Below are 115343 nucleotides of genomic sequence, written 5' to 3'. Positions count from 1 at the left end.
CGGCTGCCCATAGGCTTCGAGCCCCGCGCGGGCGGCCCCGGCGGCTACGACGACGGCCAGGACGCCTCCCGCGGCACCCAGGGTCCCGTCGACGCCGAGCGCATCGCGGCCCAGGCCCGCCGCGGTCACGAGATGCTCGTCGGCCTCGTCGGCGGCTGGTGCGCCGCCGTCGTCGGTTCGGCCGCCGTGCTGGGTTTCTCCAACAGCGGCTGGGGCCAGCTGCTCGCCCTCGCGACCGGCATCTCGATGCTGCTGCGGGCCCGGCTCTTCCGCTACACCTCGCAGGTCGCCTGCGCGCTCGTCGCGGGCCTCGGCGCCCTCACGCTGCTCGCGCTGGGGCTCTCGCTCAACCCGCCGGCGCAGCTCGTCCGTGAGTTCGTCACCGGCGACAGCGCGGGGCTGGACGTGCGCACGGTCTGGATCGCGGCGTCCATCGCGCTCGCCGCGGCCCTGGTCACCGCGATCGGCCTGATCGTCCCGCGTACGGGACTGACCCCCTTCTGGGGCCGCTTCATGGAGCTGACCGAGACCTTCGTGCTGCTCTCGCTGATCCCGCTCTGCCTCGCGGTCATGGACGTCTACGCCGAGGTCCGCGGATCCATCGGAGGCTGACGGGGCCCGCCGCTGCGCGGCCCCGCTTCCGTGTCCGCCCGTCCCCAACAGCTGCACAGGGGGCGGGCGGAGGCATGTTGCGGCGCTGGTAGGCTGGTGCGGCCCTCCGAGTAATCGAAGCATCCCCTGAGGCGAAGACCAGGGGCGCTCGCGGGCAGAACCCATGAGGAGTGCGCGTGTCGTCTCTCGATGTCGCGACCAAGAAGAAGATCATTTCCGAGTTCGCCACCAAGGAAGGTGACACCGGCTCCCCCGAGGTCCAGGTGGCGCTGCTTTCCCGCCGCATCTCGGACCTGACCGAGCACCTGAAGACCCACAAGCATGACCACCACTCCCGCCGTGGTCTGCTGCTGCTGGTCGGCCAGCGCCGCCGCCTGCTGCAGTACCTGGCGAAGAAGGACATCACGCGCTTCCGCGCGCTCGTCGAACGCCTCGGCATCCGCCGCGGCGCGGCCGGCGCCCGCTGACACGTGACAGAGGGAGCGGTTCCCGTCTCCGGGGGCCGCTCCCTTCGCCATACCTGAAGGGACCGGAAGGTTTGTAGGCTGGTCCCTGCACGACGTACAACGAAGACCGCGCCCCCACAGGACAGCGGTCGTACACACAGACACAGGCAAGACGCGGCAGGCGCGCCCCGCCCGTAGCCGGTCCTCGGTAGTGGCCCCCGGACACAGACGTTCCGGGTGCTTCGATCGAAGACCGGCCCGCACACGGAGCGCTCCTCCGCAGCCGGTCCGCCACCACACGGGTGCCGGACACATACGAGGAGATATCCCTGGTGGAGAACGAGACCCACTACGCCGAAGCCGTCATCGACAACGGCACCTTCGGCACCCGCACCATCCGATTCGAGACGGGCCGGCTGGCCAAGCAGGCAGCCGGCTCCGCCGTGGCGTACCTGGACGACGACACCATGGTGCTGTCGGCCACGACCGCCTCCAAGCAGCCCAAGGACCAGCTCGACTTCTTCCCGCTCACGGTCGACGTCGAGGAGCGGATGTACGCGGCCGGCAAGATCCCCGGCTCCTTCTTCCGCCGTGAGGGCCGTCCGTCCGAGGACGCGATCCTCACCTGCCGGCTGATCGACCGCCCGCTGCGCCCCTCGTTCAAGAAGGGCCTGCGCAACGAGATCCAGATCGTCGAGACGATCATGGCGCTCAACCCCGACCACCTCTACGACGTGGTCGCCATCAACGCCGCCTCCTGTTCCACCCAGCTGTCGGGTCTGCCCTTCTCCGGGCCCATCGGCGCCACCCGCGTCGCGCTCATCCGCGGCCAGTGGGTCGCCTTCCCGACCCACACGGAGCTCGAGGACGCCGTCTTCGACATGGTCGTCGCCGGCCGCACCCTCCCCGACGGTGACGTCGCGGTGATGATGGTCGAGGCCGAGGCCACCGAGAAGACCGTCGAGCTGGTCCGGGGCGGTGCGGAGGCCCCCACCGAGGAGATCGTCGCCGCCGGTCTCGAGGCCGCCAAGCCCTTCATCAAGGTGCTGTGCAAGGCACAGGCCGACCTCGCCGCCAAGGCCGCCAAGCCGGTCGGTGAGTTCCCGATCTACCTGGACCACCAGGACGACGTGCTCGAGGCCCTCACCGCGGCGGTCCGTGACGAGCTCTCCCAGGCCCTCACCATCCCCGCCAAGCAGGAGCGCGAGGCCGAGCTGGACCGTGTGAAGGGTCTCGCCGCCGAAAAGCTCATCCCGCAGTTCGAGGGCCGCGAGAAGGAGATCTCCGCCGCGTACCGGACGCTGACCAAGGAACTGGTCCGCGACCGCGTGATCAAGGAGAAGAAGCGCATCGACGGCCGCGGCGTCACGGACATCCGTACGCTCGCCGCCGAGGTCGAGGCGATCCCGCGGGTCCACGGCTCGGCGCTCTTCGAGCGCGGGGAGACGCAGATCCTCGGTGTCACGACGCTGAACATGCTGCGTATGGAACAGCAGCTGGACACCCTCTCGCCGGTGACCCGCAAGCGGTACATGCACAACTACAACTTCCCGCCCTACTCCACGGGTGAGACGGGCCGCGTCGGCTCTCCGAAGCGCCGCGAGATCGGCCACGGCGCGCTCGCCGAGCGTGCGCTCGTGCCGGTGCTGCCGACCCGCGAGGAGTTCCCCTACGCGATCCGCCAGGTCTCCGAGGCGCTCGGCTCCAACGGCTCGACGTCCATGGGCTCGGTCTGCGCCTCCACCATGTCGCTGCTGAACGCCGGTGTGCCGCTCAAGGCGCCCGTCGCCGGCATCGCCATGGGCCTGATCTCCAAGGAGATCGAGGGCGAGACCCACTACGTCACCCTCACCGACATCCTCGGTGCGGAGGACGCCTTCGGCGACATGGACTTCAAGGTCGCCGGCACACGGCAGTTCGTCACCGCTCTCCAGCTCGACACCAAGCTGGACGGCATCCCGGCCTCCGTCCTCGCCGCGGCGCTCAAGCAGGCCCGCGACGCGCGTCTGCACATCCTGGACGTGATGAACGAGGCCATCGACGTACCGGACGAGATGTCCCCCAACGCCCCGCGGATCATCACCGTGAAGATCCCCGTGGACAAGATCGGTGAGGTCATCGGCCCCAAGGGCAAGATGATCAACCAGATCCAGGAGGACACGGGCGCCGACATCACCATCGAGGACGACGGCACCATCTACATCGGCGCCGCCGACGGTCCGGCCGCCGAGGCCGCCCGCGCCACGATCAACGGCATCGCCAACCCGACGATGCCCGAGGTCGGCGAGCGTTACCTGGGCACCGTGGTCAAGACGACCACGTTCGGCGCCTTCGTCTCGCTGCTTCCCGGCAAGGACGGACTGCTGCACATCTCGCAGATCCGCAAGCTCGCCGGCGGCAAGCGCGTCGAGAACGTCGAGGACGTGCTCGGTGTCGGCCAGAAGGTCCAGGTCGAGATCGCCGAGATCGACCAGCGGGGCAAGCTCTCGCTCATCCCCGTTCTGGAGGACGAGGAGTCCGAGGGCTCCGGGGACTCCGACCAGATGGAATCCGCGTCGGCCGACGCCGCCGCGGGTGACAAGTGACACATGCGCACCGTGCGACGGCCCGCCCCACCTCTGCGGAGGGGCGGGCCGTCGCCCGTACACCATCGGGAGTGAACGCGATGTCAGGCGGCCGCCCGGACACAGGCGGCGAGGTCCGCAAGACGGTCCTGCCGGGCGGCCTGCGCGTCGTCACCGAGACGGTGCCCACCGTCCGCTCGGCGACCCTCGGGATCTGGGCGCACGTCGGTTCCCGCGACGAGACGCCGGCGCTGGGCGGCGCCACCCACTATCTGGAGCATCTGCTCTTCAAGGGCACGAAGCGGCGCAGCGCCCTCGACATCTCGGCCGCGCTGGACGCCGTCGGCGGTGAGATGAACGCCTTCACCGCCAAGGAGTTCACCTGCTACTACGCACGCGTCCTCGACTCCGATCTGCCTCTCGCCATCGACGTCGTCGGTGACATGCTCACCAGCTCGGTCCTCGACGCGGCGGAGGTCGAGGCCGAGAGGGGCGTCATCCTCGAAGAGATCGCGATGACCGAGGACGATCCCGGGGACTGCGTGCACGACCTCTTCGCCCGCGCCCTGCTGGGCGATTCACCGCTGGGCCGCCCGGTGCTGGGCACGGTCGAGACCGTCAACGACTTCACGCGCGACCGCCTGGCGCGCTTCTACCGCAAGCACTACGACCCGCCGCACCTGGTCGTGGCCGCCGCCGGCAACCTCGACCACGACACGGTCGTGAGCCAGGTACGTGCCGCCTTCGACAGGGCGGGCGCCCTGGAGCGTGCCGCGGGCCGGGACCCCGTCGCTCCGCGCACCGGCGTACGGCCCCTGCGTGCCCGCGGCCGCGTGGAGATCGCCGACCGCAGCACGGAACAGGCCCACCTCGTCCTCGGAATGCCTGGCTACTCCCGCAACGACGACCGCCGTTGGGCGCTCGGCGTGCTCAGCGCGGCCCTCGGCGGCGGGATGAGTTCACGGCTCTTCCAGGAGATCCGCGAGAAGCGCGGGCTGGCCTACAGCACGTACGCCTACACCTCCGGTTTCGCCGACTGCGGCCTGTTCGGCGTCTACGCCGGCTGCCGGCCCGGCCAGCTCTCCGACGTTCTCAAGATCTGCCGCGACGAGCTGGACCAGGCAGCCACGCACGGCCTCCCCGACGACGAACTGCGCCGTGCCGTCGGTCAGTTGTCGGGCGCCACCGTGCTCGGGCTGGAGGACACGGGCGCGCTCATGCACCGGCTCGGCAAGAGCGAACTGTGCTGGGGCGAACAGCTGTCGGTCGACGAGATGCTGGCCAGGATCTCCGCCGTCACGCCCGACGACGTACGGGAGGTCGCACGGGACGTTCTCGGCCGGCGTCCCTCGCTCGCCGTCATCGGACCGCTCACCGACCGCCAGACGGCCCAGCTCCACGAGGCCGTCGCCTGACGACCGTCCCGCATCCCAGTCCGACGTCCCCCGCCAGGATCCGGCGGCACCACCGGTCCGGGCAGTCCCGAAGGAACGAACAATGAGCAAGCTGCGCGTCGCCGTCCTCGGCTCCGAAGGGCGGATGGGCTCCGAGGCCGTCAAGGCGGTGGAAGCCGCCGACGACATGGAACTGGCCGTCGCCCTCGACCGCGACGACGACCTCGCCGACCTCACGCGCTCCGGCGCCGAGGTCGCCGTCGACCTGACACATCCCGACGCCGTGATGGGAAACCTCGAACACTGCGTCGCGGCCGGCATCCACGCCGTCGTCGGCACCACCGGCTGGACGGACGAGCGGCTCGACGCCGTACGGGGCTGGCTCGCGGCCTCACCCGGTACGGGCGTGCTCATCGCCCCCAACTTCGGCATCGGCGCGGTCCTGACGATGCAGTTCGCACAGCAGGCGGCCCGATTCTTCGAATCCGTCGAGGTCGTCGAGCTGCACCACCCGAACAAGGCGGACGCACCCAGCGGCACGGCCGTACGCACGGCACAGCTCATCGCATCCGCCCGCGAGGAGGCCGACCTCCCCGGGCAGCCCGACGCAACGTCCACGTCCCTGGACGGTGCGCGCGGCGCGGACGTCGACGGCGTCCCGGTGCACGCCGTACGGCTGCGCGGTCTCGTCGCCCACCAGGAGGTCCTGTTCGGAGGCGAGGGGGAGACCCTCACCATCCGGCACGACTCACTGCACCGCAGCTCGTTCATGCCCGGCGTGCTCCTCGGAGTGCGCCGCGTCGGCTCCACCCCGGGACTCACCTACGGTCTGGAGCACTTCCTCGACCTGGACGGGTGACGGGCGTGCGGGCCAAGATCACGTACTTCACCCTGGCTGCCCTGCTGGTCGCCTACTTCGTGCTGGCAGGCAGCCGCGGAGTGCTGCTGATCGAACAGGGCACGCCGGTCACCGTGGCCCTCGGTCTCGCGGTCCTGGTCCTGCCGCTGATCGGTGTCTGGTTCCTGTGGCAGACGACCCGCTTCGCCCGGAACGCCGAGCGGCTGGCGCGGGAGCTGGAAGCGGAGGGCGGGCTGCCGCCCGACGAGCTGCGGCGTACGCCGTCGGGCCGCATCGACCGGGAGTCGGCCGACGAGGTCTTCGCCCGCAGAAAGGCCGAAACCGAACGGGCCCCCGACGACTGGCGCTGCTGGTTCCGGCTCGCGGTCGCCTACCGCGATGCCCGTGACACCCCTCGCGCGCGCAAGGCCATGCAGCGTGCCATCACGTTGCACGACGACCAGCGGGGGCAGCAGGGCGTCCCCTGAGAAACGCTTCCCGGGCCTGGGCGCGAGCCCTAACGGTGTGCCGTTGAGTGCGCGACAGGCTGCGACTCGGCCGCCCACTCCTCTATGACGTCAGCGGCCCGGTCGAACGCTTCAGGCCGGGAGAGGAAGTCTGCGTTGTGATCGGTGAGCAGCGTGCGCAGCGGCTCCCCGTCACCGGCCCGTACGACGTCCAGCGCCTGCCCCTGCACGGTGCGCGGAAGCCCGAGCCACCGCACGGGCTGCTGAACCGTTCGTACGGCGGCCACCTCGGCCCAGCTCAGCGTCACCGTGTTCAGCAGTCCGACCCGCCGCAGACCGTGCGCCGAGACCCACACACCCACGCGCAGCAGCCGCAGCGCGAGCCCGATCACGGCCAGCGCTGCGCCGAGGCAGACGAGCGCGCCCGGTACGGCCCCGGCGAGGGCGATGATCAGAGTCGAGAAGAGCATGTACGAGGCGAGCAGCAGAATCAGTGCGGCGCCGCCGACCCTCCAGGGTCCGGGACGGTACGGGCGGCGCCAGTGGTCACGGGCGTCGTACGGCAGAGGGCTGGGCTCCGGGTGCTCGGCCGCGCCGGTTTGTCCTGCGGCCGTCATGAAGGGCAGGGGCACTGGTGGTCCTCGCTCGAACGGTCTCGATCGGGTGGATCGGGTGATGCGCGTGGACACTAGCGAGGTGTGCGGGACCCGGCCAGCCCGGCAGGTCGGCGCGCCGCGTCGTCGAACGGAGGCCGGCCGGGGCAGTGCCCGGCCGGAGAAGTGCGAACGCCGGAGACGGTCAGCGGCTCTCGGCGGCGGTCGGCCCGTGATGCTGCGACTGACGCTCGGGATCGAGCGCGGGCACGCCCAGAATCAGCGAGCCGACCAGCCCCGCCACCACGGTCAGGCCGAACAGTGCGCTGCCTGCCTTCTCGGTGACGCTGCGCTGGGCAGGAGGCGGCGGCGTGACATTGCTGCGGAACCGGTCGGCGTCGGCGATGAACGCGAACGGTACAGACTCTCCGCGGCGGAACATGGGCAGGGGACTCCTGTCGAGATCGTTTCTGAAGGGTTTCGTAGGTAGAACGCCCATGACGGCTGAGAAGTGCCGGGTGAAAGTGGACGTGCGTCAAAAAATACCAAGCGCCCGCGTACCTTCATGCACCGACCCCCCTTATCAAGTCAGACAGTCCCTTTTGTCCGGACAGAAGCCGCCTGTCAGGCGCAACGGGCAGGCGTGACGCCAACACGGACGGGGTGGCCTCCGGGACTCACGCGCGGAGCAGGTCAAGGCGCCCTCCGGGCAGGGACAGGAGCTGTCGGTGGTGCGCCGTAGGCTGGGCGCGCCCGGCAGCCGCACGACCCGGAGGAACCACCCGTGACCGACACCTCAGACCAGTCCGCCGCCCCGAGCTTCCGCGGAGACATGACCGTCGAGCTGGTCAAGCACAGCGCTGCCGACACCGATGTGCTGTGGGCCGCCCGGGTCTCCACGGGGGGCGAGAAATCACTGGAGGAGCTGCACAAGGACCCCGCGCGCTCCAAGGGCCTGATCAACTACCTGATGCGCGACCGCCATGGAAGCCCCTTCGAGCACAACTCGATGACCTTCTTCATCAGTGCCCCTCTCTTCGTCTTCCGGGAGTTCCACCGGCACCGCGTCGGCTGGTCCTACAACGAGGAGTCCGGCCGCTACCGCCGCCTGGAGCCCGTCTTCTACACCCCCGAGGCCACCCGCAAGCTCGTCCAGCAGGGCCGGCCGGGGAAGTACGAGTTCGTGGAGGGCACCCCCGAGCAGCACGAGCTGACGGTCTCCGCGATGGAGGATTCCTACCGCCAGGCGTACGAGACCTACCGGCGGATGCTGGACGCCGGCGTCGCCCGCGAGGTGGCCCGCGCCGTTCTCCCGGTCGGGCTGTACTCCTCCATGTACGCGACGTGCAACGCCCGCTCCCTCATGCACTTCCTCGGACTGCGTACTCAGCACGAGGACGCGAAGGTGCCGTCCTTCCCGCAGCGGGAGATCGAAATGGTGGGCGAGCTGATGGAGGAGCAGTGGGCGAAGCTCATGCCGCTGACCTACGAGGCGTTCAACGCGAACGGCAGGGTCGCTCCGTAGATGCCCGGATTGCACGCTTTCGCGTAGTACGTCTACGCTGAAATCACGGCCCGGCACTGCTTGAACCCCCGAGCAGGCAGTGCCGGGTCTCCCTCGTCCAAGCGCCCCCACGGGGCGTGGACACCGTCTTCATCCCCTCCCGGATGACCATGACCATGGCCCCGAGGGGGCACGACAGCCCGGCCTGCGAGTAGCGTGGACCTCATGGCTCCGACCTCCACACCGCACACGCCCTTCGGGCGGGTCCTCACAGCGATGGTCTCGCCGTTCACCGCAGACGGCGCACTCGACCTCGACGGCGCGCAGCAGCTCGCCGTTCACCTCGTGGATTCCGGCAATGACGGCCTGATCGTCAACGGCACCACAGGCGAGTCCCCGACGACCAGCGATGTAGAGAAAGCCCAGCTCGTGCGGGCAGTGGTCGAGGCGGTCGGAGACCGCGCCCACGTCGTCGCCGGAGCCGGCACGAACGACACCGCGCACAGCCTCGAACTCGCCCGTGACGCCGCCAAGGCAGGCGCGCACGGTCTCCTCGCGGTGACGCCGTACTACAGCAAGCCGCCGCAGGAAGGCCTCTTCCGGCACTTCACCGCGATCGCCGACGCCACCGAACTCCCGGTGATGCTCTACGACATCCCCGGCCGCTCCGGCGTCCCGATCAACACCGAGACGATCGTCCGGCTCGCCGAGCACCCGCGCATCGTCGCCAACAAGGACGCCAAGGGCGACCTGGGCCGTGCCAGCTGGGCCATCGCGACCAGCGGACTCGCCTGGTACAGCGGCGACGACATGCTCAACCTGCCGCTGCTCTCCGTCGGCGCGGTCGGCTACGTCTCGGTCGTCGGACACCTGGTCACGCCCGAGCTGCGTTCGATGCTCGAGGCCCACCTCAGCGGTGATGTGACGAAGGCCACCGAGATCCACCAGAAGTTGCTTCCCGTCTTCACGGGCATGTTCCGCACGCAGGGTGTCATCACGACGAAGGCGGCCCTCACCCTTCGCGGACTGCCGGGCGGACCGCTGCGTATGCCGCTCGTGGAGCTCTCCACGGAGGAGACCCAGCAGCTGCGGCACGACCTCGCCCACGGCGGCGTAGAGATTTGAACCGACGTCATAACTCCATAACGGGCAACAACGGAAACACCCAGACATAGTCAGTACGAGCGAAGAGCATTCAAACCATTCACGAATATCGCGCGCGCCACGTGTCCCACGGGGTCCCTCAGCCGGAGGCCAGTGGGTTCCCCATGCCAAGGGCCAGGGGGAGCGTGGCGCGCGTGTGGTGAGGAGAGTCTTTTGAGTCATCCGCATCCCGAACTCGGCTCGCCGCCGAAGCTGGCCGAAGGCGGCCTGCGCATCACGCCCCTCGGCGGCCTCGGCGAGATCGGCCGCAACATGACGGTCGTCGAATACGGCGGCCGGCTGCTGATCATCGACTGCGGCGTCCTCTTCCCGGAGGAGGAACAGCCCGGGGTCGACCTGATCCTTCCCGACTTCACCAGCCTGCGGGACCGCCTCGACGACATCGACGGCATCGTCCTGACGCACGGGCACGAGGACCACATCGGTGGCGTACCGTTCCTGCTGCGTGAGAAGGCCGACATCCCGCTCATCGGGTCAAAGCTGACCCTCGCGCTGATCGAGGCGAAGCTCCAGGAGCACCGCATCCGCCCGTACACGCTGGAGGTCGAGGAAGGCCACCGCGAGCGAATCGGCCCCTTCGACTGCGAGTTCGTCCCGGTCAACCACTCCATCCCGGACGCGCTGGCCGTCGCCATCCGCACCCCTGCCGGAATGCTGGTGCACACGGGCGACTTCAAGATGGACCAGCTTCCGCTGGACGGGCGTCTCACCGACCTGCGGGCCTTCGCGCGCCTCGGTGAGGAGGGAATCGACCTCCTCCTGAGCGACTCGACGAACGCAGAGGTGCCCGGCTTCGTCCCGCCCGAGCGGGAGATCTCCGGTGTGCTGCGTCAGGTCTTCGCGAGCGCGCAGAAACGCATCATCGTGGCGAGCTTCGCCAGCCACGTGCACCGGATCCAGCAAATCCTCGACGCCGCCCACGAGTTCGGACGCCGCGTCGCCTTCGTCGGCCGCTCGATGGTCCGCAACATGGGCATCGCACGCGACCTCGGCTACCTCAATGTCCCGGCCGGTCTCGTCGTCGACGTCAAGACGCTCGACGACCTCCCCGAGGACGAAGTGGTCCTGGTCTGCACGGGATCGCAGGGCGAACCCATGGCGGCGCTGTCCCGGATGGCCAACCGCGACCACCAGATCCGCATCGTCCAGGGCGACACCGTGATCCTGGCCTCGTCCCTGATCCCTGGCAACGAGAACGCCGTGTACCGGGTGATCAACGGTCTCTCCCGCTGGGGCGCCAACGTCGTGCACAAGGGCAACGCCAAGGTCCACGTCTCCGGACATGCGTCCGCGGGCGAGCTGCTGTACTTCTACAACATCTGCCAGCCCAAGAACCTGATGCCGGTGCACGGGGAGTGGCGACACCTGCGCGCCAACGCGGAGTTGGGAGCACAGACCGGCATCCCGCGTGACCGTGTCGTCATCGCCGAGGACGGAGTGGTCGTCGACCTGATCGACGGCAAGGCCAAGATCGCCGGCAAGGTGGTCGCCGGCTACGTGTACGTGGACGGGCTCTCCGTCGGCGACGTCACCGAGTCGTCTCTCAAGGACCGCCGCATCCTCGGCGACGAGGGAATCATCTCGGTCTTCGTGGTCGTCGACAGCAGCACGGGCAAGATCGTCGGCGGACCGCACGTCCAGTCGCGGGGTTCGGGCATCGACGAGGCCGACTTCGAACAAGTCTTGCCGAAGATCGACGAGGCACTGGGCAAGGCGGCCCAGGACGGCGTAGCCGAGACGCACCAACTGCAGCAGCTGGTGCGGCGGACCGTGGGCAAGTGGGTGTCCGACACCTACCGCCGCCGCCCGATGATCCTTCCTGTGGTCGTCGAGGTCTGAGGCCCAACACCGAGCGGAGCGCCTCGATTTGCATCCAGGCGCTCCGCTCCAGTAGGTTTACAGCTCCAACTCACCGGGTACCGGGCAGTCTTCGCCCAGGGGCACCCGTGACCAGGCTCAACTCGACGGTTCGGTAAACGGATTCGGAAAGTCCCCTGGTAGGGTTGGAAACACCGAGAGGGAAGCGCCCGGAGTGGCCTGTGACAGGGTTGTGATGGAAGCGTCCGTTCTTTGAGAACTCAACAGCGTGCCAAAAGTCAACGCCAGATATGTTGATACCCCGCATCCCTGGGTTTTTGGGGGTGTGGATTTCTTTGATGACAGCGAGGACGCTGTGCACGACTGGGATTATTCCTTCTGGTTGTGCCGCTCTTTGTGGTCTGTCTTTTGAGGCATTCACGGAGAGTTTGATCCTGGCTCAGGACGAACGCTGGCGGCGTGCTTAACACATGCAAGTCGAACGATGAAGCCTCTTCGGGGGTGGATTAGTGGCGAACGGGTGAGTAACACGTGGGCAATCTGCCCTGCACTTCGGGACAAGCCCTGGAAACGGGGTCTAATACCGGATACTACTTCCTTGGGCATCCTTGGGGGTGGAAAGCTTCGGCGGTGCAGGATGAGCCCGCGGCCTATCAGCTTGTTGGTGGGGTGATGGCCTACCAAGGCGACGACGGGTAGCCGGCCTGAGAGGGCGACCGGCCACACTGGGACTGAGACACGGCCCAGACTCCTACGGGAGGCAGCAGTGGGGAATATTGCACAATGGGCGGAAGCCTGATGCAGCGACGCCGCGTGAGGGATGACGGCCTTCGGGTTGTAAACCTCTTTCAGCAGGGAAGAAGCGAAAGTGACGGTACCTGCAGAAGAAGCACCGGCTAACTACGTGCCAGCAGCCGCGGTAATACGTAGGGTGCGAGCGTTGTCCGGAATTATTGGGCGTAAAGAGCTCGTAGGCGGCCTGTCACGTCGGATGTGAAAGCCCGGGGCTTAACCCTGGGTCTGCATTCGATACGGGCAGGCTGGAGTTCGGTAGGGGAGATCGGAATTCCTGGTGTAGCGGTGAAATGCGCAGATATCAGGAGGAACACCGGTGGCGAAGGCGGATCTCTGGGCCGATACTGACGCTGAGGAGCGAAAGCATGGGGAGCGAACAGGATTAGATACCCTGGTAGTCCATGCCGTAAACGTTGGGCACTAGGTGTGGGCGACATTCCACGTTGTCCGTGCCGCAGCTAACGCATTAAGTGCCCCGCCTGGGGAGTACGGCCGCAAGGCTAAAACTCAAAGGAATTGACGGGGGCCCGCACAAGCGGCGGAGCATGTGGCTTAATTCGACGCAACGCGAAGAACCTTACCAAGGCTTGACATACACCAGAAAGCTGTGGAGACACAGCCCCCCTTGTGGTTGGTGTACAGGTGGTGCATGGCTGTCGTCAGCTCGTGTCGTGAGATGTTGGGTTAAGTCCCGCAACGAGCGCAACCCTTGTCTCGTGTTGCCAGCAGGCCCTTGTGGTGCTGGGGACTCACGGGAGACTGCCGGGGTCAACTCGGAGGAAGGTGGGGACGACGTCAAGTCATCATGCCCCTTATGTCTTGGGCTGCACACGTGCTACAATGGCCGGTACAATGAGTTGCGATGCCGTGAGGTGGAGCGAATCTCAAAAAGCCGGTCTCAGTTCGGATTGGGGTCTGCAACTCGACCCCATGAAGTCGGAGTCGCTAGTAATCGCAGATCAGCATTGCTGCGGTGAATACGTTCCCGGGCCTTGTACACACCGCCCGTCACGTCACGAAAGTCGGTAACACCCGAAGCCGGTGGCCCAACCCCTCGTGGGAGGGAGCCGTCGAAGGTGGGACTGGCGATTGGGACGAAGTCGTAACAAGGTAGCCGTACCGGAAGGTGCGGCTGGATCACCTCCTTTCTAAGGAGCATGTGGCGTCAGGTTCACCTCCCAACCGGAGGGTCCTGCCGTCCAGAGCCAGTACACCGGCGCACGTCCGGTGCTGGTAGCTCATGGGTGGAACGTTGACTATTCGGCACCGTCCTGTGGGGCGGTTGTGAGTAACTGCTTCGGCGTGGAAAGCAATCGGTCTGTGCGGGGTGGTGTTGGGCGCGCTGTTGGGTGTCTGAGAGTGCGGGCGCCGCCGCTGAGGTGGTGGTGTGTGTCTCTTGGTTGCCGGCCCTGGTGTACTTCGCCCTGTTTGGGGTGGGGGTGGTGGGTGGCTGGTTGTTGTTTGAGAACTGCACAGTGGACGCGAGCATCTGTGGCCAAGTTTTTAAGGGCGCACGGTGGATGCCTTGGCACCAGGAACCGATGAAGGACGTGGGAGGCCGCGATAGGCCCCGGGGAGTTGTCAACCGAGCTGTGATCCGGGGGTGTCCGAATGGGGAAACCCGGCAGTCGTCATGGGCTGTCACCCGCATCTGAATGTATAGGGTGTGTGGAGGGAACGCGGGGAAGTGAAACATCTCAGTACCCGCAGGAAGAGAAAACAACGGTGATTCCGGGAGTAGTGGCGAGCGAAACTGGATGAGGCTAAACCGTATGTGTGTGAGACCCGGCAGGGGTTGCATGTACGGGGTTGTGGGAGTTCTCTTGATCGGTCTGCCGGCCGGTCGGCGAGTCAGAAATTGTTGATGTAGGCGAAGGGTATGCGAAAGGCCCGGCGTAGAGGGTAAGACCCCCGTAGCTGAAATGTCGGCAACTTGTTTGAGGACCACCCGAGTAGCATGGGGCCCGAGAAATCCTGTGTGAATCTGGCGGGACCACCCGTCAAGCCTAAATATTCCCTGGTGACCGATAGCGGATAGTACCGTGAGGGAATGGTGAAAAGTACCGCGGGAGCGGAGTGAAAGAGTACCTGAAACCGTGTGCCTACAAGCCGTGGGAGCGTCGCGTGCCAAGCTTGCTTGGTGCGTCGTGACTGCGTGCCTTTTGAAGAATGAGCCTGCGAGTTTGCGGCATGTTGCGAGGTTAACCCGTGTGGGGGAGCCGTAGCGAAAGCGAGTCCGAAGAGGGCGTTTGAGTAGCGTGTTCAAGACCCGAAGCGGAGTGATCTAGCCATGGGCAGGGTGAAGCGGAGGTAAGACTTCGTGGAGGCCCGAACCCACCAGGGTTGAAAACCTGGGGGATGACCTGTGGTTAGGGGTGAAAGGCCAATCAAACTCCGTGATAGCTGGTTCTCCCCGAAATGCATTTAGGTGCAGCGTCGTGTGTTTCTTGCCGGAGGTAGAGCACTGGATAGGCGATGGGCCCTACCGGGTTACTGACCTTAGCCAAACTCCGAATGCCGGTAAGTGAGAGCGCGGCAGTGAGACTGTGGGGGATAAGCTCCATGGTCGAGAGGGAAACAGCCCAGAGCATCGACTAAGGCCCCTAAGCGTGTGCTAAGTGGGAAAGGATGTGGAGTCGCAGAGACAACCAGGAGGTTGGCTTAGAAGCAGCCATCCTTGAAAGAGTGCGTAATAGCTCACTGGTCAAGTGATTCCGCGCCGACAATGTAGCGGGGCTCAAGCACACCGCCGACGTCGTGTCACTCACATAGGTAGCCCTAACGGGTGTGTGGGTGGGTAGGGGAGCGTCGTGTGCCGGGTGAAGCAGCCGTGTAAGCGAGTTGTGGACGGTATGCGAGTGAGAATGCAGGCATGAGTAGCGATACATACGTGAGAAACGTGTGCGCCGATTGACTAAGGGTTCCTGGGTCAAGCTGATCTGCCCAGGGTAAGTCGGGTCCTAAGGCGAGGCCGACAGGCGTAGTCGATGGATAACCGGTTGATATTCCGGTACCCGTGGCAGTGCGCCAACGCTGAATCAGGTGATGCTAAGCCCGTGAAGCCCCCAGTGGTGTCCTTCGGGATGCTGCTGGTGTGGTGGAGCCGGCGGACCGAGCTTGTAGTAGGTGAGTGATGGGGTGACGCAGGAAGGTAGTCCAGCCCGGGCGGTGGTTGTCCCGGGGTAAGGGTGTAGCTCGGGGAGTAGGCAAATCCGCTCCCTGTTGAGGGTGAGACCTGATGCCGAGCCGATTGTGGTGAAGTGGATGATCCTATGCTGTCGAGAAAAGCCTCTAGCGAGTGCTGTTGCGGCCCGTACCCTAAACCGACTCAGGTGGTCTGGTAGAGAATACCGAGGCGTTCGGGTGAACTATGGTTAAGGAACTCGGCAAAATGCCCCCGTAACTTCGGGAGAAGGGGGGCCACGGCTGGTGATCCCACGTGCTGGGGGAGCTGGTGGTGGCCGCAGAGACCAGCGAGAAGCGACTGTTTACTAAAAACACAGGTCCGTGCGAAGCCGTAAGGCGATGTATACGGACTGACGCCTGCCCGGTGCTGGAACGTTAAGGGGACCGGTTAGTCACATTTCGGTGTGGCGAAGCTGAGAACTTAAGCGCCAGTAAACGGCGGTGGTAACTATAACCATCCTAAGGTAGCGAAATTCCTTGTCGGGTAAGTTCCGACCTGCACGAATGGCGTAACGACTTCTTGACTGTCTCAACCATAGGCCCGGTGAAATTGCACTACGAGTAAAGATGCTCGTTTCGCGCAGCAGGACGGAAAGACCCCGGGACCTTTACTACAGCTTGATATTGGTGTTCGGTTCGGTTTGTGTAGGATAGGTGGGAGACTGTGAAGCATTCGCGCCAGCGGGTGTGGAGTCGTTGTTGAAATACCACTCTGATCGTGCTGGATGTCTAACCTGGGTCCGTGATCCGGATCAGGGACAGTGTCTGGTGGGTAGTTTAACTGGGGCGGTTGCCTCCTAAAATGTAACGGAGGCGCCCAAAGGTTCCCTCAGCCTGGTTGGTCATCAGGTGGTGAGTGTAAGTGCACAAGGGAGCTTGACTGTGAGACTGACGGGTCGAGCAGGGACGAAAGTCGGGACTAGTGATCCGGCGGTGGCTTGTGGAAGCGCCGTCGCTCAACGGATAAAAGGTACCCCGGGGATAACAGGCTGATCTTCCCCAAGAGTCCATATCGACGGGATGGTTTGGCACCTCGATGTCGGCTCGTCGCATCCTGGGGCTGGAGTCGGTCCCAAGGGTTGGGCTGTTCGCCCATTAAAGCGGTACGCGAGCTGGGTTTAGAACGTCGTGAGACAGTTCGGTCCCTATCCGCTGCGCGCGTAGGAGTCTTGAGAAGGGCTGTCCCTAGTACGAGAGGACCGGGACGGACGAACCTCTGGTGTGCCAGTTGTTCCGCCAGGAGCATGGCTGGTTGGCTACGTTCGGGAGGGATAACCGCTGAAAGCATCTAAGCGGGAAGCCTGCTTCGAGATGAGGACTCCCACCCCCGTGTGGGGTTAAGGCTCCCGGGAGATGACCGGGTTGATAGGCCGGATATGGAAGACCCGTGAGGGTTGGAGTTGACCGGTACTAATAAGCCGAGGGCTTGACCACAAGCTTGCTCGCGTCCACTGTGCGGTATCTGAAACAACAACCCCATGTTGTTCAGCTGGTTTTAATTGAAGAGTGCGCTGACACACATGAGTTTTCCCCGGCCGTTGTGCCGGGGGGTGTGTTTCGGTGGTCATAGCGTGAGGGAAACGCCCGGTTACTTTCCGAACCCGGAAGCTAAGCCTTACAGCGCCGATGGTACTGCATGCGGGAGCGTGTGGGAGAGTAGGTCACCGCCGAACTCCTTTTGAAAAGGGGCTGTGGTTTCCGAACTGTTGGGTTCGGAAACCACAGCCCTTATTCGTGCTGTCACCAGGAGTTCATTTTCCGCCCGCACCATCGGCGTCATGAGCGCGACAGAGATGACGGCCGCCGGCATACGTACCGGCGACGACGTTGTGGTGCCGGCCTTCGGCGGCGCCGAAGTGGCGGGCGCCGTACGTGCCGTAGGAGCCAGGCCCGTGTTCGCGGACATTGATCCGCTCAGCTTCTGTCTGTCCCCGTCGTCCGTCGAGGCGGCTCTCACCGACCGCACGGTCGCCATAGCGCCCGTGCATCTCTTCGGCCACCCCGCTGACATGGTGTGCTTGCACGAGGTGGCGCAGCGGCGCGGTCTCCGGGTCGTGGAACCTGACAACGGCCCTTCCGTGATCTCGGTCGACGGTGCACGCCGCCGGCAGTTCGCCGACTATCTGGAGCGTCGACTGCGCGGCGTGGTGATACCGACCGTCGCTCTCGGGGTGCAGCACGAGTTCACGGAGTACGTGGTGCGCGTGCCCGGCAACGGGCGGCCCGACCGGGACGCCTTCAAGCGCGCGCTCCGGGCGCGCGGGGTGGCCTGCTACGTACCGGTGAAGAATCCGGCGCACCGTACGGCGGAGTTCCGTACCGACGTGTGGCTGCCCGAATCGGAGCGCGCTGCGGACGAGACGCTCGCGCTTCCCATGGAGACGTCGATGACCAAGCGCGAACTCCACCGGCTGGTCTCCGCGTGCAACGGCCTCGGCGGGCTGCTGATGGATGCGGCCTGCTGAAGACCGCAGGTCCGCGAACCAGGAGACGGCGCACGGCAGTTGCCGCTGTGGGCGCAGGTGTTCGGAGCTGCGTTCCGCATCGGGTAAGATCGGCGCCGCTGCCGCGCGCCCCAATAGCTCAGTCGGCAGAGCGTCTCCATGGTAAGGAGAAGGTCAACGGTTCGATTCCGTTTTGGGGCTCTGAGCGAGTAATTCGAAGAGGCTCCCGTCATTGGACGGGAGCCTCTTTCTTTTTGCCGTGTGGGGTGCCTGTGCGGCGGCTGTGGCTACTCGGGCACGCGCATGGCGAGGATGGCCATGTCGTCCGAGGGAGCAGCGCTGGCGAAGCGTTCGACGGCGCGCATGATGCGCGCGGCCACGGCGCCCGCCGTCAGCCCTGTGCAGCTGGTCAGTACGTCGGCGAGGCCGTCGTCCCCGAGCATGCGGGTGCCCTCGCGGCGTTCGGTCACGCCGTCCGTGACGCAGAGCAGCACGTCGCCCGGGTCGAGGAAGACGGTCTGCTCGTACAGTTCGAGGTCGTCCATGACGCCGAGGAGCGGCTGCGGGTCCGCGGCCGGTTCCACACTGCCGTCCTGGCGCAGCCGCAGCGGGAGCGGATGCCCGGCGCAGACGACCTTGAGTTCGGCGCTTCCGTCGCGCTGCGGCCGCAACTCGCCATAGAGCAGAGTCAGGAAGCGGCTGCGTGCGCCCTCGTCGAGGATTGCAGTGTTGAGCCTGTCCAGCACCGCCGGGCCGCCGAGGCCTTCGCGTGCGAGGAGGCGGAGGGCATGTCTGGCGAGGCCCGTGACCGCTGCCGCCTCCGGGCCGGTGCCGCACACGTCGCCGATCGCGAAGCCGTAGGTGTCCTCGGAGATGTCGAACAGGTCGTAGAAGTCGCCGCCGACCTCGTTGCCCTCGCCCGCCGCGCGGTAGATGACCTCGACCTCGACTCCGCCGCTGACTTCCGGGAGTTCGGGCGGAAGGAGGCTGCGCTGCAGCGACTGGCTGATGGCCGTGCGCTCCGAGTAGAGCCTCGCGTTGTCGAGGGCCAGTGCTGCACGGCGGGAGAGGTCCTCGGCGAGTTCGAGGATCTCCTGCCGGAAGCGTTCGTCGGCCGGCTTGCCGAGAGTGAGCATGCCGATGACGCGGTTGCGTGCGACGAGGGGCAGAACGACCGTTTCGCCACCGACTGCCGACGCCGTGGCCCGTGTCGAGCCGGGAGACAGATGGTGTTCCTCCTCGCCCAGCACCACCGTGCGCAGCGAACTGCGCAGCGCCGCCGAGTGCGCCTCGTCGGACGGTGCGCTCCACACGCGGGCTCCGGGGGCGGGCACGGGATCCGGCGGATCGACCTTGCTGAGCAGCGACTTGAGGTGGTCGATGCGGTCCTCGTCCTCATGCAGGACGTACGACAGCTGCGGGTCCGAGCCGGGCTCGGCCACCGTGTAGACGGCGCACCATGCCGCCAGAGTGGGCACCGTCATCTGCGCCATGAGCGCCAGCGTCTGGTCCCGGTCGAGCGTGCCCGCCAGGAGGTCGGACGCCTCGACGAGGAAGGAGAGCGAGCCGCGGCGCAGGCGCTCCAGTTCGGTGAGGCGGGCGCGTTCGACGGCGAGCGCGATGCGATCGGCGGCGAACTGGAGCCGGAGCGCCTCCTCGTTGGTGTACCGGCCCGGCGATTCCGTGGCGACGCCCAGCGAACCGGTCAGCCGGCCCTCGACCTTGAGCGGGACTGTGACGACGGAACGCATGCCCGTGCCGGCCAGCAGCGGGACCGCCCCCGGTACGACGGTGAGGTCCTCGTGCACGGAAGGCATGCGGGCCGACCCGTACCGACCTGTGCCCGCCTCCACGGGTACGCGGGCGAAGCGCTGGCGCGCGGAGGGCAGGCCGGTGGAGGCCCGAACCTCGAGTTCGGTCTCGTCGTCCGTGGCGAGGAGGAGATAGGCGGAGTCGCCGTCGAGCATGTCGCGTGCGCGTTCCACAGTCCGCTGAAGCAGCCCGTCGAGATCGTCGGGAGCGGGAGAACCGATGAAGATTTCGAAGGGGTCAGCCGGGCCGTCCCCGGTTTCCTGGCGGCCGGTGGAGTCCGTCACGGGGGAGCGCAACGGGGACTGAAGAATGGCACGTTCGTGGTCCCGTACGAGCAGGCACACGGTGGACGGATCTCCGTCGCTGTCGCGCACGCGCAGGTGGGAGGCGTAGACGGGGATCGTACGGCCGTCGGCGTCCCGGAGCCCGTACGAGCCCTCCCAGCGGGAGAGGTGCAGCGCCTCGGCGATGCCCGTGCTGGTGCCGGGGGTGTGCGGCCATGCGGCGAAGTCGGTGAGCGGCTTGCCGATGACCTGCTCGGCGGGGTACCCGAAGAGCTGCTGCGCGTCCTCGTTCCAGGCGGCGATGGCTCCGCCGCGGTCGACCTGCACGACAGCGACCCGTACGCGGGTATCGGCGACGGGAAGCGCGTCGTCGGGCAGTGCCGGGCCGGCGGCACGGGTGCCGACGGGGCGTTCCGGCAGGTCGAGGCTGAACCAGACGCGCTTGTCGGCGGCCGTGTAGTCGACGCCCCAGTGGGAGGCCAGAGCCGCGCACAGCAGCAGCCCCCGGCCGCCCTCCCGGTCCGGGCTGCCCAGGACGTGGGCCGGGTCCTGGAGCGGCAGCTCCCGCTCCGGGTAGCGGTCGACGACCTCGATGCGTACGCCGTCCCCGTCGCGCAGGCACACCACTTCGGCGGCCGTGCCCGCGTGCACCACGGCATTGGTGACGAGTTCGCTGGTCAGGACGACGGCGTCGTCGACGATGTCGCCGAGCCCCCAGCCCTGGAGGGTGTCCCGCACGAAGGCGCGAGCGGTCGCGACGGAACGTCCGACAGGCTCGAACGTGGCCGCTGCCCTCGCGGTGATCACTCGTCTCCCCTTGTATCGCTGATCGCTTCCCGCGGGTGCGCCGTCCGCGCCCCGCGGGGTGTGCTGCGCCGCGATGGCGGGTGCACTCACGCTGCCGTCTGCCGGGCTGTTCCCATTACCGCCGGCCGGGAGACCCACGTCGCCGTCCGCGGGCATGCCCCCGCGCTCGGCGCTCTGTTCTTGCGTCACCCGCAGCGCCCCTCCGTTGCCTTTCATGTTCTCGCAGCCGTCCCGCATTCTTCGTGTTCTTCCACACGATCCGCACTTTTCGCGCTCTGTCCGCAACACGGGACGGATGGACAGCCGGAAGCCAGGTTACTTACGTTCGCAGTGTGCGCGGGTGCCGGATCCAGTGTGTTTTCCGTCCGGGGTCTGTGGAGAGCCGTGTGCCATGCTGCCGAACTGTTATCGCCTGGTTCGGGCAGGGTGAAACACTGGGAAGGCTCGAAGCAGAAGCCCGGGTATGACGGCAGGACGGTCGACCCTTCGGGAGGGACACGGTGGAGTCTGGCGCAGCGGTGCGTGGCAAGAGTGCGCGCGCGAAGAGCAGCCGCTCCCGGAAGAGCGGGACGATCGAGGTCGACGCGGCAGCCGTGAACCGGCTGTTGCAGGCGCTGACGGCCATGCGGGACGGCAACTTCCGCAAGCGCCTCACCGTCACCGGCGACGGGCCGATGGCAGAGATCGCGGCGGTCTTCAACGAGGTCGCCGACCAGAACCTCCATCTGACCGGTGAGCTGGCCCGCGTACGGCGGGTCGTGGGCCGCGAGGGCAAGCTGACGGAACGGCTCGAGACGGGCACCTGCGAGGGCTCGTGGGCCGCGGCGATCGACGCGTCAAACGCCCTGGTGGAGGACCTGGTCAGGCCCGTATCCGAGGTCGGCAGGGTGCTGACAGCGGTGGCCGAGGGTGACCTGGAGCAGCGGATGGATCTGCGCTCCCGCGGCGCCGACGGCAGCGGGCGGCCGCTGCGCGGGGAGTTCCTCAAGGTCGGGCGTACCGTCAACGGGCTCGTCGACCAATTGTCGGCATTCACGGACGAAGTGACGCGCGTCGCAAGCGAGGTCGGCACCGAGGGCAAGCTGGGCGGCCAGGCGCGTGTGCGCGGTATGTCCGGTTCCTGGAAGGATCTGACGGATTCCGTCAACACGATGGCGTCCCGGCTGACCGCTCAAGTGCGTGACATTGCTCTCGTCACGACCGCTGTCGCGAAGGGTGATCTGTCACGCAAGGTCACCGTCCATGTGGCCGGTGAGATGCTGGAGTTGAAGAACACCGTCAACACGATGGTGGACCAGCTCTCCTCCTTCCAGTCCGAGGTGACGAGAGTCGCCCGCGAGGTGGGCACGGAGGGTGAGCTCGGAGGCCAGGCCCGTGTGCAGGGAGTGGCGGGCGTATGGAAGGACCTCACCGACTCCGTCAACCTCATGGCGGGCAATCTCACCTCCCAGGTGCGCGAGATCGCGCAGGTGACGACGGCCGTCGCGAACGGCGACCTTTCGCAGAAGATCACGGTGAACGCGCGGGGCGAGGTCGCCCAGCTCGCCGAGACCATCAACACGATGACGGAGACGCTCCGTACCTTCGCGGACGAGGTGACCCGTGCGGCGAACGAAGTCGGCACCGAGGGCGTCCTCGGCGGTCAGGCGCAGGTGCCCGGTGCCGCCGGGATCTGGAAGGACCTCACCGACTCGGTGAACACGGCTTTCCGCAACCTCACCGCGCAGGTCAGGGACATCGCTCAGGTGACGACGGCGGTGGCGAACGGTGACCTGTCGCAGAAGGTGACCGTGGACGTCTCCGGCGAGATGCTGGAGCTGAAGACCACGGTGAACACGATGGTCGACCAGCTCTCCTCGTTCGGTGCCGAAGTGACCCGCGTCGCACGGGAGATCGGCGTCGAGGGCGAACTGGGCGGTCAGGCGCAGGTGCCCGGCGCCGGCGGCACCTGGAAGGACCTCACCGACTCGGTGAACACGGCCTTCCGCAACCTCACCGGGCAGGTCCGCAACATCGCTCAGGTGACGACGGCGGTGGCGAACGGCGACCTGTCACAGAAGGTCGCGGTGGACGTGTCCGGCGAGATGCTGGAGCTGAAGAACACCGTCAACACGATGGTGGACCAGCTGTCTTCCTTCGCCGAGCAGGTCACGAGGATGGCCAGGGACGTGGGTACGGAGGGCCGCCTCGGTGGCCAGGCCCGCGTCGACGGTGTCTCCGGGACGTGGAAGGACCTCACGGACTCCGTCAACTTCATGGCGGGCAACCTGACTTCGCAGGTGCGGAACATCGCCCAGGTGACCACGGCCGTCGCCCGCGGTGATCTGTCGCAGAAGATCGAGGTCGACGCCCGCGGGGAGATCCTTGAGCTGAAGAACACCATCAACACGATGGTCGACCAGCTCTCTTCGTTCGCGGAGCAGGTCACGCGGGTGGCCCGCGAGGTCGGTACCGAAGGACGGCTCGGCGGTCAGGCGCAGGTGCCCGGCGTCGCGGGCGTCTGGCGCGATCTCACCGACTCGGTGAACGGCATGGCCGGAAACCTCACGGACCAGGTGCGCAACATCGCGCAGGTGGCGACCGCGGTCGCCCGTGGTGACCTCTCGCAGAAGATCACCGTGGACGCGCGCGGGGAGATCCTTGAGCTGAAGAACACCCTCAACACCATGGTGGATCAGCTCTCTTCGTTCGCCGAGCAGGTCACGCGGGTGGCCCGCGAGGTGGGCACCGAGGGCATCCTGGGCGGTCAGGCGGAGGTCAAGGGCGTCTCCGGGACGTGGAAGGACCTCACCCAGTCCGTCAACTTCATGGCGAACAACCTGACTTCCCAGGTGCGGAACATCGCAGAGGTGACCACTGCCGTCGCGCAGGGCGACCTGTCCAAGAAGATCACCGTCGACGCCAAGGGCGAGATCCTCGCGCTGGTGACGACCGTGAACACGATGGTCGACCAGCTGTCCTCGTTCGCGGAGCAGGTCACGCGCGTGGCCCGTGAGGTGGGCACCGAGGGCATGCTGGGCGGTCAGGCGCGGGTGCCGGGCGTCACGGGCATCTGGAAGGACCTGAGCGAGAACGTCAACCTGATGGCGAACAACTTGACGAGTCAGGTCCGCAACATCTCGCAGGTCGCCACCGCGGTCGCCAACGGTGACCTGACGAAGAAGGTCACCGTCGAGGCCAGTGGTGAGGTCGAGCAGCTCGCGGACACCCTCAACACGATGGTGACGGCGCTCTCCACGTTCGCCGAAGAGGTCACCAGGGTGGCCCGCGAGGTCGGTACGGACGGTGTTCTGGGCGGCCAGGCGCGGGTGGCCGGTGTCGCCGGCACGTGGAAGGACCTCACCGAGTCGGTGAACTCGATGGCCTCCAACCTCACCGGCCAGGTCCGCAACATCGCGATGGTCACCACCGCCATCGCGCGCGGTGACCTGACGAAGAAGATCGACATCGAGGCCAACGGCGAGATCCTGGAGCTGAAGACGACCATCAACACGATGGTCGACCAGCTGTCCTCCTTCGCGGAGCAGGTGACCCGGGTGGCCCGCGAGGTGGGCACAGAGGGGCAGTTGGGCGGTCAGGCACGCGTGCGCGGCGTCGCGGGCACGTGGAAGGACCTGACCGACTCGGTGAACGAGATGGCCTCCAACCTGACCCGCCAGATGCGTGCGATCGCCGACGTCGCCACCGCGGTGACGCGCGGCGACCACAACGTGCGCATCGACGTGGAGGCGGCGGGCGAGATCCTGCAGCTGCAGGGCTACATCAACACCATGATCGCCAACCTCCGCGAGACCACGCTCGCCAACCAGGAGCAGGACTGGCTGAAGGGAAACCTCGCCCGCATCTCCGGCCTCATGCAGGGCCGCCGCGACCTCAAGGACGTCGCCGGTCTGATCATGAGCGAGCTCACGCCGGTCGTCTCCGCGCAGCACGGCGCCTTCTACCTCGCCTTCTCCACCGGCGAGGACCGGGAGGACGTCGGCATCGGAGCGGACCACAGTGCGGACGGCAACTACGAGCTCCGGCTGGTCGGCAGCTACGGCTACTCGACGGAGACCATGCCGACGACCTTCACGCCCGGCGAATCCCTGGTCGGGACGGCCGCGCAGGAGGCACGCACGATCCTCGTCGAGAACGCGCCGCCCGGCTATCTGAAGATCTCCTCCGGACTCGGAGAGGCACCGCCGGCGCACGTCATCGTGCTGCCCGTCGTCTTCGAGGGAACGATCCTCGGCGTGATCGAGCTGGCGACGTTCCAGCCCTTCGCGCAGATCCAGAAGGACTTCCTCAACCAGATCGCTGAAATGATCGCCACGAGCGTCAACACCATCAGCGTCAACACGAAGACCGAGGTCCTGCTCCAGCAGTCGCAGGAGCTGACCGAACAGCTGCGGGACCGCTCCGAGGAGCTGGAGAACCGGCAGCGTGCGCTGCAGGAGTCGAACGCGCAGCTCGAGGAGAAGGCGGAGCAGCTCGCCCAGACCAACAGCGACATCGAGATCAAGAACAGGGAGATCGAGGAAGCGCGGCAGGTCCTGGAGGAGCGTGCCGAGCAGCTGTCCGTATCGATGCGCTACAAGTCGGAGTTCCTGGCGAACATGAGCCACGAGCTGCGCACTCCGCTCAACTCGCTGCTCATCCTCGCGAAACTGCTCGCCGACAACGCGGAGAGCAATCTCTCCCCGAAGCAGGTCGAGTTCGCGGAGACGATCCACGGAGCGGGATCCGACCTGCTGCAGCTGATCAACGACATCCTCGACCTGTCCAAGGTCGAGGCGGGCAAGATGGACGTCAGCCCCACGCGCATCGCGCTCGTCCAGCTCGTCGACTACGTGGAGGCCACGTTCCGGCCGCTCACGGCCGAGAAGGGGCTGGACTTCTCCGTACGCGTCTCGCCGGAGCTGCCCGCCACGCTGCACACCGACGAGCAGCGATTGCTTCAGGTGCTGCGCAACCTGCTGTCCAACGCGGTGAAGTTCACGGACACCGGCGCCGTCGAGCTGGTGATCCGCTCGGCGCAGGCGGACGTTCCCGACGTGATCCGGGAGCAGATGCTGGAGCACGGGTCGCTGCTGGACGCCGAGGCGGAGATGATCGCGTTCTCGGTGACGGACACCGGCATCGGGATCGCCGCCAGCAAGATGCGCGTGATCTTCGAGGCGTTCAAACAGGCGGACGGCACGACGAGCCGCAAGTACGGCGGTACGGGCCTGGGCCTGTCCATCAGCCGTGAGATCGCCCGGCTGCTCGGCGGTGAGATCTACGCCGCCAGTGAGCCCGGGCGGGGCTCCACCTTCACGCTGTACCTACCGCTGCATCCGACGGAGCTGCCGCCGCAGGGGTACGCCCAGCTCGGCTCGGGCACTCTCGCCGTCACCGCCGCCGCGGAGACCGGGGCCGCCGCCGCCGAACGCATCGCTCCGCGGGAGCGGGTCGAGGAGGACGCGGAGGAGTCGGCTGCCGAGGGACGGGACGCCGAAGCTGGGTCCGCCGAGGGTCAGGAGCTGTCCGCGAGCGACCTCGCCGCCTCGGAAGCGGAACGGGCCGCCGCCTCTCTCGTACGGCGCCGCAGGCAGCGCAACGCCGCTGAGCCCGAGCAGCAGCCGGAACTGCCCCCGGAGGCGCAGCCGGAGCCCCGCGCGCTCCAGAACGGCCGCGGCGGCCGGAGGGCTCAGCTCGGCGGCAACGGCTCGGGCGCCCCAGCCGGCGGGGGGAACGGGACGGAAGCCGCCTCCGCGGGGTCACAGGGCGCGAAGGACGATGCCTGGCTGCACAGCGGGCAGGACCTCGTCGAGCCGGGCCCCGGCGGCGACTTCGGCGGCGAGAAGGTGCTCATCGTCGACGACGACATCCGGAATGTCTTCGCGCTCACGAGCGTCCTCGAGCAGCACGGACTCCAGGTGCTCTACGCGGAGAACGGCCGCGAGGGGATCGAGGTCCTGGAGCAGCACGACGACGTGACCGTCGTGCTGATGGACATCATGATGCCCGAGATGGACGGCTACGCGACGACTGCCGCGATCCGCAAGATGCCGCAGTTCGCCGGGCTGCCGATCATCGCGCTGACGGCCAAGGCGATGAAGGGCGACCGGGAGAAGAGCATCGAGGCCGGAGCGTCCGACTACGTCACCAAACCAGTGGATACGGATCATCTGCTGTCTGTCATGCAGGAGTGGATGAGCGGGCGCTGATGTGGCACGGTGCTCGTAGCAGTCGACCGCTGACAGAGTGTGTCGAAGACGTGTGGAAGTGCGGTCAACCGGGAACCTTTTGGTCCCCTGAGGCGTTTTTGTTGTGTGCACAGTGACATCACGGTGACAGGGTGTGGCGAACACCGGCGTGCGGCTACGATGACCCGCACAAGGACGGGCGGCGCTGTCGATGAGCGGCCCCCAGGGGCGGCGTCCGACGGACTGCCGGGGCGAGGAGGACGGGCCATGGTGCAGAAGGCCAAGATCCTCTTGGTCGATGACCGGCCGGAGAATCTGCTGGCGCTGGAGGCCATTCTCTCCGCGCTCGATCAGACGCTGGTGCGGGCATCGTCAGGGGAGGAAGCGCTCAAGGCGCTGCTGACGGACGACTTCGCGGTCATCCTGCTCGATGTGCAGATGCCCGGCATGGACGGCTTCGAGACGGCTGCCCACATCAAGCGCCGGGAGCGCACGCGGGACATCCCGATCATCTTCCTGACGGCCATCAACCACGGCCCGCACCACACCTTCCGGGGATACGCGGCGGGCGCGGTCGACTACATCTCCAAGCCGTTCGACCCGTGGGTGCTGCGCGCCAAGGTCTCCGTGTTCGTCGAGCTCTACATGAAGAACGTCCAGCTGCGTGAGCAGGCGTCACTGCTGCGGCGTCAGTTGGAGAACGGCAGCGGCTCCTCCGGCCAGGCGGCGCCGGAGAGCGCCGAGACCGAGGAGGGCGCCGAGCCCCATGGACTGCTGACCGAGCTGTCCACGCGCCTCGCCGCCGTGGAGGAACAGGCCGAAGCTCTGTCAAAGCAGCTGGGCGACAGCGCGGAGTCGGCCACCGTCGCAACGGCCGCGCACCTCGAACGCAAAATCACCGGGCTGCGCCGGGCACTTGACGCCCTGGAACCCGGCGCGGGCGGCAGCGCCACGGCCCAGGTGCCCTCGCAGAACTGACCGGCCGGACCGAGGGCCCCGGCCAGGGCCGCCGCTCGGTAGCCCCATCCGCCGCACGATCTCCTGACGCACCGTCATGAGTCCGCCCTGGGACAGGGGTGGCGAGCCCGCCCCTGTCAGCACGCAGGCACTGCACAGCCGTTCGTGCCCCGGAGGCCCGACGACGGTAACCTCACCACCATGGCCTCTCGTACGTCAGGCTCCGGAAAGGCAGCCAAGAAAGCACCCGCGAAGAAGGCTGCCGCAAAGAAGGCGCCGGCGAAGAAGGCCACCGCCAAGAAGGCAGCTGCCCGTAAGCCTCCCGCCAAGGCGAAAGCCAAAGCGGCACCCAAGCCGGCTCCGTCGCCCACCGGCGGTATCTACCGGCTGGTGCGGGCCTGCTGGCTCGGTGTCGCGCACACCCTCGGTGCGCTCCTGCGCGGCATAGGGCGCAGCACCAAGGGGCTCGACCCGGCCCACCGCAAGGACGGGCTGGCCCTGCTGCTCGTCGGCATCGCTCTGGTCATCGCCGCGGGCACCTGGTCCAACCTCAAGGGCAGCGTCGGCGAGCTCGTCAAGATGCTCATCACGGGGGCGTTCGGCCGGCTCGATCTGCTCGTGCCGGTGCTCCTCGGTGTCATCGCCGTACGCCTCATCCGGCACCCGGAGAAGCCGGAGGCCAACGGCCGTATCGTCGTGGGACTTTCGGCGCTCGTGGTGGGCGGGCTCGGGCTCGTGCACATCGCCTGCGGCGCGCCCGGGCGTGGCGCGGGCGAGAGCGCCATCCAGGACTCGGGGGGCCTCATCGGCTGGGCCTCGTCGCGGCCCCTGATCGAGACGGTCGGCGGATCGCTTGCCGTGCCGCTGCTCGTCCTGGTCGCCGTGTTCGGTCTGCTGGTCGTCACCGCCACGCCCGTCAACGCGATCCCGCGGAGGATGCGTGCGCTGGCCGTGCGGCTGGGCCTCGCGGACCCGCCTGCCGGGCCAAGGGAGTTCGAGGACGACGAGGCCGACGTGGAGCGCCGCCCGGCGCGGGGACGTGCGCACAGCATGCGCAAGGAGTACCTCGATCCGGCGCAGGCGGAGAAGGAAGCCCTCGATGAGCGCCGCTCCTCGCGCAAGGGCCGTGCCCGCCGCAGCGGCGCGGCCGCGGGCGCCGGCCAGTCGGACGAGTCGTTCGACGTCGCCGCGGGCGCGGCGGCCTCGCTCGACGGGGCGCTGCTGCACGGCGTGCAGCCCTCGCAGCTCGTCGCCGACCTGAGCAACGGTGTCTCCTCCGGCGAGCGGAACAAGACTTTCGGCACTGAGAACGAGTCCGAGAGTGGCGCGCGTCGCGAGCGCGACGAGACCGGCGCGGGCCGGCGTGAGGACACACCGGTACCCGATCTGACGAAGTCCTCCGCCCGCAAGGACCCGGAGGGGCTGCCGCCGCGCGCCGAACAGCTCCAGCTCTCCGGCGACATCACGTACTCGCTGCCCTCCCTCGACCTCCTGGAGCGGGGCGGGCCGGGCCGCACGCGCAGTGCCGCCAACGACCGCGTGGTGGAGTCCCTGACGAACGTCTTCAGCGAGTTCAAGGTGGATGCCGCGGTCACCGGCTTCACCCGCGGCCCGACCGTCACCCGGTACGTGATCGAACTCGGTCCGGCCGTGAAGGTCGAGAAGATCACGGCACTGACGAAGAACATCGCCTACGCCGTGGCAAGCCCGGATGTGCGCATCATCAGCCCCATCCCGGGCAAGTCCGCGGTCGGCATCGAGATCCCCAACAGCGACCGGGAGATGGTGAATCTCGGTGACGTGCTGCGCTCCGCCGAGGCGGCGGGCGAGGAGCACCCGATGCTCGTGGGCCTCGGCAAGGACGTCGAAGGGGGCTACGTCTCGGCCAATCTCGCCCGCATGCCGCACATACTGATCGCGGGAGCGACCGGTTCCGGCAAGTCCTCGTGCATCAACTGTCTGATCACCTCCGTGCTGGCCCGTGCCACCCCGGAGGACGTGCGGATGGTCCTCGTCGACCCCAAGCGGGTCGAACTGACCGCCTACGAAGGCATTCCGCACCTCATCACGCCCATCATCACCAACCCCAAGAAGGCCGCGGAGGCCCTGCAGTGGGTCGTGCGCGAGATGGATCTGCGCTACGACGACCTGGCGGCTTACGGGTACCGGCACATCGACGACTTCAACGCGGCCGTGCGCAGCGGCAAGGCGACGGCGCCGGAGGGCAGCGAGCGGGAGCTGGCGCCGTACCCGTACCTCCTGGTCATCGTCGACGAGCTGGCCGACCTGATGATGGTGGCCCCGCGCGACGTCGAGGACGCGATCGTTCGGATCACGCAGCTCGCGCGTGCGGCGGGCATCCACCTGGTGCTGGCGACGCAACGTCCGTCCGTCGACGTCGTCACCGGCCTGATCAAGGCCAACGTGCCCTCCCGGCTGGGCTTTTCCACTTCGTCCCTCGCCGACAGCCGTGTGATCCTCGACCAGGCCGGTGCGGAGAAGCTGATCGGCAAGGGCGACGGGTTGTTCCTGCCCATGGGCGCGAACAAGCCGGTGCGCATGCAGGGGGCCTGGGTCGGCGAGGACGAGATCCACGGGATCGTCGAGCACTGCAAGGCTCAGATGTCCCCCGTCTTCCGGGACGACGTCGTCGTCGGGCAGAGCAAGAAGAAGGAGATCGACGAGGAGATCGGCGACGATCTGGACCTCCTCTGCCAGGCGGCCGAACTTGTCGTCTCGACCCAGTTCGGTTCGACGTCGATGCTGCAGAGGAAGCTGCGTGTGGGCTTCGCCAAGGCCGGGCGGCTGATGGATCTGATGGAGTCGCGTGGCGTGGTCGGGCCCAGCGAGGGATCCAAGGCGCGGGATGTTTTGATCAAGCCTGATGAACTTGATGGTGTGCTGGCCGTGATCCGCGGGGAGTCTCACCCGTAAGGACGAGTGAGGCAACCGTTTCCCCGGCGTATACGTCAAGTTGGGAGACGGGAGTGTGCGGAAGTGTCCGAAGTCAGGCGGTACGACAATCCTGATGGCGTACAAAGTTCGTCCGCCCGCTTGCCCCGCTCTTTTGCCCCGCCCCTAGACTGAACGTCCAGCAGGTGGCTACACGCTCGAAAGGCGCCCCCGTGTCCATCGGCAACGCAGCGGAAGAGGACCGTCCATCGGTCGGTCAAGCCCTCCAGCAAGCACGCAACGAAGCACGGCTGACTGTGGACGAAGTCAGTACGTCTACGAGAGTGCGCGTCCCCATCGTGCAGGCCATCGAGGCGGATGACTTCTCCCGCTGCGGTGGTGACGTCTACGCCCGCGGGCATGTCCGGACCCTGGCGCGCGCAGTCGGACTGGATCCCGAAGAGCTCGTCGCGCAGTACGACGGGGATCACGGTGGACGTCCCCAGCCGACCCCGCCCGCCGCGCTCTTCGAGGCCGAACGCATCAGGCCGGAGCGGCGCAGGCCCAACTGGACTGCCGCCATGGTCGCCGCGATCGTCGCGGTCGTCGGTTTCGTCGGCTTCACCCTCGTCGGAGGCGGCGGTGAGCAGCAGCCCTCCAAGGCGAAGGAGACGCCCTCGTCGGAGCCCACGGACACCGCCACTCCCTCCAGGCCTCCGGAGACCTCCGTTCCCGAGGACCAGAAGCCGTCCGACAGCCCCGAGGCATCCGACAGCGCCATCGCCGCGGCCCCCGCGGACAAGGTCACGGTGCAGATGACCGCGGAGCAGGACGTGTGGATCTCCGCGCGGGACCACAACGGCCGGCTGATGCACGAGGGTGTGCTGAAGAAGAGCAAGAGCAAGGTCTTCACCGACGACAAGCGCCTCAGCCTCGTCCTCGGCAATGCCGGCGGCGTGAAGCTGTACGTCAACGGCAAGGAAGTCAAGGACGTCGGCGAGGACGGCCAGGTCCAGCGCGTCAGCTACACGCGGGGTGACCCCGAGGCAGGCTGACTTGGGCAGCGCCCTGACCTGGGCACCGCGTCGCGACGGCACGAGGACCCGGCCCGAGCGCGTTCCGCCCATCAGTCGCAGCATCACCTGCGGCCGGTGGGCGGAACGCGACGAAGTACGCTGAGTCCATGCCCGAACGCCGCACCGTCGCCCTTGTCACGCTTGGATGCGCACGCAACGAAGTCGACTCCGAAGAGCTCGCAGGCCGCTTGGCGGCGGACGGCTGGGACCTCGTCGAAGAGGCCGCGCAGGCCGACGTCGCAGTGGTCAACACCTGTGGCTTCGTCGAGGCCGCCAAGAAGGACTCCGTCGACGCACTCCTCGAGGCCAACGACCTGAAGTCCGGCGCGGGTTCGGACGGCGGCAGCCGCACCAAGGCCGTGGTGGCCGTGGGCTGCATGGCCGAGCGGTACGGCAAGGAGCTCGCGGAGGCACTGCCCGAGGCCGACGGCGTGCTCGGCTTCGACGACTACGCCGACATCTCCGACCGGCTGCAGACCATCCTCGGCGGAGGCGTGCACGCCCCGCACACCCCCCGCGATCGCCGCAAGCTCCTGCCCATCAGCCCCGCCGAGCGGCAGGACGCCGCCGGGGTCGCGCTGCCCGGCCACGGAGACCAGGTGACGGCAGCGCCCGCCGACCTCCCGGAGGGTGTTGCTCCGGCCTCCGGGCCCCGGGCGCCCCTGCGGCGACGGCTGGACGGCAGCCCCGTCGCGTCCGTGAAGCTGGCTTCCGGCTGCGACCGGCGGTGCTCGTTCTGCGCGATCCCGTCCTTCCGCGGCTCCTTCATCTCCCGGCGGCCCTCGGACGTACTGGGCGAGACGCGCTGGCTGGCCGAGCAGGGCGTGCGCGAGGTCATGCTCGTCTCCGAGAACAACACCTCCTACGGCAAGGACCTGGGCGACATCCGGCTCCTGGAGACGCTGCTGCCCGAACTGGCCGCGGTCGAGGGCATCGAACGCATCCGGGTCAGCTACCTCCAGCCGGCCGAGATGCGCCCCGATCTGATCGACGTACTGACGCAGACGGACAAGGTCGCCCCGTACTTCGACCTGTCCTTCCAGCACTCCGCCCCGGGCGTGCTGCGGGCGATGAGGCGTTTCGGCGACACCGACCGCTTCCTCGGACTGCTGGACACGATCAGATCCAAGTCTCCGGAGGCGGGCGTCCGTTCGAACTTCATCGTGGGATTCCCCGGCGAGAGCGAGGCCGACGTCGCCGAGCTGGAGCGTTTCCTCACCGGGGCCCGCCTGGATGCCATCGGAGTCTTCGGATACTCCGACGAGGACGGGACGGAGGCGGCGGGCTACGAAGACAAGAACGCCCCCGACGTTGTCGCGGAACGCCTCGAGCGTGTCTCCCGGCTCGCGGAGGAGCTGACGGCGCAGCGTGCCGAGGAGCGGCTCGGGGAGACCGTGCGCGTGCTCGTCGAGGCCGTCGAGAGCGATGAGGACGACCAGGACCGAGACGCCCACGACGTCGAAGGGACCGTGCTCGTCGGCCGTGCCGCGCACCAGGCGCCGGAAACGGACGGGCACGTGCTGCTGAGAGGAGGTCCCGCACCGCTACGAGGCTCCGCGATCGGACGTATGGTCGAGGCGAAAGTGGTCGCCACGGAAGGCGTGGACCTGGTTGCGGAGCCTCTGCACAGCGGTGCCGAGGGGGGCGACGAGGGCGGCGGAGGCAGCAAGGAGGCCGGCGGATGACAGGAGTCCCGGCCTCCGCGGCGAGTGGTGGTGCGATGGCCAAACCCCAGCACAAGCCCCAGTACGAGCCCCTGCCCGGTGCTGCCGCGGGCGCGGTGCGCAGGGTGAGCCTGTGGAACATCGCCAACATCCTCACGATGGTGCGGCTGCTGCTCGTCCCCGGATTCGTGACGCTGATGATGTGGCACGGCGGGCACGACCCCGCCTGGCGCTCGTTCGCCTGGGCCGCCTTCACCGTCGCCATGATCACGGACCTCTTCGACGGGGAACTGGCCCGCCGCTACGACCTCGTCACCGACTTCGGCAAGATCGCGGATCCCATTGCCGACAAGGCGATCATGGGCGCCGCTCTGGCCTGCCTCTCCGTGCTGGACGACCTGCCCTGGTGGGTCACCGGCGTGATCCTCTTCCGTGAGCTGGGCATCACGGCGCTGCGCTTCTGGGTCATCCGGCACGGTGTGATCCCCGCCAGCAGGGGCGGCAAGCTCAAGACCCTGGCGCAGGGCGTCGCCGTGGGCATGTACGTGCTGGCGCTGACCGGGCCGCTCGCCACGCTGCGCTGGTGGGTGATGGCGGTCGCCGTCGTGCTGACGGTCGTGACCGGGCTCGACTACGTACGGCAGGCGATCCTGCTGCGCAGGGCAGGGCGTGCCCGGGAGCGGGAAGCGCGAGCCGCGGAGGCGGCCGGACCGGAGGGGTCGTGAGCGACATCCCACCGCCCGAGGACCGCGAAGAGGAATTCTTCGACGTGGCCGCGCATGTGCTGGAGCTGCTGGTGGAACGCGGCGAGACGGTGGCTGTCGCCGAGTCGCTGACGGGAGGGATGGTGGCCGCCGAGATCACTGCGGCACCCGGTTCCTCGCGGGCCTTCCGCGGTTCGGTCACCGCGTACGCGACCGATCTGAAGAGGGATCTGCTGGGCGTCGACGGGGCGCTGCTGGCGGAGCGGGGCGCCGTCGACGAGGACGTGGCCCGCGCCATGGCCGAGGGCGTGAGAGCGGCACTGGGCGCCTCCTGGGGACTGTCCACGACGGGGGTCGCCGGCCCGGATCAGCAGGACGGCAAGCCCGTCGGCACGGTCTTCACCGCCGTGGTGGGCCCGCACGGCGGGACGACCTGCCGGGCGCTCAGCTTCGACGGTGACCGGGCGGAGATCCGCAGGCGGAGCGTGACGGGGGCACTGGGGTTGCTGCGCGACGAACTGGCCGGGAATGCGCGGAGGAAGGATAAGGAACATGACGGGGGGAATGGTTGTTTGCAGCCCTGAGTGAACACGACATCGCTCCCCGCACGGGTGCAGCCCGAGGCGGTACGGTGGAGCCTGAAGGATTCACGCCCGATGGGGTGGTGGGTATCAAGCTGTGGAAGACGCCGCGCGTTGAGAGGGAGGAGCACCGATGATTCTGCTCCGTCGCCTGCTGGGTGACGTGCTGCGTCGGCAGCGCCAGCGCCAGGGCCGTACCCTGCGCGAAGTCTCTTCATCTGCCCGGGTTTCGCTCGGGTATCTCTCCGAGGTAGAGCGCGGTCAGAAGGAAGCTTCCTCCGAACTGCTGTCCTCGATCTGCGACGCGCTGGATGTGCGGATGTCCGAGCTCATGCGGGAAGTCAGCGATGAGCTGGCACTCGCGGAGCTGGCCGAATCCGCTGCGAGCGAGACCGTGCCCGCCCCGATGCGGCGCACTGTCCTCAACCCGGTCTCCGTGACTTCCGTCACAGGAGTTCCGGAGGAGCGCGTCACGATCAAGGCGCCCGCGGAGGCCGTCGACGTCGTCGCGGCCTGACGCGCCCCGCACGGACAGCACGAGAGTTCGCCGAGAGGCCCCGCCGGTTCGTCCGGCGGGGCCTCTCGCTGTGCCGTGACGGGCGCCGGTGTAAGCGCCGCACGGCCGCCGGCGGGCGCTGTTCCGCAGCCGTAGGCACCGATGCCGCTCTGCTGTCGCGCGGTCGCACCGGGTGCGTGACGATGGGCTGAGCGTGACCAGCATCGGACGTGCCCGGGAGGTGCGGAGATGACGGGTTCCATACGGTGGCTGCCCATGCGTCGGGCCCTGACGGCAGGGACCGTGGCGGCCGGCGGGTGGCTGGTGTGGCCGCTCATGGCGCCCGGTGCTCCACCGGCGGCGGCGATGGCGGCGGTGCTCGGCTGGGGGCTGGGCCTGATACCCGTCCATGTGACGCTCGGGACTCCGCGTCAACAGGCCGCAAGCCGGACTGTGCGGCGCCCCGCGCAGACGTACCGTCAGGGGCCCGAGCGGCGAACGGCCGGATGGGGCAGGGAAGTTCAAGGGCGGCCGCACGAGGCGGAGTCTGACTGACTCCGAGCCGTGCGTGAGGTGTGGGCGGTCAGCGAGAGGCTCGGCCGGAAGCCGGCGGTCCCGGCGTCCCAGGGTGAGGACCGGGCTGGCAGCGGGGGCAGTAGAAGGCAGTCCGGGGGCGTTCCGCAGGCCCATGCCGGCCCGTGCGGACGGTGGTGCCGCATCGGTGGCAGGGGCGGTTGGCCCGGCCGTACACCCACAGCGCGCGGTCGCGGTCGGAACCGGCGGGGGTTTGCGTCGTACGGCGGTCGAAGCGCTCCTTGTTGGCGTCGAGAAGATTCCGCGCCGCGGCGAGCAGCTTCTCGAGGCGGGACGGCGGCAGCTCACCAAGAGGAGTCCAGGGCGAACTGCCTGCGAGGAAGCACAGTTCGGCGGCGTAGACGTTGCCGATGCCGGCGAGATTGCGCTGATCGAGAAGCGCTTCGACGAGGGGGCGGCCCGGCTCCGTCAGCAGGCGGCGCAGGGCCTCCTGCGCGTCCCAGTCCGGGCCCAGGAGATCCGGCCCCAGGTGCCCCAGTGCCCCCGACTCCTCGTCGGTGCGCAGCAGTTCGAGAACAGGGAGCCGGTAGCCGGTCGCCGTGGCGGAGGACGTCGCCAGGACCGCACGGATCTGGTGCGCAGGGCCGCTGCCGCCGCGCGTCCGATACTCCGGCGTGCTGACCCGCCAGGCGCCTTCCATGCCGAGATGCGAGTGGATCGTGAAGCCGCCCTCGACGCGGATGAGGATGTGCTTGCCGCGGGGAGCCGCTTCGAGCGTCCGTCGTCCGGTGAGATCCGCCGTCGCGAGCCGGGGGACACGAAAGTCGGTACGCGTCAGGGCCTGCCCGGCCAGCGCCTCGTGCAGCCGGCGGGCCGTGTACCAGACGGTGTCTCCTTCGGGCATGGACTCATCCTTGCAACGGGGCAGCGGCAGCGGGGAGTGCGGTGCGCCGCCGCCGGTCGGCCGACTCTCCGCGCAGCACGGCCGGTTGATTCCGGCCGTTCTCCGTCATCGGGCCCGCAGCCGGAGGCCGCGCGGCGTGGCGTGGAAGCCCGCCGTCTCCAGGAGGCTGCCGAACGGTGACGAGAGCGTGGACGCTCCGTTCACACGCTCCACGGTGACAGTGCCGAGGGCGCCCTCCGTCGCCGCGCGCGCCAGCGCCTCGGCCGCAGTGGCGGGCGCGGGGACCCCGCCCGTGTCCAGGATGTCGGCGCCGGCGACTGCGCCCGGCTCGGATGTGCCCGGCCAGACGAGCAGCGTCTTGCCGCCCCGCTCCATGTAGAGGGTGAGCTCGCCGTCGACCAGCACGACCACGGAGCCCGCCTTGCGGCCGGGCTTGTGCGTCGCACCCTCCGGGGGCTCGGGCCAGGGGAGGGCCGCCCCGTAGGCGTTCGCCGGGTCGGCTGCGGCCAGGACCACGGCGCGGAAGTGCTGTTCACGCTCGCGGGCCGTGTTCACGGCGCGCAGTCTGTCGATGGCGCCGTCCATCGCGAACTGGGCCGCGCCGAGGCCCTCCACGACATAGCCGCGCCGCGCCTGTCCGCTCTCCTCGAACGCGGCCAGCACCCGGTAGGCGGCAGAGAAGCCGCCCTCCACACCCTCCGCCGCCACCGCACCCCGGGTGACGATGCCGTGCCGGTCCAGCAGCGTGCGGGCCAGGGCATGCGCCCGGTGCGTCGCGTCCGTCTCGGCGGGAGGCAGCAGTGACCAGCGCCCGGCGACGGTCGGGGGTCCGTTGCGGGAAGCGGTCGGGCGATTCGTGCCGCTGCGGGTGGCGGCGGCGGTGAGCGAGCCGTAACGCCCGCGCGGGACCGCGCGCTTGGCGCGGTGTGCCGTCGACCCCGCCGTACGGCCCGAGCCGAGCAGCGCCCGCAGCGGAGCCAGCGTGTCGTTGGAGACGCGGCCGGACCAGGCCAGGTCCCAGAGCGCGTCGGCCAGTTGAGGGTCCGTCGCCTCCGGGGCGGACGTGGCACGTACCTGGTCGGCGATCTGACGGAAGAACAGCCCGTACCCGGGTGCGAGGGCGTCCAGCAGGGCCTGGTGGAACGGCGTCAGCTCCAGCGGCAGGGGCGGCGGAAGGAGCAGCCCCGCCGTGTCCGCGGGATACAGCGAGAGCCAGCCGTCCTTGCCCGGCAGCGAACCCGCACCGGCCCAGAGGACCTCGCCGGAGGTGGTGAGCTCGTCGAGCATGCCGGGGCTGTAGTCACGCACACGGCCCGGCAGCACCAGCCTCTCCAGGGCCGAGGCAGGCACCGGCGCGCCCTGCAACTGCTCGACCGTGCGCATCAGTCCGTCGATGCCGCGCACGCTGCCCGCGCCCGGCGCCGAGACGTGCTGCCACTGCGGCAGGAACGCCGCCAGCGCGGAAGCCGGCACCGGCTCCAGCTCCTGGCGCAGCGCCGCGAGCGAGCGGCGGCGCAACCGGCGCAGCACTGCCGCGTCGCACCACTCCTGGCCGACCCCGGCCGGATGGAACTCGCCCTGCACCAGACGCCCGGATGCCGCGAGCCGCTGCAGGGCGCCCTCCGCGACGGCGGTGCCCAGTCCGAAGCGTGCCGCTGCGTCGGCGGAGACGAACGGGCCGTGCGTACGGGCGTACCGGGCGAGCAGGTCACCGAGCGGATCCGGGACCGGCTCGGTGAACGCCTCCGGGACGCCCACCGGGAGGGCCGCTCCCAGGGCGTCGCGCAGCCGGCCCGCGTCCTCCACGGCGGCGAAGTGCTCCTCCCCGGCGATGCGTACGCGGATCGCCCGCCGGGCGGACTCCAGCTCCTCCGCCCACCGCGGGTCCGCTCCGCGCTCCCGCAGCGCCTCCGGCGTCAACGGGCCCAGCAGCCGGAGGAGGTCGGCCACGCCCTCGGAGTCCTTGACGCGGCGGTCCTCGCTGAGCCACTGCAGCTCGCGCTCCAGATCGGCCAGCACCTCCGCGTCGAGCAGTTCGCGCAGCTCCGCCTGGCCCAGCAGCTCCGCGAGCAGCCGGGAGTCCAGCGACAGCGCGGCCGCACGGCGCTCCGCCAGCGGTGAGTCGCCCTCGTAGAGGTACTGCGCGACGTAGCCGAAGAGCAGGGATCGCGCGAAGGGGGACGGGTCGGTGGTGGTCACCTCGACGACGCGGACGCGGCGTGCCTCGATGTCGCCCATCAGCTCCGACAGGCCCGGCACGTCGAAGACGTCCTGGAGGCATTCCCGTACCGCTTCCAGCACGATCGGGAACGAGCCGAACTCCGAGGCGACCTGGAGCAGTTGGGCGGCCCGCTGACGCTGCTGCCACAAGGGTGTGCGCTTGCCCGGGTTGCGGCGCGGCAGCAGGAGCGCACGTGCGGCGCACTCACGGAAGCGGGCCGCGAAGAGCGCGGAGCCGCCGACCTGGTCCGTGACGATCTGCTCGACATCGCCCGCGTCGAAGAGGACGTCGGAGACACCGACCGGCGCCTGCCCGTCGTCGAAGGCCGTGCTGCCCCCGCCCGGCTGCCCCGCAGCGGCCTCCTCCAGCAGATCCAGACCCATCAGATCCGCGTCGGGGAGGCGGAGGACGAGCCCGTCGTCGGCATGCATGACCTGGGCGTCCATGCCGTATCGCTCGGTGAGACGCGCTCCGAGGGCCAGCGCCCACGGTGCGTGCACCTGCGCGCCGAAGGGGGAGTGCACGACGATCCGCCAGTCCCCCAGCTCGTCGCGGAAACGCTCGACCACGATCGTCCGGTCGTCGGGGATGTGACCGCAGGCGCTGCGCTGCTCGTCGAGATAGGTGAGCAGGTTGCTGACCGCCAGGTCGTCGAGCCCCGCCGCTGACAGCCGCTCGCGCGCGGCCTCGGCGCCGAGCGAGCCGACCTCGCGCAGGAAGGCTCCCAGGGCGCGCCCCAACTCCAGCGGGCGGCCCAGCTGATCGCCCTTCCAGAAGGGCAGCCGCCCCGGAACGCCCGGAGCAGGTGTGACGAGCACGCGGTCGCGGGTGATGTCCTCGATCCGCCAGGAGGTGGTGCCCAGCGTGAAGACGTCGCCCACGCGCGACTCGTAGACCATCTCCTCGTCCAGCTCGCCGACCCGGCCGCCGCCCTTCTTCGGGTCGGCACCGGCGAGGAAGACTCCGAACAGGCCCCGGTCAGGGATGGTGCCCCCGGAGGTGACGGCGAGGCGCTGGGCGCCGGGCCTGCCGCTGAGGGTCTGCGCCACCCTGTCCCACACCAGCCGCGGCCGCAGCTCGGCGAAGGCGTCCGACGGATAACGGCCCGCGAGCATGTCCAGCACGGCGTGGTACGCCGACTCGGGAAGGGAGGCGAACGGCGCCGCGCGGCGCACCAGAAGCAGCAGCTCCTCCACGTCCCAGGTGTCGACGGAGACCATCGCGACCAGCTGCTGCGCCAGAACGTCCAGCGGATTGGCCGGGATGCGCAGCGCCTCGATGGCGCCCTCGCGCATCCGCTCCGTGACCACCGCCGACTGCACAAGGTCACCGCGGTACTTGGGGAAGACCACACCGGCCGAGACGGCACCGACCTGATGGCCCGCACGGCCCACACGCTGCAGACCCGACGCGACCGACGGCGGCGACTCGACCTGGACGACGAGGTCGACGGCTCCCATGTCGATGCCCAGCTCCAGGCTGGAGGTGGCGACCACGGCGGGCAGCCGGCCCGACTTCAGCTCCTCCTCCACCTGGGCACGCTGGTCCTTGGAGACCGAGCCGTGGTGCGCGCGGGCCAGCAGGGGAGGGGCGCCCTTCGCCGCCCCGGCCTCGGCCATCACCTCCGCGGGCGAATGGTGCTCGGGCATGGGCTCGCCCGTGGCGCGCTCGTATGCGATCTCGTTGAGCCTGTTGCACAGACGCTCCGCGAGGCGGCGGGAGTTGGCGAAGACGATCGTCGAGCGGTGCGCCTGCACGAGATCGGCGATGCGCTCCTCCACCGAGGGCCAGATGGACGGCTTGCCGCCGCCACCCGGGCCGCTGCCGCCGCCCGCACCGGCGCTGTCCTGCGCGGGTGAGCTGCCCAGCTCGCCCATGTCCTCGACGGGCACCACCACCGACAGGTCGAACTCCTTGCCGGACGGCGGCTGCACGACGGTCGCCTTGCGCTGCGGCGAGAGGAAGCGGGCCACCTCGTCCACGGGACGGACCGTCGCGGACAGCCCGATCCGGCGCGCGGGGCGCTCCAGCAGCTCGTCCAACCGCTCCAGGGACAGGGCGAGATGAGCGCCGCGCTTGGTGCCCGCCACCGCGTGCACCTCGTCCAGGATCACCGTCTCGACACCGGAGAGTGCGTCACGCGCGGCGGAGGTGAGCATCAGGAACAGCGACTCGGGCGTCGTGATCATGATGTCCGGAGGGCGGCGGGCCAGTGAGCGCCGCTCGGCCGCAGGGGTGTCACCGGAGCGGATTCCGACCCTGATGTCCGGCTCGGGCAGCCCGAGGCGCAGCGACTCCTGGCGGATGCCCGTCAGCGGGCTGCGCAGATTGCGCTCCACGTCGACCGCGAGCGCCTTCAGCGGTGAGACATAGAGCACGCGGCAGCGCTTGATGGGATCCGCGGGCGGGGGAGTGGAGGACAGCCTGTCGAGCGAGGCGAGGAAGGCGGCCAGGGTCTTGCCGGAGCCGGTGGGCGCCACGACCAGCGCGTCCGACTCCTCGGTTAGCGCACGCCAGGCCCCGGCCTGGGCGGACGTGGGCGCGCTGAAGGCCCCCGTGAACCAGGCCCGGGTAGCGGGGGAGAACACATCGAGTGCCGAAGCCGGCGAGGGGCCCGGCGAGGTCTGACCCATGGTCTCCATCGTGCACCTCACCACTGACAACGCCGCAGCACGGCGCAGAATGGGCGCATGGGAAGGCGCATGGGAACTGGTGAGAGCGCGCGGCACTGGCAGCATCCGCAGCTGCCGGACGTCGATCTGCTGCGCGCCCGCTATCTGCGCAAGACCTTCCCCCGGCACACGCACGACGCCTATGTGATCGGGGCCATCGCCGAGGGCGTGGAGGCCTTCGAGCACAGCGGTGCCGAGCACCGTGCCGGTCCGGGCGGACTCGCGCTGATCAATCCCGGTGTCCCGCACTCGGCACACGCGGGCAGCCCCGAGGGCTGGCGCTACGACGTGCTCTATCCGGCACCCTCGCTGGTCGCCCGCATCGCCGCCGAGACGACATCGCTCCGCGGCACTCCCGGCTTCGTCACCGCCTCCGTCGACGACCCCGACAGCGCGGCCCTCGTCGCCCGCGTGCACCGCGCCGCCGAGGGCGGGCAGGCACTCACCGCGGACAGCCTGATGCGGATCGCGATAGCCCGGGTGCTGCGGCTGTACGGAGGTCCGATCCCGTCCCGGCCCGTCGCCACGGCGGGAGCTCGCACGGCCGAGCGCGCACGCGCGGTCCTGGAGGAGCGGATGGCGGACCCTCCCACCCTGGAGGCACTCGCGGGCGAGCTGGCCACCGGCACCTTCGCGCTGCTGCGCGCGTACCGCGAGCGGTACGGGATGCCGCCGCACGCCTGGCTGACCGACGCCCGTGTGCACCGGGCACGCAAGCTGCTCGACGCCGGTGTGCCGCTCGCGGAGACCGCGGCCGCGGTGGGGTTCACGGACCAGTCGCATCTCAGCCGGCACTTCGGGCGGATCGTGGGCGTGCCGCCCGGCGCCTACCAGCGTGAGCGTCTGCGGCCCGGCCGGACTGCCTGAGAGGGAGTGCTCGCGTCCGTCCCGGCGGTGCGCTCTCCCTGAGCGCGACGTCCCTGAGCGGGCGGGAGCGCAAGAACGTACAAGACCGCTGTCGGCCCCCGTGGTTAGCGTGAGGCCGTGCTCGAACAGAAGAACGGCTCACAGCTCGGCGCCGGCCCGCCGTCCGGCAACGGACCCGACGACCGGGCCGTCGTACGCGACGCCCTCGGCGTGGGCATCGCCGTCGGGCTTTCCGGATTCGCCTTCGGGGTGACGGCGGCCGGTGCGGGCATCAGTCTGCCCCAGACGTGCGCGCTCAGCCTGTTCGTCTTCACCGGCGCCTCGCAGTTCGCTCTCGTCGGTGCGCTCGCGGCGGGCGCGAGCCCGCTCACCGCCGCAGCGGGAGCCTTCTTCCTGGGCGTGCGGAACGCCTTCTACGGGCTGCGGCTCGCCACCCTGCTGCGGCTGCCGGGCGCGATACGTCCCTTCGCCGCCCACATGGTGATCGACGAGACGGCGGCGGTGACGCTCGCCCAGCGCACCCGGCGGGGAGCGCGGATCGGCTTCACCGTCACGGGCTTGACCCTCTTCGTGCTGTGGAACCTCACGACGCTGCTCGGGGCGCTGGGTGCCGGAGCTCTGGGCGACACGAAGACATGGGGACTGGACGCGGCGGGCCCCGCGGTCTTCCTCGCGCTGCTGGCGCCCATGCTCAGTTCGACGTCCGCGCGCGCGACCGCCGCCCTCGCCGTCGCTCTGGGGCTCGGGCTGCTGCCCGTGCTTCCGGGCGGTGTGCCGGTGCTGCTCGCGGCGCTGGCGGCGCCGGCGGTACTGCTGCTGCGGGGACGCAGGGATCAGAAGCGCGACCGGGCCCGGGAGCCGGAGCCTGACGCGGCCGCAGGTCCGCAGGCGCGGACCGGCACCGAGGCCCCCGGCGAGGACGGCCGGCAGACGGGGGAGGAGCGGCGATGAGCGTGTGGATCGCGATCGGCCTGACGGCTCTGGGCTGCTACGCCGCGAAGCTGCTGGGATTGTCGGTGCCGGAGGGAATGCTGGAACGCCCGCTCGTCAAGCGGCTGGTGACGCTGCTTCCGGTCGCTCTGCTCGCCGCGCTGACGGCGCAGCAGACCTTCAGTGAGGGCGGTGCGCTGCTGCTGGACGCGAAGGCCGCGGGGCTGGCCGCGGCAGCGGTGGTGCTGTTGCTGCGCGCACCCTTTCTCGTCGTGATCGCGGCGGCTGTGCTGGTCACCGCGGCGGTACGGGCCCTGGGCTGGGCTCCGTGAGGGGAGGTCGGACGGCCGGACGGGCGCCGGGCTGGATACTGGTCGTATGCGGTTGACGGACTTCTGGCAGCGGATGGCGGACCACTTCGGCGAGTCCTATGCGGACTCCTTCTCGCGTGACCATGTGATGGCCGGTCTCGGCGGCCGCACGGTGCGCGAGGCCCTGGACGCCGGCTGGGACGCGAAGGACGTCTGGCGGGTCGTGTGCGCCGTGATGGATGTGCCCGCCGACAAGAGGTGACCGGCCGTCGTGCTGTCGCCGGGCCGGCCCAACTCGCCCTTTTGAGCAGGGATTTCGGGAGTTTTCCACAGAATCTCGGAGTACCTTGACGCCAAAATCGAACATCGATTCTCATGGAGGCCCTGGCGGGTACTCCCGCTCCCGCCCACCCGGCCGAGGAGCAGGGGCCGGGCCGATTGTCAGTGGCAGACGCTAGCGTCTTGGACGTGAAGCGATCGACTCAAGCAAACCGGGTGGCACCCATGGCAGAAACCGACCGCGAGAAGGCGCTCGAAACCGCCCTCGCGCAGATTGAACGGCAGTTCGGCAAGGGCGCCGTGATGCGCATGGGGGAGCGGCCGAACGAGCCGGTCGAGGTCATCCCCACAGGGTCCACCGCCCTCGATGTGGCACTCGGCGTCGGAGGTCTCCCGCGCGGCCGAGTGGTGGAGGTGTACGGGCCGGAGTCCTCCGGCAAGACGACCTTGACGTTGCACGCGGTGGCCAATGCCCAGAAGGGCGGCGGCACTGTCGCGTTCGTCGACGCCGAGCACGCACTCGACCCCGAGTACGCGAAGAAGCTCGGTGTGGACACGGACGCGCTGATCCTCTCCCAGCCGGACAACGGCGAACAGGCGCTGGAAATCACGGACATGCTCATCCGCTCCGGCGCGCTCGACCTGATCGTCATCGACTCCGTCGCCGCACTCGTTCCGCGGGCGGAGATCGAGGGCGAGATGGGTGACTCGCACGTGGGTCTCCAGGCGCGGCTGATGAGCCAGGCGCTGCGGAAGATCACAGGTGCGCTCAGCCACTCCAAGACCACGGCGATCTTCATCAACCAGCTGCGCGAGAAGGTCGGCGTGATGTTCGGCTCGCCCGAGACGACGACGGGTGGGCGGGCGCTGAAGTTCTACGCCTCCGTGCGGCTCGACATCCGCCGGATCGAGACGCTCAAGGACGGCACGGACGCGGTGGGCAACCGCACCCGCGTCAAGGTCGTCAAGAACAAGGTCGCCCCGCCCTTCAAGCAGGCCGAGTTCGACATCCTCTACGGGCAGGGCATCAGCCGCGAGGGCGGGCTGATCGACATGGGCGTGGAGAACGGCTTCATCCGCAAGTCCGGCGCCTGGTACACGTACGAGGGCGATCAGCTGGGCCAGGGCAAGGAGAACGCCCGGAACTTCCTTCGGGACAACCCCGACCTGGCCAACGAGATCGAGAAGAAGATCAAGGAGAAGCTGGGCATCGGAGTGGCGCCGGAGGAGCCGGGCGGCGAGCCCGGTGCCGATGCCGCCGGCGCTGCGGCGCCCCCGGTGGACGGTGCCGCCGACGCGGCCAAGACGGTCCCCGCGCCGAAGGCGAAGGCTCCCAAGTCCGCTGCCGCGAAGAGCTGATCCGTGACACGGCGCACCCAATGGCCGGTCCAGGAAGACAGCGGTGGCTCCACTTCGTCGAGGGCCGAGGCGGGGCCACCGCGTACGACACGCAGCTCACGCAGGCGTACGTCCGGCCCGCGCCTCGGCGACGGGGCGCTGCCGGGCGACGCCGAAGAGGAGGGCGAACTCCTCGGCCACGAGGGCGAAGGCCAGCTGGGTGAGGAGGTCGGCGAGCACGCCGAGGGGCACCAGGAAGGCGCCGACGACGGGGCCCCGGAGGAGGACGGGGAGAGCACTCCGTCCCGGCGTGCCCAGGACGCGGGCCCGGAGCAGGATCCGGCGGAGCGCGCACGAGCGATCTGTCTGAGACTGCTCACCGGCACGCCGCGCACGCGTCGGCAGCTCGCCGATGCGCTGCGGAAGCGGGAGATCCCCGACGAGGTCGCCGAGGAGGTGCTCTCCCGCTTCGAGGAGGTCGGGCTGATCGACGACGTCGCCTTCGCCGACGCGTGGGTCGAGTCCCGGCATCACAGCCGCGGGCTGGCCCGCCGGGCCCTTGCCCGGGAGTTGCGTACCAAGGGGGTGGAGCCCCAGGTCGTCGAGAACGCCGTCGGGCAGCTCGACGCAGAGCGCGAGGCGGAGACGGCACGCTCGCTGGTGGAGGGCAAGCTGCGCTCCACCAGGGGGCTCGACCGCGAGAAGCGCATACGGCGGCTCGCCGGGATGCTGGCCCGCAGGGGCTACGGCGAAGGGCTGGCGCTGCGCGTGGTGCGGAAGGCGCTGGAGGAGGAGGGGGAGGACCCGGAGACGCTGGACCGGTTCCTGCCCGACGACTGACCCGGAGCCCGTGCCCTCACGGGGCAGGCGCCGGGTGTGCGTCGCCAAGGCCCTCGGCCGTGCTCCGGCTGGGTACGAGCGCCTTGGCCGCGCACGGGGGCCTGTCTCTGCGCCCACATTCGCGCCTGCGTCCCGGCCGGGTGCCCGCATCCGCACGTCGGCGCAGCGTCGGAGCGTCGGGGGCGGCGCGCAAAGCCCCTTCCCCCCCCCGTGCCCGGGTCTAGCGGCGGGTCCTGCGATACGTGGCCGGCTGCTTCCCCGGGAGCGTGCCGCCCCGCACCGCGTCCGCGCACGCCCGCAGCTCGGCGGTGCGCGGCCCGGGCAGGGCAGCCACCAGATGACCGTCGGGCCGTATGACCAGCACGGTGTGGGCCGCCGCGCCCGGGTACTGCTCCGTCACCAGCAGCTGGGCCTTCAGCGGCAACGCGTCCACGGCCGCGGCCAGTTCGGGCATCATCCCGGCCGACAGCCAGTGGCGGCTGTCCCACACGGCCGTACCGGGCGCGACGAGCAGCACGAGCAACTCACTGCCAGAGCCGCACAGTTGCCCGCGCAGCCTCCCGCGCTCCCCGTCCAGCGCGATCACCGGCACGTCGTCAACGGGGGCCCCGGGCGGTGTGCCCACAGGCACCGTTTCGACCGCGTTCACCGGCGGAGTGAGCGGCGAGCGCCTGTAGGTGGCCGGACCTCCCAGGAGCCCCCGCCCCAGATGCCCGTCGGTGAGCAGTTCCATCGGCGTGCGGGCGCCGCCGCCCGGCAGCATCGACCGCAGCCCTCCGCCCTCCCGGCGCACGAGCGGAAGTGCCTGGTCGACGGCGCGCAGCCGGGCGCCGACGGCTCCGCGCCGCTCCGTCTCGTAGCTGTCCAGGAGCACGTCGATGGCGTCCCGGTCGACGCGCGGCCCCCGCACGCCGTTCGCCTCGTGCCAGGCAAGCGCGAGTTTCCAGGCGAGGTTGGCGGCGTCGCGCAGCCCCTCGTCAACCGACTGGACGCCGAGCGCGCCGACGAGATGGGCCGCGTCGCCCGCGAGGAACGTACGCTCCACACGCCACCGGCGTGCGAGCCGCTGGTGCGAGGTGTGGACCCCGGTGTCGAGGAGTTCGTACCGCACGGCCCCACTCCCGCCGGAGCTTCCGCGCCCCCGGCCGCTGTCTGCGTCTGCGTCTGCGTCTGCGCTCCAGTGTCCGAGGGTGACCTGCACGCGCTCCAACAGGGCCTCGGGTGTGACGAGTTCGCCGCGTGGCGGGAGGAGCCAGTCGAGCCGCCATACGCCGTCGGGCAGCGGACGGGCCGTCACCTCGGCCTGCGGCCTGCCCGCCCGGCCCCGGCTCCCGGCACCCAATTCACGGTGGAGCAGCGCCTGTTGCTCCCACGGCAGCTCCGCGCGCAGCGCGGCCACGGCATGCCGTTCCACGGCGGTGCGCCCCGCGAATCCGACGCCGAGGAGTTTCCGCACGGTCGACCGCGCGCCGTCGCAGCCCACCAGATAGCTGCCGCGCCACCATGTGCCGCCCCGGCCCGCGCCCGCGGCTATGCCGCCCTCCCGTCCGGTGGCGACAGAGTCCCCCGTGCCGTCGCCGTCGTCCTGATCGCCGGCCGGCGCGGCCGAACCGCGCGGGCGTGTGTGCGCGGTGACGCCCGTCGCGTCCTGCTCGATGATGTCGACATGGCTGCGGGTGACGACGTGCGCGAGCTTCTCCCTCGCGAGCGCGGCCCGCAGCCCGCGCTCCAGCGCGTGCTGCTCCAGGTGGACCGGTGAGGTCTCCTCCGTCAACTCGATGTCCTGGACGAGCTGTTGGCGCCGCCGCGTGCTCCAGCGCGTCCAGCGTGCGCCGGGAACGGTGGCGTGCGGCGCCGCCGTCGCCGCCAGCCAGGAGGCGGTGTCGGGGCGCAGCACACAGCTGCGGGCGGCGCGTTGGGTGACCTCGCCGTCGCTGTTGTCCAGCACGAGTGAGGGGACGCCTGACCTTGCGAGCGCCAGCGACAGCGCGAGCCCTGCCGGCCCCGCGCCGACGACGATGACTTCGGACTCGCTCACGCGCCGGTCCCCGTGCGGTGAAGGGCACTGCGAACCGCCCGGCCCGCACACGCGGTTGAGGAGGGAAAAGCCGGAACGGGTGGAGCACAGCGCGCGATCACAAACGTATGCAACCCAGTGCCAGGTCACCCGTCAAGCTGAGCCGGAACGGCGGGAGCGGCGGCCCGGACACATGGTGACAAGTCCGGTCCGCCGCTCCAGCGACTGCGCTGCCGCGAGAACCCCGTCAGGCCACGTTCCCGACGCCCGCGCCCTCGGGGGTCGCGGTCTGCGCGTCGGCCACCTTGATGCCCGTCTTGGCACGCCGGCCGCGCCGCTCGATCCAGTTGGCGAGCGCGGAGAGCGCGAGGCACATGGCGACGTAGATGGCACCGAAGACCAGGACCACCGGCACGTACGGGTTCTCCCCGTCGACCAGGATCGTGCTGGCCATCTGCCGCCCGGCGTAGAGGAGTTCCTCGTAGGTGATGACGAAGCCGAGCGAGGTGTCCTTCAGCGTGACGACGAGCTGGCTGACGATCGTCGGCAGCATGGACCGCACGGCCTGGGGGATGAGGACCGTCGTCATCACCTGGGTCTTGCTCATGCCCAGCGCGTACGCTGCCTCGCTCTGCCCCTTGGGCACGGCGAGGATTCCGGCGCGCAGCACCTCGGCCTGCACGGCGCCGTTGTAGAGCGTGAGGCCGATGACGACGGCCCACAGCGGCTCCTTGGTGAAGAACCCGACCCACAGCACGTAGATGGTGATCAGCAGCGGTACGGCCCGGAAGAGTTCGATGACGCTGGTGGCCACCCAGCTGACCGGCCTGTGGTCGGACAGGCGCCCCACGGCGAGGACCACGGCGAGCAGCAGCGACAGCACGCCCGCCATCGCGAATGCCTCAAGGGTGCTGACGAGGCCGTTGACGATCGAGTTGCGCACTCCCGCGTAGTTGAAGATGTCCCACATCGCCCCGTCCAGCTGGCCCTTGGCAGACAGCCGGTAGACGATGAAGGCGACCAGCGCCGCGAGCGCGGCGGAGCCGACGACGGCGAAAGTGCGGTTGCGCGCGCGGGCCTTGGGCCCCGGCGCGTCGAAGAGTACGGACGAGCTCATCGGGCGACCTCCAGCCTGCGCTCGAGCAGCCGGAAGAAGCCGCTGACGAGGAAGACGAGCACGAGGTATGCGAGGGCCACCCAGACGAAGATGACCATGACGTTGAAGCCCTTGTCGCTCAGCACCTTCTGGACGCTGAAGAGTTCGGGGTTGTTGAAGGCGCCGGCGATGGCGGAGTTCTTCGTGAGCGCGATCATGATGCTGCTCAGCGGGGGGATCACGGTCCGGGTCGCCTGCGGCAGTACGACCATGCGGAGCGTCTGGACGAACGTCATGCCCAGACTCCGCGCGGCCTCGGCCTGGCCCATCGGCACCGTGTTGATGCCGGAGCGCACCGCCTCGCAGACGAACGACGAGGTGTAGAAGCCCAGCGCCAGCACGCCCAGGACGTAGGAACTGATTCCGGGGAAGACGATCTGCGGCAGTACGAAGAAGGCCACGAGGAACAGCAGCGTCAGCGGCGTGTTCCGCAGGAGCGTCACCCACACGGTGCCGAACGCGCGCAGCGGCGGCACCGGCGAGACCCGGAAGCCGGCTATCAGTACGCCGAGTACGAGCGCGAGCACGGCACTCGCCGCGGTCAGTGAGACCGTTCCGATGAATCCGTCACGGAACAGGTCCAAGTGGTCGAGCAGAACATTCATAGGGTCTCCGCAGGGCGGTCAGGGAAAGCCGCGTCCCGTACGCCCGCCCGCGAGGACGGGCGTACGGGACGCGGTGCGGCGCCGGCCTGCCGGTCAGGCGTGACCGCCGCGCGAGGTGGGATGAGCCGTCGGACGCGCCGTCGGCCGAGCCGTCAGTCGCGCTCCAGGGCCGGCGGCTCCTGGTACTTCGAACCGGAGCGGCCCAGCGTCGCGTCGTAGGCCTTCTTGTAGCTGCCGTCCTTCTGGTGCGCCTCGACGGCGTCGAGCACGGCGTTCTGCAGCTCCTTGTCGCCCTTCTTCAGACCGATGCCGTACGGCTCCTCGCTGAAGGTCTCGCCGACGACCTTCAGCTTCTTCGGACGCTCCGCGGCGTAGCCCTTGAGGATGGCGTCATCGGTGGTCATGGCGTCGACCTGGCCGTCGATGAGCTGCTTGACGCAGTCCGTGTACTTGCCGAACTCGACCGGCTCGGCGCCGTACTTGGACTTGTTGTCCTTGAGGTTCTGCAGCGGCGTCGAGCCGGTGATCGAGCAGACCTTCTTGCCCTTGATGCTGTCCGGGCCCTTGATCGACTTCTCGTCCTTGCGGACCAGGAGGTCCTGTCCGGCCATGTAGTACGGGCCGGCGAAGCTGACCTGCTTCTTCCGCTCGTCGTTGATGGTGTAGGTGCCGACCATCAGGTCGACCTGGCCCTTGGAGATCGCGGTCTCGCGGACGGAGGAGTCGATGGTCTTGAACTGGATGTCCTTCTCCGCGAAGCCGAGGTCGGCGGCGACCATCTTCGCGACCTCGATGTCGAAGCCCTCGTACTTCTTGGAGGAGGGGTCCTGGAAGCCGAGGTAGGGCTGGTCGGACTTGGCGCCGATGATCAGCTTGCCCCGCTTCTGCGCCTTCTCGATCACGGGGGAGTCGATCTTGACGTCCTTGGCGACCTCGTACTTCGGAAGCGCCTTGGTGTCCGTGTCGCCGCCTGGCTTGTCGCCGGCGGGGCCTTCCTTGCCTCCGCAGGCTGTGGCGGACAGGGCGAGAGTGAGGACCACGGCCGCCGAGGCGGCGGTCTTACGGAACTTCATGATGGGCATCCCTTGCTCGGTGTTCTGCTGGTCGGCGGTCGTTGCGCCACCGGTCGTGCGGGTGCCGGCCCCTCGGATCCGCTGCCCGGGTCCGGCCTCCCGGCTGCCGGTGGGGTGGCAGCCGGACGGCCGGCGAACCTGGCGGCGGGTGGGCCGGCGGTCGTTGCGGGGGGCGTCTGGGTCTGGATCGGATCTGCTCGGAACTCCGCTCAGCGGCACATCAGTGGTGAAGGATCTTCGCCAGGAAGTCCTTCGCCCTGTCACTGCGGGGGTTGTTGAAGAACTGGTCCGGTGTCGCCTCCTCGACGATCCGGCCGTCCGACATGAAGACGACCCGGTTGGCAGCCGAGCGCGCGAAGCCCATCTCGTGGGTGACGACGACCATCGTCATGCCCTCGTCGGCGAGCTGCTTCATCACCTCGAGGACCTCGTTGATCATCTCGGGGTCGAGCGCGGAGGTGGGCTCGTCGAAGAGCATCACCTTGGGGTCCATGGCGAGCGCGCGGGCGATGGCCACCCGCTGCTGCTGACCGCCGGAGAGCTGTGCGGGGTACTTGTCGGCCTGGTTGCCGACGCCGACGCGGTCCAGGAGGGCCCGCGCCTTCTTCTCGGCAGCCTGCTTGTCGGTGCGGCGGACCTTGGTCTGCCCAAGCATCACGTTCTCGAGCACCGTCTTGTGCGCGAAGAGGTTGAACGCCTGGAAGACCATGCCGACGTCCGCACGCAGCTTGGCCAGCGGCTTTCCCTCCTGGGGCAGCGGCTTGCCGTCGATCGAGATGCTGCCGGAGTCGACCGTCTCGAGACGGTTGATGGTGCGGCACAGCGTGGACTTGCCCGACCCCGAGGGCCCGATGACGACGACGACCTCTCCGCGCGCGATGGTCAGGTCGATGTCCTGGAGTACGTGCAGCGCACCGAAGTGCTTGTTGACGTTGTCCAGTACGACCAGCTTGTCCGCAGCGGGAGCGGCTTCCCTGGGCGCCGGTACTTCGCTCATCGGCGTGTAGCTCCGTCCTCGTCGGTTGCGAGGACACTAATGAGCGACCGTGGCCAGCGTCATTACATCTGAGGGGAAATTGAGCATAACGATCCCGTCGCGGAACGGACCCGGCCGCACCGTGACCTCGGAATCCGTAGTCTGTCGTACCGGCTGCATAACAGAACCCCGCGAGCGACCGGGAGCCCCTTGACTCACCTGCGCCGATGCGGGTTGATGCAGTGCCGCGGTGTGTCCGCCGCGGACCCGGAACGGCATCACGGAGGGAGGCCCGGGTGAGGTTGCTGCTCGTCGAGGACGACAATCACGTCGCCGCGGCGCTCTCGGCCGTGCTCGGGCGCCATGGCTTCGACGTGGTGCACGCCCGCAGCGGCGAGGAGGCCCTGCGTGAGCTGCTGCCCTCGGACGACGTGGCTCCCTTCGGGGTCGTGCTGCTCGACCTGGGCCTGCCCGACCAGGACGGCTTCGAGGTGTGCGGCCGCATAAGGAAGATCAGCTCCACGCCCGTGATCATGGTGACGGCGCGCGGCGGCGTGCGCTCCCGCATCCACGGCCTCAACCTCGGTGCCGACGACTACGTGGTCAAGCCGTACGACACCGGGGAGCTGCTCGCCCGCATCCACGCCGTCAGCCGCCGTGCCGCCTCCGAGGAGAGCGCCGAGACCGCGCGTGACGAGGGCACCCCGGCGGAGAGCACCCTCCGTGTCGGTGCCGTCACCATCGAGCTGCCGACGCGGCAGGTGTGCGTCGACGGCGACTCCGTGGCGCTGACGCGCAAGGAGTTCGACGTGCTGGCCCTGCTCGCCCAGCGCCCCGGCGTCGTCTTCCGGCGTGAGCAGATCATCAGCGAGGTCTGGCGCACCAGCTGGGAGGGCACCGGGCGGACGCTGGAGGTGCACGTGGCGTCGCTGCGCTCCAAGCTGCGCCTGCCCGCACTGATCGAGACCGTACGAGGCGTCGGCTACCGCCTCGTCGAGCCGCAGCAGACGGCTTAGGCCTACGGACCCGGGGGCCACAAGAGACCATGCACGCCCGTCTGCTGCCACTGCTGATCGTTCTGCTCACCGGTGTGCTGCTCGCCCTCGGCTTCCCGCTCGCCATGAGCCAGGCCGCCACGGAGCAGCAGCGCGTCGTCGTCGACCGCATCGACGACACGGCGCGCTTCGCGGCTCTCGCCCAGTTCGTGGCCTCCTCGCCGGACGAGGGTGAGCGCCGCGCCATACTCCAGGACGAGCTGGACCGCTACCACTCGCTCTACGGCATCGAGGTCGGCGTCTTCCTCCGCGACGGTCGTGCCCTGGGCGTCGCGCCCGGCGGCTGGGAGGTGCCCGACTCCGGCCAGGGGGCCGACGCCTTCGCCGAGGCGCTCGCGGGACGCCGCAGCCACGACCCGGAGCAGGTCTGGCCATGGAAGGACAATCACATCGCCGTCGCGTCGCCGGTCATCCGTGACGGCGACGTGGCCGCCGTGGTGCTCACCGAATCGCCGACCGGACACCTGCGCTCGCGCATCCTTCAGGGCTGGCTCCCGATCATCGCGGGCGAGGCGACGGCGATGCTGCTCGCCGTCGGGCTCGCGCTGCGCCTCACGGGCTGGGTGCTGCGTCCCGTACGGACGCTGGACCGTGCCACCCACGAGATCGCCGTCGGCCAGTTCAAGTCCCGCGTCGCCGCGTCGGGCGGGCCGCCGGAGCTGCGGCGCCTGGCGCGCTCGTTCAACGAGATGGCCGACAACGTCGAGGGCGCGCTGGAACAGCAGCGCGCTTTCGTGGCCGACGCCTCGCACCAGCTCCGCAACCCGCTCTCCGCGCTGCTGTTGCGCATCGAGCTGCTCGGTCTCGAAATGCCCGAGGCGGACGAGGAGTTCAAGTCCGTGCAGGCCGAGGGGAACCGTCTGGCGCGGGTGCTGGACGACCTGCTCGACCTGGCTCTGGCCGAGCACGCCTCCGCCGATCTCCGGCTCACGGACGTGGCGGAGGTGGCGGCCGAGCGCGTGGAGGCGTGGCTGCCCGTCGCCGAGATCAAGGGCGTCGTGATGGAATCGGCCGGCCCTCAGGCAGTGACGGGATGGGCCGACCCCGTCGCCCTCTCCAGCGCCCTGGACGCGGTCGTCGACAACGCGATCAAGTTCACGCCGGAGGGGGAGCGGGTCACGGTGAGCGTCTCCCGGGACGGCGAGAGCGTGGTCGTGGAGGTCGCCGACCACGGGCCCGGGCTCAGCGAGGACGAGATGGAACGCATCGGCGACCGCTTCTGGCGCAGCAGCCGGCACCAGAACATCTCCGGTTCCGGGCTCGGGCTGTCCATCACCCGGGCGCTGCTCGCGTCGGGCGGCGCGACACTCACCTACGCGCACAACGAGCCGAAGGGCCTGTGCGTCCTGATCACCGTCCCGCGCAGCAGGCCGACGACGGACGACGCGGGAAGCGACGTCGATGCGGGCAGGGAGGTCGTCTCCCTCACGAAGCGGCCGCAGGAGTCCGCGGGCGCGGACACCTGACGTCCGAAGCGGACCGCCTCACGTACGAAGGCGACACCTGACGCGACGCGGGCGCGCGATGCGAACGGCCCGGCCGCGGAAGGGAGTTCACCGCCGAGGCCGGGCCGTTCGCACATGGCGTGCCTTACTGCCCCTTCGCTCCTACTGCCCCTTCGCCGTCACTGCCCCTTCGCCCTGGCGAAACGCAGCGTGAGGATCTGGAACGGGCGCAGGGTGACCTCCACGGAACCGTCCGCCGACAGCTCGCGCGTGGCGGCATCCGGCAGCGGACGCTCCAGCAGGTCCGTCTCGCTCACCGAGGTGACCGGCGTCCCCGTGGAGAGCACCGCGTGCGCGCGCCCGCCGTGCGACTCGTACAGGCGCACCACCAGATCGCCGCTGCGGTCGTCCGCCAGCTTGAGAGCCTCGACGACCACCTGGTCGTTGTCGACACCGACCAGCGGGGCGACGGTGCCGCCGGCTCCCCGGACCGTGCGCTCCGGCAGATTGATCCAGTGGCCCTCCCGTACCGCATCGCCCACGGTCGCCCCCGGCGCGAGCGCGAACCGCAGCCGGTGCGATCCCTGGTCGGTCTCCGGGTCCGGGTAGCGGGGCGCGCGCAGCAGGGACAGCCGCACGGTGGTGGTCTGGCCGCCGTCCTCGCGGACCGTGCGGGTGACGTCGTGCCCGTACGTCGAGTCGTTGACCAGCGCCGCGCCCCAGCCCGGCTCCTCGACCTGCAGCCAGCGGTGCGCGCAGATCTCGAACTTGGCCGCCTCCCATGAGGTGTTGGTGTGTGTCGGACGGAAGACGTGCCCGAACTGCGTCTCGGCCGCCGAGCGGTCGGCCTTCACATCCAGCGGGAAGGCGGCCTTGAGGAACATCTCGCTCTCGTGCCAGTCCACTTCGGTGTCGATGTCGAGCACCTTCGAACCGGCGCGCAGCGTCAGCCGCTGCACCACGCTCGAAGCGCCGAAGGAACGCACGACGCGGACGGTGGCCCGGCCCTCGCCGGACTCGGACAGCTCCAGCTCGTCCGTGCCGGTCAGGTCCGTGACGTTGTGCCGGTAGAAGGCGTCGACGTCCCAGGCGTCCCAGTGGTTGGGCAGATCCGGGTGCACCTGGAGGAGGTTGGCCGCCTCACCCGGCGCGACGCTCTCGCGGCGGGCGTCCTTGTCGTACGCGGAGACGACCAGGCCCCGCCCGTCGACCTCGATACGCAGCAGCCCGTTGGCCAGCACCCAGCCGCCGCCGGGCCGTTCCTCCGCGGTGACGGGCGTACCGCCGGTGCGCTCGCGGGCGGGAGCCGCCCCGCCGGCGGCCACGCCGTCGCGCGCGTGCGGTGCGGCGTTGAAGGTGACCGGGACGTCGCCCTCGCCCGCCAGGGCGGACTGCGCCGCCGCGATGATCTCCTCCAGCTCCGCACGCACACGCGCGTACGTCTCGCGCGCCTCACGGTGCACCCAGGCGATCGACGAGCCGGGCAGGATGTCGTGGAACTGGTGCAGAAGCACCGTCTTCCACAGCTCGTCCAGCTGCTCGTACGGATAGGTGTGCCCGGTGCGCACGGCCGCGGTCGCGGCCCACAACTCGGCCTCGCGCAACAGGGATTCACTGTGCCGGTTCCCCTGCTTGGTCTTCGCCTGCGAGGTGTAGGTGCCGCGGTGCAGCTCCAGATACAGCTCCCCGGCCCACACGGGCGCCTTCGTGCCGTACTCCTCATGCGCCTTGGAGAAGAAGGCCGAGGGCTTCTCGACCGTCACCCGCGGCGAGCCCTCCAGGTCCTTCAGCCGCTCCGCCCGCGCGAGCATCTCCCGCGTCGATCCACCGCCGCCGTCACCCCAGCCGAAGGGTGCGAGCGAACGCGAACCGCCGCCCTTCTCCTGGTAGTTGCGGGCGGCGTGCGCCATCTCGGCGCCGGCCAGGTCGGAGTTGTAGGTGTCCACCGGCGGGAAGTGCGTGAAGACACGCGTGCCGTCGATTCCCTCCCACCAGAAGGTGTGGTGCGGGAACTTGTTCGTCTCGCTCCAGGAGATCTTCTGCGTCAGGAACCACTTCGCCCCCGCCAGCTTCACGATCTGCGGCATCGCCGCCGTGTAGCCGAAGGAGTCCGGCAGCCACACCTCCCGCGTCTCGACGCCGAACTCCTCCAGGAAGAAGCGCTTCCCGTAGACGAACTGCCGGGCCATGGCCTCGCCGCCGACCATGTTCGTGTCGGACTCGACCCACATGCCGCCCACCGGCACGAACTGGCCGTCCGCCACCTTCTTCTTCACCTTCGCGTAGACCTCGGGCCGGTAGTTCTTGATCCACTCCAGCTGCTGGGCCGAGGACATGGCGAAGACGAAGTCGGGGTGGTCGTCCATGAGGTTGACCATGTTCGACGCCGTACGGGCCACCTTCCGTACGGTCTCGCGCAGCGGCCACAGCCACGCCGAGTCGATGTGCGCGTGCCCGACGGCGCTGATCCGGTGCGCCGACGGACGTGCCGGAGTGGAGAGCACACCGCTCAGCGCGGCGCGTGCCCGGGAGGCGTTGCCAACGATGTCATGAACGCCGAGAGCGTCCAGCGAATCCTCGATCGCACGCAGCAGCTCCCATCGCCGCGCGTCCTCCAGCGGCAGCTCCCGCATCAGCGAACCGGCCACCTCCAGGTCCTGCACGAGCTCCCAGACCTCGGCCTCGAAGACGGCGAGGTCCATCCGCCGCAGCTGGTAGAGCGGGCGGTCGCTGGAGGTGAGCTTGTCGCCCTGGTACGTCGGCGTCTGCGGTGTGTTGACGATGGGGTTCGCCGCCGCCTCGACGAACAGCTCCACGGTTTCGCCGCCGGCGGCCGCATCCGCGATGCGCACCCAGTCGTTGCGGGGGTTGAGCGCTTTGACGGCTTCACCGTCGGCCCGGTAGATCAGGCCCTCGCACTGGAAGCCCGGCATGTTCCGCTGAAAGCCGAGATCCAGCACCGCCTCGACGGTCCGGCCCTTCCACTCCTCCGGCACCCGCCCGGTGACCTTGAACCAGGTCGTACCCCACGCCGGGCCCCACCGCTCACCGGCCTTCGATGGCCCGTACGTGGCGGCGAGCCCTTCCGCCACGGGTACGGGCTCACCCGGGACGTCCCAGCGCTCGACGGTCAGAGGCAGGGGGCTGCTGTATACGGCTGGCTTGATGCGTTCGGCCAGGACACGGCGAAGGCGGTCCTCGACGATGCGGCGGTCGTCGTGCATGGCGGCTGCTCCGATCTGCGGGTCCTCTGGTCCTCGTACGTTCCACCTGGTGAGGAGCCTGCCATCCCGCTGGCCGCGGCGACAGCGTTGTGTTTCAGCCCGCGGTGGCGTATTGGAGGAACTGCGTCCAGCCGCTTCGCGGCACGGTGAGCTGGGGACCCTGCGGGTCCTTGGAGTCCCGGACGTGCACGGAGGAGGTCGCGTCGGCGACTTCGACGCAGTTGGCGCCCTCGCTGTCGCTGTAGCTGCTCTTGCGCCAGGCGACTTCGACGCACTCGCCGCCTTCGTTGTCGCTGTAGCTGCTTCTGACCCAGATCAGCTCGCCCTGGCGGCGAACGGCATCTTCGTCGGTCATCTCTCTCCCAGCAACTGCTCGATGAACTCCAGAGATTCACGAGGCGTAAGAGCCTGCGCTCGGATAATCCCATATCGCGCATCGATGATCCGTACGTCGCAGTGTTCTGTGAACCACGTGCTGCGTCCCTGGCTTTCCGTGTACGCAACCCTTGGCTGATCTGCTGGTTCCAGGAGAGTCATCGCACCGACCAGACCGGCATGCTCCTCGCGGTGGGTCGGCATGACCTGAATTTCGACGTGTCGCAGCTGCCCGACCCTGAGAAGGTGTCTCAGTTGTTCACGAAGCACGGGCATCCCGCCCAGGGGCCGCCGCAGCACCACTTCCTCGATGACGAAGCTGAGAACCGGCGGCGGTTGCCTGTCCAGGGCAGCGTGGCGGGAGAGTCGTGCCTCCACCTGCTGCTCGATCTTCTCTTCGGTGAGTGCGGGCCGACGCATCGTGTAGATCGCTCGCGCGTAGCCGTCGGTCTGCAGCAAGCCAGGGATCACGTGGTTGCTGTACGTGTGGATCTCGACTGCATCGGCTTCCAGCGTGGCGAACTCCCGGAATCTCGCCGGGTATCGAGCTCGGTCAAGGTCGTCCTGAACGGCCCTCAGCAACCCGCCCGCGTCCAGAACCCGTTCCGCCCCGTCGATGAACTGCGGCTTCGGTGCGCGGCGGCCCCGCTCGACCGACGAGACCAAGTCGACGCCGTAGCCGATGCGTTCGCCGAGTTCCGCCTGCGTCAGTCCCGCCCGTTCCCGCAGGAACTTGATCTGCCTGCCGATCGCCCTCAGCAGCGGATCCACCGCGTCCCCGGTCTCCGTCCGCTGCGCTACGTGTTCGCCCTCGCTCATGCAGCGTCACCCCCCTCGTGCCCGTACTCAACGGAGGCGCCGCGGCCCCGTCACTGCTGACGCGGCGTACAGCCGCGCGGACGCATCGGTACGGGGGCACCTCGTACCGGCCGATCCCCTCGACCGATCATGTCCGGACGGCCACTCTCTGTGACGTGAATACCGAGATCGCCCCGACCGAAATCAGTGCGCCCGTCCACCAGTTCGCGCAGCTGTTCAGCTCGACGCCCCGAGGAGCCCGCCTCGCCCGTCTGATGGGAACCGAGCAACTGGCGGCGTGGGGCTGGCCGTACGACGACGAGGTCTCACGGACCGGCACTCTGCTGGTCGCCGAACTGGCCGCGAACGCCGCCACCCACGGGCGCGTGCCCGGGCGCAGCTTCCGTCTGCGTCTGCTGACCGGCCCGGGTCTTCTCCTTCCCGCCACGCTCCGGGTCGAAGTCGCCGACGCCGGGCAGGAGTTCGACCCCGTCCCATCTCGATTGCCGCCCGAGGACTCCGAGGCGGGGCGCGGCCTGCTGCTCGTCGACACGCTCGCCACCCGCTGGGGCGTCGTCCCGAGAGACCCCTCGGGAAAGACCGTGTGGGCCGAATTGGATTTCGGCGCAGCCGGAGGGATCTGAGCGCTGCCGATCCCGTCGTGCGGACAGGGCGGGCGCCCGGTGCAGGGCTGCTGCTCCACGAAGGGGACCTGATCGGTCACACGTGCAGCGGGCGCCGTCGGGGCGACGCGACGGGAATGCTCGACTCCCTCCGCACGTACGGGAGTTGGCTGCCTGCAACTACGATGGCGGCGGTTTCGCTGGCGCACACAACGGGGGCACGCCGTGGCCGGGATCGACCCGCAGCAGTTCTCACTGATCAACGACGAACCCGTCACCGACGGGCAAGCAGATCTGCTGGGTGCCCGCGGCCCCGCCGCACAACTGGCCAGGCTTCTGGTCGACTCCCGCAGCTCCACGCCCCTCACCCTGGCCGTCGACTCGGGCTGGGGCACCGGCAAGAGCAGCCTGATGCGTCTCGTCGACCTGGAGTTGACGCAGACTCACGGGGTGCGAACGGTCTGGTACAACGCCTGGACCTCCACCGGCGCGGACATCCTCGAGGGCCTGATCAAGTCCGTCCTGCTGCGGTTCGACAAGCGCGTCCTGCGCCGTACCGTTCAGAGGGTTTCCGACCACGGAACCGTCCTGAAGCTGATCCGCGCTTCGTTCCTGCTGGTCGCGGGGATGTTCGGCCTGAGCCCTCTGGTGAACGAGCTGTGGAAGGGACTGTCCGTGAGCCCGCAGGCCCGCAACGAGATGCGGGACGCGATCAGGGACGCGGTGAAGGAGCGCGTCGAGGCGGGCGAATTCGCGCCCGAGCAACTGCTGGTCGTTTTCATCGACGACCTGGACCGCTGCTCGGAGGAGACGGTTCTCGCGGTGTGCGAGGCCGTGAAGGTCTATCTGGACGTGCCCGGGCTCGTGTTCGTCATCGGCTGCGACCGCTCGGCACTCGCGTCCAACGGACTGCTGCGTGATCTGTCACCCGCCGGCTCGGCGTTCATGGAGAAGATCTTCCAGACGACCTACCGGATTCCCGTGCCGGACGGCACCGGAATCGAGAAGTTCATCGACCGCTGCGCGAAGCAGTCCGGCATTCAAGTGGTGCTGAACGCCGATCTGATCTCCCTGATCGCCGAGCGCTCCGGGCGCAATCCGCGGCGGATCAAGAAGCTGATCAACGGTTTCGTGCTGGAGGTCGGACTCAACCCGCTGTGGCAGGACTTCGTCCGCGAGGACGCGCGCAGCGTGATCAGCACCCTGGTGCTCCAGCACTTCTACCCCGACTTCTACAGGATGCTGGTCAGCAGCAGCGACGCGGGCGGCGACTACGGTGACGTGCTCACCGAGTTCCAGATGTACCGCAAGGTCCGGTTGCGGCTTCGGCTGCGGCCCCGGCAGGTCGAGGACGGGATGGCAAGCGACGAGGAAGTGGCGGGCTTCTTCGCGCAGCATCTGGTTCGGCAGCCTTCGCTGGCCGACATGGACTCCTGGAAGGAGAACCTGGAGGAACTCGAGCAGGAACTGCCGCGGGAATTCCCGGACTTGGTCACAGACAGCGGATTCACCTCACTCGTCGACGACTTGGAGCGGCAGCCCCGGTACGAGGAGCTGATCCAGCGGATCCGCCAACGCCCCTCGCAGATCGAGGACTTGGAGCAGCCGCAGGCGTATGAGCAAGTGATCCAGCAGCTCCGGCAGCAGCCGTTGCCCTCCACCGCCGAACAGACCGTGGGGGTCCCGTCGCAGCAGTACCAGTACCAGCCTCCGCCGCAGTACCAACTGCCGCAGTACCAGGCGCCCCAGTACGGCGCCCCGCCTCTCGCGGACCTCCCCGGGGCACGTGTCCCGCAACCGCTCGCGGACATGAGCATCCTGTGGATCGACGACAACCCGGCCAGCGTGGAGCTGGACGTCAGCGCGATGCGGCGGGCCGGAGCGTATGTCGAGGTCGTCGAGGACCGGACGGAGGCGGAGCGCCATCTGGCAGCCGGGGACCACGATCTGCTGATCTCCGACATCACTCGCGGCACGGACCGCGAGGCCGGGTTCAAGGATGTCGAAGGTCTTCGGCACGGAGGCTTCTACACGGGGCCGGTGATCTTCTTCACCGGACGCGTCACGCCCGCGCGCGAGGCAAGGGCCCAGCAGTTGGAGGCGGAGATCACGGCGGGTCCGGACAAGTTGCAGCAACTTGTCGCCAGGGCCGCGCAGGAGCGCCGCTCGCGGGGGAGTTCAGCGAGCTCCGCGGTCGCGCCCGGCGACTCGTCCGCATGACCCGTCGGCCCTGGTAGGGGCAGAGTCCCTTCAGAGGGGGCGAACCCCTTCGTCACGACGGTCCGCGTCAACATGCGGTGGTGCGGCAGGTCGAGTTGTCCCCGTCAAAGAAGGGGCGGAGTCAACGGTTCCGCCGTCCTCGGGCCTCCTTGGAGATCTGTTCAGGCGGCGCCGGGTTCGTTTACTGTGTGGCTCGCTCGGAGCCGTTTGCGGGGTCCTGGATCCGGTGGCCGTGGGCGGAGGCCCTGGTGGGCATCGGGTCGGGCGGTGGGCGGTGGGGTGTGGAGCGTGGTTGCGCGGGGGGAGACGTAGGCATGTCTGAGGTGGGCCGTGGTGGTCCGGCACATCCTCCTGCCGGGGGCGGTGTGGGGCCGGGGTGGCCGACGGCTGCGCCTGCTGCGCGGCCGCTGGGGTCGGGTGATCCGGCCGAGGTGGGTCCGTACCGGCTGGAGGCGGTCCTGGGTGCCGGTGGGATGGGCCGGGTGTATCTGGGACGAACCCCGGCGGGCAGCGAGGTGGCGGTGAAGCTGGTGCACCGCGAGTTCGCGGGTGACCGGGCCTTCCGTCGGCGCTTCGAGTTGGAGGTGGCCGCGGCCCGCAGGGTGCAGGGGCTCTACACGGTGCCCGTGGTCGATGCGGACCTGCGGGCGGAGGAGCCGTGGCTGGCCACGGCCTACGTGCCGGGGCCCTCGTTGCAGGACGCGGTGGAGGAGGAGGGGCCGCTGCAGGTGGATGCGGCGCTGGGTCTGATCGCCAGGGTCGCCGAGGCGCTGCAGTCCATCCACGCCGCCGGGGTGATCCACCGGGATCTGAAGCCCTCCAACATCCTGCTGACCGGGGAGGGTCCCAAGGTCATCGACTTCGGTATCGCACGCGCCGCGGACGTCACCTCGGTGACCGGTACGGGGATGCGTGCGGGAACACCGGCCTATATGGCGCCCGAGTACATCAAGGGCCAGGAGCTGACCGGGGCGGTCGACATCTTCGCCCTCGGGCTGATCGCGCACTTCGCCGTCACCGGACGGCTGGCCTTCGGCGGCGGCAGCGCCCACAGCGTCACCTACCGCATCCTCGAACAGGACCCCGACCTGCACGACTGCCCCGAACCCCTCCGCACCATCGCCGCCCGATGCCTGCACAAAGACCCACACCAGCGCCCCACCCCCACCGACGTCATCCACCACTGCCGCACAACACCCACACCGGAACGCACGGTGGTCGACGTCCACTCGGCTCCGACTCAGCCCGCTCACCCGGCGGTCCCCGGCGCGCCTGGCTCACCGGATGTCGTCGGGGCTCCCGCGCCGCCTCCGGCGAGGCAGGACCCGGCCCAGGGGACGCCGCGTCAGCAACCGGGCTCCTCCCAGCCGGCTCCTCATGCACCGGATCAGTTCTCCCCGAACCCCTATGCGCCCGTGCAGGGTTGGGCAGGTGGACGGGTCAGCTGGATCGTGATCGGCAGCGTTCTGCTCGTCACGGCCTTGATCGCATTCTTCGTTCCCAGTCATGGCGGGGGCGAGGGCTCCGCTCCCCGGCTCAAGCCCACGACAACGCTGACCAGTTCCGACGCGGTTGACGAAGTGGCGTTCAGCCCCGACGGCAAGACTCTCGCCGCCGGTGTCCAGGCGGGCAAGGTCCGGCTGTGGGATGTGGCGGGGCGAAAGCAGCGCGCCACCCTCAACCAGCGCAACGAACGCGGCGAGGAGCAAGCGCTGGGGATCTCCTGTCTCGCGTTCAGTCCCGACGGCAAGAGGCTCGCCGCGGTGGCCGCTGACCGCACGATGGGACTGTGGGACCTCGCCGCGCGCCGGCAGATCGCGACCTTCACGGTGAGTACCTCGGATCCGGTCAGGGATGTGGCGTTCAGCCCGAACGGCAAGGTCGTCGCCACCGGCGGCGAGGACGGCAAGGTACGGCTGTGGGACGCCCGCAGCCGCGAGGACCGTGACCTCGCAACCCTCGACCACGGCCAGCCGGTGTGGGACGTCGCCTTCAGCCCGGACGGCCGGAGGGTGGCCTCCGCAGGCTACGAACCCGACGGCCGTACGGTTCGCACGGGGCGACTGTGGAACGTGGCCGACCACAAGGCCGGCGCCTCCTTCCACCACCCCGAGAGCATCACGCGTGTGGCGTTCAGCCAGGACGGCCAGACCCTGTTCACCGTCGGTACCGAGGACAAGGTGAGGCAGTGGGATGCGGGTAGCGGCCGCGAGAAGGACCCTCTCGTCGATGGAGGATTCATCTCTTCCTCCGACGACGTGGAATCCAGCCCTGACGGCAAGACGCTCGCCACCGCTCACTTCAGTGACGTGCGGCTGTGGGATCAGGAGGACGGCACACCGCTCGCCGTTCTGACGGGGTTCGAGGACGGCGACCAGAAGGTGGCCTTCAGCCCAGGAGGCCGGCTCGTCGCCACGGCGGCGGGCGACGGCAAGATCCGAATGTGGAAGGTCCCGAAGGACGGTTGACCCAGGTGGTGAGGCGAGTGCGTCGACAGCGCAAGCGTCACCACGAGAGGGGCGTCTGCGGCGTTGCTTCCGACGCGCATGTCGACCGGGCGGATCGAGTACCACCAACGGTCCAACTCGGTGCGCGCGCCGAGGACATCGAGGACCACCGGTGGAAGTTGGCCCGGGACCCGTCCTCGTTCCCCTCGGAGCTCCATTCGGACTTCCCCTCGGGGAAGGCCCACTGACCGGCGATTCGGCTGAAGTCCCGTTCCCCGATGGGCCGTTCAAGGCCAATATCTTGTCTTCCAAGATATGGTGCTGTCATGGCATCGAGAGGAATGACGCAGACGGCGTTCTTCGTCCTCGTCGCGCTGACCGACGAGCCGCGCCACGGCTACGGCATCGTGCAGGAGGTCGACGCGCTGTCGGACGGCCGCGTGCAGCTCCGGATCGGCACCCTCTACGGAGTGCTGGACCGGCTGGCGGAGGACGAGTTGATCGAGCTGGACCGCGAGGAGGCGCACCAGGGACGCCTGCGGCGCTACTACCGGCTGACCGACGCCGGTGAGGCGGCGCTGTCGGAGGAGGCGGAGCGCATGGCGGAGGGTGCGCGGACCGCGGCCCGGCGGGTGGCGGGCCGGCGCGGATCTCCCGGGAAGCAGTCACCCGTGCACGGGACGGTGCGCCCCGGACTCGCAGGGGGTGGCGCATGACGTCGCTGCTGGAACAGCGCTACCGCAGGGTCCTGCGCATGCTGCCCGCCTCCTACCGCGCCGAGCGCGAGGAGGAGATCGTCGATACCTACCTCGAGGACTTCGACGAGTACGAGCGGGAGGAACTGCGCCCCTCCTGGCGGGAGGTGGCCAGCATCGCCGCGCTCGCGGTGCGGACCCGGATGGGCGGGCCGCGCGCCGAACCCCGGTACGCCGTGGCCGGCGCCACCGTGCGGCTGTTCGCGCTGCTGAGCATCCTGATGCACGGGGCGCGTGAACTCACCGACCGCGCGCTCTCGTTGGCCTGGTACAGCGGGGCGCCCGCGCACGAGAGTGCCCTGTTCATCAGCGCCTTCGAAGCCCACGGCGTGATGGAGGGGGTGCGCGCCACCTGCCTGTGGCTGCTGCCGCTGTGCTGGGTTGCGGCCTACGCGGCGCTGCTGCGCGACCGGCGGAGGACCGCGTTCGTGTTCACCGTCCTTGCCAACCTGCCGGGGCTGACGTTCGTCGTGGACTGGGCGACGGGATGGCCCGTATCCCTCGACGGCTACTCGGTCGCCTTCGCGGCCTCCGGCTGGCTGACGGTCCTCGCGGTCGTGTGCGCCTTCCACAGTTCGGCCCCGCCGGCACGTCTGCCGGTGCCGCCGGGCCTTGCGCTCATGGGCTCGTGCGTCCTCATGGGCGGCTCGATCGTGGTGTGGAGGGACGGCGCCGACTCCGTCTGGTCGAGCGGAACGGCATGCGTCGTGGCGGCCGGCTGCTGGTTCGCCGCCCGCGCGCGTGGCGCCGTGGCCGCCGCCGATCCCGAAGTGCCCCTGGCCTTGGCGCTGCTGAGCTGCGCGGTCCTGGCAGAGCGTGCGGGGATGCTCGTCCTGCTCATGGAGCCCCACATGTCCGACCTGCACGTGTATGCCGCGGGCGCGCAGACCGCCGCGCTCACGGCTCTCGCCGCGGCGCTGGCCGTTGCCGGGTCCCGCATGGCACGCCGGAGCCGGAAACAGCTTCCGGCGCGCGGGGAGAGGGGCTCGCCGGGGTAAGTCCCGTCCCGGAGGCGCGAGTTCGGTTCGCTCAGCCGCCGGTGGGCGGCGACGACCCACCGGCGTCGGTCTCCCGGTCCGCCCGGTCATCGTGTGCCTTGCCGGCCTGCCGTGACTGGTCGACGATCCGCTGGAGGGCGGAGACATGGCCCTCCAGCGCTCCGCGTCCGGACTTGCTCAGGCTCAGCCAGGTACGCGGGCGCTTGCCCACGTACCCCTTCTCGGCCTCGACGTAGCCATGCTTGCTCAACGTCGTGACCTGCTTGGACAGCGCCGAGTCGGACATGCCCACGGAGTCCCGCACCCACCCGAACTCGGCCCACTCGGTGGCCGCGAGCAGCGACACGATGGACAGGCGCGTGGGGTCGAGGAGCACGGGGTCGATCTCGGGGTCCGTCATGGGCGGGCGGCGTCCGTCTTGCCGGGCCCGCGCTTGCCGGCCGACAGCAGGGCCCGCTCCAGCGCGGGGCCGAAGAAGATCAGGATGGCGGCGAGCACGGCGCCGAGGGCGGTGTGCCAGTACGGGAGATCCAAGCGTGCCCCTGTGAGTCCGACGGCGAGTGCGAGCACCACGATCGCGAACGGCACCCATTGCGTGTACCCGGTCGAGTTCCTTGCGGTCGCCGACCTCATGTCGACCCGGGCGGAACGGCCGAGTGCGCTCGACCCGCGCCGGGTCCGCAGCAGTATCGCGTACAGGACGATCAGCAGCGCGAAGCCGATGGAAATCCATGAGTTGGCGTCGCTGCCGAGGAAGTCGCGGGCTGCGAGACTGCCGAAGAGCAGCAGCCCGATGACGAGCCGCACCCACAGAGCGTCGCTCGTGCCGCCGTTGATGGCCTGCTCCTCGCGCTGCCCGACCTGCGTGAGGGCGCGGGCCGCCTCGTCGGGCGTCGGACGCTGTCGGGTCATCGTGATCACTCCCGTGTTTCCTGGCCGGAACCTACTTTCCTGAGAGGAAAATAGCATCGCCTGTCGAGCCCGGCAAGTACTTTCCTGAGTGGAAAGCGACGGCCGGGAAAAGGGAGTCGGCGGCTGAGTGATCACGCATACGGCGAAGGCCCGGCAGCACAGCAGGGTTGCCCCCGCGGAGATCGAGGACGCGTGTTCCGGCGTGACCGCACTCGACCGCGGCAAGGTCGCCGGCCGCGGGAGCTTCGCCGGGATGGTGGCCCGGCGTGAGGTGACGGGTGAGGGGGCCCGGCGGCACCAACTGCCGGGCACCGCTCAGGGCTTGACCGACCTGTAGTAGTGCCGCGCGCCCTTGTGCAGCGGCAGCGGCGCCGTGTAGATCGCGGTGCGCCTGTCGACCTTCTGCGCCGCGTGGACCTTCTCGCCGATCTGGTCGCGGCTGTTGAGTACCGCCCGCGTCATGCCTTCGGTGAGGGCGGTGTCCGTACGGTCCGTGGTCACCAGGAGGTTCGCCACGGCGACGGTGTCGACGGGCTCGCCCTGCTGGATGGACGGGTAGGCGTCGGCAGGCATCACGGCGGCGCGGTAATAGCGCGTCTCGGGTTCGAGGGCGTGGAGCTTCTCCACCAGATCACCGAGCTGTACGAGCTGGATGTTGGTCCTCGCCGACAGGTTCTCGATGGCGGCGGTCGGCAGGCCCCCGGACCAGAAGAAGGCGTCGATCTTCCCCTTCTCCAGCAGGTCGGGCATGCGGTCGATGCCCTGGCGCACCGCGTGCACGTCCTTGTCGACGTCGAGTCCGGCGGCGCGCAGCAGCCTTCCCGCGATGAGGTTCACCCCGGACCTCTTCTGGCCGACGCCCACCCGCATGCCCTTCAGGTCCTTGGCGCTGCGCACGCCCGAGCCCGCCGGAACGACGAGCTGCATGTAGTCGTCGTACAGCCGCGCGCACGCGCGCAGCCCGTCGGCGCCCGGTTCCTTGCCGTCCCGGTAGGTGGCCACCGCGTCCGAGGCGGCAATGGTGAAGGAGGCCTTGCCGGACGTGACCAGGTCGAGGTTCTGCACCGAGCCCTGACTGCTGAGCAACCGCAGCTGGACATCGGGCAGTTCGCGGTGGAGACGTTCCTGGAGGAGAGAGCCGTAGCGCGCGTACACGCCCGTCGGCACGCCGGTGGCGAAGGTGACCGTGCCGCTGGGGGAGGCGCTCCCGCCGGGCACCAGCCACCACACGAGCACCCCGAGCACGACGGTCACGGCCGCGGCGGCGCGCAGCAGGTGCCGTCTGCCCGCGTGCAGCCCGCCGGTCAGTCGGCTTGCGGTACGTCGGAGGCTCAACATGGACGGTGATCGTGCCAGGCGAGGGCTCCGGACGCGAGGCCGGGGGCGCAGGCAAGGGGCGGCGGGCCGGCGGCGGCTGTCACCGTCGCCGCAGCCCGTGGAGGAGTTTCTCGACGGCGTCGGGCACGACGGCCTCCAGCTCCTCGGCGTCGAGCATCCCGCTGTTGGCCATGGCGGTCAGCCCGTGGAGCGTCGCGAGTGCCAGCTGGGCCAGGTATTCGGGATCGCCGGCCACGAGCTCGCCGGACTCCTGCGCGCTGGAGATCACGCCGAGCGAGACGGCGAACGCCCGCTCCGCCGCCGCGTACACGGACTCGGCGCCCTCGCGGTGCTTCCCGGCGTACATCAGCTCCAGCAGGGCCGCGTGCCGGGTGGCGAAGCGGACGTAGGCACGGGCGAGGGCCTGCAGCTGCGCGGTGCATTCCGGTTCGGCTTCCCGCACGGCGGCGTCGAGGTCCTGGCCGAGGCGTACGAAACCGTCCTCGGCGAGTGCGTCGAGCAGCGCCTGACGGTCGCCGAAGTGGCGCCGGGGGGCGCCGTGGCTGACGCCGGTCTCGCGAGCCAGCTCGCGGAGGGAGAGTGCAGCGACGCCGCGCTCGCGCATCGTCTCCTCGGCACGTGCGAGGAGGGCGGCGCGGAGATTGCCGTGGTGGTAGGAGCGGGCGCGCATGGCGGCAGAGTACTCGACCGGCCCTGGTCAGCGGCTCGCCGGGAGAGCGCCCGGAACCCGGGTGAGGACCGGCCGGAGGAGCGGCAGGGACGCGGCGTGGGGGGCTGCGATTGACGACCCATGTTGTCACTGACTACATTCGCGCCATGACTACTCCAGGATGGACAGCACAGCAGCTCCCCGACCTCTCCGGCCGCACGGTCGTCGTGACCGGAGCCAACAGCGGCCTCGGTCTCGTCACCGCGCGGGAGACGGCACGTGCCGGGGCGCACGTCGTCCTCGCCGTACGGGACACGGCGCGCGGCGAGGCCGCGGCATCCACGGTGCAGGGCAGCACCGAGGTGCGGCGGCTGGATCTCGCCGACCTGGCCTCCGTACGCGCCTTCGCAGAGAAGTGGGAGGGCAGGCTCGACATCCTGGTCAACAACGCGGGCGTCATGGCGATACCCGAGCGCCGCACGGCCGACGGCTTCGAGATGCAGATCGGCACCAACCACCTCGGCCACTTCGCCCTCACCAACCTCCTGCTGCCGCACATCACCGGCCGCGTCGTGACCGTCTCCTCCATGGCGCACCGCACCGGCCGCATCGCCTTCGACGACATCAACTCCCGTGGCGGGTACAGCCGTTGGCGGGCGTACGGGCAGTCCAAGCTCGCCAACCTCCTCTTCACCGCCGAACTCGCGCGGCGGCTCGAGTCCGTGGGGTCGCCCGTCACGGCGCACGCCGCCCACCCCGGGTACTCCGCGACCAACCTCCAGGGCCACACGACGAACAAGGCCGAGAAGGCGTTCATGGCCGCCACGAACCGGCTGGTCGCGCAGCCCGACGAGATGGGTGCCCTGCCGTCGCTCTACGCCGCCACCCAGCCGCTGCCGAGCGGCAGTTACACCGGCCCCGGCGGTCTGATGGAGAGCCGCGGATACCCGGCACCGGCCCGCAGGAGCGCCGCCGCGAAGAACGCGCGTGACGCCGAGCGCCTCTGGGGGCTCTCGGAGAGCCTCACCGGTGTCGCCTTCCCCCTCACGTCGGCGGCCCCGGGACGCGCCTGATCCGCGGAGACGGGGGAGCGGCCTCCGCGTTAGGAGGGGCGAGCGGGGCCCAGGCAGCGAGGGGCGTGCGCCGTGCCCGAGCGCGTACCCTGTTCGACTGAGATGACTGCGAAGACTTATGAGCTGCGGACGTTCGGCTGCCAGATGAACGTCCACGACAGCGAGCGGATGGCGGGCCTGCTGGAGGAGGCGGGCTACGTGCGCGCGCCCGAGGGCGCGGAGGGCGACGGCGCTGACGTCGTCGTCTTCAACACCTGCGCGGTACGGGAGAACGCCGACAACCGCCTCTACGGCAATCTCGGTCAGCTCGCGCCGAAGAAGGCCGCACGGCCCGGCATGCAGATCGCGGTCGGCGGCTGCCTCGCGCAGAAGGACCGCGAGACGATCGTGAAGAAGGCCCCCTGGGTCGACGTCGTCTTCGGCACGCACAACGTCGGCAAGCTGCCGGTACTGCTGGAGCGGGCCCGCATCCAGGAGGAGGCGCAGGTCGAGGTCGCAGAATCGCTGGAGGCGTTTCCCTCGACACTGCCGACGCGGCGCGAGAGCGCGTACGCGGCCTGGGTCTCCGTCTCCGTCGGGTGCAACAACACCTGCACCTTCTGCATCGTCCCGCAGCTGCGCGGCAAGGAGAAGGACCGCAGGCCGGGCGACATCCTCGCCGAGGTCGAGGCGCTGGTCGCCGAGGGCGTCACCGAGATCACGCTGCTCGGCCAGAACGTCAACGCCTACGGGTCGGACATCGGCGACCGCGAGGCGTTCAGCAAACTGCTGCGGGCCTGCGGACGCATCGAGGGCCTGGAGCGCGTCCGCTTCACCTCGCCGCACCCGCGCGACTTCACCGACGACGTGATCGAGGCGATGGCCGGGACGCCGAACGTCATGCCGCAGCTCCACATGCCCCTGCAGTCCGGCTCGTCGCGGGTGCTGAAGGCCATGCGGCGCTCCTACCGGCAGGAGCGCTTCCTGAGCATCATCGACAAGGTCCGCGCGGCCATGCCGCACGCGGCGATCTCCACGGACATCATCGTGGGCTTCCCCGGCGAGACCGAGGAGGACTTCCAGGAGACGCTGCACGTGGTGCGGGAGGCGCGCTTCGCGCAGGCCTTCACCTTCCAGTACAGCAAGCGGCCCGGGACGCCCGCCGCCGAGATGGACGGGCAGATCCCGAAGAAGACCGTGCAGGAGCGGTACGAACGCCTCGTGGCCCTCCAGGAGGAGATCTCCTGGGAGGAGAACAAGAAGCAGGTCGGACGCACCCTCGAACTGCTCGTCGCCGAGGGCGAAGGACGCAAGAACGAGGCCACGAAGCGGCTGTCGGGGCGCGCCCCCGACAACCGCCTCGTGCACTTCGCCCGCCCCGCCGAGCAGGTGCGCCCGGGCGACATGGTCACCGTCGAGGTGACCTACGCGGCGCCCCACCACCTGCTCGCCGAGGCGCCGCCCACCGCCGTGCGCCGGACGCGGGCCGGCGACGCGTGGGAGGCGCGGAACGCAGCTCCCGACGATGCGACCGCGAAACAGGGCGTGATGCTGGGCCTGCCGACCGTCGGGGCGCCCGAGCCTCTGCCCGCCGACGCGGGCGGCAGCGGCTGCGGCGTCTGCTGAACCTGTCGGCGGTGCCGCACCGAACCGCCCGTATCCACAAGGAAGTCCGAACGAAGGGGAAGCGCGTGCCGCGCTGGGGACTGATCGTCGAGGAGACCGGTGGCTTCCGCGACCGCCGCTGGGAGGCGTTCCTGCTCGGCGAGTTCGACGGCACACGCGAGGACGCGCTGGCGAAGCTGCTGGAGCGCGCGAAGGCGTTCAAGCCCGAGCATCCGCGCATCGTCAGACGGCAGACGATCTACGCGATCGCCGACGGCTACCTGGTCATGTCGAAGGGCGCCACCGAGACGTTCCACCACCGCTTCTCCGTGGCGGAACTCGTCCACGACACCGACCCGAAGAAGGGCTGACAGCGGCCGGGGAGCAAGATCGACCGGCAGCCGACGGCACCCCGCGCGAAGTTGCATCGCGCGGTTACGCAGAGCGACTCACGGCGTTAAGCTGCGCGCCATGCTTGTCGCCGCCGCCACGTGCCCCAGCCCGCCCCTGCTCGTCCCCGAGGTCGCCGGAGGCGCGGCCCACGAGATGGACGCCGCCCGCGCCGCGTGCGACGAGGCGCTCGGCGCCCTCGCGGACGCACGCCCCGACAGTCTCGTCGTCATCGGCCCGGCGGAGCAGCCCGCCCGGGGCACGCACCCGCAGGGCGCGCGGGGTTCCTTCCGCGGCTTCGGCGTGGACCTGGACGTCTCCCTCGGCAAGGGGGAGCCTCCCGCCGAGGCGCGTCCGCTTCCCTCGTCCCTGGCCGTCGGCGCATGGCTGCTGGCGCGTGAGGGCTGGACGACCTCGCCCGTGGAGGGCCTCGGGGTCGGCGAACCGCTCAGCCGGGTGCGGTGCGAGGAGACAGGGCGTCAACTCGCCGGCGGCACCGAACGGGTGGCCCTTCTCGTGATGGGCGACGGCACCAACTGCCGCACGGTCAAGGCCCCCGGCTACTTCGACGAACGCGCCACGGCCTTCGACGCCGAGGCGGCCCGCGCCCTGGGAAGCGCGGACGCCGACGCCCTGCTGGCGCTGGACGAGGAACTCGCGTACGAGCTGAACGCGTCAGGCCGCTCCTGCTGGCAGGTGCTCGCCGGCGCGGCGGCCGCCGGCGGCAGTGCGCTGCGCGGGCGGCTGCTGTACGACGAAGCCCCTTACGGAGTGGGCTACTTCGTCACGAGCTGGACCTGAGATGTCTACATGACGTGTGCGGGCGTGCCACCGCCGGAATTCCGGCGGAGGCACGCCCGCAATTCGCGCTCATGGCCCGGCTCCCGGCCACGTGCCGACGGCGGGCCGGGACCCGGAACGATCATGAGTTGCCCTGAGGTCAGGAACCGCCCTGGGGGCCCTTGCCGCCGCGGCCCTGGGAGCCGCCGCCCTCACGGCCGTACTTCTCGGCCTGATCCTTGGCCTTCTCGGTGCTGGACCGGATCTTGTCGCTGTACTTGCCCTTGGTCTTGGAGTCGGCCATGCCCGCGGCCTTGTCGATGCCCTTGGTCACCTTGTCGCTGTGCTGGCCCAGCATCCCCTTGACCTTGTCCATGAAGCCCATGGTGGCCACCTTCCTTCCGTCCGGTGTGCCTCGGCGGCAGTTCAGTTGCGGGCGTCGTCCGCGGCTTCGCTGTCGGCTGCTCCGTCGGCCGACTGCTGCTTCGGGATGCCGACGTCCTCGGACTCGTCCCCGCCTCCGGCAGCCGCCGAGACCTCCTGTTCCTTCGCCTTCCCACCCGCTGCGGCTTCAGCTGCGGGGGCGGCGCCGGCAGCCGGCTTCCGGGGTGACCCGGAAGAACGCCGCAGAAGTCGTGCAAAGACGCCCATATCTACACTCCTGACCTTACTAATGTCGCTGCGATCCGGCGCACCGGGAACGGGCGCAGCTCCCCGCCTGCGGCGGAACCGTCCCGGAAATCGGCCTTGGGACCCTCGCAACAGGCAACGAAACCGCAGGGCCGTCGTCACGTCGCTCGTTCGGGTCCGGAGCGGTGCGGGAGGTTTGCGACACTGGCCGCGTGAATGCCGCAGACCCGTCCCCGGTCCCCGCCGCGGCGCCCGGAGGGCCCCTGACGTCTCCGTCCCGCCGCGGCTCCGCCCCGCCCGTCGTCGCCGTCGTCGGGCCCACCGCCGCCGGCAAGTCCGACCTGGGTGTCGCGGTCGCCCGCCACCTCGGCGGCGAGGTGATCAACGCGGACTCGATGCAGCTCTACCGCGGCATGGACATCGGTACGGCCAAGCTCACGCTCAGCGAGCGCGAGGGCGTACCGCACCACCTGCTGGACATCTGGGACGTCACGGTCGCGGCCAGCGTCGCCGAGTACCAGAGGCTCGCCCGCGCCGAGATGGACCGGCTGCGCGCCGCGGGACGGGTCCCCGTCCTGGTGGGCGGCTCCGGCCTGTACGTGCGGGGCGCCATCGACGCCATGGACTTCCCCGGCACCGATCCGGCCGTACGGGCCCGGCTGGAGGACGAACTCGCAGCTCAGGGGTCCGGAGCCCTGCATGAGCGGCTTGCCGCCGCGGACCCGCAGGCGGCGCGCGCGATCCTGCCGAGCAACGGGCGCCGCGTCGTGCGCGCCCTGGAGGTCATCGAGATCACCGGCCGCCCCTTCACCGCGAACCTTCCAGGCCACGAGGCCGTCTACGAGACGGTCCAGCTCGGGGTCGACGTCGCCCGGGCGGAGCTCGACGACCGGATCACGGCCCGCGTCGGGCGGATGTGGGAGGCGGGCCTCGTCGAAGAGGTGCGCGAGCTGGAGGCCGCCGGGCTGCGAACCGGCCGTACCGCCTCGCGTGCGCTGGGTTATCAGCAGATCCTCGCGATGCTCGCCGGAGAGTGCACCGAGCAGGAGGCACGTGAGGAGACCGTGCGTGCCACGAAGCGCTTCGCACGCCGCCAGGACTCGTGGTTCCGCCGGGACCCGCGCGTGCACTGGCTCAGCGGCGCCGCGGAGGACCGGCCGGAACTCACAGGGAGGGCACTGGCCTTGCTGGAAGAGGCGGTCACGGCCTGATCTGCGCCGTACCGACCGGGAGCGAGCCTGAGAACCTCCAACGAGGCCGTCGCGACCAGGACTTGGGGGAGGGCGGGCGACCCGCGGCCGCTCCCAGCGCATCGCCGGAATCACCCTCGACGGACGTCCGACGTCAACTGAGCGTCGGGAACGGGTGCGTCGCGGCACGGACCCGGTTCGAGGTGTTCGCCGGGCGGGACTGCACCCATCGGGATGAACCATTGGTAACCCCAGGTCGGTCAAGACCGCAGGGTGTGAACTGCGTTGTGCCGGTTACCCAGGAAGGGCGCCGTTGCCCGGCCCGGGCCCGGCAATGGCGAAGACCCCAGCCGGTTCGGGAGCGCAGCCGGTGGGGTCGTTCTCTCATGTGGCCCGCTGCGGTGAGGCGGCGCGGTCGATGACCTGGTGGATCACTTCGCAGGTGAGGCCACCTGTGTTCGCTTCGTCTGGACGGCTGCATCGGCCATCTATGCCTTCCTCTCCGGGAGTTGAGAACCTCTCCTGTCCGCGTCCCGAAGTACCCCCGTGCTTTCTCCGGCGCCGTCCATGACGGACGCCTCGCCGGAAAACACTCAAAGTTCACCGCCCCGAAAGGCAGTTGGTCCGCCGGTCACGTTCCGGTGAGTTCTCCGCAGCCTTCCTGAGGCTGCGTCGCCACAACGTCGCCACGACCCCGAAGTGAGGGAGCCGTGCGGCTGCGGCGCCGCGCCCGCAGCGATGCGGCTCTCGAATTCCAGGATCCGAAGATCCGGCAAGGCGCTGGACAAGAGCAGGCGACGTTTCACCCGACCGCTCCGGGCAACTCACGCACCGGCCGCACGGCATGGTCGTGCGGCTCGGCACGTCGACCAAGTGAACGGAGGACCAGACATGTTCAAGGCCATTGCCGATGTTCTGCGCACGATCGGCGGCGCCGTCGCCACCATCGTCACGCTTCCCTTCCGCCTCGTCGCCCGCCTTTTCGGTGGCGTTTCGGACAGCGCTCACGGCAGGCACTGAGTGCGTCCGCGTCCGGTGGACGACAGGCCCAGCAGGCCTAGCCGGATCTCAGCTGCTTCAGCGCGGCTTCGATCATGGTGCGCAGACGTCCGTCGACGACGCCTTCCTGCGTGCTCGCCACGATCTCCTCCGCAACCGCGTTGAGCTTGGTGTTGGAGTGCTGCGAGACGGTGACCAAGATCTTCCACGCGTCCTCCGGCGAGAGGCTGTACGCAGCCATGAGGACGCCCTTCGCCTGATCGATGACGGGGCGGGTCTCCATCGCGTGCCGCAGCTGTTCGAGCTCCACAGACTCATCCGGTGCCTCACCAGACACGGCCGCCCTCGCCCCTTTCATGCCATTGACGCATCCACCGATGCGCAGCCTTCACGAAGCTTATACACAGCGCATACGGCATGGGTATGGCGCCGATCTCCGGCGGTCCGGCCGGTTGAAAATCGATGGCCGGTGCCTCCGCCTCGATGGCACGCTGAGCCGGTGGGTGAGCCGATCATCAGCGATGCCGACCTGTCCGACTTCATCGAGAAGGGATTCCTCCGCCTTGAGGGGGCGTTCCCGCGCGATCTCGCCGCGGAGTGCCGGGAGATCATGTGGCGGGACATCGACGGTGAGCCCGACGACCCGGCGACGTGGAAGAGCCCAGTTCTGCGGCTCGGCCCCTACGGGCAAGAACCCTTCCGGGCCGCCGCCGGCTCGCCCCGGCTGCATGCCGCGTTCGACGTCCTCGTCGGCGAGGGTCGCTGGGCGCCCATCGGCGGTCTCGGCACGTTCCCGGTGCGGTTCCGTAGCGACCAGGAGCCGGGCGACGACGGATGGCACGTCGATGCGAGCTTCCCGGGAGACGATCCCGCCGACTTCACGTTCTACCGGGTGAACGTCTCCTCGCGGGGGCGGTGGCTGCTGATGCTGTTCCTCATGTCCGACGTGGGGGAGGACGACGCGCCCACCAGGATCCGCGCCGGTTCCCATCTGGACGTTGCCGCGCTTCTCGAACCCGAGCGGGAGGCGGGCCTTCCCTTCATCGACCTCGCCGAGCGAGCCGTGCCCGCCACCGAACACCGACCGCTCGCCCTTGCCACGGGCCGGGCCGGTGACGTCTACCTCTGTCACCCCTTCCTCGTCCACGCCGCACAACCTCACCGAGGCCTCGAACCCCGCTTCATGGCGCAGCCGCCGCTGCTTCCCGAGCCGGGGCAGGGTCCGAGCCTCGAGCGGCCCGGCGGCGACCACTCGCCGGTGGAGACCGCGATTCGCCGAGGACTGGGCCGCTGACGGCCTTCAGGGGTGCGGCGACGCCGGGACCACGCCCGAATGACTCCTGCCGCGTTCCCTTCCGGCCCGTAAGAGGAGAAATCCATCACACCATTCCCTGTGAAACGGGTGTGGAACTCTCGTAACTACCTCTGGGGGCATGCAACCACGTAACGCGGTCAGGGCGTTCTTCGCAGAGTGCGTGGGACAGGGCAGATCCCGCGCGGGATCACGCGTGGGAGGAGGCGGTGAGCCTCATGAAACAGAGAGGTCGACTCACCGCATTCGCCATGCGCCGACCCTGCTCCGCCAGGAATTCGCCCCCAGAGACTGGAGCGTCATGAGTCACACCCCCGAGCCGATGACCACGGGTCATGCACACCCCGACACCCGTGGCGAACCGGCGTCCAAGCGTACGGCGCTGATCATCCACACGATCGCCGACATCGCAGCCGCATTTCTCGGTCTGTGGATCCTGCTCCACCTTCTGGGAGCCAACCAGGCCAATGTATTCGTCCAGTTCGTCGAGGGCATGGCCAACTGGCTGGCAGGCTGGTCGCAGGACATCTTCACCATGGAGAACGAGCAGGTGCGCTTCGTGCTCAACTACGGCCTCCCCGCTCTTGTTTACCTCTTCATCGGCCACGGAATCGCCGCGAAAATGCGCCGGGGATGACCACCGCGACATCAAGTTCCGCTCGGGAATGACGCGTTGAAGAATGCGGCGTCGTTCGCCGCCCTGGCCGGGGTCCGATCCCCTGCGGGGGATCGATCCGCGGCGGGAGTCGAAGGGGGCGTACTTCCGCCGCGGCGAGCGGGTACACGGGTGACCGGTGGACCCGCGGCGGCACCGTGCCGGGTGCCGCTCCCGACAGTCGTAAGGTCCTGTACGGCCTGCGGCACCGGACCTGCCCGGGAGCCCGAGCCTGCGGTCTGGTGGACTTCACCCGGGCCACGCGCGGCAGGCGAATTGCGTGCCCAGGTCGTTCAACGCAAGGTGCGCAGGGAGGAACGCACGAAGGAGCCAGTCGCCCGCACGAGATCACGGCGGGCCTCCGACGAGTGACGGAGGCGACGCCGGGCTGCCTCGCCCTCCGGTGTTCCTGAGAGACGCGCACCACAGAGATTGGACCGTAATGAGTCACGCTTACGAGCCCGCCCGCAAGAGTCGTCGACAGGGCGGACCTCGCGATGAGTCGCCATCGATATGGCCGCCCTTCGTGGTCCACACGATCGCCGACATCGCAGCCGCTTTCGTGGGCCTGTGGATCGTTCTCTATCTGCTCGGTGCCGACGGAGGCAACCTGTTCGTTCTGTACATGGAAGACATGGCGTACTGGATCGCCGGATGGTCCCAGAACCTTTTCACGGTGGAGAACGAATTCCTGGTCATCCTCCTCAACTACGTTCTGCCTGCCGTGGTTTACCTCGTCATCGGGCACGGGATCGCGGCGAAGATGCGACCGGGGAAGGTGAACCAGATGGACGACGCAACGATGCGCCTGACTCCGGCCAACAAGGCGCCGAGGGAAGCTCCGGGGTGGCAACCGAGGTGACGGCGAGGAAGTCCCTGCCCCGGAGGGACTTCTCGAACGCACGCCACGCGTGGCCCACCCGGCCGCCGGACACTGCCGGGCGAAAGCGATGGAATCGCCACAATCGGCTCCCCTGCGGTGCCTGAACGAAGGAGCCGCCCTGGCCCGGCCTGGTGCCCGGCACACCGATGCCGGCCGAACGGCGATGAGAGCTGGGTCCGTCTCGCCGATCCGGAGAGGACGAGTTCCACTTCCTTGCCGGCCGCCGCCCCGTGACCCGTCGAGGAGGAGATCCGCTGGGTACGGCGAGGATGCGCCGCGGGACGCGGGTGTCCCGGGGCCGTGAAAGGGCGGGCATCAGTGACCAATGACACTCGTCGGCGACCTCACCGAGACACAGTTGTGCTGGTGATCGACACAATCCCGATGAGTTGTAGAACGGCCGGTCACAGCCTGATCACGTGATGGCATCGGGACGTCCTGGGCGTCTGCCGCAGTCATTCCGGCGTGCCATCATCGACCATCGTTCGGAGCCTGCAGTTGTAGTTGGGAGGGCGGGTGGCGATGGAGGCCGGCCCTCGTGACAATGAGGAGACCGCTGTCGACGAGGTTGAGCGCGCCGGGTCCGTGGGACGTATCGACGATCTCTCGGGTCTCGAGGGCCGCACTCGAGGCGTGCCCCTCGGCAACGGGGACTCCGCCGCCGACCGCCCGCGTGGGGCAGAGGGCGTGAGCGACGATCTGGATCCCGCCGCCGACGCGGGCGCCGCCGACGACCTGGACATCGACGACGAGCCGGACGCCGCCGCGGACCTCGACGGCTCCGACGCACCGCCCGAAGCCCGGGACGCCGACGTGGAGGCGCAGGAACTGCGGCCCCCGCGCAAGCTCCGGCTGTGGCAGCTCGCTCCCATCGTGGTGCTGAGCGCTCTGGGCTCGCTGATGTTCGCCTTCCCGCTCGCCTTCGAGCCCGGTGGCGGCACGGGCGCCGTCGTCTCGATGCTGGGGCTGCTGATCTGCGGCTGCGCGGCCGGCTGGGCCGTGATGGCCGCTCGCCGCGTCGGCCTGTCCTGGCCGGGGCTGCCCGCTCCTGGATCGGGTGAGCGCCCTGACTGGCGGATCGTCGCCCTGTATGCGGTCGTCGTCGGCACCGTGGTGGTGCTCGCGATCTGGCGCGTGGCGAGGCTGCGCTGACCTGATGTGCCCCGGCCGGGTGCGCCCCGCTCCCGTACGATCGTCAGCATGAGCAGCGCACAGCCCGTGCCGTTCCTCAAGGGGCACGGCACCGAGAACGACTTCGTGATCCTTCCCGACCCGGACGGGCTCCTCGAGCTGTCCGCGGGGACGGTCGCGCGGCTGTGCGACCGGCGGGCCGGGATCGGCGGCGACGGATTGCTGCGCGTCGTGCGCTCCGCGGCCCACCCGGAGGCCCGGCACATGGCGGGCGACGCGGAGTGGTTCATGGACTACCGCAACGCCGACGGCTCGGTCGCGGAGATGTGCGGCAACGGGGTGCGCGTCTTCGTGCGCCACCTGGAGCGCGCCGGGCTGGTCAAGCCCGGGGACGTGGCCGTCGCGACCCGGGCGGGCGTGAAGCGTACGCACCTCGCCGAGGACGGTTCGGGCGTCACCGTCTCCATGGGCCCGGCAGTGCTGCCGGGAGGCGGCGTGACCGTGCGCGCCGGCGGTCTCAGCTGGCCGGCCCTGCACGTGAACATGGGCAATCCGCACGCGGTCGCCTTCGTCGGCGATCTCGCGGACGCCGGCAGGCTGTTGGAGACTCCGGACGTGGAGCCCGCGTCGGCCTACCCGTCCGGCACGAACGTCGAGTTCGTCGTGGACCGCGGTGCGCGGCACGTCGCCATGCGCGTGCACGAGCGCGGTTCGGGCGAGACGCGGTCGTGCGGCACGGGGGCGTGCGCGGTGATGGTCGCAGCGGCGCGGCGCGACGGACTGGACCCTGCGGCCGACGGCGAGGACGCGACGTACACGGTCGAAGTGCCCGGCGGCACGCTCGTGATCACCGAACGGACCGACGGCGGGATCGAGATGACGGGTCCCGCGGTGATCGTCGCCGAGGGGACCCTCGACCCCGAGTGGCTCCACGCGTGATCGCGTAGCCGGGCACGTCCGTCTGTCCCGGCGTACCGCTGAAGGTCATTCAGGAACCGCACCCTCAACTGGCCAGACTCCAAACGTCCCTCGGACGGGTGATCCGTTTCACGCTGGGCGGGACCCGGACATCAGGGTGTGCTGGGGTCGGTAACATCACAGGCCCGGGCCTGGCCGGGGCGTTGCTTCGACGCGAACAGCAGGAGGTGCCATGAGGAGTCTGCGAAGGCTCAGCCGCGCGGCCCTGCTGGGGCAGGCACCGCGACGCGACGGCCTTCCCGACGCCATGGAGCACGTGGCCAAGGTTCACCGCGCCCACCATCCCGGTGCGGACCTCGGAGCGCTGCGCCGCGCGTACCTCCTCGCCGAGTCCTCGCACCGCGGGCAGATGCGCAAGAGCGGCGACCCCTACATCACCCACCCGCTGGCCGTGACGCTGCTGCTGGCCCAACTCGGCGCCGAGACAACGACGTTGACCGCCTCCTTGCTGCACGACACCGTCGAGGACACGGACGTGACGCTGGAGCAGGTCTGCAAGGAGTTCGGCGACGAGGTCGGCTACCTCGTCGACGGCGTCACCAAGCTGGAGAAGGTCGACCACGGCGCGGCGGCGGAGCCCGAGACCTTCCGCAAGATGCTCGTGGCCACGGGCAACGACGTCCGGGTGATGTCGATCAAGCTGGCCGACCGGCTGCACAACATGCGCACGCTCGGCGTCATGCGGCCCGAGAAGCAGGTACGCATCGCCAAGGTCACCCGCGACGTGCTGATCCCTCTCGCGGAACGCCTCGGCGTGCAGGCGCTCAAGAGCGAGCTGGAAGACCTCACCTTCGCCATCCTGCACCCCGAAGAGCACGCATTAGCACGGGAGTTGATCGCCGAGCATGCGCGGGAGCCGGATCCGCTCACCGGGGTGGCGACGTCCGTACGGCGGCTGCTGCGCGAGGCCGACATCGCCGCACAGGTGCTGATCCGGCCCCGCCACACCGTCTCCGTGCACCGACTGCGCCTCAAACGCGGTGAGTTGGGGCCGTGCGACTTCGGCAGACTGCTGGTCCTGGTCGAGGAGGACGCCGACTGCTACGCGGTCCTCGGCGAACTGCACACCTGCTTCACGCCTCTCGTCGCCGAGTTCAAGGACTTCATCGCCGCCCCCAAGTTCAACCTCTACCGCTCGCTGCACACCGCGTTCGCCGACGAGGAGGGCCGCGTGGCCGAAGTCCTCGTGCGTACACGGCAGATGCACCGGGTCGCCGAGGCCGGTGTGATCGCTCTCGGCAACCCCCACCGGGCTTCGCAGGGCGGCGAGGGCGAGAGCGGCGGCGAGCCCGGAGGTCCCGGCTGGCTCTCCCGGCTCCTGGAGTGGCAGAGCCACGCCACCGACACCGAGACCTTCTGGGCGGAACTGCACGACGAGCTGGCGCAGGACGGGGAGATCACCGTCTACTGCGCCTCACCCGGAGTTGCGCCCGCCGCCGGCGGCGGAGCGCTGCCGCTGCCCGCGGGTGCGACGTGCGTCGACGCGGCCTACGCGCGGTTCGGCGAGGCGGCGCACAGCTGCATCGGAGCCCGCGTCAACGGGCGGCTGACCGCGCTGAGCACCGTCCTGCGGGACGGCGACGCCGTGCAGCTCTTCATGGAGCCCGCGGCGGCTTCGGTGCCCTCCGGCCCCTCGCCGGAGTGGCTGGAGCACGCCCGTACCCCGGCCGCGCGCATCGCCATCAGGCATTGGCTCGCCGCCCATCCACCCGCCCCGGAGCCGGAGTTGGCGCCGGCGGGCGCGACGGGCGGCGGCGAGGACGCCCGGGCGGGGCTCTTTGCCGGTACGGGGTCTTCGACGTCCGTCCGAGGTGGAGCCGCGGAGGAGGCGCACGCCGAGGGAAGAGCGGGCGTTCGCACCGCCCGGCGCAGGGAGTGGGGCGAGGGAGCCCCGGTCGCCGAGGCCGCCGCATCCGTCGTGGTGGAGGAGCCGCACGCCGTCGTACGGCTGGCGGGCTGCTGCACGCCCGTGCCGCCCGACAACGTCACCGGATTCGCCGTCCGCGGCGGCACCGTCACCGTTCACCGCGACAGCTGCCACTCCGTGGCCCGCATGACCGCCACCGGGCGCAGGCCCGTGCCCGTGCGCTGGGAGCAGGGCGCCTCGGGATGCCGGGTCACGCTTCGAGCCGAGGCGCTGGGGCGCACACACCTGCTGGCCGACCTGACCGAGATCATCGCGGCGCAGGGCGCCACCGTGGTCTCCGCCGAGGTCGAGCCGCCCCGCGAGCAGCGCGTACTGCACACGTACACGCTGCAACTCCCGGACGCCGCCGGGCTGCCCGCCCTGATGCGCGCCATGCGCGGCGTCGCCGGCGTCTACGACGTCACGCGGGCCGCCCGCCCGCTGCCGGCCCGCTGAACCGCCTCCCCGGCACGTCGCCCCCTCCGGAGTTCTTTCGGGTGGGGCGGCGCCGGGCGCTGCTGCGCCGACCCGGAAGCCGATCAATCTGCTGATAGCACTGATGCATGGTCGACTCGTCCCGCGCAGTGAACAGACCCGCCCCGACCACCCGCACCCACCCGGCCGCCCGATCCGCCGCCCGTAACTCCGCGGCAGTCGCCTGCGCCGTCCTGGCGCTCGTCGGTGCCGGACTGCCGTCCCCGAAGCCGCTCGGCGTCGGCGACCGGCTCTTCCCCCACCTGGGCAACCCCGGATACGACGTGCGCGCGTACGACATCTCCTTCCGCTGGGGACGCAACAACACCGAACCGCTCGATGCCCGTACCGTCATCGACGCCGACGTCACCGCCCGGAACGGACTCACCCGTTTCAACCTCGACTTCAGCTCCGGCAAGGTGGCCTCGGTCAGCGTGGGCGGACGCACCGCTCGGTACGCACGGGCCGGCGAGGACCTGGTCGTGACCCCCTCCAAGAAGCTGCGCAAGGGCCAGCGCATGCGCGTGGTCGTCCGTCACACGAGCCCGACGAGTGAGGCGGCGACCAGCGGCTGGGTTCGTACCAAGGACGGCCTGGTCATGGCGAACCAGGCCGACGCGGCACATCGCGTGTTCCCCGGCAACGATCACCCCTCGGACAAGGCCCGCTTCACCTTCCACGTCACGGCCCCGAGATCGCTGACCGTGGTCGCCGGCGGGCAGCTGCGCAGCAAGGTGCGCCGCGGCGAGAACACCCGGTGGACCTACCGCGTCGCGCATCCCATGGCGACCGAACTCGCCCAGGTCTCCGTGGGCCGCTCCTACGTGCGCCGTGCGAAGGGACCGCACGGGCTGCCGCTGCGGGACGTGGTGCCGCGGCGGGACCGGGAGAAGCTGCTGCCCTATCTGAAGAAGACCCCTCGTCACCTGAAATGGCTGGAGCGGCGCCTGGGTCCCTACCCGTTCGAGACGTACGGACTGCTGGTGGCCGACGCCGACCTCGGATTCGCCATGGAGACCCAGACGCTCTCGCTGTTCGAGAAGCAGTTCCTCGCCGCCCCCGTCGTGCCCTCCTCGTACAAGGAGGAGGTCATGGTCCACGAACTCGCTCACCAGTGGCTCGGCAACAGCGTGTCACCCAGGAGCTGGGACGACCTGTGGCTGAACGAGGGCCACGCCACCTGGTACGAGTGGCTCTACGGTACCGGTCACGGCGGCACGGCGCTGACCTCGCGGGTGCGGGAGGCGTACAAGAAGTCCGACAGCTGGCGCAAGAACTACGGCCCTCCGGCCAGGCTGCGAGCGCCCAGGCCGGGCAACAAGATCGAGATCTTCCGCAAGAGCGCCTACGACGGCGCGGCCGTGGCGCTCTACGCACTCCGCGAGAAGATCGGCAACGAGGACTTCATGAGGCTGCAGCGTGAATGGATCACTCAGAACCGCGACGGAAACGCCTCCACCGCGGACTTCGTCCGGTTCGTCAACGCCGTCGCCAAGAAGGACCTGAGCGATTTCCTCAAGGACTGGCTGTACGGGAAGAAGACCCCGCCGATGCCGGGCCATCCGGACTGGCGCAGCTCCTGACCGGCGGCCCGCAGCCCAAGGGGACTGCGGGCCGTGCGGTGCAAATCCGGATGACTGCGCGGACCGCCCGTGCCACCATTTCACTCGGCGCAGGACGCGCATCGCGGGGCCGAAGGCGGGAATCAATACCGCCGGACGGGCGTTGCCCTATTGGGACGCTGACGCATTTCTCCGTCCCGCATCTCTCACTTCGACGTAAGGACCAAATGACCTACTCCTCTTCTCTTCCAAACAACGGCCAGCGTGTCACCGAGTCTGACCGCCGAGCTGACGCCCTGATGGAAGAGGACGTTGCTTGGAGTGACGGGATCGACGGCGAGCGTGACGGCGACCAGTACGACCGCAGCGAGCGGGCCGCACTGCGCCGCGTGGCGGGTCTCTCCACCGAGCTGGAGGACGTCACCGAGGTCGAGTACAGGCAGCTGCGCCTCGAGCGCGTGGTCCTCGTGGGCGTGTGGACCTCCGGCAGCGCACAGGACGCGGAGAACTCCCTCGCGGAGCTCGCCGCCCTCGCCGAGACGGCGGGAGCGCTCGTCCTGGACGGAGTCATCCAGCGTCGCGACAAGCCGGACCCGGCCACGTACATCGGGTCGGGCAAGGCGGAGGAACTCCGGGACATCGTCCTGGAGACCGGCGCCGACACCGTCGTCTGCGACGGTGAGCTGAGCCCCGGCCAGCTGATCCATCTCGAGGACGTCGTGAAGGTCAAGGTCGTCGACCGCACGGCCCTGATCCTGGACATCTTCGCGCAGCACGCCAAGTCCCGTGAGGGCAAGGCGCAGGTGTCACTGGCGCAGATGCAGTACATGCTGCCGAGGCTGCGCGGCTGGGGTCAGTCGCTGTCGCGGCAGATGGGCGGTGGCGGCTCCGGCTCGGCCGGAGGCGGCATGGCCACCCGTGGCCCGGGTGAGACCAAGATCGAAACGGACCGGCGGCGCATCCGCGAGAAGATGGCCAAGATGCGCCGTGAGATCGCGGACATGAAGACCGGCCGTGAGATCAAGCGGCAGGAGCGGCGCCGCAACAAGGTGCCGTCGGTCGCCATCGCCGGCTACACCAACGCGGGCAAGTCCTCGCTGCTCAACCGGCTCACGGGCGCGGGCGTCCTAGTGGAGAACGCCCTGTTCGCGACGCTGGACCCGACAGTGCGCAAGGCCGAGACGCCCAGCGGCAGGGTGCACACGCTGACCGACACCGTCGGCTTCGTCCGGCATCTGCCGCATCACCTGGTGGACGCCTTCCGCTCCACGATGGAGGAGGTGGCCGACGCCGACCTCATCGTGCACGTGGTCGACGGCGCACACCCCGCTCCCGAGGAGCAACTGGCGTCGGTCCGCGGTGTGATCAGGGACGTGGGAGCCTCTCACGTGCCCGAGATCGTGGTCGTCAACAAGGCGGACGCGGCCGAACCGCTCGTCCTGGAGCGGCTGTTGCGTGCGGAAACCCGGGCGATCGCGGCATCCGCCCGCACCGGGCAGGGCATCGAGGAGCTGCGTGCCCTCATCGACGAGGAGCTGCCGCGTCCCTCCGTCGAGCTGGAGGCGCTGGTTCCCTACACCGAGGGCAAGCTGGTCTCGCGCGTGCACAACGAGGGCGAGGTGCTCTCCGAGACGCACACCGAGGACGGCACTCTGCTCAAGGCGCGTGTGCACGCCGAACTCGCCGCGGAACTGCGCAAGTTCGAGCCGCAGGCGGCAGGCCCGCAGAGGCTGTAGCGGCGCCCCCGAAGCTGTCGGAGTCGTCCACGAGCGGCAACGACAGCACGGCCGTGGTCCCGCCACCGGAGCACCCGGGGGCGGACCGCGGCCGTTGCGGTGCGTCGTCTCTTCCGAGCTCAGTTCTTCCCGGCGTACTTCTTGCTGACGGCGTCGAAGACGCCCTTGGCGGTCGCCCCGAGGCGCGGCCCTGCCAGCCAGGTGGCGGGCTGCGGGCCGATCGAGTTGACCGAGACCAGCTCGGCCTTGCCGTTCCTGCCCTTCATGAACCAGCCGCCGCCTGAGGAGCCGCCGGTCATGGTGCAGCCGATGCGGTAGAGGGCGGGCTGCGACGGGTCGATCGTGAGCTGGCCGGGCTTGTCGGTGCAGCTGTACATCTTCGCGCCGTCGAACGGCGGCGCCGCCGGGTAGCCGTACGAGCTGAGCCCGGAGAAGCGTTCCGCGCCCGGCGCGCGGAAGTTGATCCGCACCGCGGCGCCGACGGTCTCCTCCAGGGACTTGCCGGCGGGCTGTACCGGCTTCACGTGCAGCACCGCGAAGTCCTGCTGCGAGCCGCCGCCGCCCGACGCGGAGCCCTGCTTGATCCAGTAGTCGCTGGTCTGCGCCCACTCGCCCCACCACTGGCCGTACGGGGCGACGTCCTGCGGCTGCGCGCCGCGCACCTGCGACGGCGGGAGGCCGCGGTTGTTGTAGGCGGGCACGAACATGATGTTGCGCAGCCAGCCGCCGTTCCTGCCCGAGTGCACACAGTGGCCCGCTGTCGCGACCAGGTTTGAACGCCCTGGATTCCGCGGGTCCTTGACCACCGTGCCGGAGCAGACCATCGGCCCCTTCGGGGTGTCCATGAAGACCTTGCCCGCGGGTGCCGCGTTCCGCGTGTACGGGGTGTCGACCCCGCGCGCCTGCACAGGCCGCGGCTCTGGACCGCTGGCGCTCGCGCCCGACGCGGACTCCAGGTCTTCGGGGACCCGTTTGCCGTTGTCCTCCGCCTCGTCCATGCGGTCGCGCTTCCAGTGGTCCTTGATGTAGGGATTCACGAAGTCGGAACCCTCACGGATCCATTGGTCGCGGTCCCAGTCCTTCCACGCGCCGTCGCGCCACTTCTCCAGATCCTCGAGGGAGCTGGGGAGGTCCTTGGGCAGGTTCTCCGGAAGCCCCAGGCCCTGGCTCGGCGACGGCTTCGCGGAAGCCTGGGCCTGCGCGTCCGCGCTGCTGCCGGCCTGGCAGGCGGTGGCGGCGAGCGCGAGCACCGCCAGCACCGCGGCGGCCGAGGTCGTAACTCGGCGCCTGTGCCTGCGTATCGGTGACATGTGAACGATCCCCCAGCGTGTAAATGGAAGCCCGAGCCCGGGCCCGGTGAGCGGCGCCCCTCGGCAGGTGTTTGGTGGCGCAGAGCGCGCCGAGGAGCCGCCGGAGGAGCTGGTCGAGAGCGGGGTGTTCGGGGCAGGCGTCTCCGCTTGCCCCGAACACCCCGCCGTTCGCGGTTACTTGGCGGAGAGGCTGTCGAAGACGCCCTTGGCTTCCCGCCCGATGCGCGGTCCGGCGAGCCAGCCGCCCTCGATGGGCCCGACGGACGTGACGGAGAGCAGTTCCCTGCCGCTCGGGCTGAGCCATCCGCCTCCGGAGGAGCCGCCGGTCATGGTGCAGCCGAGGCGGTACATCGTGGGCTGACGCGGATCGAGCGTCAGCCGCGCCGGCTTGCCGGCGCAGGTGAGCATCTTCGTACCGTCGAAGGGCGGCGCCGCCGGGTAGCCGTGCGCAGTCAGGCCCGGGATCGCCTTCACCCGGGGCGTGTTGAAGTTGACCTTCGCGGCCTTGCCCACGGTCTCCTCCAGCGAGGGGCCGGACTTCCTGTCCTCGGGGCGGACCTTCATCACGGCGAAGTCCTGGGGAGCGCCCTTACCGCCCGTCTTCGACCCGTTCCGGATCCAGTGGTCGGTGGTGCGTGCGTACTTCGCCCACCAGACGCCGTCAGGGGCGACGTCCTTCCGCGCCGCCTTCGCCAGCTGCGCGTTGGAGAGACCCTTCGGGTTGTAGCGGGGCACGAAGACGACGTTGCGGAACCAGCCGCCGCTCCGTCCCGCGTGCACGCAGTGGCCCGCGGTCGCGACGAGGTTGGACTTGCCGGGGTGCCGTGGATCGGTGACGACCGTTCCGGAACAGACCATCGAGCCCTGCGGGGTGTCCATGAACACCTTGCCGACCGGCGGACTGGACTTGGTGTAGGGCAGCTTGACCTGCTTGGCGGGCACGCGCTCGGGGGTGGGGTCGGTGTGGCCCTCGTCCGTGTCGCCGCCGCTCCCGCCGTCGTCGATCTCGTCCTCGTCGACCTTGCGGTCGTTCCCGTCGGCGTCCTTCATCCGGTCCGGGTCCCACAGGTCATCGATGACCGGGTTGATGAACTCCTTGGCCCGGCGCAGCCATTCGTCCCGGTCCCAGTTCTTCCACTCGCCGTTGCGCCACTTGTCCAGGTCCTCGAGGGAGCTGGGGAGGTCCTTGGGCAGGTTCTCCGGAAGGCCGAGGTCCCGCTTCTTCTTGTCCTGCTCGGCGGAGTGTGAAGCGCTGGGATCGCCCCCCGCGTTGTCGTCCTCAGGTCCGCACCCGGTGGCCGTGACGGCGAGCGCGGCGACGACCGCCGCGACGGCCAGCGCCGTACGCCGTCGCCGCACGTGCCCTGTGTCGGCTGACATGAATGAACTCCCCCTGAATGTCCTTGTGCCTCTTGAATTGTCACGGCCCCCCGAGGGGCGGCGAGTTGGAGCCTCCACCCGTACGGGCGACTCGGGGCCGCACCGGCGGAGCCAGGGGAAACTATGCCCCGTGGGGTGGGGGACGGGACCGGCAGGGTCCACGGTTCCGACCGTTTCACGTCACAGATCTTCACTTCGCCCGTGATCAGGGCGCTCCGGCTTCGTTGGTACGGACGGGGGAGGCGGCCCGCTCTTCTGCGGCGCCGAGTCGACACCGGAGGAGACCTCTGTGAACGCCCGTACCGGAGCGGATCGGTCAGTCCCGCGTGAACTCGTCCGTGAGGAGGCCGGTGCTCCGGTACCGCACTCGGCTTCCGTGCCACCCGCCCCGTCCGGATCACGTGTCCTCTCCACTCCTGCCGCCCCGTCCCCCGCCCCCGCGCCGGCGCATTCGGCGCTCCTTCCCGAGCAGGCGCAGAGCCCCGCGCGTTCCTCCCGTACGGGCGTGCCCGCGGCCGGGCAGGCCGGGACGGACGACCCGGCCCGGACGGCGGACGCCGCCGCCGTCAACAACCTGCTGTGCTGCTGGGTGCGGGAGAACGACATTCAGCGGCCGGCACAGGACCGGGACACCCTCGTGCTCCCCATGGACGCCACCGGTGTGGTGCTCCGCGTCCCGGTGCGCTACTGGTCGCCAAGTGGACGTCACGACTTCGGACCGCCGCTCCTGGACGGCGTCCGCAGCGGTGCCGCGCCGCTCGACGCGGTTGCCCTCGCCGCACTCATCGCACGCGAGGCCGTCCACCAAAGCCGCGCCGAGCGCCAAGAGGCCCTGCACGGAAGCGGCGGTCCCGCACCCCTCGCGCCCGTCGCGACTGCTCACGCCTCCGTCGACTCCGCCGACCTCGTCGCCCGTGTCGCCGATTCCGTGCGCCGCGCCGGCGAGTTCCTCGCGGAGCGCCGTGCGGCACCCGAACTCCCGCCGGGCAACGGCCCGTTCCTTGACGCCGAACAGTCGCTGGTCCTGGGACACCCGCTGCACCCGGCGCCCAAGAGCCGCCAGGGTCTCTCCGACGAGGAGTGCCGGGCCTACTCACCGGAAACGCGAGCGGCCTTCCCGCTGCACTGGATCGCCGTGGACGAGTCCGTCGTCGCGTGCGACTCGGCCTGGACGGAACGCGGCCGCGCCGTCAGTGCCCAGCAGCTCGCCGCCCGGCTCGCGGGCGAGGCGCTGACGTCCCGACTGCCCACCGGGACAGTGCCGTTGCCGCTGCACCCCTGGCAGGCCCGACGCCTCTCGTACCGTCCCGCCGTGGCCCGCCTCCTCGCCGACGGGCTCCTGCACGACATGGGCGAGGCGGGTGATGTCTGGCATCCCACGTCGTCCGTCCGCACGGTGGCGCGGCCGGGCGGGCCGGCGATGCTCAAGCTGTCACTCGGCCTGCCGATCACCAACTCCCGCCGGGAGAACCTCCGCAAGGAACTGCTGCGCGGCCTCGAGGTGCACCGGCTGCTGCGCTCGGGCCTCGGCGCGCAGTGGCGGGCGGTGCACCCCGGCTTCGACATCGTCCGCGACCCGGCGTGGCTCGGGGTCGACGGGCCCGACGGACAGCCCGTGCAGGGTCTGGACACGGTCATCCGGCACAACCCCTTCGAGCCGTCCGACGACGCCGTGTGCGTCGCCGGCCTGACCGCCGAGCTGCCCTGGCCCGGTGTGCCGCGCGGCGCGCTGCGCTCACGCCTGGCCGACATCGTGGAAGGCCTCGCCGCGCGGACGGACCGGCCCGTCACGACCGTCTCCACGGAGTGGTTCCTGCGCTACCTCGACGCTGTTGTCCGGCCCGTGCTGTGGCTGGACGCACACGCCGGTATCGCCCTGGAGGCCCACCAGCAGAACACCCTGGTGCTGCTCGACGGCGCCGGGTGGCCGTACGGCGGCCGCTATCGCGACAACCAGGGCTACTACTTCCGCGAGTCGCGGCGCGAGGCACTCCAGCAGCGGCTGCCCGGCATGCGACTCGGTGTGGACAGCGACTCCTTCGTCGACGACGACGTGGCCGACGAGCGCTTCGCGTACTACCTCGGCATCAACAACATCCTCGGCCTGATCGGCGCCTTCGGCGTCCAACGGCTCGCGGACGAGGGGGTGTTGCTCGCCGCCGCGCGGCAGTTCCTCCGGGTGCGCGCCCGCACGGGCGAGGGCGGCCCCGTATCGGCGCTGCCCGCCCTGCTGCTGGAGTCGCCGACGCTGCGCTGCAAGGCGAATCTGCTCACGCGGCTGCACGGCATGGACGAACTCGTCGGCCCTGTCGACACCCAGTCCGTGTACGTCACCGTCACCAACCCGCTGTGCCGGTGACGGGGTGAGGGCCACGAAGGGAGTTGCGCTCACGTGAACCGTCCGAACCCCGCTGCCTCCGGCACCCCGCAGACCTCCGGACAGTCCGGCGCACCGGGGGAGTCCGTGCCGTCCGGCGCATCGGGCAGCGACGACACTCTCGACCTGGGGCTCTCCGGTGACCTGGCGGCGCTTCTGGCCGAACACGAGCGGTACGGAGCACTCGCCCCCGACGGTCAGGGTCAACACGTCCGTCAGAAAAGGGAGTTACCGGCGGAGCACCCCGCGGCTCCACGCCAGAACCGGGAATCCGACCTGCTAGACCGCGTCGGCGACTGGCCGTCGTCGCGGACGCCGGTGGGCACCATGAGGCTCGTGCCGGTCCGCATGGACCGCGATCTGCCGCTGATCGCCGCCTGGATGAACGACCCCGCGGTGGCGGCCTTCTGGGAGTTGTCCGGTCCCCAGGAGGTGACGGCGAAGCACCTGCGGGCCCAACTGGAGGGCGACGGACGCAGCGTCCCCTGCCTCGGCCTCCTGGACGGCGTCCCGATGAGCTACTGGGAGATCTACCGCGCGGACCTCGACCCGATCGCCCGGTACTGCAGCGCCAAACCCCACGACACCGGCCTGCACCTGCTCATCGGCGGCGTGCCCGACCGCGGCCGGGGCATCGGCACGGCGCTGCTGCGCGCCGTCGCCGACCTCGTCCTCGACCAACGTCCGCGCTGCGGACGGGTGCTGGCCGAGCCGGACGTACGCAACGTCCCCTCCGTCGCGGCGTTCCTGAGCGCCGGGTTCCGGCTGTCGGCGGAGGTCGATCTGCCCGGGAAGCGCGCCGCGCTCATGGTCCGGGACCGGGCGCTGCGCGAAGTGCTCTGACGGCCCTGTCCCGGCCCTGCTGTCCTGTCCCCGAACAAAGGAATCTCACAGTGCACCTGCCGGCTTCCGACGAATCCCACGACGATCCCCGCGGCCCCGGCGAGATGAGCCTGCCGCCGGGCATGGACCCGGACAGCTGGCGCAGGGCCGGCAGACGGCTGCTGGTGAAGATGATCAGCGAGTTCGCGTACGAGGAGATCATCCGGCCCGAGCCCGACACGGAGCCGGACCAGGAGTCCCGTCCGGAGCCGGACACCGAGACCGAGGCGGCTGCCGGGTCCGGGGCCCGATCCGGCACGGAGCGGACCGCCTCGGCTGCTGCCCCGCCCGGTGCCCCCGCCACGCGCCTGTACCGCCTCCGCGTCAGCGACGACCTCACGCTCCGCTTCCGCGCCCGTCGCGGCGCCTACGGACACTGGATCATCGATCCGGCCTCACTGACCCCGGCCGGCACGGACCCGTTCGCCCTTCTGCTCCGCGCCCACGACACCCTTCTCGGCCTGACCGGCGACACCACGGGCCACCTCATCCGCGAACTGTCCGTCACGCTCCTCGCCGACGTACGGCTCAGCGAGCGCGAACTGCCCGCCGCGCGCCTTGCCGAGCTCGGCTACGCGGAACTCGAGGGTCACCAGAAGGGGCACCCCTGGCTCGTCGCGAACAAGGGCCGCCTGGGCTTCTCCGTGTCGGACGCGGCGCGTTGGGCGCCCGAGGCGCGCCGCGAGCAGTGCCTTCCCTGGCTCGCCGTGCGCACCGGTCTTGCCGACTACCGGGGCGTCCCCACGCTCGCCGAGCCGCACCGGCTCTACGAACGCGAACTCGGACCCGAGACCCTCCGGGAGTTCCGCCACACCCTTCGCTCACGCGGACTGCCCTCCGAGGACTACCTGTTCCTGCCCGTACACCCCTGGCAGTGGGACGAGACCATCGCACCGCTGTTCGCCGACTCGCTCGCCAAGGGCGACATCGTCCCGCTGCGCACCGACGGCGACCTGCGGTTGCCCCAGCAGTCGGTGCGTACGTTCCTCAACACCAGCCGCCCCGAGCGGCACACGGTCAAGCTGCCGCTCTCCGTGCTCAACACCCTTGTCTGGCGCGGCCTTCCGACGGAACGGACCCTCGCCGCGCCGGCCGTCACGCGGTGGATCCACGGGCTGCGCGACGGAGACGCCTTCCTGCGCGACGAGTGCCGGGTGATCCTGCTCGGCGAGGTCGCCTCCGTGACCGTCAGGCATCCCCTCTACGACAGGCTGCCGCAGGTTCCGTACCAGTACCGCGAACTGCTGGGCTGCATCTGGCGCGAACCGCTGACCGGGCAGCTCGACTCCGGTGAGCGGGCACGGACCCTCGCCTCCCTGATCCACACCGACGCACGCGAGAAGTCGCTCACCGCAGAGCTCGTCGAGCGTTCCGGACTGCCGCCCCGCGTGTGGCTGCGCCGCCTCTTCGCGGCCGTCCTGCCTCCGCTGCTGCACTTCCTCTACCGCTACGGAACGGTCTTCTCGCCGCACGGCGAGAACGCGATCGTCGTCTTCGACGAGGACGACGTGCCCGTACGGCTGGCCGTCAAGGACTTCGTCGACGACGTGAACGTCAGCGCCGATCCGGTGCCCGAGCTGGAGGACATGCCCGACGAGGTGCGTGAGGTGCTGCTGACCGAGCCTCCGCAGTTCCTGACCCAGTTCATCCACTCCGGCCTCTTCGTCGGCGTCTTCCGCTATCTCGCACCACTGTGCGAGGAGCAACTGCGGGTTCCGGAGGGGGAGTTCTGGTCCCTGCTCCGCGCCGAGACCGAGCGCCACCATGCCCGCTTCCCCGAGCTGAAGGACCGTTTCTCGACCTTCGACCTGCTCACCCCGCGCATCGAACGGCTCTGCCTCAACCGGAACCGTCTGCACATGGACGGCTACCGCGACAGCTCCGAGCGCCCGCACGCCGCTGTCCACGGCACCGTCGCCAACCCGCTCCACCTGGCGTGAGGCTGCCGGGAGCGGACGCGGTGTCAGAGGCGCCGCGTAGGGTGTCGGATCTATGAGCAAGCCCGCCCTCACCGAGCTCCTGCACGCTGCCGTCACCGCTGTCGGCGGTACGGAACGGCCTGGTCAGGTGGCCATGGCCGAAGCCGTCGCCGATGCGGTCGGCGACGGCACCCATCTGCTGATCCAGGCGGGCACCGGCACCGGCAAGTCCCTGGGCTACCTCGTTCCCGCGCTGGCGCACGGCGAGCCGGTCGTGATCGCCACGGCCACGCTCGCCCTTCAGCGTCAACTCGTGGAGCGCGACCTGCCCCGTACGGTCGAGGCGCTTCACCCGCTGCTGCGCCGCCGTGCCCCGTTCGCCATGCTCAAGGGCCGCTCCAACTACCTGTGCCTGCACCGGCTGCACGAGGGCGTTCCGCAGGAAGAGGAGGACGGCCTCTTCGATCCCTTCGAGGCGGCGGCCCCCACCTCCAGCCTGGGCAAAGACCTGCTCCGGCTGCGCGACTGGTCCGGCGAGACGGAGACGGGAGACAGGGACGATCTGCGGCCCGGCGTCTCCGACCGCGCCTGGTCCCAGGTGTCGGTCTCCTCCCGCGAGTGCCTGGGCGCCACGAAGTGCGCCTACGGCGCGGAGTGCTTCGCCGAGAGCGCGCGTGAGCGGGCCAAGCTCGCGGAGGTCATCGTCACGAACCACGCGCTGCTCGCGATCGACGCGATCGAGGACGCCTCGGTGCTGCCGGCGCACGAGGTCCTGATTGTCGACGAGGCCCACGAACTGGTCTCGCGGGTGACGGGCGTGGCCACCGGCGAGCTGACGCCCGGCGGCGTCAACCGAGCGGTCCGCCGCGCCGCGAAACTTATCGACGAGAAGAGCGCCGACCGGCTCCAGACGGCCGCCGAGGGCTTCGAGCGGGTGATGGAGCTGGCCCTGCCCGGCCGGCTCGAAGTCGTTCCCGACGATCTCGGGCACGTCCTCATGGCGCTCCGCGACGCCACTCGCGCCGGCGTCACGGCTCTGGGCAACACCCGCGACAAGTCCGTGCAGGACGAGGACGCGGTGCGCAAACAGGCCCTGGCGTCGATGGAGAACGTGCACGACGTCGCCGAACGCGTCGTGGAGGCCTCCGAGTTCGACGTGATCTGGTACGAACGGCACGACCGCTACGGCGCCTCGCTGCGTGTCGCGCCGCTGTCCGTCGCCGGGCTGCTGCGGGAGAAGCTGTTCGCCGACCGCTCGGTCGTCCTCACCTCGGCCACGCTCAAGCTCGGCGGCGACTTCAACGGTGTCGGGGCCTCTCTCGGGCTCGCTCCCGAGCGCGTGCTCGACGACGACTCCCCGGGCGGCGACGGCAAGGCGGCGGAGCACGAGACCCCGCGGTGGCGCGGCCTCGATGCGGGCTCTCCCTTCGACTACCGCAAGCAGGGAATCCTCTACGTCGCCCGGCATCTGGCCCCGCCCGGCCGCGAGCCGTCGCGGAGCGACATGCTCGACGAGCTGGCCGATCTGGTGGGCGCGGCAGGCGGCCGCACGCTGGGGCTCTTCTCCTCGATGCGGGCCGCCCAGACCGCCGCGGAGGATCTGCGCGGCCGGCTCGACGTCCCCATCCTGCTTCAGGGCGAGGAGACGCTGGGCGAGCTGATCCGCCGCTTCGCGGAGGACGCCGAGACCTGCCTGTTCGGCACGCTCTCGCTCTGGCAGGGCGTCGACGTACCGGGGGCGAACTGCCAGCTGGTGGTGATGGACCGCATTCCCTTCCCGCGCCCCGACGACCCCCTGATGAGCGCCCGGCAGAAGGCGGTCGAGGAGCACGGTGGCAACGGCTTCATGGCGGTCGCGGCCACGCACGCGGCCCTGCTGATGGCGCAGGGCTCGGGGCGGCTCGTGCGGGCTTCCGGGGACCGCGGTGTGGTCGCCGTGCTGGATCCGAGGCTGGAGAAGGCGCGCTACGGGGGCTTTCTGCGGGCCTCGATGCCCGACTTCTGGTACACGACGGACCGCAACCAGGTGCGGCGTTCACTCGCCGCCATCGACGCGAAGGCCAAGGAGTCCGCGGCCGGGGCCGGGAAGAGCGCCGCCAAGGCGTAGCCGCGAGTGTGCACACGGCGGAGCCGCCGGTTCCGGCGCAGTGGAACCGGCGGCCCGTTACTCGCGAGGGGCCCGGGGCCCGGGCCTTGCGCGGGCCTCAGACCCTGCGCAGCACCGCGACGACCTTGCCGAGGATCGTCGCGTCGTCACCAGGGATGGGCTGATACGCGGAGTTGTGCGGCAGCAGCCACACGTGACCGTCCTCGCGCTTGAAGCGCTTGACGGTGGCCTCGCCGTCGAGCATGGCCGCGACGATGTCGCCGTTCTCGGCGACCGGCTGACGCCTCACGGTGACCCAGTCGCCGTCGCAGATGGCCGCCTCGACCATCGAGTCACCGACCACCTTGAGCACGAACAGCTCGCCGTCACCGACGAGTTGACGCGGCAGGGGGAAGACGTCCTCGACCGACTCCTCCGCGAGGATCGGGCCACCGGCGGCGATCCGGCCGACCAGCGGTACGTAGGAAGCGGACGGCTTGCCCGTGGTGTCCGTGGTTACCTGGGTCGCCGGCGCATCCGAGCCGCGCACCTCGTAGGCGCGCGGACGGTGCGGGTCCCGCCGCAGGAAGCCCTTGCGCTCCAGCGCCATCAGCTGGTGCGCCACGGAAGAGGTGCTGGAGAGGCCGACGGCCTGACCGATCTCCCGCATGGACGGTGGGTAGCCCCGGCGCTGCACCGAGTCACGGATCACTTCGATCACGCGGCGCTGGCGGTCTGTGAGCCCCGAACTGTCCGCACGGACACCGGGAGGTCGCCCCGGCAGCGAGCGCTTCGCCTGCTGCGCGTCCTGCGCCTCCGCGTCCAGCGCGCCGTCCGCGTCGTCCACCGGCGTCACCGGCGGGATGTGGTCGAGCGACTGTGCGGCACGGTTCTGGGACGTGATGGTGGCGCTGTTTGCTGTGGTGGTCACGTCGGCCCCTCTCGAGCGTTTCTCCCTAGTGGGACAACGGTAGTTGGTTTCGAAAGGTTGCGCCAAACACACGTTCGAGTGAAAATCCCGGGATCGGCTGGCGGTGGCCCGCACACGCGGTGTAAATGCCGCATGCTGCCGAGGGTCGGCGCCGTCTCACAGAGTGTCGCAGGCGTGCCCCGCCCACGGGGGGCGCATCCGTTCTCGCGTACTCTCGTCTGCTGTCGCGTACCCCGACACGCTTTCCATCAACTGGCGTGCTGGCACCAGATCTAGTGGTTAGATTGGCGCGCGCCACCACAAGTTGTGGTCCCCCTGCTCCCAGTTGGGAGTTTGTGGACTATGCTTGTGGCAACTTCGCGGACTCCGGAAGGGGCCGCGCGAAGGCGTAACAGTCATGCACGAGGCGGGCTTTCGCAGGCTCAAGGAGGGTGGAAATGCACTGTCCCTTCTGCCGGAACCCCGACAGTCGCGTGGTCGACAGCCGGACCACCGACGACGGCACTGCCATCAGGCGGCGCCGCCAGTGCCCCGACTGCTCCCGCCGCTTCACCACCGTGGAGAGCGCGTCCCTGATGGTGATCAAGCGCAGCGGCGTCACCGAGCCCTTCAGCCGGGACAAGGTGATCGCCGGCGTGCGCAAGGCGTGTCAGGGCCGCCCGGTCACCGAGGACGCCCTGGCCCAGCTCGGCCAGCGGGTCGAAGAGGCCGCCAGAGCGACGGGCAGCGCCGAGCTGTCCACGCACGACGTCGGACTCGCGATACTCGGCCCGCTCCAGGATCTCGATCTCGTGGCCTACCTGCGGTTCGCGTCCGTCTACCGCGCCTTCGACTCCCTCGAGGACTTCGAGGACGCCGTGACGGAGCTGCGGGAGGCCCGCGCGGACGGCTCGCCGGCCGGCAACGGCGCAGGCGGCGAGGGTGACGGGGGCGAGGGGGAACCGGGAGTGCAGGAGCCCCGCGAGGCCCGCGGTGGCCGCGGGGAGAGCGGGGCCGACGGCGCGGACGGTGGCCCGGGAGCGCCGGTCACGGCGTCCGCCGCCGACTGAGCGGCGGGGCGTCGAGAAGACCTCGGGCTCCGGCGGGGGTGCGCATCGTGGCGCATGCCGCCGAGAGCCATGGAACAAGCAAGGTGTCCCGGGAAGATTCGGGGCGCATCGGGGCGTTATGCCCGTACAGGGAGGCGGAATGACAGAGACGACGAGCGGCCCGGCACGCGGCTCCCGCGCGAAGGGCGGCAAGGTGGCGAAGGGGCTCCGGATCGAGCGCATCCACACCACTCCCGGGGTTCATCCCTACGACGAGGTGGAGTGGGAGCGCCGTGACGTCGTCATGACCAACTGGCGCGACGGCTCGGTCAACTTCGAGCAGCGTGGCGTCGAATTCCCCGCCTTCTGGTCGGTGAACGCGACCAACATCGTGACCAGCAAGTACTTCCGCGGCGCGGTGGGCACGCCGCAGCGTGAGAACAGCCTCAAGCAGCTGATCGACCGCGTGGTGAAGACCTACCGCGCGGCCGGTGAGGAGCACGGCTACTTCGCCTCCCCGGAGGACGCGGAGATCTTCGAGCACGAGCTGGCCCACGCCGTGCTCCACCAGATCTTCAGCTTCAACTCCCCGGTCTGGTTCAACGTCGGGACGACCCAGCCGCAGCAGGTCTCGGCCTGCTTCATCCTCTCCGTGGACGACTCCATGGAGTCGATCCTCGACTGGTACAAGGAAGAGGGAATGATCTTCAAGGGCGGCTCCGGTGCCGGCCTGAACCTCTCCCGCATCCGCTCCTCCAAGGAACTGCTCTCCTCCGGCGGCAACGCCTCCGGGCCCGTCTCCTTCATGCGCGGAGCGGACGCATCCGCCGGCACGATCAAGTCGGGTGGCGCCACGCGCCGGGCCGCCAAGATGGTCGTGCTCGACGTCGACCACCCGGACGTCGAGGCCTTCATCGAGACGAAGGTCAAGGAGGAGGAGAAGATCCGTGCCCTGCGCGACGCGGGCTTCGACATGGATCTCGGCGGCGATGACATCACCTCCGTCCAGTACCAGAACGCCAACAACTCGGTGCGCGTGACCGATGCGTTCATGAAGGCTGTGGAGACCGGCTCGAAGTTCCCCCTCCGCGGGCGTATGACGGGCGAGGTCGTCGACGAGGTCGACGCCAAGGCACTCTTCCGGAAGATGGCCGAGGCGGCACACGTCTGCGCCGACCCGGGCATCCAGTACGACGACACCATCAACCACTGGCACACCTCGCCGGAGTCGGGCCGGATCACCGCCTCCAACCCGTGCAGCGAGTACATGCACCTGGACAACTCGTCCTGCAACCTCGCCTCGTTGAACCTGATGAAGTTCCTGCGGGACGACGACGAGGGGCACCAGTCCTTCGACGCCGAGCGCTTCGCGAAGGTCGTCGAACTGGTCATCACCGCGATGGACATCTCCATCTGCTTCGCCGACTTCCCGACCGAGAAGATCGGGGAGACGACGCGTGCCTTCCGTCAACTGGGCATCGGCTACGCCAACTTGGGTGCGCTGCTCATGGCCACGGGGCACGCGTACGACTCCGACGGAGGCCGTGCGCTGGCGGGGAGCATCACCTCGCTGATGACGGGCACGTCCTACCGGCGCTCGGCCGAACTGGCCGGGGTGGTCGGTCCGTACGAGGGCTACGCACGCAACTCCGACGCGCACAACCGCGTGATGCGGCAGCACTCCGGTGCCAACGACTTGGCGCGGCGCGCCGACGACCTGGACACGCCGGTGTGGGCGGCCGCGACCGAGGCATGGCAGGACGTGCTGCGGCTCGGCAAGAAGCACGGCTTCCGCAACGCGCAGGCCTCCGTGCTGGCGCCGACCGGCACCATCGGCCTGATGATGGACTGCGACACCACCGGCGTCGAACCCGACCTGGCCCTGGTGAAGTTCAAGAAGCTCGTCGGCGGCGGCTCGATGCAGATCGTGAACAACACCGTGCCCAAGGCGCTCAAGCGGCTCGGCTACCCGGCGGAGCAGGTCGAGGCGATCGTCGAGCACATCGCGGAGCACGGCAACATCGTCGATGCGCCGGGTCTGCGTCCCGAGCACTACGACGTCTTCGACTGCGCCATGGGCGAGCGCTCCATCTCCCCGATGGGGCACGTGCGGATGATGGCCGCGGCGCAGCCGTTCCTCTCGGGCGCGATCTCCAAGACCGTGAACATGCCCGCGTCCTCCACCGTCGAGGACGTGGAGGAGATCTATCTGCAGGGCTGGAAGCTCGGCACGAAGGCGCTCGCCGTCTACGTCGAGAACTCGAAGGTCGGCCAGCCGCTCTCCGCCAAGCGCAAGGAGGAGAAGGCCGAGCCGGAGAAGGTCGTCGAGTACCGGGCAGTGCGGCAGCGTCTGCCCAAGGGTCGGCCCGGCATCACCACGTCCTTCACGGTGGGTGGCGCCGAGGGCTACATGACGGCCAACTCCTACCCGGACGACGGGCTGGGCGAGGTCTTCCTGAAGATGTCCAAGCAGGGTTCGACCCTCGCGGGCATGATGGATGCCTTCTCCATCGCCGTCTCGGTCGGCCTGCAGTACGGGGTGCCGCTGGAGACGTACGTCTCGAAGTTCACGAACATGCGCTTCGAACCGGCGGGAATGACCGACGACCCGGATGTGCGGATGGCGCAGTCGATCGTCGACTACATCTTCCGGCGTCTGGCCCTGGACTTCCTGCCCTTCGAGACGCGTTCCGCGCTGGGCATCCACTCCGCGAGCGAGCGTCAGCGTCACCTGGAGACGGGCTCGTACGAGCCGTCCGAGGAGGAGCTCGACGTGGAGGGCCTCGCCCAGTCCGCGCCGAAGGCCGAGACCGTCAGGGAGGCCAAGGAGAAGGCGAAGGAAGAAGCCAAGGCCGAGGGGGTCAGCGAGTCACAGGCTCCGGTCCCCGCACCCGGCGGTGCCCACAACTCCACGGAGCTGATGGAGATGCAGCTCGGCCTCAACGCCGACGCGCCGCTGTGCTTCTCCTGCGGCACGAAGATGCGCCGCGCGGGCAGCTGCTACCTCTGCGAGGGCTGCGGCTCGACGAGCGGGTGCAGCTGACGGGCTGCTGATGTGTGAGGCCTGACAGGGCCGACGATGCGGGGACCGGCATGAGCCGGTCCCCGCATTCGCTTGTACGGACCGGGACTTGGCGGCGTCGTCCGACCAAGACCCTGACGGCAGACACGGGTGCTGGTGCGGGTGCGGGTGCGGGTACTCGGTGAGCGGGGTCGCGACTCTGGCGGAAGATGGTGGCATGGACGAACGGACGACGGACGGCGCAAGCAGGGCGGGCGGGGGAGCGGCAGGTCACATCCTGGTCACCGGCGGGACGGGGACGCTCGGACAGGCGGTCGTACAGCAGCTGCTCGAGGGAGGGCATGCAGTCAGGGTGCTCAGCCGCCGTCCGCGCCCGCACGTCCGGACCCGGAGCAAGACGGTCGGAGAAGCGGCGCCGGAGCCGGAGTGGGCGACGGGCGATCTCACCTCTGGTGAAGGGCTCGACGAGGCAGTGGCCGGGGTGGGAAGCGTCATCCACTGCGCCACGACCGGCACCGGCAAGGACGTCATGGCCACGCAACGGCTGACCGAGGCGCTCAGCCGATCCGGAGGCGGGGCCCACCTGATCTACATCTCCATCGTGGGCGTCGATCTTGTGCCGTTCTTCTACTACCGGGCGAAGGCGGAGGCCGAGCGGATCGTCCAGGGCAGCGGGCTGCCGTGGACGATCCTCCGTGCCACCCAGTTCCATGACCTGATCGCGCGCGTCACCACGGTCCAGCGGTGGCTGCCCGTCACGCTCTACCCCGCCGGACTGTCCTTCCAGCCGGTCGAGGTGGGAGAGGTCGCCGAACGCCTGGTGGAGCTGGCCCTCGGGGCACCTGCCGGACGGGTGGACGACATGGGCGGCCCCGAGGTGCGCACTTCCCGGGAGCTGGCGCAGCTGACCCAGTACGCATACCGGCGACGCCGTCCGCTGCTGCCCGTTCCTCTCGCGGGCAAGGCCGTCCGGGGCTACCGGGCCGGGCATCACACGACGCCCGGACACGCTGTGGGCCGCAGGACCTACGCCGAGTATCTCGTCGCCGCCGCGGCCGCCGAAGGAGACGGTCGCAAGCGGTGATGCGCCGGTGCGGGAGGCGTGGATCCTACGCGCCCGCGGACCGTGTGCGTACGGCTTGTCACCCGGTTGGCCGTACCATGGCGCAGTGCTGGTCAAGTGGATGCGCTGCACCGTCGTGGACCGTCGGGGGTTCGAGCGGGGGCAGCGGAAGTGGGCTGGGCTGCTCGGTGAGCCGGGTTTCCGGGGGCAGGGCGGCGGATGGAGCCGTTCCAGGGAGAACGTGGCGCACCTCTTCGGATTCTGGGAGAGCCGTGCCTTCTACGACTCCTTCATGGCGCGCTCCCACGACCGGCTGCACGCGGCCCAGGTCGGCACCTACAAGGACATGCGCGTCCGGCTCTTCGAGTACCGCTTCGATGTGAAGACCGGCTTCCGGCCCGTCTTCGCCGACGCCGATCTGCTGCGTGTCGCCCACTGCCGGGTGCGCGGCGACCGCATCGAGCACTACACGCTGATGCAGGAGAAGGTCTGGAATCCGGCGATGGCCGGATCCCCGGGCATGCTGCGCGGAGTGTTCACGCAGGCGCAGACCGAGGACGAGTTCATGGTGCTCTCGATGTGGGACTCCGCGGCGGAGCACGGCAAGTACCGCACGGAGCGCGTGGAACGGCTCGCACTCCGTGCCCAGATCGGAGCCGATGTGACCGGAATCGCCGGTGACGTGATCGACCTCGAGCCTTCGTGGACCGTCTGACTTCTCCGACGCGCCATAGAGTGGCCGTATGGCACGACCGAGGCGCATCGTCCTGGTCCGGCACGGAGAGTCGGAGGGGAACTACGACGACAGCATCTACGAGCGCGTGCCCGATCACGCCCTGGCGCTGACCGAGAAGGGCGTGCGGCAGGCCGAGGCGACCGGTGAGCAGCTGCGCGCGCTCTTCGGCAAGGAGAGCGTCTCGGCTTACGTTTCCCCGTACCGGCGCACGCTCCAGACTCTCGCCGCTTTCGCGCTCGACCCGGCTCTGCTGCGTGTGCGCGAGGAGCCGCGCCTGCGGGAGCAGGACTGGGGGAACTGGCAGGACCGCGAGGACGTACGGAAGCAGAAGCAGTACCGGAACGCCTACGGGCACTTCTTCTACCGCTTCGCACAGGGGGAGTCCGGAGCGGACGTCTATGACAGGGCCGGCGCGTTCCTGGAGAGCCTCTGGCGCAGCTTCGAGCGCCCCGATCATCCGCCGAACGTCCTGATCGTCACGCACGGCCTGACCATGCGGCTCTTCTGCATGCGGTGGCTGCACTGGACCGTCGCGGAGTTCGAATCGCTGTCGAACCCGGGGAACGCGGAGACCCGTACGCTGGAATTGGGGAAGGACGGGCGCTACCACCTCGACCGCCCCTTCGAGCAATGGTGCACACCGCGCTCGTACGGAACCTGAACGTGACGCCGCGTGGGCGCCGGCCGGGAACGGCAGGTGGCAGCGGAGCGGACGCCCCACGTGGACGACGAGAACCGAACGACGCAACGTGAATGCATCATCATGAACGCCGAAGCCCAAGACCCCGCAGCGAACGGCCAGTCGGTCCGTCCGGACGGCAAGTCCCAAGCGCCGCACGGCACATGGGACGGTCCCCCGCGCGACGAAGAAGAGAGCACCGGTCCTTGTGCCGGGCCCGCCGGGCAGGAAGCGGAGGACCGGCGCTACGCTGATCCGGCCATGCCGATCACACCTCCCACTCACCGCGTCGAGCGGTCGATCCGCGCCAAGACGGGTGCCAAAGTCGTGGCCGGAATCGACGAGGTGGGCAGGGGAGCCTGGGCCGGGCCCGTCACCGTGTGCGCCGCAATCACGGGGCTGCGGCGACCGCCGGAAGGACTCACCGACTCCAAGCTGCTCACGGTGAAGCGGCGCACGGAACTCGCCGGCGTCCTCGACGAATGGGTCACGGCTCATGCCCTCGGCCATTCCTCCTCCGAGGAGATCGATGCTCTGGGCATGACGGCAGCACTCCGGCTCGCCGCCTCGCGCGCACTCGATGCCCTGCCCGTCTGCCCTGACGCAGTGATCCTCGACGGCAAGCACGACTATCTCGGCACTCCCTGGCAGGTGCGTACCGTCATCAAGGGAGACCAGTCGTGCATCTCCGTGGCCGCTGCTTCCGTTCTGGCCAAGGTGCGCAGGGATGCCCTCATGGCCGAAATCGGAGCGGATCACGCCGACTTCGCCTTCGCGGACAACGCCGGCTACCCCTCTCCGGTGCACAAGACGGCTCTGCAGGCGTTCGGTCCCACTCCGCTTCACCGGATGTCGTGGGCGTTCATGGATGCCCTGCCACGGTGGCAGCACCTGAAGCGCACGCGCGTCGTCCCGGACGAAGACACCCCGGCCGCCGAGCAGATGGGCTTCTTCTGAGACGGGTCCCCGAGACCCGGGAGCCGACCTGGAAATCCCTGGCCGAACCCGCTTACCCAGCTCGTTCCGGCGTTTGATAGACAATCCCTCATGCCTCTCACTCCCGAGGAGCCACAGATTCAGGAGAGCGCCCCGGGCAGCCGCAACTCCGCGGCAGCGACCCGGACTCCGCAGGCTTCCCGTCCCGCAGCACCCATCCCAGGCCCCCGGGCCCCTTCGCGTCCCACGCCGCCGCGCGCGGACAGAAAGGGACCGACCCCGGCCCGTCCCGGCTCCGTGCGCAGCGGTTCGCAGCGCGCGAGCGCCGCGCCCGCCCGCACCTCTGCGGCGATCGAACTGGTCACCGCCACGGACACGACGGCGGTGGACGTGGCGGACGAAACGGTGGACAAGCTTCTCGACGAGGGAACTGCGCCGGGTGACGTTCTTGTCATCACGACCGGCGAGCAGCATCCGTGGGCACAGCATGAACTCTCCTTCGGTGAGGACGCCTACTGGCGTCAACTGGCCGACGCTGAGGACGTCTTCTGCGTACACACCTCGGCGACGTCACGCGTCACGCGGCGCGGCGTCGTCGTCCTTGCCGTCAACGGAGGTACGGACGCGCAGGCCGCCGAGGCCCTGCCCGCCGCGCTTGCGAAGGCAGGACGCAGCCTGATCGTCGTCGGCGACCCGCAGCGGCTGCGCCAGCTCCTCTGAGCGGACACAGAAGCCACCTGTCAGGCCCAACGGGCACGTGGGAAGGGCCACTACCCTGCTCCGGTATGCGCGGCGGCAACGACGCCGCGCACCCGGTCACCCCTGTACGGCGAGGACCAGCGGCAGGACCCCTTGCGCCCCGGCTCGCAGCAGAAGCCGTGCCGCCACCGCGAGGGTCCAGCCCGTGTCCGTGAAGTCGTCCACCAGCAGCACCGGACCGTTCGCTTTCGCCACTGCCGCCGCCAGCGGCTCGGGCAAGGTCAACGCTCCGTGCAGGGCACGGAGCCGCTGTGCCCCGTTGCTGCGCGCGAGCCCGCCGTGTGGAGCGCCTTCTGCGTAGGTGACCGTGCCGAGCAGAGGCATGCGCCCGATCTCCGATATGCGATCGCCCAGTGACCGCACCAGTTGGGGCCGGGTGCGGGAGTCGACGGTGACCACCCCGACGGGGCGGGACGGAGCGTCCGGGGCGCCCGTACCCCAACCACCGGGTACTTTGGCCCAGTCGGCTAGGACATCGACCGCCGCCGCCACGACGTCGTCGGGCACTGGAGCGTCCTCCGCTCCCTGCGTGAACAGCGGACGGAGCCGGTTGCCCCAACCGATGTCCGAGAGCCGTCCCAATGCGCGGCCGGTGGCAGCCTGTTCGCCGGCCGGGATGCGCCCCTTCAGATCGATACCGATGGCAGGCAGTCCCGTCGGCCACATCTTGCGGGGCTCCACCTCGACCCCGGGCCGGGCGAGTTCGCCGCGGGCCGCCTCAAGCGTGACCGCGGAGACGTCGGCCGTGAACCGTGGGCCCGAGCAGTTGTCGCAGCGCCCGCACGCGGCTGCTTCTTCGTCGTCGAGCTGCCGGCGCAGGAATTCCATGCGGCATTCCTTCGTTGCCGCGTACTCCCGCATGGCTTCCTGTTCGGTCTCACGCTGGCGCGCGACCCAGGCATACCGTTCCGCGTCGTACTCCCATGCCTGGCCCGTGGCGGTCCAGCCGCCCCGAACCCGTCGCACCGCTCCGTCCACGTCGAGGACTTTCAGCATGGTCTCGAGGCGCGACCGGCGCAGTTCCACCTGCGGTTCCAGCGCGGGCAGCGACAGCGGGCGGTCCGCGGCGCCCAGCACTTCCAGGGTCCGGCGCACCTGGTCCTCGCCGGGGAAGGCGAGGGAGGCGAAGTAGCGCCAGATCGCCTCGTCCTCCCGGCCGGGCAGGAGCAGCACCTCGGCGTGCTCGACGCCGCGGCCTGCCCGGCCCACCTGCTGGTAGTAGGCGATGGGGGAGGAGGGGGAGCCGAGATGGACGACGAATCCCAGGTCGGGCTTGTCGAAACCCATGCCGAGTGCCGACGTCGCCACCAGGGCCTTCACCCGGTTGGCCAGCAGGTCCGCCTCTGCCGCCTCCCGTTCTGAGTTCTCCGACCGGCCCGTGTAAGCGGCCACGGTGTGCCCCTGGCCCCGTAGGAAGGCCGTCACCTCCTCAGCGGCCGCGACGGTCAGGGTGTAGATGATCCCGGAGCCCGGCAGCTTTTCGAGGTGGTCGGACAGCCAGGCCATGCGGTTGGCCGCGTCGGGGAGCCTGAGGACGCCGAGGCTGAGGCTCTCCCGCTCCAGCGGCCCGCGCAGTACCAGCGCACCCTCTGCCTGCGTATCCGTACCGGAGCCGTCGGCAGGGGCGTGGGTGCCGAGCTGCTCGGCCACGTCTGCCGTCACCCTGGCGTTGGCCGTGGCGGTGGTGGCCAGCACGGGCACGCCAGCTGGCAGCTCGGCGAGCATGGTGCGCAGCCGGCGGTAGTCAGGCCGGAAATCGTGACCCCAGTCCGAGATGCAGTGCGCCTCGTCCACCACGAGCAGGCCCGTGGCCGCGGTCAGTTCGGGCAGGACCTGATCCCGGAAATCGGGATTGTTCAGCCGCTCCGGACTCACCAGCAGCACATCCACATTGCCTTCGGTGATCTCGGCCTGGATCGCTTCCCACTCCTGCGTGTTCGCGGAGTTGATGGTGCTCGCGCGGATGCCGGCCCCCTCCGCGGCCGCCACCTGATTCCGCATCAGCGCCAGAAGGGGAGAAACGATGACGGTGGGCCCTTCACCGGCGGCCCGCAGCAGCGCTGTCGCGACGAAGTAGACCGCCGATTTCCCCCAGCCCGTGCGCTGGACGACGAGAGCCCGCCGCCGCTCCGCGACCAGGGCCTCAATCGCCCGCCACTGGTCGTCGCGCAGCCGGGCCTCGCCCGAGGCGTCACCGACGAGGCGGGCGAGAACAGCATCGGCCTTGAGGCGCAGCTCCGTGTCATTCATGGCTCCATGCAACCGGATGCCGCAAGCATTCGGCCAATGAGCCTGTGGATAACCGATCTGCCAGTACGACGGAAGTACTAACCGGGGTGCTTGTGGATAACTCGGGGCAAGCTTGGACTCTTTGCCTGCACGGTTGCCTCATGACACAGCGAGACAACCCGCACCGCGGTCACAGCGAAGAAGAGAGCAACCGCGAGAGCGACTGCACCGTGCATGCCCCGCTCCATGCGTCGGCAGAGGCGAAGAGCGAGATCGCGTTGCGCAGCCCCGCCGAGCTTGCCGACGCGCTGCCCTACCTGCTCGGCTTCTATCCCGACGACTCCATCGTCGTCATCGCCCTGCACGGTCCTCGGGGGCGCTTCGGCGGCCGGATCAGGATCGGCATCCCCTCCGACCGGGACGAATGGCCCGCCGTCGCCCAACAGGTGGCCGCATGTCTGGAGAGCGAGGTGAAATCCCGCGACCGGAGGCCCGAGGGGGCCATCGTCTTCCTCTGCCAGGACACCGGCCCCGGCCAGAAGAGGGAGGAGATCATGGAGGGGCTGCAGCCGCTGGCCCAGGTGCTTCGTACCGCATGCGGAGCCCGGGAGATCCCGGTCTTCGAGGCGTTGTGCCTGTCCGACGGCTTCCACCGGTCGTACTGCTGTCCGGACTCCGATTGCTGTCCGCCCGGGGGGCGCCCCAAGGACGAGGCCGGCACTTCGGCGATGGCCGCCGCAGCCGCGTTCGCGGGAATCCAGGTGCGCGGCTCCCTCCGGGAGATGGAGCGAAGGCTCACAGCGATCGGCGCCGACGTGGCTCAGGCTCAGGAACAGGCCCTCGATTCCGCGAGCTCGGCCCTCGTCCCCCGCATGCTGGACCCCGACGAGTGCGCGGCTGTGAGGGCCGAGACTCTCCGGCTGGCCTGGTCCCTGATCATCCGGTTCGGAGATGCCCTCCCGGATGAAGGCGACAACGCCCTTGCGGATGCCCACGACGACGAACTGCTCGGCCATGACGACGCGGCGGCGATGATCATCGGGCTCCAGGACCGAAGGACGCGGGACCGGGCGGCGGAGTGGATGGAAGGCCCTGACTGCGGTCCCGCGGTACGGCTCTGGCGGGCTCTGGCCCGACGCTGCGTCGGGTCGTACGACGAGCACGCGGCAGCTCCCTTGACGCTCGCTGGATGGGTCTCCTGGTCGGCAGGCGACGGACCGTCAGCCAGGGTCGCCCTCGACCGTGCCCTTCGCAGCGACCCGGACTACGTCTTCGCCAAGCTGCTCCACCGGGCCTTCAACGACGGCGTGGATCCGGAGCCCTTGCGTCGCTGCATGCGCAAGGAGCGGGCGTTGCGCCAAGCGCAGGAAAAGCAGGGCCCAGCAGGCCCGGGGACCTGCGCCGTGCCGTGACCAGCATCGTCGTCAGCCGTTCATCTCAATGCAGACGCCGCTCATCTCCAGCACCGGCCCTGACCGGACCCCACACAAGAGGAAGCGGAGGAACGCCCGTGTCCACGATGTCGCAGCCGGCTTCGCCGCAGTCGCACACCCCCGGTCCCCACGCGCCGGGAGCAGCCCCGCCCGCCCGCGCTGCGGGGCCGGGAGGAAATCCGGCCCGTGGGCGAATCCCCCCGGCTCCTCCGCCCGGTTCGGCGGAACACCAGTCGGCCCACGCCGCGCTGGTCTGTGTCGCCGCACCGCATCTCGTGGTCTCCGCCGAGCACGGCCAGCTGAACGGCGAGGGCATGGAGGGCTTCTACTACGCGGGCAGACGAGTGATCTCCCGATGCCGCGTCCTCCTTGGCGGCAAGGAACCACTGCCGCTCCAGGGGCGCATGATCGGCGCCAGGCAGGCCCGGTTCACAGCGACGGCGCCGACCGTGGTCGGGACGGGACCAGACCCCGAGATCGTTGTCGACAGGCTGCGGTCGGCCAATGGCACCGAGCGCGTCACCGTACGCAACACGGGTGGCCGCCCCGTGAGGCTTCCCTTCGAGATGCACCTCGGGACGGACCTCGCCGAAATCGCCGCCATCGCCGTGGGGCGCGCGGGTGATGAGCTTCCCGCCTCCGTTCACGGTTCGGGCCTGTCCTGGTCGGCCGGGACCCTCCGAGCCACCGTGACCGTGGAGCCGCAACCCGACACCAGCTGGGCTCGCCTTGGACTGCTCAGGTGGGACTGGGAGTTGGCACCCGGCTCAGAGCGCACCGTCCTGCTCAGGACCGATCTGGCACGCCTGGCTTCCGGGCCGGACGATCCCCAGAAGGGCGGAGTCAGAAGGAAGAGCGGGGGCAAGGGAAAGGCCAGGAAGGGAGCCCCGAGGCCGACCTCCGTCGTCGCTCCTCGGCGTTCCAGACCGCCGAAACTCTGGCGGGGCGCGCACGCGAGCGCTGACGACAGGAGGGTCGCGGCCTTCTTCCGGGCCGGTCTCGATGACGCCAACGCATTGCTGCTGAGCGATCCGGCAGCCCCGTCCGACCTGCATCTCGCCGCGGGAGCGCCGTGGCGGTGCGCTCTCGCACCGGCCGAGTCCCTGCGTGCGGCCCGGCTGCTGCTGCCACTCGGCACGCGCCTGGCGGCAGGCACCCTGCGCACCCTCGCCCGGAGTCAGCTCACGGAATCGGGCCCCGACCAGGGCAGACTCCCCGGCTCTCTGCGCCATGCCGGACCGTACGCCCCGCCGAGCTGCAGCGGCGCGGAAGCCACCCTCCTCTTCCCCGCAGTCCTCGCCGAAGCACGCCTGTGGGGGCTGCCCGAATGCGACATCGAGCAACTCCTGCCTGCCGCCGAGCGCTGCCTCACCTGGATGATCGGTGCCGCCGGAGAGGGAGTTCTCGTCCCCGACCCGGCACCGGACGGTCCGTACCGGTGTGAAGTACAGGCGAGCGCGCACCGCGCGGCCCTGCTCGGCGCCGAGTTGCTCGACGCCTGCGGTGGTGACAGGGGAGCGGAGCTGCGGGACTGGGCGGCGGAGCTGGGCCGCCGCTTCCGAGAGGAGTTCTGGCGGGAAGAGGACAGCGGGACAGAACTCGTGATGGTCAGGACCCAGGACGGGGCTGCCCTGACCCATCCCAGCGCCGCGGCAGCGGAGTTGCTCGACACGGGGCTGGCGGGAGGGGGATGTCACGCCAGCGGATTGCTGACCCCGGAACAGACCGCGCAGCTCTGCCGCAATCTGCGGAGCCCGGCCCTCGACTCCGAATGGGGTCTGCGCAGCCTCGGCCGGGGCGATCCCCGGCACAACCCGTTCGGTCACCGCGGTGGCGCCGTGCGTGTCCAGGAGTCCGTCGCCGCGGTCGCGGGGTTCGCCGCCGCGGGCCACGGGCGGGAGGCCGGATGCCTGCTGAGGGGCGTGCTCGACGCGGCAACATCGTTCGGCCTCCGGCTACCGGAGATGTACGCGGCCGAGCAGCGGTCCGACGGCGGGGTTCCGCTGCCGCATCCGGCGGCATGCCGTCCCGCGGCGGTGGCGGCGGCCGGGGCCGTGCATCTGATCATCACTCTCGCCGGAGTACGCCCGGACGTCCCGGCGGGCACGGTTTCGGTGCGCCCGCTGGTGGGTGCACCGCTCGGGGCTGTGCGAATCGCAGGACTGCGCATCGCGGGCCAGCCGTTCTCGGTCCGGGTGAGCGGCTCGGGCGAGGCAGAGGTGGAGGAGGTGGCGGACGATCTCCGAATCGCCGTCGGCTGAACGGAGTTGGGGCAGCAGGAGCGGGAGCGCGGTCCCGAAAGCGGGCGAGGAAGGCACCGGGCAACCGCCTGTTTATCGTCAGGGAGACGACTATGATCACCTCATGCCCTACGACCCGTCGGCCTTCCCTCCCTTCGCCGTCACCGTCGACCTCGTGGTGCTCACGGTGCGCAGACACGCGCTCTGCGCGCTGGCGGTACGCCGGGGCGAGGCGCCGTACGAGGGGAAGTGGGCACTTCCCGGGGGCTTCGTGCGCGCCGACGAGGATCTCGCCTCGGCGGCGGCACGCGAACTCGCGGAGGAGACCGGGCTGCGGGCGCATGACGCGGACAGCCCCGGTGCGCACCTCGAGCAACTCGCGACCTACGGCGACCCCGACAGGGATCCGCGGATGCGGGTGGTCAGCGTCGCCCACCTCGTGCTCGCGCCGGACCTGCCATCGCCCACGCCAGGAGGGGACGCGCGCGGAGCCCGCTGGGCTCCGGTCGATGATCTGCTCGGCTTCGGTGCCGGCGCCGGTGTCGGCGACGGTTCCCTCCGGCATGCGGATGGAGGGGAGAAGGCTCTCGCCTTCGATCACGAACGGATCCTGGCAGCAGGGGTGGAACGGGCCCGGTCGAAGATCGAGTATTCCTCGCTCGCCACCGCCTTCTGCCCACCGGAGTTCACGGTCGGCGAGCTGCGCAGGGTCTACGAGGCGGTCTGGGGCGTTGCGCTCGACCCGCGCAACTTCCACCGCAAGGTGACAGGGACACCCGGCTTCCTGGTCCCGAGCGGAGGAACTACCACACGTCAGGGCGGCCGTCCCGCGCAGCTGTTCCGCGCGGGTGGTGCGACGTTGCTCAATCCGCCCATGCTGCGCCCCGAGGTCTGACGGTCCGACACCCCGCTCGTCCGCAACGGACTTGGCCGGGGAAGCCGCATTGCCCGTGAAAGCGCGACATGTCGCGTTATCTTGCCTGGGTGCATCCCCCATGCGTCACGCGGGAGAAGCGATGATCCAGGCAATCGGGCTCACCAGCCTGCCTCGCCGCCACCAACTCAAGCCCGCTGTCGACGACCTCACCTTCGAGGCGCGTCCCGGCCGCGTCACCGTGCTCCTCGGACCGGAAGGCTCGGGCAAGACAACTGCCCTGCGCCTCATGCTCCAGCTGGAGACGGGACGCGGGACGGCCCTGTTCCGTGGACGAGCCGTCCACCGCATCCAGCACCTGGCGCGCGAAGTCGGTGTGCTGCTCGGCGAAGTGAACGGTCATCCAGGGCGAACGGCCAGAGGGCATCTGCGCATGCTCTCCGCCGCCGCCGGTGTTCCTCACACCAGAGCCGACGAAGTCCTCGACGTGGTCGGCCTCAGCGGTCTCGCAGACCAGCGGATGAGCACCTACTCCCGTGGCATGGACCGACGCCTCGGCATGGCCTGCGCCTTGCTGGGGGACCCGCACACGCTGGTCCTCGACGAGCCGGCCCAGGGGCTGTCCCCACGTGAGACCGCCTGGTTGTACTCGCTGCTGCGCGGCTACGCGAGTCAGGGCGGCGCCGTTCTGACAACGTCGCACACGTCCGATGAGGCGGCCGAACTCGGCGACCGCATCGTCAGTATCGACTCGGGCCGCCTTGTCGCCGACCAGCAAGTCGCCGACTTCGTGCGTACCCGCTTGCGTCCCCGCGTCGCCGTCCGTACGCCGCATGCCGACCGCCTCGTCGCCGTTCTCAATGTGGAGGGACGAAAGGCGGGGAAGGACCGCGCCAACGGTCCCATCAAGGTCGTCCGTGAAGGCGGCACCAGGATCTCGGTGTACGGCAGCAGCTGCGCGGAGGTCGGGGAGCACGCCCACCGGCACGGCATTCTCGTCCACCAACTCACCGATGAGCACGGCGCTACCGGAGACGCGCACGCCCCTGGCCCGCTCGACCGCGCCGACGGCCGCCGCTCGACGCCCAAGAGCGCGATGCCGGATCCGCAGCCGGTCACGACGAGTTCGGCGGCGCACGGGACGCGAGCTGTGCCCGGCGCACCACCCAGGAGCGGCTCCGGGACGGAACCGGCATTGACGCTCGGGGACCTTGACGGCCTTGACGGCCTCGACGACCTCGACGACGAGCTGGCCGAGGCCGCCGCCGATTCCCCTGTTTCCCCCGACCCCGCGCGCAGCAGCGCCCCGGACAGCCGTTCCGCTGCCGGGAGTTCGGAGCCGAAGACATCGTCCGTACCGGCGGACCCGCACACCGCTGCCTCCGAGATGCCCGCCGACGTTGACTCCGACCACCGATCCGAGTCAACGTCCGAACCCCAGGCGGAGCCCCCGTCCGAGCACGAGTCCGTGCTCGTCACGACATCGGCTGCCTCCCTGACACGCTTCGCGTACGGGTCCACGACTTCGGCCCGGGCGGTCGCCGCCAACTCCCCGGCCGGGATGATCGAATCGGACTCCGCAGGGTCCGCGTCGTCACAGGAAGCGGCAGCCGCAAAGACGACGGACGCCGAGGGCGCAATCGGGCCCGACGCCGGGACCGTCCCCGCACCGGATGTTGAAGCCGCCTCCGCCGCAACTTCCGCGGAGGCGCCCACACTCCAGCTCAGCGACGGTCCTCTCGTCGACCCGTCCACCGATGCCGCCACGGTGCCCGGCTCCGGCTCCGCTCCGGACTCCGGCGAGGCTGCTTCCCCGACCCGCCCTGTCCTGATGAAGCCCCTGGCCGACCCGGACGCCCCCCGCCAGCCCAAGTCCCCTTGGACCCCGAAGAGTCCTCCCGCGCGTGCGTCCGCCGAACTCCCGCCGCAGCTGCATGCCGTCGCCCGTCCGGGACCGGCCGCGCCCCTGCGCTACGAGTTGTGCCGCCTCGCCAGCGTCCGCAGCACCTGGATCGCCGTGGCGGTCACCGTGGTCGTGGCCCTCTGCGTCTCGCTCGTCATGGCACGCACCGGCCTGGGGCTTCCCTCCGCAGCGGACAACTCCCTGACAACGGCGGTGCGTCTCCTGACGGGCTGGCCTTCGGGCGACGTCTACGTCCTGCCTCCCGTCGCGGTGGCCGCGGGCCTGCTGGGAGCCTTCGCGTTCGGTGAGGAGTTCCGCTATCCCGCGCTCGCACCCGCCCGTGCCCCTGTACAGCGCCGGGTGAGCCTTCTCTCGGCCAAGCTGGCCGTGTCCGCGACCCTGGCGGTGCTGCTCGGCGTCACGGTCGCGGCCGTCAACGCAGCTGCCGTGACGCTGGTCTTCGGTTCCGGCGCCCTCTCCCTGCCCTCCGACGTCACCTCGGCCTCCGACGGCCCGTGGCAGCTGCATGTCGCATCCGTGTTCGCCTTCGCCGTCGGCTGTGCCTGGGCGGGAGTTCTTGCTGCAGGAATCTTCAGATCGGGCGTGATCGGCACGGCTGTGGTGGTGGCGGTTCCCCTGCTGCTCGCGCCGGTCGTACGGACGTTGCTCGGCGATGCCCGGCACACCACCGAGGGGCTCCCTGGTCGCCTGGAAGCGACCCTGCTGATGCCCTGGCCGCCGGGAACCGAACGCTGGGTGGCCGCGCTGGTCGAGCTGGCGTCACAACCCGTGGGCTTCGCACTGGCGTTGACACTGGCGGCGCTGCTGGCGGCGCTGCTGGCCGGGTACCTCGTCACCACCCTGAACAGCAGAGCGGAGTAGACACGAGCCCGGCCTCGGCGGGTCCTGAATCACGTCAACTTGGTGCGAAAGACGGGCAGATGGCGGCACAACGCTTTCTTTCCGATAAGGCGTCAATTGACAGGAAGTCAGTGATCACCCTTTCGTGTGCTTTTCACCAAAGCCCTCAAGGCGGCCCGTAGCGCCGCCGACAAAGGATGCGTGACTACCCTTGCGCACTCCATGATGACCGCCGCTCGCTCAGCCGACTCGGGGCCGGCCGGCCCGGGCGAACTCAACCGCTACGCCTACGCCGAGTCCTCCGGTACGGCACGCACGTCCAGCAACGTTCCTGCATGGCAAGGCTCCGAGGCCGATATCAACCGCCCGGGGAGGCGTGCGGCCGGCAGCCGGGGCCGGGGACTGCACGGCCAACTCGTCCAGCAGCTCGGCCAGATGATCGTCTCCGGTGACCTCGGGGCAGACCGCCCCCTGGTTCCCGAAGAGATCGGCCACCGTTTCGAGGTCTCCCGCACCGTCGTACGTGAGTCCCTCCGCGTCCTGGAGGCCAAGGGGTTGGTCAGTGCCAGGCCCAATGTGGGT

85 protein-coding genes, 1 tRNA gene, 3 rRNA genes and 1 pseudogene (2 of these 90 only partly in view) are annotated in these 115343 nt (G+C 69.6%); 66 read left to right on the top strand and 24 right to left on the bottom strand.

Annotation, left to right across the window (positions count from 1 at the left end):
* From eccD to G4Z16_RS07340, 6 genes are all read left to right on the top strand, one after another.
* Window positions 1–612: the final stretch of a type VII secretion integral membrane protein EccD gene (gene eccD, locus G4Z16_RS07365; RefSeq protein WP_425508150.1), read on the top strand. It extends 906 nt beyond the left edge of the window; 612 of the gene's 1518 nt are visible here — the last part of the coding sequence; its start codon lies beyond the left edge, outside the window; it ends in the stop codon at window positions 610–612.
* Window positions 613–788: 176 nt separating this feature from the next.
* Window positions 789–1079, top strand: coding sequence for a 30S ribosomal protein S15 (gene rpsO / locus G4Z16_RS07360; RefSeq protein ID WP_028435493.1), 291 nt, complete (start codon window positions 789–791; stop codon window positions 1077–1079).
* 311 nt (window positions 1080–1390) lie between these two features.
* Window positions 1391–3643, top strand: a complete 2253-nt coding sequence (locus G4Z16_RS07355; protein WP_197349919.1) for a polyribonucleotide nucleotidyltransferase — start codon at window positions 1391–1393, stop codon at window positions 3641–3643.
* 80 nt (window positions 3644–3723) lie between these two features.
* Window positions 3724–5037: a M16 family metallopeptidase gene (locus tag G4Z16_RS07350; protein ID WP_197354229.1), complete on the top strand. Its 1314-nt coding sequence runs from the start codon at window positions 3724–3726 to the stop codon at window positions 5035–5037.
* A gap of 82 nt (window positions 5038–5119) precedes the next feature.
* Complete coding sequence (dapB, locus tag G4Z16_RS07345) at window positions 5120–5875, top strand: 4-hydroxy-tetrahydrodipicolinate reductase (protein ID WP_197349917.1); 756 nt, start codon at window positions 5120–5122, stop codon at window positions 5873–5875.
* A 5-nt stretch (window positions 5876–5880) separates the two neighbouring features.
* Window positions 5881–6342 carry a hypothetical protein gene (locus tag G4Z16_RS07340; RefSeq protein ID WP_197349915.1) on the top strand — a complete coding sequence of 154 codons (462 nt, stop codon included), beginning with the start codon at window positions 5881–5883 and terminating at the stop codon, window positions 6340–6342.
* Window positions 6343–6371: 29 nt separating this feature from the next.
* Here G4Z16_RS07340 and G4Z16_RS07335 read toward each other — a convergent pair whose 3' ends face one another.
* On the bottom strand, window positions 6372–6953 hold the full coding sequence (locus G4Z16_RS07335; RefSeq protein ID WP_197349913.1) for a hypothetical protein: 582 nt from the start codon (window positions 6951–6953) through the stop codon (window positions 6372–6374).
* Window positions 6954–7119: 166 nt separating this feature from the next.
* Complete coding sequence (locus tag G4Z16_RS07330) at window positions 7120–7356, bottom strand: hypothetical protein (protein WP_197349911.1); 237 nt, start codon at window positions 7354–7356, stop codon at window positions 7120–7122.
* Between the two features lie 342 nt (window positions 7357–7698).
* Here G4Z16_RS07330 and thyX point away from each other — a divergent pair, with 342 nt between their 5' ends.
* The 8 genes from thyX (at window position 7699) to G4Z16_RS07290 (ending at window position 18026) form a co-directional block, all read left to right on the top strand.
* Window positions 7699–8439, top strand: coding sequence for an FAD-dependent thymidylate synthase (gene thyX / locus G4Z16_RS07325; protein ID WP_197349909.1), 741 nt, complete (start codon window positions 7699–7701; stop codon window positions 8437–8439).
* Between the two features lie 204 nt (window positions 8440–8643).
* Complete coding sequence (gene dapA, locus G4Z16_RS07320) at window positions 8644–9543, top strand: 4-hydroxy-tetrahydrodipicolinate synthase (RefSeq protein WP_197349907.1); 900 nt, start codon at window positions 8644–8646, stop codon at window positions 9541–9543.
* A gap of 192 nt (window positions 9544–9735) precedes the next feature.
* Complete coding sequence (locus G4Z16_RS07315; RefSeq protein ID WP_197349905.1) at window positions 9736–11421, top strand: ribonuclease J; 1686 nt, start codon at window positions 9736–9738, stop codon at window positions 11419–11421.
* 395 nt (window positions 11422–11816) lie between these two features.
* A 16S ribosomal RNA gene (locus G4Z16_RS07310) occupies window positions 11817–13343 on the top strand.
* Window positions 13344–13688: 345 nt separating this feature from the next.
* Window positions 13689–16815 (top strand): 23S ribosomal RNA (locus tag G4Z16_RS07305).
* A gap of 122 nt (window positions 16816–16937) precedes the next feature.
* Window positions 16938–17054 (top strand): 5S ribosomal RNA (gene rrf / locus G4Z16_RS07300).
* The 16S, 23S and 5S rRNA genes sit together here, the layout of an rRNA operon.
* A 105-nt stretch (window positions 17055–17159) precedes the next feature.
* Complete coding sequence (locus G4Z16_RS07295; RefSeq protein ID WP_197349903.1) at window positions 17160–17846, top strand: DegT/DnrJ/EryC1/StrS family aminotransferase; 687 nt, start codon at window positions 17160–17162, stop codon at window positions 17844–17846.
* A gap of 107 nt (window positions 17847–17953) precedes the next feature.
* Window positions 17954–18026, top strand: a tRNA-Thr gene (locus G4Z16_RS07290).
* Window positions 18027–18112: 86 nt separating this feature from the next.
* On the opposite strand, the gene G4Z16_RS07285 is transcribed toward G4Z16_RS07290, so the two are convergent.
* A complete protein-coding gene (locus tag G4Z16_RS07285) occupies window positions 18113–20728 on the bottom strand; it encodes a SpoIIE family protein phosphatase (protein ID WP_246531235.1) in 2616 nt (871 codons plus the stop codon).
* A gap of 500 nt (window positions 20729–21228) precedes the next feature.
* Between G4Z16_RS07285 and G4Z16_RS07280 the strand changes: the two genes are divergently transcribed.
* From G4Z16_RS07280 to G4Z16_RS07245, 8 genes are all read left to right on the top strand, one after another.
* Complete coding sequence (locus G4Z16_RS07280) at window positions 21229–26919, top strand: HAMP domain-containing protein (RefSeq protein ID WP_197349901.1); 5691 nt, start codon at window positions 21229–21231, stop codon at window positions 26917–26919.
* A 246-nt stretch (window positions 26920–27165) separates the two neighbouring features.
* Window positions 27166–27876 carry a response regulator gene (locus G4Z16_RS07275; RefSeq protein WP_197349899.1) on the top strand — a complete coding sequence of 237 codons (711 nt, stop codon included), beginning with the start codon at window positions 27166–27168 and terminating at the stop codon, window positions 27874–27876.
* A 180-nt stretch (window positions 27877–28056) separates the two neighbouring features.
* Window positions 28057–30789, top strand: coding sequence for an FtsK/SpoIIIE family DNA translocase (locus G4Z16_RS07270; protein WP_197349897.1), 2733 nt, complete (start codon window positions 28057–28059; stop codon window positions 30787–30789).
* Between the two features lie 191 nt (window positions 30790–30980).
* A complete protein-coding gene (locus tag G4Z16_RS07265) occupies window positions 30981–31802 on the top strand; it encodes a helix-turn-helix domain-containing protein (RefSeq protein WP_197349895.1) in 822 nt (273 codons plus the stop codon).
* A 128-nt stretch (window positions 31803–31930) separates the two neighbouring features.
* Window positions 31931–33508 carry a 30S ribosomal protein S12 methylthiotransferase RimO gene (gene rimO / locus G4Z16_RS07260; protein WP_197349893.1) on the top strand — a complete coding sequence of 526 codons (1578 nt, stop codon included), beginning with the start codon at window positions 31931–31933 and terminating at the stop codon, window positions 33506–33508.
* Window positions 33505–34212: a CDP-diacylglycerol--glycerol-3-phosphate 3-phosphatidyltransferase gene (gene pgsA / locus G4Z16_RS07255; protein WP_197349891.1), complete on the top strand. Its 708-nt coding sequence runs from the start codon at window positions 33505–33507 to the stop codon at window positions 34210–34212. The genes rimO and pgsA overlap by 4 nt, the downstream gene beginning before the upstream one ends.
* A 5-nt stretch (window positions 34213–34217) precedes the next feature.
* Window positions 34218–34775 carry a CinA family protein gene (locus G4Z16_RS07250; protein ID WP_425508149.1) on the top strand — a complete coding sequence of 186 codons (558 nt, stop codon included), beginning with the start codon at window positions 34218–34220 and terminating at the stop codon, window positions 34773–34775.
* A gap of 130 nt (window positions 34776–34905) precedes the next feature.
* Window positions 34906–35289 carry a helix-turn-helix domain-containing protein gene (locus tag G4Z16_RS07245; protein ID WP_169135730.1) on the top strand — a complete coding sequence of 128 codons (384 nt, stop codon included), beginning with the start codon at window positions 34906–34908 and terminating at the stop codon, window positions 35287–35289.
* A 562-nt stretch (window positions 35290–35851) separates the two neighbouring features.
* Here the strand turns inward: G4Z16_RS07245 and G4Z16_RS07240 are convergent.
* Both G4Z16_RS07240 and G4Z16_RS07235 read right to left on the bottom strand, forming a co-directional pair.
* The gene (locus G4Z16_RS07240; protein WP_197349889.1) at window positions 35852–36706 is read right to left on the bottom strand and encodes an Fpg/Nei family DNA glycosylase; all 855 of its coding nucleotides are present in this window, start codon (window positions 36704–36706) and stop codon (window positions 35852–35854) included.
* 105 nt (window positions 36707–36811) lie between these two features.
* On the bottom strand, window positions 36812–41569 hold the full coding sequence (locus tag G4Z16_RS07235) for an Lhr family ATP-dependent helicase (protein WP_197349887.1): 4758 nt from the start codon (window positions 41567–41569) through the stop codon (window positions 36812–36814).
* 60 nt (window positions 41570–41629) lie between these two features.
* On the opposite strand from G4Z16_RS07235, the gene G4Z16_RS07230 reads away from it, so the two are divergent.
* The 6 genes from G4Z16_RS07230 (at window position 41630) to recX (ending at window position 46164) form a co-directional block, all read left to right on the top strand.
* Window positions 41630–42466 carry an AraC family transcriptional regulator gene (locus tag G4Z16_RS07230; protein WP_197349885.1) on the top strand — a complete coding sequence of 279 codons (837 nt, stop codon included), beginning with the start codon at window positions 41630–41632 and terminating at the stop codon, window positions 42464–42466.
* 117 nt (window positions 42467–42583) lie between these two features.
* Entirely contained in the window at window positions 42584–43417 is an 834-nt protein-coding gene (locus G4Z16_RS07225; RefSeq protein WP_197349883.1) for an AzlC family ABC transporter permease, read from the top strand.
* Complete coding sequence (locus G4Z16_RS07220; protein ID WP_028437489.1) at window positions 43414–43728, top strand: AzlD domain-containing protein; 315 nt, start codon at window positions 43414–43416, stop codon at window positions 43726–43728. The genes G4Z16_RS07225 and G4Z16_RS07220 overlap by 4 nt, the downstream gene beginning before the upstream one ends.
* Window positions 43729–43774: 46 nt before the next feature.
* A complete protein-coding gene (locus G4Z16_RS07215; RefSeq protein WP_197349881.1) occupies window positions 43775–43969 on the top strand; it encodes a DUF3046 domain-containing protein in 195 nt (64 codons plus the stop codon).
* 242 nt (window positions 43970–44211) lie between these two features.
* On the top strand, window positions 44212–45345 hold the full coding sequence (recA, locus tag G4Z16_RS07210) for a recombinase RecA (protein ID WP_197349879.1): 1134 nt from the start codon (window positions 44212–44214) through the stop codon (window positions 45343–45345).
* A gap of 3 nt (window positions 45346–45348) precedes the next feature.
* Window positions 45349–46164, top strand: a complete 816-nt coding sequence (gene recX / locus G4Z16_RS07205) for a recombination regulator RecX (RefSeq protein ID WP_197349877.1) — start codon at window positions 45349–45351, stop codon at window positions 46162–46164.
* Between the two features lie 220 nt (window positions 46165–46384).
* On the opposite strand, the gene G4Z16_RS07200 is transcribed toward recX, so the two are convergent.
* The 5 genes from G4Z16_RS07200 to G4Z16_RS07180 all read right to left on the bottom strand — a co-directional run bounded on the left by G4Z16_RS07200 (window position 46385) and on the right by G4Z16_RS07180 (window position 52012).
* Window positions 46385–48202 carry an FAD-dependent monooxygenase gene (locus G4Z16_RS07200; RefSeq protein ID WP_197349875.1) on the bottom strand — a complete coding sequence of 606 codons (1818 nt, stop codon included), beginning with the start codon at window positions 48200–48202 and terminating at the stop codon, window positions 46385–46387.
* 226 nt (window positions 48203–48428) lie between these two features.
* On the bottom strand, window positions 48429–49298 hold the full coding sequence (locus G4Z16_RS07195; RefSeq protein WP_197349873.1) for an amino acid ABC transporter permease: 870 nt from the start codon (window positions 49296–49298) through the stop codon (window positions 48429–48431).
* Complete coding sequence (locus tag G4Z16_RS07190) at window positions 49295–49942, bottom strand: amino acid ABC transporter permease (RefSeq protein ID WP_197349871.1); 648 nt, start codon at window positions 49940–49942, stop codon at window positions 49295–49297. Before G4Z16_RS07190 ends, G4Z16_RS07195 begins: the two co-directional genes overlap by 4 nt.
* 152 nt (window positions 49943–50094) lie before the next feature.
* Complete coding sequence (locus G4Z16_RS07185) at window positions 50095–51015, bottom strand: glutamate ABC transporter substrate-binding protein (RefSeq protein ID WP_197349869.1); 921 nt, start codon at window positions 51013–51015, stop codon at window positions 50095–50097.
* Window positions 51016–51235: 220 nt separating this feature from the next.
* Entirely contained in the window at window positions 51236–52012 is a 777-nt protein-coding gene (locus G4Z16_RS07180; protein ID WP_197349867.1) for an amino acid ABC transporter ATP-binding protein, read from the bottom strand.
* Between the two features lie 275 nt (window positions 52013–52287).
* On the opposite strand from G4Z16_RS07180, the gene G4Z16_RS07175 reads away from it, so the two are divergent.
* Together G4Z16_RS07175 and G4Z16_RS07170 are read left to right on the top strand one after the other, a co-directional pair.
* Entirely contained in the window at window positions 52288–53007 is a 720-nt protein-coding gene (locus G4Z16_RS07175; protein ID WP_197349865.1) for a response regulator transcription factor, read from the top strand.
* Between the two features lie 29 nt (window positions 53008–53036).
* A complete protein-coding gene (locus G4Z16_RS07170) occupies window positions 53037–54512 on the top strand; it encodes a sensor histidine kinase (protein WP_197349863.1) in 1476 nt (491 codons plus the stop codon).
* A gap of 158 nt (window positions 54513–54670) precedes the next feature.
* On the opposite strand, the gene G4Z16_RS07165 is transcribed toward G4Z16_RS07170, so the two are convergent.
* From G4Z16_RS07165 to G4Z16_RS07155, 3 genes are all read right to left on the bottom strand, one after another.
* Complete coding sequence (locus G4Z16_RS07165; protein WP_197349862.1) at window positions 54671–57715, bottom strand: alpha-mannosidase; 3045 nt, start codon at window positions 57713–57715, stop codon at window positions 54671–54673.
* 94 nt (window positions 57716–57809) lie between these two features.
* Window positions 57810–58070, bottom strand: a complete 261-nt coding sequence (locus G4Z16_RS07160; protein ID WP_197349860.1) for a DUF397 domain-containing protein — start codon at window positions 58068–58070, stop codon at window positions 57810–57812.
* Window positions 58067–58909 (bottom strand): helix-turn-helix domain-containing protein, encoded by an 843-nt coding sequence (locus tag G4Z16_RS07155; protein ID WP_197349858.1) that lies wholly within the window; start codon window positions 58907–58909, stop codon window positions 58067–58069. Before G4Z16_RS07155 ends, G4Z16_RS07160 begins: the two co-directional genes overlap by 4 nt.
* A 155-nt stretch (window positions 58910–59064) precedes the next feature.
* On the opposite strand from G4Z16_RS07155, the gene G4Z16_RS07150 reads away from it, so the two are divergent.
* The 5 genes from G4Z16_RS07150 to G4Z16_RS07130 all read left to right on the top strand — a co-directional run bounded on the left by G4Z16_RS07150 (window position 59065) and on the right by G4Z16_RS07130 (window position 65931).
* The gene (locus G4Z16_RS07150; protein WP_197349856.1) at window positions 59065–59532 is read left to right on the top strand and encodes an ATP-binding protein; all 468 of its coding nucleotides are present in this window, start codon (window positions 59065–59067) and stop codon (window positions 59530–59532) included.
* Between the two features lie 204 nt (window positions 59533–59736).
* A complete protein-coding gene (locus G4Z16_RS07145) occupies window positions 59737–61731 on the top strand; it encodes a P-loop NTPase fold protein (protein ID WP_197349855.1) in 1995 nt (664 codons plus the stop codon).
* Between the two features lie 314 nt (window positions 61732–62045).
* Window positions 62046–64199: a WD40 repeat domain-containing serine/threonine protein kinase gene (locus G4Z16_RS07140; RefSeq protein WP_197349854.1), complete on the top strand. Its 2154-nt coding sequence runs from the start codon at window positions 62046–62048 to the stop codon at window positions 64197–64199.
* Between the two features lie 305 nt (window positions 64200–64504).
* Entirely contained in the window at window positions 64505–64894 is a 390-nt protein-coding gene (locus G4Z16_RS07135) for a PadR family transcriptional regulator (RefSeq protein WP_425508056.1), read from the top strand.
* A complete protein-coding gene (locus G4Z16_RS07130) occupies window positions 64891–65931 on the top strand; it encodes a hypothetical protein (protein WP_197349852.1) in 1041 nt (346 codons plus the stop codon). Before G4Z16_RS07135 ends, G4Z16_RS07130 begins: the two co-directional genes overlap by 4 nt.
* A gap of 31 nt (window positions 65932–65962) precedes the next feature.
* Here the strand turns inward: G4Z16_RS07130 and G4Z16_RS07125 are convergent, their stop codons facing one another.
* Together G4Z16_RS07125 and G4Z16_RS07120 are read right to left on the bottom strand one after the other, a co-directional pair.
* Window positions 65963–66331, bottom strand: a complete 369-nt coding sequence (locus G4Z16_RS07125) for a winged helix-turn-helix domain-containing protein (RefSeq protein WP_197349850.1) — start codon at window positions 66329–66331, stop codon at window positions 65963–65965.
* On the bottom strand, window positions 66328–66843 hold the full coding sequence (locus G4Z16_RS07120; protein WP_197349848.1) for a hypothetical protein: 516 nt from the start codon (window positions 66841–66843) through the stop codon (window positions 66328–66330). The genes G4Z16_RS07125 and G4Z16_RS07120 overlap by 4 nt, the downstream gene beginning before the upstream one ends.
* Before the next feature lie 127 nt (window positions 66844–66970).
* Here G4Z16_RS07120 and G4Z16_RS07115 point away from each other — a divergent pair, with 127 nt between their 5' ends.
* Window positions 66971–67180 (top strand): hypothetical protein, encoded by a 210-nt coding sequence (locus tag G4Z16_RS07115; protein ID WP_197349846.1) that lies wholly within the window; start codon window positions 66971–66973, stop codon window positions 67178–67180.
* On the opposite strand, the gene G4Z16_RS07110 is transcribed toward G4Z16_RS07115, so the two are convergent.
* Both G4Z16_RS07110 and G4Z16_RS07105 read right to left on the bottom strand, forming a co-directional pair.
* A complete protein-coding gene (locus G4Z16_RS07110; protein ID WP_197349845.1) occupies window positions 67159–68181 on the bottom strand; it encodes a TAXI family TRAP transporter solute-binding subunit in 1023 nt (340 codons plus the stop codon). The two genes, G4Z16_RS07115 and G4Z16_RS07110, sit on opposite strands and share 22 nt — an antisense overlap.
* Window positions 68182–68260: 79 nt before the next feature.
* Window positions 68261–68851, bottom strand: coding sequence for a TetR/AcrR family transcriptional regulator (locus G4Z16_RS07105; RefSeq protein ID WP_197349843.1), 591 nt, complete (start codon window positions 68849–68851; stop codon window positions 68261–68263).
* A gap of 146 nt (window positions 68852–68997) precedes the next feature.
* Between G4Z16_RS07105 and G4Z16_RS07100 the strand changes: the two genes are divergently transcribed.
* From G4Z16_RS07100 to G4Z16_RS07085, 4 genes are all read left to right on the top strand, one after another.
* Complete coding sequence (locus G4Z16_RS07100; protein WP_197349841.1) at window positions 68998–69903, top strand: oxidoreductase; 906 nt, start codon at window positions 68998–69000, stop codon at window positions 69901–69903.
* A 102-nt stretch (window positions 69904–70005) separates the two neighbouring features.
* Window positions 70006–71508 (top strand): tRNA (N6-isopentenyl adenosine(37)-C2)-methylthiotransferase MiaB, encoded by a 1503-nt coding sequence (gene miaB / locus G4Z16_RS07095; protein ID WP_197349839.1) that lies wholly within the window; start codon window positions 70006–70008, stop codon window positions 71506–71508.
* Between the two features lie 65 nt (window positions 71509–71573).
* Window positions 71574–71858 (top strand): hypothetical protein, encoded by a 285-nt coding sequence (locus tag G4Z16_RS07090; protein ID WP_197349837.1) that lies wholly within the window; start codon window positions 71574–71576, stop codon window positions 71856–71858.
* A 100-nt stretch (window positions 71859–71958) separates the two neighbouring features.
* Window positions 71959–72678: a class III extradiol dioxygenase subunit B-like domain-containing protein gene (locus G4Z16_RS07085; protein WP_197349835.1), complete on the top strand. Its 720-nt coding sequence runs from the start codon at window positions 71959–71961 to the stop codon at window positions 72676–72678.
* 139 nt (window positions 72679–72817) lie between these two features.
* Here the strand turns inward: G4Z16_RS07085 and G4Z16_RS07080 are convergent, their stop codons facing one another.
* Both G4Z16_RS07080 and G4Z16_RS07075 read right to left on the bottom strand, forming a co-directional pair.
* Entirely contained in the window at window positions 72818–73042 is a 225-nt protein-coding gene (locus G4Z16_RS07080; protein WP_197349833.1) for an antitoxin, read from the bottom strand.
* A gap of 41 nt (window positions 73043–73083) precedes the next feature.
* Window positions 73084–73308 (bottom strand): hypothetical protein, encoded by a 225-nt coding sequence (locus G4Z16_RS07075; RefSeq protein ID WP_197349832.1) that lies wholly within the window; start codon window positions 73306–73308, stop codon window positions 73084–73086.
* A gap of 242 nt (window positions 73309–73550) precedes the next feature.
* On the opposite strand from G4Z16_RS07075, the gene miaA reads away from it, so the two are divergent.
* Together miaA and G4Z16_RS32910 are read left to right on the top strand one after the other, a co-directional pair.
* On the top strand, window positions 73551–74498 hold the full coding sequence (gene miaA, locus G4Z16_RS07070) for a tRNA (adenosine(37)-N6)-dimethylallyltransferase MiaA (RefSeq protein ID WP_197354225.1): 948 nt from the start codon (window positions 73551–73553) through the stop codon (window positions 74496–74498).
* An 870-nt stretch (window positions 74499–75368) separates the two neighbouring features.
* Window positions 75369–75497 carry an LPFR motif small protein gene (locus G4Z16_RS32910; RefSeq protein ID WP_281393670.1) on the top strand — a complete coding sequence of 43 codons (129 nt, stop codon included), beginning with the start codon at window positions 75369–75371 and terminating at the stop codon, window positions 75495–75497.
* 37 nt (window positions 75498–75534) lie between these two features.
* Here G4Z16_RS32910 and G4Z16_RS07065 read toward each other — a convergent pair whose 3' ends face one another.
* Window positions 75535–75786: an ANTAR domain-containing protein gene (locus G4Z16_RS07065; protein WP_246530720.1), complete on the bottom strand. Its 252-nt coding sequence runs from the start codon at window positions 75784–75786 to the stop codon at window positions 75535–75537.
* Window positions 75787–75975: 189 nt separating this feature from the next.
* Between G4Z16_RS07065 and G4Z16_RS07060 the strand changes: the two genes are divergently transcribed.
* The 8 genes from G4Z16_RS07060 (at window position 75976) to hflX (ending at window position 86113) form a co-directional block, all read left to right on the top strand.
* The gene (locus G4Z16_RS07060) at window positions 75976–76770 is read left to right on the top strand and encodes a phytanoyl-CoA dioxygenase family protein (protein WP_246530719.1); all 795 of its coding nucleotides are present in this window, start codon (window positions 75976–75978) and stop codon (window positions 76768–76770) included.
* A 340-nt stretch (window positions 76771–77110) separates the two neighbouring features.
* Window positions 77111–77425 carry a hypothetical protein gene (locus tag G4Z16_RS07055; protein ID WP_246531234.1) on the top strand — a complete coding sequence of 105 codons (315 nt, stop codon included), beginning with the start codon at window positions 77111–77113 and terminating at the stop codon, window positions 77423–77425.
* A 544-nt stretch (window positions 77426–77969) separates the two neighbouring features.
* Complete coding sequence (locus tag G4Z16_RS07050; protein WP_197349829.1) at window positions 77970–78305, top strand: hypothetical protein; 336 nt, start codon at window positions 77970–77972, stop codon at window positions 78303–78305.
* A gap of 543 nt (window positions 78306–78848) precedes the next feature.
* Complete coding sequence (locus G4Z16_RS07045; protein WP_246530718.1) at window positions 78849–79478, top strand: hypothetical protein; 630 nt, start codon at window positions 78849–78851, stop codon at window positions 79476–79478.
* A gap of 48 nt (window positions 79479–79526) precedes the next feature.
* Window positions 79527–80396 (top strand): diaminopimelate epimerase, encoded by an 870-nt coding sequence (dapF, locus tag G4Z16_RS07040; RefSeq protein ID WP_197349828.1) that lies wholly within the window; start codon window positions 79527–79529, stop codon window positions 80394–80396.
* Between the two features lie 211 nt (window positions 80397–80607).
* Window positions 80608–82797, top strand: coding sequence for a RelA/SpoT family protein (locus G4Z16_RS07035; RefSeq protein WP_246530717.1), 2190 nt, complete (start codon window positions 80608–80610; stop codon window positions 82795–82797).
* Window positions 82798–82904: 107 nt separating this feature from the next.
* Entirely contained in the window at window positions 82905–84398 is a 1494-nt protein-coding gene (locus tag G4Z16_RS07030; RefSeq protein ID WP_197349827.1) for a M1 family metallopeptidase, read from the top strand.
* Between the two features lie 206 nt (window positions 84399–84604).
* The gene (gene hflX, locus G4Z16_RS07025; RefSeq protein ID WP_197349826.1) at window positions 84605–86113 is read left to right on the top strand and encodes a GTPase HflX; all 1509 of its coding nucleotides are present in this window, start codon (window positions 84605–84607) and stop codon (window positions 86111–86113) included.
* A 119-nt stretch (window positions 86114–86232) separates the two neighbouring features.
* Here the strand turns inward: hflX and G4Z16_RS07020 are convergent, their stop codons facing one another.
* The gene (locus G4Z16_RS07020) at window positions 86233–87423 is read right to left on the bottom strand and encodes a trypsin-like serine peptidase (RefSeq protein ID WP_197349825.1); all 1191 of its coding nucleotides are present in this window, start codon (window positions 87421–87423) and stop codon (window positions 86233–86235) included.
* A 174-nt stretch (window positions 87424–87597) separates the two neighbouring features.
* The gene (locus G4Z16_RS07015; RefSeq protein WP_197349824.1) at window positions 87598–88803 is read right to left on the bottom strand and encodes a trypsin-like serine peptidase; all 1206 of its coding nucleotides are present in this window, start codon (window positions 88801–88803) and stop codon (window positions 87598–87600) included.
* A 376-nt stretch (window positions 88804–89179) separates the two neighbouring features.
* On the opposite strand from G4Z16_RS07015, the gene G4Z16_RS07010 reads away from it, so the two are divergent.
* From G4Z16_RS07010 to G4Z16_RS06995, 4 genes are all read left to right on the top strand, one after another.
* Complete coding sequence (locus G4Z16_RS07010) at window positions 89180–91162, top strand: IucA/IucC family protein (protein WP_197354221.1); 1983 nt, start codon at window positions 89180–89182, stop codon at window positions 91160–91162.
* 33 nt (window positions 91163–91195) lie between these two features.
* Window positions 91196–92023, top strand: coding sequence for a GNAT family N-acetyltransferase (locus G4Z16_RS07005; RefSeq protein WP_197349822.1), 828 nt, complete (start codon window positions 91196–91198; stop codon window positions 92021–92023).
* Window positions 92024–92127: 104 nt separating this feature from the next.
* A complete protein-coding gene (locus tag G4Z16_RS07000; protein WP_197354220.1) occupies window positions 92128–94002 on the top strand; it encodes an IucA/IucC family protein in 1875 nt (624 codons plus the stop codon).
* 52 nt (window positions 94003–94054) lie between these two features.
* A complete protein-coding gene (locus G4Z16_RS06995) occupies window positions 94055–96088 on the top strand; it encodes an ATP-dependent DNA helicase (protein ID WP_197349821.1) in 2034 nt (677 codons plus the stop codon).
* A gap of 97 nt (window positions 96089–96185) precedes the next feature.
* Here the strand turns inward: G4Z16_RS06995 and lexA are convergent.
* Window positions 96186–96860 (bottom strand): annotated as a pseudogene (lexA, locus tag G4Z16_RS06990) (transcriptional repressor LexA); the annotation flags it as partial.
* Window positions 96861–97435: 575 nt separating this feature from the next.
* Here lexA and nrdR point away from each other — a divergent pair.
* From nrdR to G4Z16_RS06955, 7 genes are all read left to right on the top strand, one after another.
* On the top strand, window positions 97436–98047 hold the full coding sequence (gene nrdR, locus G4Z16_RS06985; RefSeq protein WP_197349817.1) for a transcriptional regulator NrdR: 612 nt from the start codon (window positions 97436–97438) through the stop codon (window positions 98045–98047).
* Window positions 98048–98186: 139 nt separating this feature from the next.
* Complete coding sequence (locus G4Z16_RS06980) at window positions 98187–101069, top strand: vitamin B12-dependent ribonucleotide reductase (protein WP_197349815.1); 2883 nt, start codon at window positions 98187–98189, stop codon at window positions 101067–101069.
* Window positions 101070–101265: 196 nt separating this feature from the next.
* A complete protein-coding gene (locus G4Z16_RS06975) occupies window positions 101266–102132 on the top strand; it encodes an SDR family oxidoreductase (RefSeq protein WP_197349813.1) in 867 nt (288 codons plus the stop codon).
* Window positions 102133–102217: 85 nt separating this feature from the next.
* Complete coding sequence (locus tag G4Z16_RS06970) at window positions 102218–102826, top strand: YdbC family protein (protein ID WP_028437448.1); 609 nt, start codon at window positions 102218–102220, stop codon at window positions 102824–102826.
* 28 nt (window positions 102827–102854) lie between these two features.
* Complete coding sequence (locus G4Z16_RS06965; protein WP_197349812.1) at window positions 102855–103508, top strand: histidine phosphatase family protein; 654 nt, start codon at window positions 102855–102857, stop codon at window positions 103506–103508.
* A 279-nt stretch (window positions 103509–103787) separates the two neighbouring features.
* Window positions 103788–104483, top strand: coding sequence for a ribonuclease HII (locus G4Z16_RS06960; RefSeq protein ID WP_197349810.1), 696 nt, complete (start codon window positions 103788–103790; stop codon window positions 104481–104483).
* A gap of 276 nt (window positions 104484–104759) precedes the next feature.
* A complete protein-coding gene (locus tag G4Z16_RS06955; protein ID WP_343070721.1) occupies window positions 104760–105182 on the top strand; it encodes a hypothetical protein in 423 nt (140 codons plus the stop codon).
* 96 nt (window positions 105183–105278) lie between these two features.
* Here the strand turns inward: G4Z16_RS06955 and G4Z16_RS06950 are convergent, their stop codons facing one another.
* On the bottom strand, window positions 105279–107471 hold the full coding sequence (locus G4Z16_RS06950) for a RecQ family ATP-dependent DNA helicase (protein WP_197349806.1): 2193 nt from the start codon (window positions 107469–107471) through the stop codon (window positions 105279–105281).
* A 140-nt stretch (window positions 107472–107611) separates the two neighbouring features.
* On the opposite strand from G4Z16_RS06950, the gene G4Z16_RS06945 reads away from it, so the two are divergent.
* The 5 genes from G4Z16_RS06945 to G4Z16_RS06925 form a co-directional block, all read left to right on the top strand.
* Complete coding sequence (locus tag G4Z16_RS06945) at window positions 107612–108862, top strand: DUF4192 domain-containing protein (protein WP_197349804.1); 1251 nt, start codon at window positions 107612–107614, stop codon at window positions 108860–108862.
* 107 nt (window positions 108863–108969) lie between these two features.
* Window positions 108970–111144 carry a glycogen debranching N-terminal domain-containing protein gene (locus G4Z16_RS06940; protein WP_197354219.1) on the top strand — a complete coding sequence of 725 codons (2175 nt, stop codon included), beginning with the start codon at window positions 108970–108972 and terminating at the stop codon, window positions 111142–111144.
* A 103-nt stretch (window positions 111145–111247) separates the two neighbouring features.
* Window positions 111248–112018: an NUDIX hydrolase gene (locus G4Z16_RS06935; protein WP_197349802.1), complete on the top strand. Its 771-nt coding sequence runs from the start codon at window positions 111248–111250 to the stop codon at window positions 112016–112018.
* Window positions 112019–112139: 121 nt separating this feature from the next.
* Window positions 112140–114782 carry an ABC transporter ATP-binding protein gene (locus G4Z16_RS32375; protein WP_246530716.1) on the top strand — a complete coding sequence of 881 codons (2643 nt, stop codon included), beginning with the start codon at window positions 112140–112142 and terminating at the stop codon, window positions 114780–114782.
* Between the two features lie 126 nt (window positions 114783–114908).
* Window positions 114909–115343: the 5' end (the start) of a FadR/GntR family transcriptional regulator gene (locus G4Z16_RS06925; RefSeq protein WP_281393669.1), read on the top strand. It continues 558 nt past the right edge of the window; 435 of the gene's 993 nt are visible here — the first part of the coding sequence; its start codon is at window positions 114909–114911; its stop codon lies beyond the right edge, outside the window.

The organism is Streptomyces bathyalis, from assembly GCF_015910445.1.
GTDB lineage: Bacteria > Actinomycetota > Actinomycetes > Streptomycetales > Streptomycetaceae > Streptomyces > Streptomyces bathyalis.
Note: the sequence above shows the minus strand (reverse complement) of the source record. Positions and strands in the feature narration are given on the sequence as shown.

Coding starts and splice junctions, on each gene's coding strand:
- G4Z16_RS06980 (WP_197349815.1), top strand. CDS start 98,187: ATGACAGAGACGACGAGCGGCCCGGCACGCGGCTCCCGCGCGAAGGGC.
- G4Z16_RS07270 (WP_197349897.1), top strand. CDS start 28,057: ATGGCCTCTCGTACGTCAGGCTCCGGAAAGGCAGCCAAGAAAGCACCC.
- G4Z16_RS06950 (WP_197349806.1), bottom strand. CDS start 107,471: ATGAATGACACGGAGCTGCGCCTCAAGGCCGATGCTGTTCTCGCCCGC.
- pgsA (WP_197349891.1), top strand. CDS start 33,505: ATGACAGGAGTCCCGGCCTCCGCGGCGAGTGGTGGTGCGATGGCCAAA.
- G4Z16_RS06965 (WP_197349812.1), top strand. CDS start 102,855: ATGGCACGACCGAGGCGCATCGTCCTGGTCCGGCACGGAGAGTCGGAG.
- dapF (WP_197349828.1), top strand. CDS start 79,527: ATGAGCAGCGCACAGCCCGTGCCGTTCCTCAAGGGGCACGGCACCGAG.
- G4Z16_RS07170 (WP_197349863.1), top strand. CDS start 53,037: ATGCACGCCCGTCTGCTGCCACTGCTGATCGTTCTGCTCACCGGTGTG.
- miaB (WP_197349839.1), top strand. CDS start 70,006: ATGACTGCGAAGACTTATGAGCTGCGGACGTTCGGCTGCCAGATGAAC.
- G4Z16_RS07240 (WP_197349889.1), bottom strand. CDS start 36,706: ATGCCCGAAGGAGACACCGTCTGGTACACGGCCCGCCGGCTGCACGAG.
- G4Z16_RS06975 (WP_197349813.1), top strand. CDS start 101,266: ATGGACGAACGGACGACGGACGGCGCAAGCAGGGCGGGCGGGGGAGCG.
- G4Z16_RS32910 (WP_281393670.1), top strand. CDS start 75,369: ATGTTCAAGGCCATTGCCGATGTTCTGCGCACGATCGGCGGCGCCGTC.
- G4Z16_RS07100 (WP_197349841.1), top strand. CDS start 68,998: ATGACTACTCCAGGATGGACAGCACAGCAGCTCCCCGACCTCTCCGGC.
- G4Z16_RS07035 (WP_246530717.1), top strand. CDS start 80,608: ATGAGGAGTCTGCGAAGGCTCAGCCGCGCGGCCCTGCTGGGGCAGGCA.
- G4Z16_RS06935 (WP_197349802.1), top strand. CDS start 111,248: ATGCCCTACGACCCGTCGGCCTTCCCTCCCTTCGCCGTCACCGTCGAC.
- G4Z16_RS07230 (WP_197349885.1), top strand. CDS start 41,630: ATGGGAACTGGTGAGAGCGCGCGGCACTGGCAGCATCCGCAGCTGCCG.
- G4Z16_RS07245 (WP_169135730.1), top strand. CDS start 34,906: ATGATTCTGCTCCGTCGCCTGCTGGGTGACGTGCTGCGTCGGCAGCGC.
- rimO (WP_197349893.1), top strand. CDS start 31,931: ATGCCCGAACGCCGCACCGTCGCCCTTGTCACGCTTGGATGCGCACGC.
- dapA (WP_197349907.1), top strand. CDS start 8,644: ATGGCTCCGACCTCCACACCGCACACGCCCTTCGGGCGGGTCCTCACA.
- G4Z16_RS07110 (WP_197349845.1), bottom strand. CDS start 68,181: ATGTTGAGCCTCCGACGTACCGCAAGCCGACTGACCGGCGGGCTGCAC.
- recA (WP_197349879.1), top strand. CDS start 44,212: ATGGCAGAAACCGACCGCGAGAAGGCGCTCGAAACCGCCCTCGCGCAG.
- G4Z16_RS07185 (WP_197349869.1), bottom strand. CDS start 51,015: ATGAAGTTCCGTAAGACCGCCGCCTCGGCGGCCGTGGTCCTCACTCTC.
- G4Z16_RS07195 (WP_197349873.1), bottom strand. CDS start 49,298: ATGAGCTCGTCCGTACTCTTCGACGCGCCGGGGCCCAAGGCCCGCGCG.
- G4Z16_RS06995 (WP_197349821.1), top strand. CDS start 94,055: ATGAGCAAGCCCGCCCTCACCGAGCTCCTGCACGCTGCCGTCACCGCT.
- G4Z16_RS07055 (WP_246531234.1), top strand. CDS start 77,111: ATGACCACGGGTCATGCACACCCCGACACCCGTGGCGAACCGGCGTCC.
- nrdR (WP_197349817.1), top strand. CDS start 97,436: ATGCACTGTCCCTTCTGCCGGAACCCCGACAGTCGCGTGGTCGACAGC.
- G4Z16_RS07295 (WP_197349903.1), top strand. CDS start 17,160: ATGAGCGCGACAGAGATGACGGCCGCCGGCATACGTACCGGCGACGAC.
- G4Z16_RS07220 (WP_028437489.1), top strand. CDS start 43,414: ATGAGCGTGTGGATCGCGATCGGCCTGACGGCTCTGGGCTGCTACGCC.
- G4Z16_RS06945 (WP_197349804.1), top strand. CDS start 107,612: ATGACACAGCGAGACAACCCGCACCGCGGTCACAGCGAAGAAGAGAGC.
- G4Z16_RS07075 (WP_197349832.1), bottom strand. CDS start 73,308: ATGGGCGTCTTTGCACGACTTCTGCGGCGTTCTTCCGGGTCACCCCGG.
- G4Z16_RS07155 (WP_197349858.1), bottom strand. CDS start 58,909: ATGAGCGAGGGCGAACACGTAGCGCAGCGGACGGAGACCGGGGACGCG.
- G4Z16_RS07215 (WP_197349881.1), top strand. CDS start 43,775: ATGCGGTTGACGGACTTCTGGCAGCGGATGGCGGACCACTTCGGCGAG.
- G4Z16_RS07165 (WP_197349862.1), bottom strand. CDS start 57,715: ATGCACGACGACCGCCGCATCGTCGAGGACCGCCTTCGCCGTGTCCTG.
- G4Z16_RS07130 (WP_197349852.1), top strand. CDS start 64,891: ATGACGTCGCTGCTGGAACAGCGCTACCGCAGGGTCCTGCGCATGCTG.
- G4Z16_RS07330 (WP_197349911.1), bottom strand. CDS start 7,356: ATGTTCCGCCGCGGAGAGTCTGTACCGTTCGCGTTCATCGCCGACGCC.
- G4Z16_RS07350 (WP_197354229.1), top strand. CDS start 3,724: ATGTCAGGCGGCCGCCCGGACACAGGCGGCGAGGTCCGCAAGACGGTC.
- G4Z16_RS07085 (WP_197349835.1), top strand. CDS start 71,959: ATGCTTGTCGCCGCCGCCACGTGCCCCAGCCCGCCCCTGCTCGTCCCC.
- G4Z16_RS07020 (WP_197349825.1), bottom strand. CDS start 87,423: ATGTCACCGATACGCAGGCACAGGCGCCGAGTTACGACCTCGGCCGCC.
- G4Z16_RS07235 (WP_197349887.1), bottom strand. CDS start 41,569: ATGGAGACCATGGGTCAGACCTCGCCGGGCCCCTCGCCGGCTTCGGCA.
- G4Z16_RS07000 (WP_197354220.1), top strand. CDS start 92,128: ATGAGCCTGCCGCCGGGCATGGACCCGGACAGCTGGCGCAGGGCCGGC.
- G4Z16_RS07030 (WP_197349827.1), top strand. CDS start 82,905: ATGGTCGACTCGTCCCGCGCAGTGAACAGACCCGCCCCGACCACCCGC.
- G4Z16_RS07275 (WP_197349899.1), top strand. CDS start 27,166: ATGGTGCAGAAGGCCAAGATCCTCTTGGTCGATGACCGGCCGGAGAAT.
- G4Z16_RS07080 (WP_197349833.1), bottom strand. CDS start 73,042: ATGGGCTTCATGGACAAGGTCAAGGGGATGCTGGGCCAGCACAGCGAC.
- dapB (WP_197349917.1), top strand. CDS start 5,120: ATGAGCAAGCTGCGCGTCGCCGTCCTCGGCTCCGAAGGGCGGATGGGC.
- G4Z16_RS07180 (WP_197349867.1), bottom strand. CDS start 52,012: ATGAGCGAAGTACCGGCGCCCAGGGAAGCCGCTCCCGCTGCGGACAAG.
- G4Z16_RS07120 (WP_197349848.1), bottom strand. CDS start 66,843: ATGACCCGACAGCGTCCGACGCCCGACGAGGCGGCCCGCGCCCTCACG.
- hflX (WP_197349826.1), top strand. CDS start 84,605: ATGACCTACTCCTCTTCTCTTCCAAACAACGGCCAGCGTGTCACCGAG.
- G4Z16_RS07135 (WP_425508056.1), top strand. CDS start 64,505: ATGGCATCGAGAGGAATGACGCAGACGGCGTTCTTCGTCCTCGTCGCG.
- G4Z16_RS07105 (WP_197349843.1), bottom strand. CDS start 68,851: ATGCGCGCCCGCTCCTACCACCACGGCAATCTCCGCGCCGCCCTCCTC.
- G4Z16_RS07125 (WP_197349850.1), bottom strand. CDS start 66,331: ATGACGGACCCCGAGATCGACCCCGTGCTCCTCGACCCCACGCGCCTG.
- G4Z16_RS06960 (WP_197349810.1), top strand. CDS start 103,788: ATGCCGATCACACCTCCCACTCACCGCGTCGAGCGGTCGATCCGCGCC.
- G4Z16_RS07160 (WP_197349860.1), bottom strand. CDS start 58,070: ATGACCGACGAAGATGCCGTTCGCCGCCAGGGCGAGCTGATCTGGGTC.
- G4Z16_RS07015 (WP_197349824.1), bottom strand. CDS start 88,803: ATGTCAGCCGACACAGGGCACGTGCGGCGACGGCGTACGGCGCTGGCC.
- G4Z16_RS06940 (WP_197354219.1), top strand. CDS start 108,970: ATGTCGCAGCCGGCTTCGCCGCAGTCGCACACCCCCGGTCCCCACGCG.
- G4Z16_RS32375 (WP_246530716.1), top strand. CDS start 112,140: ATGATCCAGGCAATCGGGCTCACCAGCCTGCCTCGCCGCCACCAACTC.
- G4Z16_RS07140 (WP_197349854.1), top strand. CDS start 62,046: ATGTCTGAGGTGGGCCGTGGTGGTCCGGCACATCCTCCTGCCGGGGGC.
- G4Z16_RS07045 (WP_246530718.1), top strand. CDS start 78,849: ATGGAGGCCGGCCCTCGTGACAATGAGGAGACCGCTGTCGACGAGGTT.
- G4Z16_RS07190 (WP_197349871.1), bottom strand. CDS start 49,942: ATGAATGTTCTGCTCGACCACTTGGACCTGTTCCGTGACGGATTCATC.